The 83,753-nt window shown below is 35.2% G+C and carries 89 protein-coding genes, 3 pseudogenes, 2 riboswitches and 1 other annotated feature; of the genes and pseudogenes, 28 read left to right on the forward strand and 64 right to left on the reverse strand.

The features are described 5' to 3' along the window. Together CER22_RS21320 and rraA are read right to left on the reverse strand one after the other, a co-directional pair. Window positions 1-579: DUF4430 domain-containing protein (locus tag CER22_RS21320; RefSeq protein WP_142293523.1), on the reverse strand; the 579-nt coding region annotated here is incomplete at its 3' end. 338 nt (window positions 580-917) lie between these two features. Beyond that, window positions 918-1,397 carry a ribonuclease E activity regulator RraA gene (gene rraA, locus CER22_RS21325; protein WP_088609512.1) on the reverse strand — a complete coding sequence of 160 codons (480 nt, stop codon included), beginning with the start codon at window positions 1,395-1,397 and terminating at the stop codon, window positions 918-920. Window positions 1,398-1,599: 202 nt separating this feature from the next. On the opposite strand from rraA, the gene CER22_RS21330 reads away from it, so the two are divergent. Further along, window positions 1,600-3,030, forward strand: coding sequence for a YfcC family protein (locus CER22_RS21330; protein WP_088609513.1), 1,431 nt, complete (start codon window positions 1,600-1,602; stop codon window positions 3,028-3,030). 147 nt (window positions 3,031-3,177) lie between these two features. Here CER22_RS21330 and CER22_RS21335 read toward each other — a convergent pair whose 3' ends face one another. The 4 genes from CER22_RS21335 to CER22_RS21350 all read right to left on the reverse strand — a co-directional run bounded on the left by CER22_RS21335 (window position 3,178) and on the right by CER22_RS21350 (window position 7,635). Then, window positions 3,178-4,005, reverse strand: coding sequence for an endonuclease I family protein (locus tag CER22_RS21335; protein ID WP_088609514.1), 828 nt, complete (start codon window positions 4,003-4,005; stop codon window positions 3,178-3,180). A 473-nt stretch (window positions 4,006-4,478) separates the two neighbouring features. Beyond that, the gene (locus CER22_RS21340; protein WP_088064031.1) at window positions 4,479-5,357 is read right to left on the reverse strand and encodes a 5'-methylthioadenosine/S-adenosylhomocysteine nucleosidase; all 879 of its coding nucleotides are present in this window, start codon (window positions 5,355-5,357) and stop codon (window positions 4,479-4,481) included. A gap of 163 nt (window positions 5,358-5,520) precedes the next feature. Continuing rightward, a riboswitch (purine riboswitch) is annotated at window positions 5,521-5,624 on the reverse strand. A gap of 165 nt (window positions 5,625-5,789) precedes the next feature. Beyond that, window positions 5,790-7,010: an MFS transporter gene (locus CER22_RS21345; protein WP_088609555.1), complete on the reverse strand. Its 1,221-nt coding sequence runs from the start codon at window positions 7,008-7,010 to the stop codon at window positions 5,790-5,792. A gap of 49 nt (window positions 7,011-7,059) precedes the next feature. Next, on the reverse strand, window positions 7,060-7,635 hold the full coding sequence (locus CER22_RS21350; protein ID WP_088064033.1) for a TetR/AcrR family transcriptional regulator: 576 nt from the start codon (window positions 7,633-7,635) through the stop codon (window positions 7,060-7,062). A 216-nt stretch (window positions 7,636-7,851) separates the two neighbouring features. Between CER22_RS21350 and CER22_RS33150 the strand changes: the two genes are divergently transcribed. The 3 genes and pseudogenes from CER22_RS33150 to CER22_RS21360 all read left to right on the forward strand — a co-directional run bounded on the left by CER22_RS33150 (window position 7,852) and on the right by CER22_RS21360 (window position 9,491). Then, the gene (locus CER22_RS33150; RefSeq protein ID WP_179196846.1) at window positions 7,852-7,995 is read left to right on the forward strand and encodes a hypothetical protein; all 144 of its coding nucleotides are present in this window, start codon (window positions 7,852-7,854) and stop codon (window positions 7,993-7,995) included. Window positions 7,996-8,060: 65 nt separating this feature from the next. Beyond that, window positions 8,061-8,819: a MerR family transcriptional regulator gene (locus CER22_RS21355; protein ID WP_088609515.1), complete on the forward strand. Its 759-nt coding sequence runs from the start codon at window positions 8,061-8,063 to the stop codon at window positions 8,817-8,819. Window positions 8,820-8,832: 13 nt separating this feature from the next. Beyond that, window positions 8,833-9,491, forward strand: a pseudogene (locus CER22_RS21360) (GAP family protein). Window positions 9,492-9,760: 269 nt separating this feature from the next. On the opposite strand, the gene CER22_RS21365 reads toward CER22_RS21360, so the two are convergent. The 4 genes from CER22_RS21365 to ybaK form a co-directional block, all read right to left on the reverse strand. Beyond that, the gene (locus tag CER22_RS21365; protein ID WP_088609516.1) at window positions 9,761-10,774 is read right to left on the reverse strand and encodes an alpha/beta hydrolase family protein; all 1,014 of its coding nucleotides are present in this window, start codon (window positions 10,772-10,774) and stop codon (window positions 9,761-9,763) included. A 15-nt stretch (window positions 10,775-10,789) separates the two neighbouring features. Then, window positions 10,790-11,914: a helix-turn-helix domain-containing protein gene (locus CER22_RS21370; RefSeq protein ID WP_088609517.1), complete on the reverse strand. Its 1,125-nt coding sequence runs from the start codon at window positions 11,912-11,914 to the stop codon at window positions 10,790-10,792. A 313-nt stretch (window positions 11,915-12,227) separates the two neighbouring features. Continuing rightward, on the reverse strand, window positions 12,228-13,079 hold the full coding sequence (locus tag CER22_RS21375; RefSeq protein ID WP_088609518.1) for a hypothetical protein: 852 nt from the start codon (window positions 13,077-13,079) through the stop codon (window positions 12,228-12,230). Window positions 13,080-13,171: 92 nt separating this feature from the next. Beyond that, window positions 13,172-13,648: a Cys-tRNA(Pro) deacylase gene (ybaK, locus tag CER22_RS21380; protein ID WP_088609519.1), complete on the reverse strand. Its 477-nt coding sequence runs from the start codon at window positions 13,646-13,648 to the stop codon at window positions 13,172-13,174. A 338-nt stretch (window positions 13,649-13,986) separates the two neighbouring features. Here ybaK and CER22_RS21385 point away from each other — a divergent pair, with 338 nt between their 5' ends. Both CER22_RS21385 and CER22_RS21390 read left to right on the forward strand, forming a co-directional pair. Then, window positions 13,987-15,264, forward strand: coding sequence for a histidine--tRNA ligase (locus CER22_RS21385; RefSeq protein WP_088609520.1), 1,278 nt, complete (start codon window positions 13,987-13,989; stop codon window positions 15,262-15,264). A gap of 162 nt (window positions 15,265-15,426) precedes the next feature. After that, window positions 15,427-15,738 (forward strand): hypothetical protein, encoded by a 312-nt coding sequence (locus tag CER22_RS21390; protein ID WP_088609521.1) that lies wholly within the window; start codon window positions 15,427-15,429, stop codon window positions 15,736-15,738. Window positions 15,739-15,859: 121 nt separating this feature from the next. Here CER22_RS21390 and CER22_RS21395 read toward each other — a convergent pair whose 3' ends face one another. Beyond that, window positions 15,860-16,240 (reverse strand): winged helix-turn-helix transcriptional regulator, encoded by a 381-nt coding sequence (locus tag CER22_RS21395; RefSeq protein WP_000340656.1) that lies wholly within the window; start codon window positions 16,238-16,240, stop codon window positions 15,860-15,862. Window positions 16,241-16,369: 129 nt separating this feature from the next. On the opposite strand from CER22_RS21395, the gene CER22_RS21400 reads away from it, so the two are divergent. Together CER22_RS21400 and CER22_RS21405 are read left to right on the forward strand one after the other, a co-directional pair. After that, the gene (locus CER22_RS21400; RefSeq protein WP_088609522.1) at window positions 16,370-17,053 is read left to right on the forward strand and encodes an NAD(P)H-dependent oxidoreductase; all 684 of its coding nucleotides are present in this window, start codon (window positions 16,370-16,372) and stop codon (window positions 17,051-17,053) included. A 155-nt stretch (window positions 17,054-17,208) separates the two neighbouring features. Further along, entirely contained in the window at window positions 17,209-17,490 is a 282-nt protein-coding gene (locus CER22_RS21405; protein ID WP_002008111.1) for a DUF1292 domain-containing protein, read from the forward strand. A gap of 205 nt (window positions 17,491-17,695) precedes the next feature. On the opposite strand, the gene CER22_RS21410 is transcribed toward CER22_RS21405, so the two are convergent. The 6 genes from CER22_RS21410 to CER22_RS21440 all read right to left on the reverse strand — a co-directional run bounded on the left by CER22_RS21410 (window position 17,696) and on the right by CER22_RS21440 (window position 23,369). After that, a complete protein-coding gene (locus CER22_RS21410; RefSeq protein ID WP_088609523.1) occupies window positions 17,696-18,766 on the reverse strand; it encodes a pyruvate kinase in 1,071 nt (356 codons plus the stop codon). A 79-nt stretch (window positions 18,767-18,845) separates the two neighbouring features. After that, window positions 18,846-19,556, reverse strand: coding sequence for a hypothetical protein (locus CER22_RS21415; protein WP_088609524.1), 711 nt, complete (start codon window positions 19,554-19,556; stop codon window positions 18,846-18,848). 338 nt (window positions 19,557-19,894) lie between these two features. Next, window positions 19,895-20,653, reverse strand: coding sequence for an SDR family oxidoreductase (locus CER22_RS21425; RefSeq protein WP_088609526.1), 759 nt, complete (start codon window positions 20,651-20,653; stop codon window positions 19,895-19,897). Between the two features lie 56 nt (window positions 20,654-20,709). Next, window positions 20,710-22,368, reverse strand: coding sequence for a putative ABC transporter permease subunit (locus tag CER22_RS21430; RefSeq protein WP_088609527.1), 1,659 nt, complete (start codon window positions 22,366-22,368; stop codon window positions 20,710-20,712). After that, window positions 22,361-23,086, reverse strand: a complete 726-nt coding sequence (locus tag CER22_RS21435; RefSeq protein WP_088609528.1) for an ABC transporter ATP-binding protein — start codon at window positions 23,084-23,086, stop codon at window positions 22,361-22,363. Before CER22_RS21435 ends, CER22_RS21430 begins: the two co-directional genes overlap by 8 nt. An 88-nt stretch (window positions 23,087-23,174) precedes the next feature. Then, window positions 23,175-23,369, reverse strand: a complete 195-nt coding sequence (locus CER22_RS21440; RefSeq protein ID WP_000958865.1) for a hypothetical protein — start codon at window positions 23,367-23,369, stop codon at window positions 23,175-23,177. A gap of 179 nt (window positions 23,370-23,548) precedes the next feature. Here CER22_RS21440 and CER22_RS21445 point away from each other — a divergent pair, with 179 nt between their 5' ends. Together CER22_RS21445 and CER22_RS21450 are read left to right on the forward strand one after the other, a co-directional pair. Continuing rightward, the gene (locus CER22_RS21445; protein WP_033656368.1) at window positions 23,549-23,908 is read left to right on the forward strand and encodes a DUF3796 domain-containing protein; all 360 of its coding nucleotides are present in this window, start codon (window positions 23,549-23,551) and stop codon (window positions 23,906-23,908) included. After that, window positions 23,896-24,096 carry a helix-turn-helix transcriptional regulator gene (locus CER22_RS21450; RefSeq protein ID WP_087984149.1) on the forward strand — a complete coding sequence of 67 codons (201 nt, stop codon included), beginning with the start codon at window positions 23,896-23,898 and terminating at the stop codon, window positions 24,094-24,096. The genes CER22_RS21445 and CER22_RS21450 overlap by 13 nt, the downstream gene beginning before the upstream one ends. A gap of 68 nt (window positions 24,097-24,164) precedes the next feature. On the opposite strand, the gene CER22_RS21455 is transcribed toward CER22_RS21450, so the two are convergent. Beyond that, complete coding sequence (locus CER22_RS21455; protein ID WP_088609529.1) at window positions 24,165-25,127, reverse strand: tubby C-terminal domain-like protein; 963 nt, start codon at window positions 25,125-25,127, stop codon at window positions 24,165-24,167. A 72-nt stretch (window positions 25,128-25,199) separates the two neighbouring features. Further along, window positions 25,200-25,910, reverse strand: a complete 711-nt coding sequence (locus CER22_RS21460; RefSeq protein ID WP_088064048.1) for a YjjG family noncanonical pyrimidine nucleotidase — start codon at window positions 25,908-25,910, stop codon at window positions 25,200-25,202. Between the two features lie 271 nt (window positions 25,911-26,181). Between CER22_RS21460 and CER22_RS21465 the strand changes: the two genes are divergently transcribed. After that, window positions 26,182-26,655 (forward strand): DUF1648 domain-containing protein, encoded by a 474-nt coding sequence (locus CER22_RS21465; RefSeq protein ID WP_306298741.1) that lies wholly within the window; start codon window positions 26,182-26,184, stop codon window positions 26,653-26,655. A 38-nt stretch (window positions 26,656-26,693) separates the two neighbouring features. On the opposite strand, the gene CER22_RS21470 is transcribed toward CER22_RS21465, so the two are convergent. Both CER22_RS21470 and CER22_RS21475 read right to left on the reverse strand, forming a co-directional pair. Continuing rightward, window positions 26,694-27,716 (reverse strand): tyrosine-protein phosphatase, encoded by a 1,023-nt coding sequence (locus CER22_RS21470; protein WP_088609530.1) that lies wholly within the window; start codon window positions 27,714-27,716, stop codon window positions 26,694-26,696. Between the two features lie 174 nt (window positions 27,717-27,890). Further along, window positions 27,891-28,613, reverse strand: coding sequence for a GNAT family N-acetyltransferase (locus tag CER22_RS21475; RefSeq protein ID WP_088609531.1), 723 nt, complete (start codon window positions 28,611-28,613; stop codon window positions 27,891-27,893). Window positions 28,614-28,736: 123 nt separating this feature from the next. Here CER22_RS21475 and CER22_RS21480 point away from each other — a divergent pair, with 123 nt between their 5' ends. Together CER22_RS21480 and CER22_RS21485 are read left to right on the forward strand one after the other, a co-directional pair. Continuing rightward, entirely contained in the window at window positions 28,737-29,576 is an 840-nt protein-coding gene (locus CER22_RS21480; RefSeq protein ID WP_088081922.1) for a DUF2785 domain-containing protein, read from the forward strand. A 17-nt stretch (window positions 29,577-29,593) separates the two neighbouring features. Beyond that, on the forward strand, window positions 29,594-30,043 hold the full coding sequence (locus CER22_RS21485) for an NUDIX hydrolase (protein ID WP_088609532.1): 450 nt from the start codon (window positions 29,594-29,596) through the stop codon (window positions 30,041-30,043). 42 nt (window positions 30,044-30,085) lie between these two features. Here CER22_RS21485 and CER22_RS21490 read toward each other — a convergent pair whose 3' ends face one another. From CER22_RS21490 to CER22_RS21505, 4 genes are all read right to left on the reverse strand, one after another. Further along, window positions 30,086-32,575, reverse strand: coding sequence for an FtsX-like permease family protein (locus tag CER22_RS21490; protein ID WP_088609533.1), 2,490 nt, complete (start codon window positions 32,573-32,575; stop codon window positions 30,086-30,088). Continuing rightward, window positions 32,572-33,330: an ABC transporter ATP-binding protein gene (locus CER22_RS21495; protein ID WP_088064055.1), complete on the reverse strand. Its 759-nt coding sequence runs from the start codon at window positions 33,328-33,330 to the stop codon at window positions 32,572-32,574. The genes CER22_RS21490 and CER22_RS21495 overlap by 4 nt, the downstream gene beginning before the upstream one ends. Then, window positions 33,323-33,472 (reverse strand): hypothetical protein, encoded by a 150-nt coding sequence (locus CER22_RS33155; protein WP_087984140.1) that lies wholly within the window; start codon window positions 33,470-33,472, stop codon window positions 33,323-33,325. Before CER22_RS33155 ends, CER22_RS21495 begins: the two co-directional genes overlap by 8 nt. Window positions 33,473-33,549: 77 nt before the next feature. Beyond that, a complete protein-coding gene (locus CER22_RS21505) occupies window positions 33,550-34,587 on the reverse strand; it encodes a tryptophan--tRNA ligase (RefSeq protein WP_142293529.1) in 1,038 nt (345 codons plus the stop codon). A gap of 5 nt (window positions 34,588-34,592) precedes the next feature. After that, window positions 34,593-34,801: a binding site (T-box leader), on the reverse strand. Between the two features lie 153 nt (window positions 34,802-34,954). Between CER22_RS21505 and CER22_RS21510 the strand changes: the two genes are divergently transcribed. After that, the gene (locus CER22_RS21510; RefSeq protein ID WP_088064057.1) at window positions 34,955-35,269 is read left to right on the forward strand and encodes a hypothetical protein; all 315 of its coding nucleotides are present in this window, start codon (window positions 34,955-34,957) and stop codon (window positions 35,267-35,269) included. 75 nt (window positions 35,270-35,344) lie between these two features. Here CER22_RS21510 and CER22_RS21515 read toward each other — a convergent pair whose 3' ends face one another. Beyond that, a complete protein-coding gene (locus tag CER22_RS21515) occupies window positions 35,345-36,466 on the reverse strand; it encodes an AI-2E family transporter (protein WP_048546503.1) in 1,122 nt (373 codons plus the stop codon). Window positions 36,467-36,529: 63 nt separating this feature from the next. Beyond that, window positions 36,530-36,778: a GlsB/YeaQ/YmgE family stress response membrane protein gene (locus CER22_RS21520; RefSeq protein WP_088609535.1), complete on the reverse strand. Its 249-nt coding sequence runs from the start codon at window positions 36,776-36,778 to the stop codon at window positions 36,530-36,532. Between the two features lie 136 nt (window positions 36,779-36,914). Here CER22_RS21520 and CER22_RS21525 point away from each other — a divergent pair, with 136 nt between their 5' ends. Both CER22_RS21525 and CER22_RS33160 read left to right on the forward strand, forming a co-directional pair. Next, window positions 36,915-37,376, forward strand: a complete 462-nt coding sequence (locus CER22_RS21525; RefSeq protein WP_088609536.1) for a GNAT family N-acetyltransferase — start codon at window positions 36,915-36,917, stop codon at window positions 37,374-37,376. 38 nt (window positions 37,377-37,414) lie between these two features. Further along, window positions 37,415-37,557, forward strand: a riboswitch (cyclic di-AMP (ydaO/yuaA leader). A 96-nt stretch (window positions 37,558-37,653) separates the two neighbouring features. Beyond that, window positions 37,654-37,797 (forward strand): hypothetical protein, encoded by a 144-nt coding sequence (locus CER22_RS33160; protein WP_000945246.1) that lies wholly within the window; start codon window positions 37,654-37,656, stop codon window positions 37,795-37,797. Window positions 37,798-37,851: 54 nt separating this feature from the next. Here CER22_RS33160 and CER22_RS21535 read toward each other — a convergent pair whose 3' ends face one another. The 4 genes from CER22_RS21535 to CER22_RS21550 form a co-directional block, all read right to left on the reverse strand. Continuing rightward, window positions 37,852-40,365, reverse strand: coding sequence for a BC_3345 family exosporium-associated protein (locus CER22_RS21535; RefSeq protein ID WP_088609537.1), 2,514 nt, complete (start codon window positions 40,363-40,365; stop codon window positions 37,852-37,854). A 22-nt stretch (window positions 40,366-40,387) separates the two neighbouring features. Next, window positions 40,388-42,895: a collagen-like protein gene (locus CER22_RS21540; RefSeq protein WP_142293526.1), complete on the reverse strand. Its 2,508-nt coding sequence runs from the start codon at window positions 42,893-42,895 to the stop codon at window positions 40,388-40,390. Window positions 42,896-43,042: 147 nt separating this feature from the next. Further along, window positions 43,043-43,798, reverse strand: a complete 756-nt coding sequence (locus tag CER22_RS21545) for a class I SAM-dependent methyltransferase (protein ID WP_088609538.1) — start codon at window positions 43,796-43,798, stop codon at window positions 43,043-43,045. Window positions 43,799-43,839: 41 nt separating this feature from the next. After that, entirely contained in the window at window positions 43,840-44,382 is a 543-nt protein-coding gene (locus tag CER22_RS21550) for a CGNR zinc finger domain-containing protein (protein ID WP_142291783.1), read from the reverse strand. Window positions 44,383-44,494: 112 nt separating this feature from the next. Between CER22_RS21550 and CER22_RS21555 the strand changes: the two genes are divergently transcribed. Next, window positions 44,495-45,691, forward strand: coding sequence for an MDR family MFS transporter (locus CER22_RS21555; protein ID WP_088064061.1), 1,197 nt, complete (start codon window positions 44,495-44,497; stop codon window positions 45,689-45,691). Between the two features lie 81 nt (window positions 45,692-45,772). Here the strand turns inward: CER22_RS21555 and CER22_RS21560 are convergent, their stop codons facing one another. Beyond that, on the reverse strand, window positions 45,773-46,687 hold the full coding sequence (locus CER22_RS21560; RefSeq protein WP_088609539.1) for a tetratricopeptide repeat protein: 915 nt from the start codon (window positions 46,685-46,687) through the stop codon (window positions 45,773-45,775). Between the two features lie 354 nt (window positions 46,688-47,041). On the opposite strand from CER22_RS21560, the gene CER22_RS21565 reads away from it, so the two are divergent. Beyond that, window positions 47,042-47,422 (forward strand): hypothetical protein, encoded by a 381-nt coding sequence (locus CER22_RS21565; protein ID WP_142293527.1) that lies wholly within the window; start codon window positions 47,042-47,044, stop codon window positions 47,420-47,422. 76 nt (window positions 47,423-47,498) lie between these two features. Next, complete coding sequence (locus CER22_RS21570) at window positions 47,499-47,726, forward strand: DUF3923 family protein (protein ID WP_088609541.1); 228 nt, start codon at window positions 47,499-47,501, stop codon at window positions 47,724-47,726. A gap of 96 nt (window positions 47,727-47,822) precedes the next feature. Here the strand turns inward: CER22_RS21570 and CER22_RS21575 are convergent, their stop codons facing one another. The 4 genes from CER22_RS21575 to CER22_RS21590 form a co-directional block, all read right to left on the reverse strand. Further along, the gene (locus CER22_RS21575; protein ID WP_088064064.1) at window positions 47,823-48,371 is read right to left on the reverse strand and encodes a DUF2179 domain-containing protein; all 549 of its coding nucleotides are present in this window, start codon (window positions 48,369-48,371) and stop codon (window positions 47,823-47,825) included. Between the two features lie 200 nt (window positions 48,372-48,571). After that, window positions 48,572-48,985, reverse strand: a complete 414-nt coding sequence (locus tag CER22_RS21580; RefSeq protein ID WP_048546511.1) for an ATP synthase subunit I — start codon at window positions 48,983-48,985, stop codon at window positions 48,572-48,574. A gap of 52 nt (window positions 48,986-49,037) precedes the next feature. Continuing rightward, on the reverse strand, window positions 49,038-50,366 hold the full coding sequence (locus tag CER22_RS21585) for a hemolysin family protein (protein WP_046957914.1): 1,329 nt from the start codon (window positions 50,364-50,366) through the stop codon (window positions 49,038-49,040). A 121-nt stretch (window positions 50,367-50,487) separates the two neighbouring features. After that, window positions 50,488-50,895, reverse strand: a complete 408-nt coding sequence (locus tag CER22_RS21590; protein WP_000285638.1) for a MerR family transcriptional regulator — start codon at window positions 50,893-50,895, stop codon at window positions 50,488-50,490. A gap of 276 nt (window positions 50,896-51,171) precedes the next feature. Here CER22_RS21590 and CER22_RS21595 point away from each other — a divergent pair, with 276 nt between their 5' ends. The 5 genes from CER22_RS21595 to CER22_RS21615 all read left to right on the forward strand — a co-directional run bounded on the left by CER22_RS21595 (window position 51,172) and on the right by CER22_RS21615 (window position 56,061). Further along, window positions 51,172-51,966, forward strand: coding sequence for a glycosyltransferase family 2 protein (locus tag CER22_RS21595; protein ID WP_048546514.1), 795 nt, complete (start codon window positions 51,172-51,174; stop codon window positions 51,964-51,966). A gap of 114 nt (window positions 51,967-52,080) precedes the next feature. After that, window positions 52,081-52,848 carry a glucose-1-phosphate cytidylyltransferase gene (gene rfbF / locus CER22_RS21600; protein WP_088609542.1) on the forward strand — a complete coding sequence of 256 codons (768 nt, stop codon included), beginning with the start codon at window positions 52,081-52,083 and terminating at the stop codon, window positions 52,846-52,848. A gap of 1 nt (window position 52,849) precedes the next feature. Then, window positions 52,850-53,905 carry a CDP-glucose 4,6-dehydratase gene (rfbG, locus tag CER22_RS21605; protein WP_088609543.1) on the forward strand — a complete coding sequence of 352 codons (1,056 nt, stop codon included), beginning with the start codon at window positions 52,850-52,852 and terminating at the stop codon, window positions 53,903-53,905. Window positions 53,906-53,917: 12 nt separating this feature from the next. After that, window positions 53,918-55,141 (forward strand): class I SAM-dependent methyltransferase, encoded by a 1,224-nt coding sequence (locus CER22_RS21610; RefSeq protein ID WP_088609544.1) that lies wholly within the window; start codon window positions 53,918-53,920, stop codon window positions 55,139-55,141. Continuing rightward, window positions 55,138-56,061: an NAD-dependent epimerase/dehydratase family protein gene (locus CER22_RS21615; protein WP_048546522.1), complete on the forward strand. Its 924-nt coding sequence runs from the start codon at window positions 55,138-55,140 to the stop codon at window positions 56,059-56,061. Before CER22_RS21610 ends, CER22_RS21615 begins: the two co-directional genes overlap by 4 nt. Here the strand turns inward: CER22_RS21615 and CER22_RS21620 are convergent. Then, window positions 56,030-56,815, reverse strand: coding sequence for a glycosyltransferase family 2 protein (locus CER22_RS21620; protein WP_088064065.1), 786 nt, complete (start codon window positions 56,813-56,815; stop codon window positions 56,030-56,032). The genes CER22_RS21615 and CER22_RS21620 overlap by 32 nt on opposite strands. A gap of 327 nt (window positions 56,816-57,142) precedes the next feature. On the opposite strand from CER22_RS21620, the gene CER22_RS21625 reads away from it, so the two are divergent. Beyond that, window positions 57,143-58,027, forward strand: coding sequence for a DMT family transporter (locus CER22_RS21625; protein WP_088609545.1), 885 nt, complete (start codon window positions 57,143-57,145; stop codon window positions 58,025-58,027). 43 nt (window positions 58,028-58,070) lie between these two features. Here CER22_RS21625 and CER22_RS21630 read toward each other — a convergent pair whose 3' ends face one another. After that, entirely contained in the window at window positions 58,071-58,892 is an 822-nt protein-coding gene (locus CER22_RS21630; RefSeq protein ID WP_060487779.1) for a pentapeptide repeat-containing protein, read from the reverse strand. 195 nt (window positions 58,893-59,087) lie between these two features. Between CER22_RS21630 and CER22_RS21635 the strand changes: the two genes are divergently transcribed. Beyond that, window positions 59,088-59,264: a DUF1272 domain-containing protein gene (locus CER22_RS21635; RefSeq protein ID WP_002146550.1), complete on the forward strand. Its 177-nt coding sequence runs from the start codon at window positions 59,088-59,090 to the stop codon at window positions 59,262-59,264. Between the two features lie 68 nt (window positions 59,265-59,332). On the opposite strand, the gene CER22_RS21640 is transcribed toward CER22_RS21635, so the two are convergent. The 17 genes and pseudogenes from CER22_RS21640 to CER22_RS21720 form a co-directional block, all read right to left on the reverse strand. Continuing rightward, the gene (locus tag CER22_RS21640) at window positions 59,333-60,394 is read right to left on the reverse strand and encodes a lactonase family protein (RefSeq protein ID WP_141555036.1); all 1,062 of its coding nucleotides are present in this window, start codon (window positions 60,392-60,394) and stop codon (window positions 59,333-59,335) included. Window positions 60,395-60,529: 135 nt separating this feature from the next. Beyond that, window positions 60,530-62,071 (reverse strand): gluconokinase, encoded by a 1,542-nt coding sequence (gntK, locus tag CER22_RS21645; RefSeq protein WP_088609546.1) that lies wholly within the window; start codon window positions 62,069-62,071, stop codon window positions 60,530-60,532. Window positions 62,072-62,338: 267 nt separating this feature from the next. After that, window positions 62,339-63,007, reverse strand: coding sequence for a fructose-6-phosphate aldolase (gene fsa / locus CER22_RS21650; protein ID WP_048546534.1), 669 nt, complete (start codon window positions 63,005-63,007; stop codon window positions 62,339-62,341). Window positions 63,008-63,058: 51 nt separating this feature from the next. After that, a complete protein-coding gene (gene gnd / locus CER22_RS21655) occupies window positions 63,059-63,952 on the reverse strand; it encodes a phosphogluconate dehydrogenase (NAD(+)-dependent, decarboxylating) (RefSeq protein WP_088609547.1) in 894 nt (297 codons plus the stop codon). Window positions 63,953-64,075: 123 nt separating this feature from the next. Further along, window positions 64,076-65,560 (reverse strand): glucose-6-phosphate dehydrogenase, encoded by a 1,485-nt coding sequence (gene zwf / locus CER22_RS21660; protein ID WP_060487784.1) that lies wholly within the window; start codon window positions 65,558-65,560, stop codon window positions 64,076-64,078. A 389-nt stretch (window positions 65,561-65,949) separates the two neighbouring features. Then, window positions 65,950-66,459 (reverse strand): heme-degrading domain-containing protein, encoded by a 510-nt coding sequence (locus tag CER22_RS21665; RefSeq protein WP_170968437.1) that lies wholly within the window; start codon window positions 66,457-66,459, stop codon window positions 65,950-65,952. A gap of 218 nt (window positions 66,460-66,677) precedes the next feature. Further along, window positions 66,678-67,100, reverse strand: a complete 423-nt coding sequence (locus CER22_RS21670) for an STAS/SEC14 domain-containing protein (protein ID WP_088609557.1) — start codon at window positions 67,098-67,100, stop codon at window positions 66,678-66,680. Between the two features lie 107 nt (window positions 67,101-67,207). Further along, window positions 67,208-68,527, reverse strand: coding sequence for an aromatic amino acid transport family protein (locus CER22_RS21675; RefSeq protein ID WP_046954708.1), 1,320 nt, complete (start codon window positions 68,525-68,527; stop codon window positions 67,208-67,210). A gap of 1,017 nt (window positions 68,528-69,544) precedes the next feature. Then, window positions 69,545-70,227, reverse strand: a pseudogene (locus tag CER22_RS21680) (DUF3888 domain-containing protein). Between the two features lie 94 nt (window positions 70,228-70,321). Next, a complete protein-coding gene (locus tag CER22_RS21685) occupies window positions 70,322-70,657 on the reverse strand; it encodes an IDEAL domain-containing protein (protein ID WP_000987459.1) in 336 nt (111 codons plus the stop codon). 124 nt (window positions 70,658-70,781) lie between these two features. Beyond that, the gene (gene saiR / locus CER22_RS21690) at window positions 70,782-71,195 is read right to left on the reverse strand and encodes an Rrf2-family transcriptional regulator SaiR (RefSeq protein WP_001083471.1); all 414 of its coding nucleotides are present in this window, start codon (window positions 71,193-71,195) and stop codon (window positions 70,782-70,784) included. 194 nt (window positions 71,196-71,389) lie between these two features. Beyond that, entirely contained in the window at window positions 71,390-71,524 is a 135-nt protein-coding gene (locus CER22_RS21695) for a BA3454 family stress response protein (RefSeq protein ID WP_000573513.1), read from the reverse strand. Window positions 71,525-71,554: 30 nt separating this feature from the next. Continuing rightward, window positions 71,555-71,950: a transcriptional regulator SpxA gene (spxA, locus tag CER22_RS21700; RefSeq protein ID WP_000236196.1), complete on the reverse strand. Its 396-nt coding sequence runs from the start codon at window positions 71,948-71,950 to the stop codon at window positions 71,555-71,557. 358 nt (window positions 71,951-72,308) lie between these two features. Next, window positions 72,309-72,875, reverse strand: a complete 567-nt coding sequence (locus tag CER22_RS21705) for an SGNH/GDSL hydrolase family protein (protein WP_088122715.1) — start codon at window positions 72,873-72,875, stop codon at window positions 72,309-72,311. Between the two features lie 16 nt (window positions 72,876-72,891). Continuing rightward, a complete protein-coding gene (locus CER22_RS21710; protein ID WP_088609548.1) occupies window positions 72,892-73,716 on the reverse strand; it encodes an MBL fold metallo-hydrolase in 825 nt (274 codons plus the stop codon). A gap of 25 nt (window positions 73,717-73,741) precedes the next feature. Next, entirely contained in the window at window positions 73,742-74,302 is a 561-nt protein-coding gene (locus CER22_RS21715; RefSeq protein ID WP_088609549.1) for a DUF7010 family protein, read from the reverse strand. A 27-nt stretch (window positions 74,303-74,329) separates the two neighbouring features. Continuing rightward, window positions 74,330-75,170, reverse strand: a pseudogene (locus tag CER22_RS21720) (phosphotransferase). A gap of 176 nt (window positions 75,171-75,346) precedes the next feature. On the opposite strand from CER22_RS21720, the gene CER22_RS21725 reads away from it, so the two are divergent. After that, window positions 75,347-75,556, forward strand: a complete 210-nt coding sequence (locus CER22_RS21725) for a hypothetical protein (RefSeq protein ID WP_044443258.1) — start codon at window positions 75,347-75,349, stop codon at window positions 75,554-75,556. An 82-nt stretch (window positions 75,557-75,638) separates the two neighbouring features. Here CER22_RS21725 and CER22_RS21730 read toward each other — a convergent pair whose 3' ends face one another. The 6 genes from CER22_RS21730 to CER22_RS21755 form a co-directional block, all read right to left on the reverse strand. Next, on the reverse strand, window positions 75,639-76,538 hold the full coding sequence (locus CER22_RS21730; RefSeq protein WP_088609550.1) for a PhzF family phenazine biosynthesis isomerase: 900 nt from the start codon (window positions 76,536-76,538) through the stop codon (window positions 75,639-75,641). Between the two features lie 11 nt (window positions 76,539-76,549). After that, window positions 76,550-77,323: a GNAT family N-acetyltransferase gene (locus CER22_RS21735; RefSeq protein ID WP_142293530.1), complete on the reverse strand. Its 774-nt coding sequence runs from the start codon at window positions 77,321-77,323 to the stop codon at window positions 76,550-76,552. Continuing rightward, on the reverse strand, window positions 77,320-78,024 hold the full coding sequence (locus tag CER22_RS21740; protein WP_088064081.1) for an SDR family NAD(P)-dependent oxidoreductase: 705 nt from the start codon (window positions 78,022-78,024) through the stop codon (window positions 77,320-77,322). The genes CER22_RS21735 and CER22_RS21740 overlap by 4 nt, the downstream gene beginning before the upstream one ends. Next, window positions 78,021-78,584, reverse strand: a complete 564-nt coding sequence (locus CER22_RS21745; protein WP_088609552.1) for a GNAT family N-acetyltransferase — start codon at window positions 78,582-78,584, stop codon at window positions 78,021-78,023. Before CER22_RS21745 ends, CER22_RS21740 begins: the two co-directional genes overlap by 4 nt. 144 nt (window positions 78,585-78,728) lie before the next feature. Beyond that, window positions 78,729-80,228, reverse strand: coding sequence for a class I adenylate-forming enzyme family protein (locus CER22_RS21750; protein WP_106382893.1), 1,500 nt, complete (start codon window positions 80,226-80,228; stop codon window positions 78,729-78,731). Between the two features lie 133 nt (window positions 80,229-80,361). Further along, window positions 80,362-80,895 (reverse strand): NAD(P)H-dependent oxidoreductase, encoded by a 534-nt coding sequence (locus CER22_RS21755; protein WP_142293531.1) that lies wholly within the window; start codon window positions 80,893-80,895, stop codon window positions 80,362-80,364. Between the two features lie 124 nt (window positions 80,896-81,019). Between CER22_RS21755 and CER22_RS21760 the strand changes: the two genes are divergently transcribed. Beyond that, window positions 81,020-81,343 (forward strand): winged helix-turn-helix transcriptional regulator, encoded by a 324-nt coding sequence (locus CER22_RS21760; protein ID WP_001072997.1) that lies wholly within the window; start codon window positions 81,020-81,022, stop codon window positions 81,341-81,343. A gap of 1,072 nt (window positions 81,344-82,415) precedes the next feature. Here CER22_RS21760 and CER22_RS21765 read toward each other — a convergent pair. The 3 genes from CER22_RS21765 to CER22_RS33165 form a co-directional block, all read right to left on the reverse strand. Continuing rightward, a complete protein-coding gene (locus CER22_RS21765) occupies window positions 82,416-82,796 on the reverse strand; it encodes a hypothetical protein (RefSeq protein ID WP_088064083.1) in 381 nt (126 codons plus the stop codon). A 362-nt stretch (window positions 82,797-83,158) separates the two neighbouring features. Continuing rightward, on the reverse strand, window positions 83,159-83,425 hold the full coding sequence (locus CER22_RS21770) for an ArsR/SmtB family transcription factor (RefSeq protein ID WP_002167922.1): 267 nt from the start codon (window positions 83,423-83,425) through the stop codon (window positions 83,159-83,161). Between the two features lie 105 nt (window positions 83,426-83,530). Further along, a partial coding sequence (locus CER22_RS33165; RefSeq protein WP_179211925.1) for an FMRFamide neuropeptide occupies window positions 83,531-83,753 on the reverse strand: 223 nt, incomplete at its 5' end.

An 83,753-nucleotide genomic window follows, 5' to 3' on the forward strand; every position in this document is an offset into this window, starting at 1 on the left:
TTCTGGTTTTTCTTGTTTTGGATCATCCGTTTTTGGTTCTTCTGGTTTTTCTTGTTTTGGATCATCTGTTTTTGGTTCTTCTAGTTTTTCTTGTTTTGGGTCATCTGTCTTTGGTTCTTCTACAGTTTTACAAGTACCAAATTTATCTAATGTTTGCTGTAATGTTTCCTGGCTCATATTGCTCCAGTCTGCAACAAAACGAAAGACAACAACATCTCCAGACTTTAATTTATAACTATCTGCTCCAACTTCTGCAGATTTATCATTTACATCATACAACCAGCCGCTTGTGTCCCCAGCCATTAAGCCGTCAATGCCTTTAACATACGTTCCAAACGACATCGTCTCTGCTGTTACTTTGTCCCCCATGACTTTTTGCAGCAAACTTAAAGCTGTTTCCCCATCTGTAATTTGCTCTTCTTTCGGGCATAACATAATGCCCTTTTGTGATTCACCAATAATTGCAAGTTTTGCTGTATTTCCTTCAGCAAACGTAATATGTACTGTATTCGCAAAAGAAACAAATACGAGTGTAACTGCCATTAACGACGTAAGCAGCCATTTTTTCAACATTGCCATCCCAAAATTTCCTCCCTTACTACTATTTACACAAAAAAAGGCCCTTCAAGGGCGTGCAATTGACACTCTTTTTTTGTAAGTGTCGAACAAACTGTGCAACACCTCCTACCCGCATCATTCGCGGCTATATTTGTATAGGAAAAATAATTTTGTTTATGAACGTATCATTGTGATAACATTCACTTTTCTAGGCAAAACTGACTTCCATTCAAGTTATCGTAAAACGATAAACCTATACATTCTGTTAATTATAAATTTCTGTATTATTTTACTATTGACAAAGAATTTTGTCCATGCTTTATCGGATTTATTTTCTAAGAATAGTAGTTTACTATCCTTTAACGATGCAAACTCTTTTCACTAATAATGACGCCATCTTCATCCGCATAAACATATTCATTCGGCTTCCATTCTACTTGTCCAAATTGCAACGAAATATTCCGCTCTCCTTTTCCTTCTTTTATACTTCTATTTGGCATCGTCCCTAACGCTAAAATACCAATATTAATATTCTTTAGTTCACTAGAATCACGAACATATCCATTTACAATAATTCCTGCCAGCTTTCTTTCCTCCGCAATAGCTGCCAAATTATCACCAAGTAACGCACAATTCGTAGACGCTCCGCCATCAACAACTAATACCGTTCCTTCTGGTAATGTTTGCAATCCTTCCTTCACTAGTACATTATCATCCTTCACTTTCACCGTTGCAATTTTCCCGTGAAATTGTTCTTTCTTCCCAAAAGACCGAAATGACTGGCGACATATTTGTAATTCCTTTTCAAACTCATCACATAGATCCGTAGTTTTCCACATCTTTTTTCCCCTCTTTTCCTTATTCTTTCTATATAACATATTCTTGGATTATTTTCGTTTCCCTGTCTAATGTTGCAAGAATTTGTATGTGCAGAAAAAGGATAGAAAAACTATTGCCTTAAGAAGCCACCTTTATTATAATCTATTTCACAGATAAATTTCAGAATATTAAAAATTAACTAAGTGAAAAAGGAGGGGTTTTATGCAATTACATACCGAGGTAAAAAAGCAGCCGAGTAAACGAAAGTTTAAAATGCCTGACGCGTACGTACTACTATTTTTTATTGCCTTACTTTGTGCCATTGCTACATATTTCGTTCCTGCTGGGGAGTTTAAAAGAGTTACAAACGGTACTGTTACAACGACAATACCAGGAAGTTATCATTCTGTTCCACAATCGCCGGTAGGATTTGTTTCTTTTTTTACCGCTATTGAAAAAGGAATGACACTTGCTGCTCCAATCATCTTTTTAATTTTATTTACAGGTGGAGCCATCGCCATTCTTGAAAAAACAGGCGCTCTTGACGGTTTAATCTATCATGTTATTAATAAATTTCGTAATCAGCAATTACTTTTCATTTGTATTGTCGCCGCACTCTTTTCTATTCTCGGAACAACTGGCATTATCGTTAACTCGGTTATAGGCTTTATCCCCATCGGCATCATCGTTGCACGCACATTGAAATGGGATGCTATCGTCGGTGTAGCAATTATTTATTTAGGCACTTATGCTGGTTTTAATGCTACTATATTATCTCCCTCACCTTTAGGCATTTCACAAAAAATCGCCGAACTTCCGATGTTTTCAGGAATTGGTTTACGCACAGCAATCTATATCTCTTTTTTAATTGCCACCATTTTATATATTAATTGGTATGTAAAACGCTTAAAAAAATCGAATAAAGGAAGCATACTCGGAGATAACTGGTTTCCAAGTAATGCTCTTTCAAGTGAGAAAGAACTAGAGAAAACTGAAGTTCCTTGGACAATACGTCACAAATTAATTTTACTCGTTTCAGCTTTATCATTAATTGTATTTTTAATAGGCGCTTTTCGTCTACATTGGACTGACGCAGAAATGACCGCTACTTTTATTTTCATAGCAATTACAGCTGGAATAATAGGTGGTATGAAAGCGAACGATATCGCTTCTACTTTTCTAGCAGGCTGCCAAAATCTCATATACGGTGCTTTGATCGTCGGAATGGCTCGTTGTATTTCAGTCATTTTAGAACAAGGCAAATTACTTGATACAATCGTTAACCAACTCGCACAGTCTCTCGAAGGACAAAGCCCTGTATTTGGCGTTATCGGCATGTATGTAAGTAGTGCCGCATTACATTTCCTCATTTCATCCGGGACAGGAGAATCTGTTATTTTCATTCCGATATTAGCTCCATTAGCTGATTTCATGCACATTACACGCCAAGTTACAGTACAAGCTGTTATGCTTGGAGAAGGTGTAGTGAACTGCCTCAACCCAACTTCCGGTGTTTTAATGGGCGTACTCGCAGCGAGCGGCATTTCTTACGGAAAATGGATTCGATTTATGGCTCCACTTGCATTCATTTGGTTTATCATTGGACTTATTTTTCTTATTGTTGGTGTGAATATTGAGTGGGGACCGTATTAAAAGACTCATATTATATTATACTTTACTTAATAAAATATCGATTCTATTCTCCAATCCTATAAAAATCACTTATTCTAGTATAGATATAAACAGGGATTGATCATAGTGATCAATCCCTTCTCTCAAAGTAAAATACCTTTAAGTATGTTAGTTCCAAATTTTATTTACCCATTCCGGATGATCAATAAAAGGATTACGATTATGTTGATATTTCGTAAAAATCACTTCATTACGCTTTCGCTCTAAATCATCTACAGGGTCTTGTTCATTCCATTTTAGTAAAACGGATAGTTTGCCCATGTATGGATCTTTATTGTTATTCACCTTTTCATTTAATTCTAAGTCTATTTCGCCGTTGTCTCCTTCATAACGAACAGCCATGTAAAATAGCATTCTAGCGATATCTCCTTTTACACTATCACGAGGTTCCCAAGAATCACTATCATATTTACATTCTGTCGCTTCCGAATGATTCACACCACCATTATCAAAATCCAGATTTCCACGTGAACTATTTACAGATACATCCGTCGCTCTTAAATGATGCAAATCTGTTCCAGCTCCTGCAGTCGTTCCAAAATCACCGTGAGATTTTGCCCAAACATGCTCTCGGTTCCAATTATCAACTCCTGAACCATTCGTAAGTTTCCCTTGCGAACGCCCAGTATATAAGAGTATCACATTGTTTTTATTATTTGGATCTTCATCAGTATCTCTTAGTGCTTCCCAAACCGCACTGTATGATAACTTTGTATGATCATCAATAATATTATGAAGTTCCTTCTTTAACTCTAAACCCGTTTTTCCTATTGCATTATTATAATATGTATCATCATAGCTTTTTACAGTAATCTCTTGTGGTGATGCAGAAGCTACTTCACCGTGTATGGTATCTGTGAATGATAGAGATGCAGTACTTAAAATAAAAAATGAAGATAGTGTAACCATAGCAAGCTTTGTATTTCGAAACTTCATATACCCATTTCCCCTTTAACATATAATTTGAAGCCATTAACTAAAAAATGCTTTCTAACCCCCAAAAACTTTTAGAAAGCCATACCCATCCTTTTCTTTTTATTTAATACAAAACTCTATTGAGTCTGTATTATTTCCACACTTTTGGTTTATCTACTTCTCAAGGAATATCCTTCTCTAGTAAAGATTATTAAAATATTCTTTACAATTAAAAAGTAGTTTAATGTTAACTTATAAATTTCAATTTTTTCATGCAATTATGCATATTTGATAAATCGTTCGACTTTTCCTTTTTCTATAATTGTCTTTATTTTTTGGTGTAAAACCCTTCTTCCTCTGAAAAATAAGTACAAAAATAGATTGGATACCATGTAAGGCACCAATCTATTTTAATTAAAGAAACTTTGGTAATTCTGAGTTCACAACACATTGCGCAGTAATGATAACATTTTTATATTGAGACAGAACTACTACTATTTATTTGGTATCGAATCTATATACTTTTTAACTACTTCATATACATATTCTTGATTTGCCGCCGCTGTATTTGGATTGTATTTTCCGCCGTTTGTTTTATTGTTAGATAATACTCGAATCCCTAAAAATGGTACGTCATAAGCTTTTGCGATTTGCGCTGCGGCAGCACCTTCCATTTCTTCAACAGATGTACCGTATTTTGTATGGAACCATTTAATTCTATCAACTTCATTATTCCAAAGATCTGCTGAACCTATAGTCCCTTCAACCACTTTACCTTTTGTATATTTATCTTTTACCGCATTAGCTGCTGCAAGTAAATCCTTATCTCCCTCGTAGTATCGGATTTTCTCAGCATTTGGATCTTCTCCTGCACTTCCTTCAGAAGCCATTAAGTCCATTGAAATCCACTTTGTCGGTTCAATCCCTTGATTCTCATCCATATTTGTTGTTTTTAATGAACCTATGTTTGCTACTTGTTTTCCTAAAACAATATCAAATACGTTTAAATTTGGATCGTGTCCACCTGATGTCCCTTGGTTAATAATCGCCTTAGGCTTATATTTTTCAATAGCCACTGCTGTAGCAGCTGCTGTATTTTCCATTCCTTTACCTGTTTTCGCTACGATTACAGGATAATTGTCGACAGTGCCTTTATAAAATACGAAAGTTCCAGACTTTTCTTCTTTCACATTTTTTAACCTTTTTGCAAACTTCTCAGCCTCTATCGGCATTGGCCCTTGAATTAAAATAGGTTGTTGATTACTTTTTGCCTCAACTTGTTTTGGAGTCACATTACATCCCGCAAGTATTGAGAATGACAATGCAACAGTAGTTACTAGGGCAGCACATTTTTTCAACGTATTCTTCTTCATAAATAATCTCCTCTTTCTCTTGTTGTTTTCTATACTCGATGCTTTTAGTCCAAACAAAAAAGTTCTAGAAATTGTAGAAGAATCTCTACTTTCTAGAACTACGGTAGTCAAAGTTAATTAAGCACATGCAAAATTATAAATCGGTAGCGTACATTATATAGCACGGCCGAATACTTTAACCCGTAGTCCAGTTCTTTCATTGGGAACTAGGTAGAAACGCTCGGACCATATTACCGAGTATATACGAGTGATGATGTGTAAAATTATTATATTGGTAATATATCAAACTTTTAGTGTGCACGCAATCTAAATATGAACATTTTAACTAAAAATAATTAAAATGTTCGTTTTTACACAAAAAAAGATGATGTTATTCATTTTTCAGTGGATAATACCACAAAAAAACTTACAATCAAAAACACTAAACTATAGTCATGATATGAACTCACTTTTGGTTTTCGATAATTTTTTTGTATTATTCTTTATGAAATGAACAACTAAGGCGATTAAAGGAAAAGCTGCTCCAATGAGTAAAGTTACTTCACTATTAAATTTATAGTACGTATAACTTCCAACCCATGAACCAAAGGCTCCCCCCAAAAAGAAGATGGTCATATATAATCCATTCAGTCTGTTTCTTATCTCGGGATTCAAACTAAAGATAACTTTTTGACCTAATAATAAATTTCCTGCTACACCAATATCGATGCTAATGCCTGAAATAAGTATTAAAATCACACTAAACAGTGAATGATCTTGAACAAAAAATAGTAGTACAACAGATAATAGTACGAGCACCATTGATAGATTAGTCATTGTAAACATATAACCTTTATCTGCTATTTTACCAATAGTAGGAGTTAATACAGCTCCAGCTATTGCAACAAATCCAAACAATGCAATTTTATTATTTGAGAAATGTAATGGCTCCGACCTTAATAAAATGGGAATAACTGTCCAATAAAGGCTAAATGTTGCGAATAAGCATGCATGATAAAAAGCTCGTTGTTGTAACGGAGAAGTATGTATGAGTAGTTTTACCATAGAAGCTATTAAATTTGGATATAACATGTTACTAGTCGATACCACTTCATAGTTGGGTAAAAATTTTATAATTAACAGTAAGACAGCAACTAAGACTATTAATGAAAAAAGAAATACCATTCTCCAGCCAAACCATTCAGCTATTCCGATCGATAATGGGCGAGCAATCATAATCCCAATCAATAAACCACTCATTACTTTACCGACATATTTCCCCGTCTCTTCAATAGGCACAATCCTCATTGTTAGCGGAACTAACATTTGAGCAGCACAGGCTCCAATGCCAATTATAGTTGTTAATAGTAAAAAAACAATTCCATTTGTCGAAATTAACGCACCAATTAATGAAAGAATAGTAAGCCCGATAAGACCCCCTATTATTTTCTTACTTTTAAATAAATCTGCCATTGGTACGATAAAAAACAATCCCAATCCATAACCAATTTGCGTAAAAGTAGTGAGCAATCCAGATAAATCAGAGGAGATATTCAAGTCCTTTGCAATGAATTGTACAATTGGTTGCGCATAATAAATATTTGCAGCAAGTGAGCCACAACTAATCGCTAAAATAAATATTAGAAAATTTGTCTTGTTATTCAACTTTACCATTCCTTTCTTTTTTGGAACGTTCATTCCTAAATCATTAAAAAAAGAAAGACTATAGGTCTGCAATAGTCTTATCCACTAGGCGATAGGCTAAATTTTTTTCTTTTTTATATTTGGACATTATATTCAAGCTGTGGTTTAAACTTAATAAAGAATATGCAACTAATTCAGTATCAGCCTCTTGTGAAATTTCGCCTTTCTTTTTTCCTTCTTCGATAACTTGCTTAAATACTTTTTCAAGTTCATTAAAATCATTTATGAGTATCTCTTCTATGGAAGGATCAATTTGTCCAATAAGCAGTGAAGAATTTGTTATAATACAACCTTTTGGAATTTCATCTGAATAACATTTTTCAATATGTTGATAAAAAAAGGATTGAAGTGATGCTTTTGTGTTTATACCACTAAAAAGTAAATTTCTCTTTTGAGAGCCATAATTTTTATAATGTTCCAAAACTAGTTTAAATAGTGCATCCTTATCTCCAAAACTATCGTACAGAGTAGAGCGACTTATACCCATTGTCTCAATAAGCTCTGAAATATACGTAGCATCATAACCTTTCTCCCAAAATAAATGCATCGCTTTATTTAAAGCATGTTCTTTGTTAAAACTAATCTTTCTACCCATTTAACAACACCCCCTATTATATAATTTAGTATAAATTTTTCGGAACGATAAGTCCATAAAAACATTTCGAAACTAAGCCTTCTGTTAAAGAGTTATATAAATTTATTAATAAAAATCAAAAACACTTGAAGTTGACGTTGGGTCATTTTATATACTGTTAAGTAGCTACTATTTAGCAATTTCATAAAAGAAATTAAAAAAATAGGAGGTTTTTAGATGAAGCAAGGCGATATTATTATTTATGGATGCGTCATTATAGGTGCAGGGATCGGAATGACATTGGATCATGCCTTTCCTGGTGTACTAATTGGGCTAGGAGCAGGATACTTACTTAAAAACATTTTTAGTAAAGAAAAATAGATGTGGTTTGAAGAAAATAATCGTTAACGATAAAATCTTAACGTACAGAAAGGTAGGTTTATCCGTTGATACACATTAATAAAGTTGGAGAACTGACAGGCGTTACAGTAAGGACACTGCGTTATTACGATAAAATCGGATTATTAAAACCAGCATCCAAAACAGAGGGTGGCCATCGTTTATATACAAATGAAGAAATAAAAAAATTACAGCAAGTTCAATTTTTAAAAAAGGTTGGATTTCCGTTACAAGAGATTAAAAATATGCTCGACTTCAATGAGTGGAATTGGTCGGATAGTTTACAGAGTCAATTATCTTATGTCATAAAAGAGCAGGAACATTTAAAGAAAATAGAATTATCCTTACGGGAATTGATAAATGGAATTGCGATAGAAGGAGAAGAAAGCTGGATTGCGATTCAGAAGATTATGCAATTATCCAGCAAAGATAAAGATATACAACAGTATTATCGCGAATCTGTATTTAAAGAAAAAGAAATAAAACTATTGGAAAAGGTTCCCAAAATGGCAAGTGACTGTTCTGATTCACTTGAATGGATTGCTCTCATCGGCCAGTTAAAGCGTTATATGAAGGACGGTCCAAAAGCAACAAAAGTTCAAAATATCATAAGAAGAATGGAGGAAAAACGCTTAGAAGAATTTGAAGGTGAGGATGAATTTCTAAATAAGCTTTGGGAGATAAGGATGTCTCCCAAACAATCAGAGAAACTTAGTTTATATCCAATTGATCAAGATGTGCTTCAGTTTATGAACGAGGCATATGCCATTTTTATGACTGAAAAAAATAATCCTGAGCCGAAATAAGGGGGAAAGCACGATGGGTACAGAACACCTTCTCCTAATAGGCGGATTAGCTATATTGGACACGCTAAGCCCTACTACAATAGGAGTAACAATATATCTACTTTTAACAGATAAAGAGCGTCTCACGAAACGTTTATTCGTTTATTTATTGATGGTAGCTGGATGTTATTTTGTTGTTGGAGTTTCACTCATGCTAGGATTAGATTTTTTGTTTGAGATTATTTCTGGCGTATTTCAAAACCAAATCGTAAGCTGGACGTTCTTTATTATTGGAGCCCTATTATTCATCGCAAGCTTTTATATTCCACCAAAGAAAAGTTCAAAGCTCCCTTCACCAAAATCAAATAGCATTCTTTCAATAATTGCGCTCGGATTCACTACTACATTAATTGAAGTGGGAACTGCATTCCCTTATTTTGCAGCAATCGGCATATTAACTACTTCTAATCTATCATGGATAGAATGGTCTTCTATTTTAGCTGGATACAACTTTATCATGGTATTGCCCTCTCTCTTGCTGTTTCTCCTCTATCTCCTATTTGGTCGATGGATGCAAAAATCTCTCGAGAGGCTTCGAATGAAAATCGCTAATCATTCAGGATCAGCTCTGTCATGGATTATGTGTATAGTTGGCTTCCTCCTAATATTAAATATAGCCTGGATTATTTATAGGGGGTTATATAATTGTTCTAACTTTACTTTGAGCCTACACCTATATTGATTTAGATAAAAGTTTTGAAGCGGAATATGAATTTATACTTCGAACCTTATATAAACACCCCTATACAGAATTTAGTAGTATATTGAATTGATTAAGAGGATTTACTATAGCAATCTAATAACAAAAGCTTATTATCTTACTATAGAATGTACGGTCAGGGAGATATGCTTGAAACTACTAAAGAACTTATACCTATTATTAATCTAAACCAATCCGTCTTTTACAGACAGTTACTCTCCTTTCCATCTCCCTCATATTCACTTAATGTTGATGCAGGGATCTTATGCGAGATAAAACGCGCATCCATCCAATTTACAATTATTCCTTCCAACTCTGGATGAAGCGGCTTATCTGCACTTTCCGTATAAATCTTTTTAAATTGTAACGCTTTAAAATCTCCTTCAAAATACTTTAAGGTATGATCCATATTTTTTATTACGTATACTTCAGAATCACCTTGTACATAATCACCAATTCTCTTCGCTTTTTCAGGATTCGCCTGAAAATCTTTATCACCAGCAATTGCTAGTACTGGACATGTTACTTGTTGTAAGTCTTTATAGATGTCATGCTGGAAATGCTCTCTAAACCATTTTGCGTTCATCGGTTTAAAACCAACTTTAATTGTATCTTTTTTTGTATTCATCATTTTCTCTTTTATTTTTCCCATCTGCTTCTCTCCACGTTTCTCCACATTGAGAAGGCGCATTAGTTTTCCCTTTATTCCTTTTTGTTCTTTTAATTCTTTATAAGCAATCTCTCTTTGTCTTTTCGTAGCCTCTTCTAATGATTCCGCAGCTCCTGTAAGAAGTATGAGTCCATTAACTGGTGTTCTTGCGTTTACTACAGTTGCTAACATACACCCTTCACTATGACCAACTAAAATGATATTTTCCGAATCAACAAATGGCTGTTCTTTTACATACGTAATCATAGCCTCTATGTCATTAACTAAATCCCACATTCCAGTCTTCTGAAATTCCCCTTCACTCTTTCCTACCCCGCGCTTATCAAAGCGGAGCGTTACTACTCCAAGCCTCGCCATTACATGAGTTAAATCTTTGTAAATATTCGACGCAAGCTTTAACGGTACAATCATTCCATCACGATCAATCTCTCCAGATCCAGCGATGATGACAACCGCCGCATACTTCCCGTCAGCTTTCGGTTTAGTGAGTGTACCTTGCAAAGTAAATTCACTATTTATCGCTACTTCATATTCGTCAAAGGTCATTATTTTGTCACCCCTCTATTCTTTTATATCCAATTTAAATTTTAAACTTGCTATTATATTTTTGTACTCTCTTACATCTTTCATCGGAGCGAAAACTGGATTCTCTACAATACTTTGTAACATGCTTCGCTTTATAATCTCTTCACTTCTAACCGTTTTAGCACCAAGTGGAAATTCTGCAAACCATTCATCAATCGCATCAAAATAGGAATCGCCATGTAAATGTAGGCTATTTACTGTGAAACTAGCTGCACAAACTGTTGCGTATTTCTGCAACATTTCTAATGCTCTTTCAAAATTTCCTTGCATGCAATATACTTGTGCAGTAGCATAGTATACTTTCAAGGTCATATTGGGGTGTAATGTTTCTATTTCATATATATCTATTAACATGAAAGCTCTATTTAAGATTATCTCTACCTTTTCAGCGTTTGAAGCATTTACTACTACATAATTCGGTATTGTCGCAACGAGGTGTATTAAATGTTGGTACATACTAATTTGCATCATTTCATTCGCCTTCTCAGCATTTCCAAGCATTTGATACGCTTGTGCGATTAAATCCTCTTCTGGAAAGTTAGGTCGTATCGTTTCGCCAAGTAATTGAAGCACCTCATTTGGTCTATTGAGTATAAGATAGCAAGTTGCTTGAAACGATACCGCCTCTTTCACAAGAGAAACATCATCACTTTCTTCCTGCACCCTGCTAAAAAGAGACATTGCCTCTTCTAAAATTTCAATTCTTTTATCCGTATCCTTTGTTAACATATGGTGGTTAATAAAAAGTAGTCCCATTTGAAGTAATAATGGAAAACAAGAATAATATTTTTTAATTATTCCCCTGCACTCCATCATTACTTCATCAAACGGTTCTTCACTAAAAGCTTCCGCTAGTCTATGATATAAATCCCTAATATCTCCCTGTTCCATTTGTGGTGTATAACAGATTAGTTCATCTATACTTATATTAAAGTACGATGCTAACAGTGGTAAAAATGTAATATCCGGATAACTCTGCCCTGTCTCCCATTTGGAAACAGACGCCTTCGTAATACCGATATACGCTGCTAACTCTTCCTGCGTAATTCCCGTTTCTTTTCTCTTATCCGCAATTATTTTATGAATATGAATCTCTCTCACTGTATCACCTCATACTTTTATTATATGTACTTTATTCTATACAAAATATGGATTTAAAGTCGACTTTCGTTAACAAAATCAACTGTTAGGAAACATCTCTCTAAAATGAAAGGCAGGAACATATTTGATATGTTCCTGCCTTTTTATTGTGGGTACCGATACTAACCATCTAGTTAAGATTTTGACATGCTTCAACATCAAATATTTCATCTCACTACAGTTTTCTATGAGAATCCAGTGAACAGATTATTTGTATAATTTTCGAAAGCTGAAGTTAAAAACCCTTAGTTTCTTGCTCACTTAAAGCACTACATTAATCTAGAAATTCAAGTGATTTCAATTTTCCAATTATCATTGACTTATATTTGATAGCTTCATACTGTGAATTATCAATTTTTGTCTTTTTTATATTTAACATATCAAATATTTCTCTTTCAATATCTCTTCTTGCTTCTAAAACTTTAATTGTTCCGTCTAAACCGTGATAGCCTTTCATTTTCCCATACCCTTGATTTGTATAATACTCAATAAATCCAGCAGACCATTCTTTTGCTCTTTCATTAAATACCTTTCTGAATGAGAATTCCAAATCATCTTGTTCTATATATAACAATACTGGATCTAATTTTTCTATGATTTTCGCTAATGCATTAATATAACTTATAACTTTCTCTTTTTTTTCACCATATTTAACCATCCCGATTGTTAATGGATTTTGTATGAAGCAACATTCAAAAATATAAATTTTATTTTCGTTGTTGGCTATTTCAACAAAATCCCTCCATTTTTCAGTTATTAATTCAATATTCCTCTCTAGCGATAATTCATATATATCATTTTTGAAAATGGTATTTAATAAATTTTCAGGAAAATTAGAGCTGTATTCATTTTTAATTTTTTTATATGGCAATAAATAATTGTTTTCTCGCTCCGTGACTCTATCACTAATTACTTCCTTAAAATTACCACTATTCACTAACAAACTTTCGAATTCACTTTTATCAAAACAAGATACCCCATCATAATCAGCAGGGTGGTCCGGATTCCCTTCAAGAAATAACTCAGCGTCAATACTTTTTTCAATTAGAATATCGTAAAGCAAGCTTGCGGTGGTGGATTTCCCAAAGCCAGGAAGCCCTTCTACTATGATTAATTTCGTATTCAAAAAATCTACACCTTTCTAAGACAAAACGGACTAATTATCCTAAAATCTTTATCTAAATTTAATAAAACTAAAACTTCTTTTCCTATGTATCATCATTTCGTTATTTCACCAAACTGCGCTCTCGTCACTTTCATCAAGTCATCCACTTTCAGCTCAATTTGCACGCCAATCTTCCCGCCGCTCACTATGATTGTTTCAAGCGATTGAGCACTCTCATCAATGCATGTAGAAAATAACTTTTTCATTCCTACTGGTGAACAACCACCGCGAATATATCCTGATACTTTCGTAATATCTTTAACAGGAATCATTTCAATCTTCTTTTCACTTACCGCTTTTGCAGCAGCTTTTAAATTTAGTTCTTCATCTACCGGAATGATAAACACATGATAATTTTTACTATTCCCTTGAGCGATTAACGTTTTATATACTTCTCTCACTTCTCGTCCAATTTTCTCAGCTACTGATACACCATCAATTTTTCCATCTTCCGGATCATATGACATCATCGAATATTCAATCTTTTCTTTATCTAATATTCGCATCGCATTTGTTTTATCTTTTTTCATAACGGTCTCCTTAAAAGGTTAATTCATATTATTAAGTTTTATTATACACCCTTTTCCATTTCTCCTACATAACTTCACTTATATTTCAAAACTAAAAATATTGATAATTCAAAAATCATCTGATATAATTTGGAAAAACTTATGTTAAGGAGAGATTTGTCATGCGAAATGTTAATACTTCTTTCCAACTTCATCATCATACGTAATGCCGTGTATCCGAAGAAAAATTTTTCTTCGTGGGTACAGGGCTTTTCCTGTTGACCCATGAAGCGCTTATAAAGCTATGTGGGTATTTTTATACCTGCATAGCTTTTTTTATTTAAAAAGGAGTGATTACTATGGAAATGAAAAATGTAAAAGGAACGAAAGACTATTTACCAGAGGAACAAGTGCTAAGAAATAAAATTAAAAGAGCTTGTGAAGATACGTTTGAACGATACGGATGTAAACCGTTAGAAACACCAACGTTAAATATGTATGAGCTTATGTCTTACAAGTACGGCGGTGGCGATGAAATTTTAAAAGAAATATATACGCTTCAAGATCAAGGAAAACGTGACCTTGCCTTACGCTACGATTTAACCATTCCATTCGCAAAAGTCGTGGCAATGAATCCGAACATCCGCCTCCCTTTTAAGCGGTATGAAATTGGAAAAGTCTTTCGAGATGGGCCAATTAAACAAGGAAGATTTCGTGAGTTCATTCAATGTGACGTTGATATAGTCGGTGTAGAATCAGTCATGGCAGAGGCGGAACTTATGAGTATGGCGTTTGAACTGTTCCGAACGTTAAACTTAGAAGTAACGATCCAATATAATAACCGAAAATTGTTAAATGGTATTCTCGAGTCCATTAACATCCCTACTGAACGAACGAGTGACGTCATTTTATCATTAGACAAAATCGAAAAGATTGGGATTGATGGTGTACGAAAAGATGTATTAGAACGCGGAATTTCTGAAGAAATGGCTGATACGATATGTAATACCGTTTTATCTTGTCTAAAGCTTTCAATTGCTGACTTTAAAGAAGCTTTCAATACTCCACTCGTTGCCGATGGAGTAAACGAATTGCAACAATTACAGCAATACTTAATTGCCCTTGGAATAAATGAAAATGCTATATTCAATCCATTTTTAGCACGAGGACTTACAATGTATACAGGTACCGTGTATGAAATCTTTTTAAAAGATGGCTCGATTACATCCAGCATCGGTAGCGGCGGTCGATACGATAATATTATCGGGGCATTCCGTGGTGATAATATGAGCTATCCAACAGTCGGCATTTCATTCGGTTTAGACGTTATTTACACAGCACTATCACAGAAAGAAACAATATTATCTACAGCGGATGTATTTATCATCCCACTCGGGACAGAATTACAATGTTTACAAATTGCCCAGCAATTACGTTCTACCACTTCCCTAAAAGTCGAACTCGAACTAGCAGGACGCAAATTAAAACGGGCCCTTAATTATGCCAATAAGGAAAACATCCCTTATGTGCTTATTATTGGGGAAGAAGAACTTAGTACAAACACTGTTGTGCTGCGGAATATGAAGGAAGGTAGTGAGGTGAAGGTTCCCCTTTCTTCTTTAAGTAGTTATTTATAATACGAACCACCCTCGCTTGGGTGGTTTTTCTATTTTATAGACAACTCAACAATCAGTTAACATAAAACAATTATATTCTACTAAAAACCACAAATATTTAATATCCAATTTATTGTTATTTTTGGTAATATATAGATACTGATGTTTTTAGGAGGATTTATTTTGAAAACCTACATACAAGCACTAAAGTGGACTACAGGGATCTCTCACCTATTATTACTTCCTTGCTATTATTTATTTCCAAGTCTTGTTAATCTACACGGGATACCTTTACTACTATTGATTGCTTTACATATCACTACTATTTTATTAGCTAAAAAATCAGGCATGAATACGTACGCTCATTATATAGGTATTATCGTTACTCTAGTTGCCTTCTTTCCTTATATAGTAATCGTTCTACATATTATAGCAGCCGTTTTCCTTTTATTAGATGCTGCTTCTACTACTAAAAAGGAAGTTTTTAATTCATAGCAAAATCAACAGCACATCCCCAGAATAGATTCACATGCATTTTAATTACAACCAAAATTTAAGAAAGTAAAAAATAAAAGGTGTCTTCACATATGGAAAACACCTTTTATTTCTACAACTCTTAACTATTATTTTTCGTATTTCTACTCTCCAAAACTTTCTCCATATTATGAGTTGCCCACTCCATCATTAATAGAATCATTGGACGTAGTGATTCACCAAGCTCCGTTAACGAATATTCTACTTTTGGCGGCACTTCACGGTATACTTCACGATGTATAATGCCATCTGCTTCAAGTTCTCTCAGCTGCAGTGTTAACATTCTTTGTGTGATATTAGGTTTTAATCTTTTTAATTCATTAAATCTCTTTGTACCATCTAATAAATGATACAAAATAACCCCTTTCCATTTTCCGCCAATAACCTCAACCATAGCTTCCACTGGACAAGAATATTTATTTAAAAATGGGTAATTTATATTATTTTCGTTTGAACAATCCATCATAAGTCCCTTCCCTTACCAATAGTATCTTTTTTGATACTATAACACATAAATGTGCGTACTTGTATCTATGTTACTTTAAAAATATAATTTACTTACAAAAATAAATTAATGAAAAGAGGAACTTTTATGACAAATACAAAACAAATTACAAAAGAGAAAATTATGGAGGCTTTCCATTTCAGACATGCATGTAAAGAGTTCGATCTTATGCACAAAATTTCAGAAGAGGATTTTCATTTCATTTTAGAAACAGGCAGATTATCTCCTTCTTCTTTTGGTTATGAACCTTGGAAATTTATTGTCGTACAAAATAAAGAATTAAGAGAAAAACTACAACCGTATTCATGGGGCGCTGGTGGGCAACTTGCAACAGCTAGTCACTTTGTCATTGTTCTTTCAAGAAATATTAAAGATATGCATTATGATGCAGAGTATATTAAACATATGATGAACGATATTATTGGATTACCTGAAGACACTCAAAAAATTAGATATGAATTCTTCAAAAAGTTCCAGGAAACAGATTTTAACTTATTACAATCCGATCGTGCTGTATTTGATTGGGCATCTAAGCAAACTTATATTGCTTTAGGTAATATGATGACGAGTGCAGCTCAAATCGGCATTGATTCTTGTCCAATAGAAGGATTTGATAAAGAGAAAATAGATTCTTTACTTCGTCAAGAAGGCATTATAAAAGACGATAATCTTGAAGTATCTGTTATGGTTGCCTTTGGTTACCGTAAAGAAGAGCCAAAGCGTGATAAAACAAGACAAACTATGGATACAATTGTTGAATGGATTAAGTAATATAGCACTCACAAATAAAACTCCTTCTAGCTAAATACTTATTCTATTGAAGAATCAGTTGTTTTTCTAATGTATGAAATTGATTTTTCATGGAAAGATATGTTAGTATGTATACAGTTTGAGCGCTCTATTTTTTAGAGTCGAACAGGAGGAGAATGGATATGTCTGATATTGAAGTTGGCGAAGTGTTTACTCTCAGTGATGAGAATAATGAGGATCAGGAAGTAGAAGTACTCGGAGCGATGGATGTCGAAGGCGCAGAATATATTGCAGTTGCCTTCGTAGAAGACATTCAAACAGAATCTGAGGAAGACATTGATATTTTCTTTTTAAAAGTAGAAGAAGATAATGAGTTTTCATACATTGAAAATGATGAAGAGTTTGATAAAGTATCTGCTGCTTTTGATAAAATTTTGGACGAGCAAGAGCAAGAATAATAAGAATGAAAAACACGAGGGTGGATGCATATCCGCCCTCTTTTTATTTATCCCGCTATTCGCCGGGCAGTAAGACTCCCACCTCAAAATTCGGCAAATGCGGAGGAGTTAGGTGGGAGTCTTACTGCCCGTAAAAGCCCAATTGGTGAGGGCTGATAATCAGTGAGGGATGGACAAAACCCCCACTGATTAAAGTTTCACTTTATCACTCATCCAAAGACTTATGCAACAATTCCAGTACATCTTTCATCACAAATGGCCCCTCTTTTTTCACATGCTCAGCGAATTCAGAAACGAGACGTAATGTTCTTACACTTTCAATTGGATGCTCGCCTGATGCACTTTCAGCAGACAGCATAACAGCGTTCGTTCCGTCCAGTACAGCTTGAAACACATCAGTTACCTCAGCCCTTGTTGGAATAGAATGATCTACCATTGATTGAAGCATTTGTGTCGCTGTAATAACATATGTATTCGTTCGATTACATTCCTGAATCATCATTTTCTGCAAGAGCGGAATAAATTGATACGGCAACTCTACTCCTAAATCACCCCTTGCAATCATAATTCCGTCTGCTTCTTTACATATATCTTGAAAATTCCCGATTGCTTCCATCGTTTCTATTTTGGCAATTACATTAGGTGAAGTTTCTTTGTACTGTTGTATATAATCTCGTATTTCTTTTATATGACTAGGTTTCCGTACGAAAGAACATGCGATAAAATCAACATCCTCTTCTAGAAGAAACTGAATGTCTTTTTTATCTTTCTCCGTAATAGCTGGTAAACTAACGATTGCCCCTGGTAAGTTCACCCCTTTATGAGATGAGATATTACCACCTATTTTGACCTTTGTTTCTATTTTATCCGCACTTACCGTTTCAACGATTAACTCAACTTCTCCATCATTAATTAAAATTCTACTTCCAACTTTCACATCATTCGTGATTCCTTCATAATCAACATTTGCTTCTCTATTGCTCCCTGTAACTGCTTGCGTATGTAAAATAAAAGAATCTCCCGCCTGAAGTGTAATTTGTTCTCCTTTTACTTCACCTAACCTTATTTTAGGACCTTGTACATCGCCTAAAATTTTAATAGAATCGTCTAACGATTTGACTAAACGAATGATGTCTTTATGACTTTCATGCGTGCCATGTGATAAATTCAAGCGCACTATTTTCATACCATTGTTTATTAACTGCGCTAACGTTTCTTTATTATTACTTGCTGGCCCAATTGTACAAACTCGATCTATTGTCATTTTTATCACCATCCTTTTTCGTTAGGTTTCCCATAAACTTTACTTACACTCTCAACACAAAAAAGCCTACTTCCACAGTAGGCTTTTCAAACTACGAAAGTTTCGTTAATAACTGAGTTAAATCTTTTTTCGTTTTCGTCGTTAATGATTTCATTTTATTAATATCTATCTTTTCTTTCTCCGCTCCTACAATTAACGGATACATACTTTGTCCGATTGTTTTATATTCAGTTGGGTGAGATGCTTCTAACTCTTTCTCGATTACATCCCACTTTTCATTAATTTGTTTTCCAAGTTTATTTACTGTTTCTAATTTCGGATTTGCAGCTAATTGCTTGTCTAAACTATCAACTAATGCAGCAACTTCTTTTACATTTGTTTTCACAGCTACGCTTTTCTTCGGATCTTTCGTTGTTTTTCCGTTTGAGTTTGTACTTGTACTTTGATCTGTTGTTTTTCCGCTAGTCGTTTCGTCATTCGTTTTTCCTGTCGTCTCTTTTTCTTTTGTTTTCACATTCTCATTTTGAGATGACGTTTTACCGTTACTCTCTGTTCCTGATGATTCTTTCGTATTTTTTGCATCCTTATCTGTTTTTTCATTTGAAGAAGTATTTGTATCTTTTTCAGTATCTTTCGTTGTTTTTGACGTCTCATCTGCACTTGTCGTTTTTGATTCTCCTTCATTTTGCGCTGTTACTTGCTCTTTCTTTTCTGTCTCTTTATCTGCTGAAGGACTACAAGCTGCCATAGTAAGCATTGTACCAATTGTTATCGATGCGATAGCGACCTTTTTCATTTTCATATAAATCCCCCTATGTTTACTTTATTTATCCTCCCCTTTACGATTCGATTTCCCCTTAAAAAATCCCTTTTCACATGAATCACCATCTTTCCGACAGTAATCTTCATAATAATACGTACAAAAACTGATAAACCCATTTGAATATTCGAGTTTCTTCTACTTCATTTTTCTTCTCTGTAGTAAAAGAAAAAGAGTATATTGTCAAATTAAGAATTACTATCTTCATATGACGATATACTCTCCTATCAAATTTTTATCTTTCTTGACATTTTATTCAAACAAAAAAATAAAATTTTCTTTTATTTTTTTGTTTCTCAACAATTGTTAACATAATATATTTATGAGTAACCACCGTTCGAATGAATGACTTGCCCCGTAATCCATTTTGCTTCTTCACTTACTAAAAAAGAAATTAAGCGTGCTGCATCTGACGGTTCTCCTACTTTACCTTGTGGGAACTTCCATACTAAATGATTCTTCAGCTCCTCTGTAATCCATCCTGTATTCGTCGGTCCTGGATCAACAGCATTCACTGTAATCCCCTTCTCCATCGCAACTGGTGCTACTGATTTTGTAAATGCTTCAATTGCTCCTTTCGTTGCTGCGTATGCTAGTTCATCAGGCATTGGCCCTAGTGACTGTCCTGAAGTAAGGTTAATAATACTTCCATTCGTTTTCAGTGCATAATGTTTTATAAATAATGAACTTAATTGCATAGTAGCGCGGACATTTACTGTATAATGTTTATCTAGCTGTTCTACATTTAATTCTTCAATTCTTGTATGTGTAGAATACGCTGCATTATTAATTAAAATAGATGGATCACCTAAACGTTCTGAGACCATATAAAACAAACGATTTGGCGAATACGACTGCGATAAATTGATTTCTGCCATTTCACATCGAACACCTAAACTTTCAATCTCCTCTTTCAACAAAAAGGGCTCTTTGTCATGCATTCCCCACGGCATCGCTTTATCATACTGAGACCAGTACGTGAAAAAAATGTCTATCCCTTTTTGAGCAAGCACCTTGCATACAGCTGCACCAATTCCATTCAGACGAGTTGCCCCTGTTACAATTGCTATTTTCTTCACCTTTTCTCCTCCATCTATGGATAAATCCCCTGCACGAATACAGAGGATCTATCTTTTTATTCAATATTTGATAATATGCGTTCTGCACCTAATTTTAAAATTTTAATGAAGATATAATTTACAATCGTAAACATTACAAATAAAACGATAAACATAACCCACAGTCCTACTTGAAGGAAGAAGTATAATAGACTTACTCCCGCTACAATAACTAAAGCTATAAAAATATTAGCTAAAAAATTCCACAATGTTGTATAGCGGCTCTTAAATAATTTCTGCTCTGTATCCCAATGTATATCTGCAGTTTGTGCATCCCAGCGTGTACCAATTAAATTAATTAACAGTAAACCGTTCGCACTTAGTAAAAACCACAGTAACATGAATACAGGAGAAATCCCAGCTACAACTGCCATCGTAATACCGAATACTGCTAAAATAATTACATTAATTAACCAAGCAGTGATCGCTTTCGCAAAAAAGATATCCGAAGCTTTTACAGGTAAATAACGATTCACAAACCAAGAGCTTCCATCACGTGAAAATGATGTTGTTGCGATAACGTTACTTCCCATTAAAAATAACGATGCACAAAGTCCTACACCAATCGCCAATCCTGCTGATTTTGGGTTATCAATATACCCTGTAATCCATTTTAAATTCCCATCTTGCACGAATAAAACAAAGAATAACATAATCGGCATAACGAAAGTTTGTACGATACAATTTAAGAAAAATTGCGGTGTACGGAATAACGTTTTAAATTCTTTTTTCACATACGCTTTTAAATGTGAACTTTGTACCGTTGATTTTTGTAAACCTTCTGCTGAAATGACCTCTTTTTTTGCTGTACTAGTTGAAAGTCCAATAACCCCTTTTAAATATGTACGCTCTGCAATGTAATAAAACAACACAAAAAATACAAATGAAATAAGTGCAAAGATTATTACGTATAAAGGTCCCTTCCAATTTGCATTTTCTACTAATGCCACTGCTCCAAAATATGTAGTCGGAAAATAATTTGTCATTTGTACTAAAAGAGAAGATTGGTTGTTCGCAAGATAATTCGTAAGCGCATCTTCAGAAAACGAGCTTTTATTTTTCCACTGTAAAAATACATTAATTCCTACAATAAATAGTATACTTACGATTCCAATAAATATATTGCCTCGATCTTTGTTTTTCGCTATATTTGTATACCTCATAATAACTGTCATCAGTAATGAAGCTAATACTAACGGCACAATCGGGAAGAGTAAGTAAATAAAAATCATGTATATATAATATGTAATAAATGCGCTACTTTTTAACCCGTACGTAATAAAGATTGGTAATAAAATAAATGAACTCATTACGTATTGTGTAATTAATACCGTTAAAAATTTTGCCGAAATAATTTGTGCTGGTTTTAATGGTAATGGCAATAACATTTCAATGTCATTACTGTAGTAAAATACAGTTAAAATGTTCGTTATACTCATTAAAAATACCCATATACTCGCAATCGCAAGTCCCATTGCGATAATCATTCCTGGGTCTTGCCCTAAATGTTTCACACCCTCATACATTCCGTGCGTCATCGAACCAAATATTAAAAAGCCAACAAATAAAATGGCTGCAAATGAAAATACATACGCCCATCGCTTCTTCTTATCTGTTATGAAATCTGCATAATTTAATTTCAATAATACTTTCGTTAACGTCCAAATCTTACTCATTGCCCGTCATCTCCAAGAACATTTTTTCAAGTGATTCATTGGATTTAAAATGATCTCTCATTTCATCTAAATTCCCTTTAAACTGAAGATTTCCCTTATTAATAATCGCAACGCGGTCACATATTTTTTCCGCTACTTCTAATACGTGTGTAGAGAAAAATACAATCTTTCCTTTATCCGCATGTTCTCTCATCATTTCTTTTAAAATATATGCAGATTTCGGATCAAGCCCCGTTAATGGTTCATCTAAAATCCATACATCTGGCTCATGCACGAGCACACCAATAATAACGATTTTTTGTCTCATACCGTGCGAGTAACTTTGAATTTGATCCGATAACGCATTGTAAAGATCAAATTTCTTTGCTAAAGACTCGATTCGTTCTTGGCGTACTTCTTTCGGCACTTCATACATATCTGCCATAAAGTTTAAATATTCAAGTCCCTTTAAACGTAAAAACATATCTGGACTATCTGGAACATAACCAAACGTCTTTTTCGCTTCCATCGGATTTTTCATAATATCTATACCGTTAATCGTAATCGTCCCTTTGTCCACCCCATGAATACCAGTAATCATCTTAATTGTCGTTGATTTACCCGCACCATTCGGCCCTAAAAATCCAAAGATTTCTCCGCTAGGCACAGATAAACTTAAATCTTTTACTGCATAGGTAGACCCATTATAACTTTTTGACACATTCGTAATTTCAATCATTCCATCCAATCCTTTCCTTAATTACCAAATAACTATATTAATATTATAGCATACTTCTATTTTTAGATTTTTATATTTTTTCAGTTTTTTAACCTTTAAAATAAATATACACGCCTAATCCAACGATTAAAACGACAGCTAATATAATATAAATCATCGTCAGCCGTTTAATATTCCCTTTTGTCGCTTTACTATAATTCGCATCACCATTTCGCCCAATTAACACCGTCGCCACTACAGTAATGACTACAAGTAATACAACGATCATGATCCAAGTTAACATTCCTTCCTCCCCCTCCTTACAACCATTTTACAATATTATCCTCTTTATTTCGCAGTATATTTCCTCTTTTTACTATTATTATGAAAAGAATTGGAAAACTATTATTACTATACATTTCTATATGTGATATATTTATAACATAACGTGATTTATTTCTAACACTGAAAGGAGAATCTATCGTGAAAACAACTTGGATAAAATATTTAGGATTTCTCGGTTTCTTCGGTTTCCTCGGCTTTTTTTATGAAAAAGGATTGTTTACTATGTTTTGTTTCTTCTCCTTTTTCACAACGTATAGAACGGTTCAACACGATGAACTATTTGAACAAATCGTCAATAAATCGTGCCGCAATGCCTTTATCGTTACATTACTAACGACCGCTATCATTATGTTTATTGAAATGTTATTTCCAAACCCGGCGCTACAAGAGATTGATATCGCTCTTATTTTCAGCACACTCATTCTTACGTTCGGCTTCTCTATGTTCTTTTATGATAAACCTGTTGATGAAATGGAAGATGCGCCATGGCGTTCGTAACGAGAATAAAAGAATACCGCGCCAAATCGAACATGACACAAGAAGATTTAGCGAAAACTGTTGGTGTACGTCGTGAAACGATAAGCCATCTCGAAAAAGGAAAATATAACCCTTCCTTACAACTCGCTCACGATATAGCGAAGGCACTTCATAGTACGATTGATGAGATTTTTATTTTTGAGGATTAATTAAGGACACAAAATCACATAAAAATACCGGCATCCTTCCCATAAAGAATGCCGGTACTTCTCATTTATCAACCATACAAAACAGCATGAAATACGCCTAACAGTAAGTATTGATCTTCTATATAATTTTCATCATATACATCCATCTCGATATAATACATATCTTCCTCAAGACGAATATTCCAATCTGCGATTACATAGCCGTTTCGTAATAACTTTCCAAGCCCAATTGAAGTTTTGTGAACAACATATTCTTCTCCCTTATATGTAAAAGTAAATAAGAAATTTGCATCTAATAACTTTCCGTCACATACAAGTATTTCATGCTCTGCATCATTATTATCGATGTACGTTACTAAAATCCTTCTTTGACGCTGCCTACTTACATCCTTTGCAATGACACGAATATTGTCCTTACTATCCTTTATTTCATAAATGATATTACTACCGACTTTCGGAATGAAGTCTAGCACTTTCATCAACGCATTTTTATAATAGCCCCGTACTGCGCCTACTCCTTCACTTCCATTGTAAACCTCTATTGAAGTCGTATCCGCTTTACTATCACACAGTCGTTTATAAGAAAGCTGCATCATTCGCTCTCCTCTTAAGTACTGATCAAACGTCACAGGATATTCTATCGCGCGCAGCTCCTTATTGAGCTCATTCAAATAACGCCCAACGCTTTCTACTAATACTGTAGTCGATATACGCTCTTGAAGTTCAAATTGCTGCCAACTGGAAGCAACTCTCCACTGATCTTCCTCTTCATATACGAATCCGAGAATTACTTCCTCACGGTCACTCGTTTCATAATTCAACTGTTCGTTCTTCCCATGTTGCACTTGTTCCATCCACTGTCCTAAATAAATGCCGAGCTCTGCGACCTTCATACATGACTTTTGAAAAAGTACTCTGTCACCCACATGAATCGTTAAATCCCCTTCAATAAAGCCATTTGCATAAGCAGCATACCGTGGCTCATCTTTCTGCGGAATACTCTTGTCTAACTCAAATAATAACGTTAACATCTTTCACTCACCTCTAGTTATTACACCGATCGTACCTATAAATTGAACGCAACTCAAATTATATCGACACGATTAAAATGAAACTACCTTTTCTTCCGCCACTTCCACAATTTCTAAAATTTGTAGCAGGCTCTCCACTTCATAAGTCGGCTTAACATCTGTCTTATTTTCTTTCAAACTTGGATTATACCAACACGTATCAATGCCGTAATCTTCTCCGCCTTTCATATCAGAAGTTAGCGAATCTCCGACCATTAGTACACTTGATTTATCAGTAATCCCAAACTTCTCAAATGCATAATCAAAAATCTCACGCGCTGGTTTTTGATGACCAACCTCTTCTGAAATAATAATATGATCAAAGAAGTTACATAAAGGCGAATTTCCAATTCTCGATTGTTGCACCTTCGTATATCCATTCGTAATAATACCTAACTTGCAATCTTGTAGTTTCTCACATAATTGTACTGCACCTTCTATAAGATGTACTTCTTTCCCTAAGTTTTCAAGGTATACATCACTAAATTGCTGCGCATCTACTTCTATATTATGCAGTGCAAATAATTGTCTAAATCGATCTACCGCTAATTCACTTAGTGTAATCATTTTATTTTCTAAATCTCTCCATAATCCATTACTAATCTCTTTATAACTTGCAAGATAATCATCATATCCTGTAGGCATGCCAAACTGTACAAACGCGTTATGTAATGCGTTTCTTTCCGTCTCAGGAAAATCTAATAATGTATCATCTACGTCGAATAATATAACTTTGTATTTCATTATGCTCTCCTCAACTAGTACGTTATTTACAACTTGTATTTTCTCATTAATCGTCTCTTAAGTCGAACTTTTTCCCTTTACGAATAATAGCTGTACAGCAATCTTAAAGTTGTTTCAGACACACGAATCATGTTATTCAAAAATAATTAATTGTGAAAATACTATAAATTTGAGATAATTTGGATAATGAATCCATTTTTAAAAAAGGGAATACTGGAATAGAAAGGGGCGGAAAGACATAGTAAATTCATGGGGAAGACCTAAAATACAAATCCCAAAAACAAAAAGTGAATGGGTTGGAGATATCATTGGATATTCATTATTCTTTGGATCAATCATTTTTTTGATTATCATTTGGGGAAGATTACCCGAGGAAGTACCCACACATTATAACGCATATGGGGCTGTAGATCGCTGGGGATCAAAGTGGCAACTTTTGCTTCTACCAGGAATTGGGGCATTCATACTCCTTTTAATGCAAACTTTAGAAAAGTTTCCAGAAGTTCATAACTACCCACAAAGACTTAATGAATCGAATGCTCCGCTGTTTTATTTAAATAGCAGAAAAATGCTTAATCAATTAAAAAATGTCTGTTTACTTATTTTTGCTTTCATCCAATTTGAAACAATTTCAATAGCTTTAGATTGGAGCGGCGGTTTCGGAAAATTATTTTTACCGATATTGTTAATTGGGACAGTTATTCCAATTGTCATAGGAATAATAAGACAACGAAAAATTTCATAATAGAAACAGGAGGCTAATCCAATTAGCCTCCCTCCTCATTATTTATCCTCTAGCAATAACACTTTCATGTCTTCTAACGACTCTTTCGTAAAGCCAAGTGCTTTTTCAGCATACGCTTCAAATGAACCGTATTGCTTTTTCACTTCATCAATCGCAGCTTGTAAATATTCAGCGCGCGCTTCAAACATTGCACCTAATATCGCTCTACTTTCATCGTTTTGAATTTTTGCACCTAAAAAAGCCATCATTTTTTCATTTAATTTTTCACGGAAGCCGTTACTTAGTAAATAGTCTTCCATTACTGTTTTTTCCGGTACACCTAGTAAAAGTAATAATAGTGCTGATCCGAATCCAGTACGGTCTTTTCCAGCTGTACAGTGGTTTACTAACGGTAAGTTTTCTGGGTTTTGTGCTAAGTTTAAGAAGCTCACGAATGCTTCATTACCACTTACGAAATCTTGATTCATTTTCACAAGATACTCGCCTGGTTTCCCTAACATAGAAAGGTCACCAACTTGGAAAAATTCATTTATGTTCAAGTCTTTTGCCAAGTCTTGCATAACTGGTAAGCACACTTGACGAGCACCCGTAATCTCTGGATTCGGCTTATGCTTCACTTCAAAATCTGTACGGTAGTCACAAATTAATTTTAAGCCAGACTTTTGTAAATAGTCGATATCCCACTCTGTTAGTCCTGCTAATTCTTCAGAACGGTACAACTTGCCCCATTTTACTTTACGGCCTTCAGTCGTTTCATATCCTCCCATATCACGGAAGTTAAACGCGCCTTGTAATGGCAATCTACGCTCAGCTACTGTCACTGCTTGTCCATTACTTCCTACTAGTCTAAAATATGGACGTTCAGTTTCACTCGGGTTTTGAACTGTACATGATGATTCTCCATTTACCGTTGCAAGTAATTCTCCCGTTTCTTCAATATGCTCTGGTGAAGTACTCCAGTAAATGCGAACTTCTTCTATATTATTTTCCCACTTTATATATAACGTATTGTCTTCATTTCTTTCTACAGTTGCTTGTAACCAATTTCTTTGCTGCTCCATTCTTTCACCAACACTTTCTCGTATAATCGAATCTTTCTCTATTGTATTATAGGAATATCTATTTTGTCGTTCTCATTTTTCTTTTTATCTTACAAACAGGCTAGAAGTTCTTTTACTTGTTCAAAATTTGTACACGGATTCCCGTTAAACAAGTTCAAGAACCTTTTCCCCCTCCTAAAACCTTCTCACATATCGCTCAGTACAACTTAACAACTGACATCCATTCTTTTCAAAGACATCCTTCATCCACTCATTTTGTACATTTGTCTCGCCAATATAATAAGATGCGCCTATTTCTTTTAAGACAAACATTGCCCCTGTAAAGAACGCTGCTTCATACCCTTTATTTCGCATATTTGGAGCAACTGCGAAATACATTAGTTTTCCTTCTTCTAACGTACCACTCTCAATATGCGGGATTACAATTCCTACCGGCTCTTCATCGACACTCGCTGTTAAACAATGCTCTTTCCATTGCTCACCAATTTCTTGTAGCATCATATTTACAAAGTGATCATAATCGATTTGTTCTCCCGTCACTTCATTCCACAATGAATAAAAAGCGTCTTCGCCTATCTCTTCAATAAGCTTAAAATCAATTTCACTTTCGACACCTTCTACTTCATATATATCCTTAAATACAATCATGTTTTCAGTAGCATATTCAAATGAATACGTTTCGAAAGATTTCTTATATACATCATAATTTGGGCTTTTTGAAGAAATTTCAAAATGTAAGTTTTCTATTCCCTCTTTTTCAGCCTCAGCAACGCAATACTGCACTATTTCTTCTAATTGCTCTTCTGTAAAAAGCTCTGCATTATTTTCTTTTATCATAATAGAAGAAGCATTTCTTCTTATTTTAAAATGTTTTTCTAACTGTTCTATAGTCATCATATACTTCCCTCATCTATGTCATACTCGAATTTCTACTTGTTCTCCTTGCATGAGCAGGATTGTCCTTGAATATATAGAATACTAGAAAACATCGCATCTTTAAAGTGCGGAGGAGGTTCTCCATTGGATATTACAACGTTACAACAACAGTTAGAGCTTATACAACAAAATGACTATACGCAACTGCAACATATAGATATAAATGAGTTAACACTCAACATGCTTCAGTATATCGGAACGACTGATAGTTACGTTCGTTACCAACTTATATATAAATGTTTTGCACATTTCATTCATCATGAATTCCTTATGGATGATCAGCTGAAATTACTTTTACAAACTTGTTTAAGTGATGAGTATTTATATTGTGACATTTACTCCCCGCATACAGATGGGGTTTTCACACGTTCTTACACTGTTTCGTTACTTGCGTTAATACTCCAATTCGCTAACTCGCACTACTTTTTTACAGAAGAGGATATCGAAGAAATAAAAAACAAACTCATTACATACACAAACTTAGAAACAGATTTCCGAGGCTATATTGAAAATAAAGGATGGGCTCATTGTCTTGCCCACGTATCTGATGCCTTTACTGAAATTGTTCACAATTCCTATACGACTTTTGAGTGGTATGAAGAATTAATTCATTGTTTATTGAATAAAATCTTCATTCCATCTGACCTTTTTCATAATAATGAAGATGAACGGATTGTTACACCGTTACTATCGATGCTATATCATGATTTTCCGCAAGATGAGTTAATTTCAATTATTTATAAAAAAATAAAAAGGCTTCCTCAAATTAGAAAACGCCTTTCGCTTAATGAGTATTGTATATTATGTGCCAACATTAAAACCTTTTTACGCACATTATTTTTCAGAACGAAAGATGATCATAACTTAGCCTATACAGCACGTAAAACAGAAAGAATGTTAAAAGAACTTCCTAACTATTATTAAAAGCAAGGAGAAATAACATGGGTTATATTGAAGACATGAGAAATTTAGTAGGAAATCATCCACTTATTTTAATAGGTTCACACGCCATTATATTAAATGAGAAAAATGAAATATTACTGCAGCTACGTACAGATTTTAACCGCTGGGGCATTATTGGCGGCGCCTTAGAATATAACGAAACGTTAGAATACGCTTTAAAGCGAGAAGTGTATGAGGAAACTGGACTTATTATTAAAAATCCAGAACTATTCCGTACATACTCAGGACCAGATTTCTTTCAAATCTATCCAAACGGCAATCAAGTACACGGTGTACTCGTTGTTTATATTTGCCGCGAATTCAATGGCGAACTTGTATGCGACCAAACGGAATCGAAAGAACTGCGCTTCTTTCCGCTAGATGAGTTACCTAGTAATCTTCCTTCTGTTATTGAGAGGATTGTTACTGACTTTCAGAATTCGAATTGAACTATTAATATAGTCAAGATGAGATTCACCTTGACTATATTTTTATTTATTATCCTTATTTAACTCTTGTACAATATCCCTTTTTCCTATTCTATTAGCAAAAGGTAGAAAAATAATAAGGACTATTCCAAACATCCCCGCTATTACCGTTACGATAAGTTTGAAATTAAAAAATAAAGGTGTACGATCTATTATACTTACCATATAGGTTAATAATGTTCCTATCACAACGCCTAGCACTATTCCAATAAGTACATATAATTTAACTTGCGTCAAAATAACTTGTACAATCCCCTTTTTCTTAACTATTATTGCTCGTAAAATGGCAAACTCTTTTCTTTTAGATTGAATATTATTTATAAGTGTATTACATACCCCTAATGTTACACTTAACAAAATTACTATAATAACAACAATGAAGATGGACCATCTTTGCTGAAACATTAAATTAGATTGTTTTAACGATTGGGTATAACTACTTATTTTTAATTGTGGATATTGACCTTTTAATTCCTTTAATTGCTCCAACGTCTCTCTCTCATTATTTGAACTAATAAATGCACGCTCAAAAACTGTATAATCTTGTTTATATGTTACATTACTCCAATCCATAAGTACCGCAGGAGAATTCGGTAGCTCATTAACAATTAACCCAATTTCCACCTTACTAGTCGGTCTAACTTTTTGTTCCTGTTCTGAAAATAGACCCAATTGAACGATATCACCTACATGAAGTTTATACCGCTCTGCTAACTCTTCGGTAATAATTATACTATTCTCCAAATTCGCAGGTACTTCTGGCAGTAATCCTTGCTTTTCCATTTCTTTCAAATCACCTAAATTATAGTCAAAAGTAATATATTTTTCACCTTGCTTTAATTCTGCAAGTGAGTTCGTACTAATTGTACTAGCTCCTTTTACACTACTTATTTCTTTAAATATATTTTGTATATGAGGTGAGGAAATTGTTGAATCATTATTCAAACGATTTTCTACAACAATATGTGTTGGAAATTCTCGTTTTAAATATCTTTCATTATTTTTTTGCATCGTTTTAAATATAGTGGATCCGAAGACAACTATCACCATCATTGTACTTATCATTAAGATAACAAATGTATTTTTCCTTACTTGCGGAATTACATTTTTAATAGCAACAAATGTATTCCTTCCAAATATTTTTTTCATTATAGGTAGACATGCTATTAATATCGAAGAAAGATAAATAGGAAATAATATATACACCCCTAAAACAAGAAATATAGACCCTATTAATATCACTATCGCCTGCGTATCTCCCGTATTTGCTACAAATCCACCTAAAACAGTTAAAAATATGCTACTAATTAAAAGGAATTTCCCCATCATACTGCGTGTTTTTTTATTAGAAAAGTCGGATTTCTCATTTTCGCGCATAAGCTTTACTGGCAATATTTTCGAACTTCTGTATGAAGGATATAACATAAACAATTCAATAAAAAAGATACTACAAATCATTGTTACAATTGCTATTTCATAGTCGAAACTCATTGTATTAATTTGAAAAGCAAATACATGCTCTAGCCAACTTTGTAAAAAACGGTTACTTATTACAGCTAGTAACAAACCAAATATTCCACCAAAGAAATTAATTACACTACATTGAATAAATATAACTTTAAACATTTGTTTCGTTGTTGCTCCCATTGATCGCATAATAGCAAATTGACTTTTATATTTATATAAAAACACTTCAAAATTAGACATTAATAATAACGATGTAATAATAAGTATTAATACAGATACAATAACTATAAAAATATGCAATGACACTAAGTTACTTTTTAAAAACTCGTCTTCCTCCGCAATATCGATTCTTAATTCTTTGTCTATTTTATGAATTTGACTAGACAATGCTAGTACATCTGCATTCTCTTTTGCTTTTATCAACACATAAGTAGCCTCATTGTGTTTACCCGTTTTTTCATATACGTGCTGTTTCACCGCACCTTCCGATAAAACGAGTATGTCTGGAGCTGAACCTCCAGCTTCTATATCGGGTAAAATTTCTTTTACTACATAGAATTTATTTTCTATTTCAACCTTTTCCCCAACTTTTACTTGTAAAGTTTCCGCTAATCCATCATTTAATGTTACTTCTTCATTTGATAGATTTTTAGAGAAGTGATATCGACTTTTAGATAACGAATCATTTTGAACACCTACTGTATAAATAGTTGTATTCAATTTATTCACTTGAAAATGATTTACCAATACTTTTGACATGTATTCAATATTTCCTTGTTCCTTAATATTTTGTATTAAAGATTTATCCATCAATTTATTTTGATCAGGGTTATATCCAACAGATAAATCCATATCTCCATATAAATTTTTAACTTCATTTATAACAGACTGTTTGGCATGACTCGAAAATACAATCATCGTAACAATTAGAAAAACAGCCAACATAACGCTAACTATAGAGGAAATAGCAGTAAATTTATTCATCTTAAAAAAGCGTAAACCTAATCCTCGTACTGATTTTATCATTTTGATTTCTCCATTAATTTTTTAAATTTATCTAAAATAATATTCATATCATTTACTCCATGAGAACACGTATAATCATCAACAACTTCTCCATTATGAAAGAAGAGAACCCGATCTGCATACGTAGCAATGTGAGGATCATGAGTAACAAGAATCATACTTTGATTAAATTTTTGTTTCATATCGACTAGTACTCGTAAAATATCATTAGACGTATTGAAATCTAAATTTCCAGTAGGTTCATCTGCAAGAACAATTGGAGGAGATGTTATTAATGCCCTACCAATTGCAACACGCTGTTGTTGTCCCCCAGAAAGCTGAACTGGTCGATGATTTCTCCAATTTACTAAACCAAGAACATCTAATATTTTATTTGTTTTTTCTCGTATCTCCTCTTCTGAATCAGTTGATAATATGAGGGGTAACGCAATATTTTCTTCTACAGATAAATCCTTTAATAAATGAAATGACTGAAATATAAATCCTATGTTATCCCGCCTGTACTCCGTTGCATATGGTTCAACAAACATATTTTTAGGGACTTCACCATTTACATATACGACTCCCTCATCAGGTTTGTCTAAAGCACCAAGTATGTTAAGCAATGTACTCTTCCCAGACCCACTCGTTCCCATTACAGCAAGGAGTTCTCCTTTATTTAACTCCAAAGATACATTTTGTAAAGCTCTAACATTTGTATCTACACTCTCATAAGTCTTACTTAAACCTTGAACTGCTAACACAATTTCACTCATCTTTATTCACCTCAACATGATTAAATGTTACTTCCTCCATCAGATTAACTTGAATTAAAATTTTTTCTTTTAAATTACTAGGTGGTACAATTTCTGTTCCTATTTGAACTAGCAACATTTTTAATTGGAGAATTGTAACCATTTCTATCCCTCCCTCACTCTATATTGGTAACAAATTTAAATTTCGTTCGATTTTTTTATAAAAAAACAAGGGAACGCTCAGCGTTCCCTCTCAAACCCAATCCGTTTTTTAATTTCTGCTAAATTTACCTTCGCAATAGTACGCGCCCGCTCAGCACCTTTTTCTAACGCTTCATATAATAAACTTGGCTCATTCATATACAGAGCGTACTTTTCACGAGGTCCAGCTAATTCACGGTCTACAACGCGAAACAACTCTTTTTTCACATCGCCCCATCCGATTCCAGTTTCATACTTTTCGCGCATCGACTGTATTTCATCTTCTGTCGCAAATTCTTTATATATCATAAATAACGTTTCTAGTTCTTTCGGTTCATTCGGAAGTGAGGAGTCTGTTTTAATTTTAAATATTAATTTTCGTAGTTTTTCTTGCTCTGTAAATAATGGGATCACATTTCCATAACTTTTACTCATCTTCCTTCCATCAAGACCACGTAAAATGGCACCTTCTTCTTGTATGACATACTCCGGAAGCGTAAATGTCATACCAAATGTATGATTAAAATACGTCGCAATATCACGCGCGATTTCAATATGCTGAATTTGGTCTTTCCCTACCGGCACATGAGTAGCTTGAAGTAGTAAGATGTCAGCTGCCATTAAAATCGGATACGTATATAATCCCATATTCACGCCTGCATCTACCTCTAAACCCAATTCTTTATTTTGCTCCACCTTCGCTTTATACGCATGGGCACGGTTCATAATCCCTTTCGGAGTTAGGCAAGCTAATATCCAAGCTAATTCTAGAATCTCCGGCACTTCTGTTTGTCGGTAGAAAATAACATCTTCTCCAAGTCCAAGTGATAACCAAGTAGCTGCTACCTCTTTCGTATAACTACTAAACTGACTTGGATCATGAACAGCATTTAACGCATGATAATCCGCTATAAAATACAATGCTTTTCCTTCATTCTTCTTTGACATTTGTAATGCAGGTTTAATCGCACCAATATAATTTCCTAAATGAGGATAACCTGTCGGCTTAATTCCTGTTAACATTATTTTTTCGCTCACCCTAACTCCTCCTTCCTTAAAATAAAAAGAGCCCCTCATCCTATAAAAAGGACGAGAGACTCCCGCGGTACCACCTTCATTAGCTATCATTCATAGCTCACTTCAACTTCGTAACGTGAAGTAACCGTCTTTGCCTACTCATTTCAGCTAGAAGCTCCGGAGCCCATTCCATATTCATCCCTTACTGATTTCCACCACATATCAGCTCTCTGCAAAGTTTTGAATATGTACTCTTCTCTTTCATTGCTTTTCGTTATTTTTTTACAGTTTATCACATTTCTCGTTCTCTCAAAACCGAATTTTCTATTTTTATTAAGTTTTAACAATAGTTATTACCAATTTATTCCGAACGATATATAATCAATATATATAGAATTAATTTGTAATACAAAAACGAGGTGATGTCATGGGTTGGTTTACTAAAAAGAATGATACGTTTAAGATTGATGTATTTAAGAACGATGATAATAGTCACGATGATACTTTAGGGGTAATTATACATTTCACACCTATCGCAATATATTTATACACCTGCGATGAGTACATAGAAACATTTGACGGTGCGCTCACTTTTGAAAATGAGAACGGAAATCAAGTAGAAATCGGGGGTACCTTCATTTCTCTTGAAGTAGATGCTAATTTTCGCATGGACGATTTAATTTTTGATTACAAACTAAAGGAAAGCAATCTACCTATCATTGAATTAAAAGCCTACGCATAAGGTTTATTTGTTTACTTCAACAAGAGTATAAATAAAAAAAGGGCTAAAACAGTTTTATCTGTTTTAGCTCTTTTTTTACGTATTCAACTTAACAAATCTATAACTATGCGTTACTAACACTTTTAATATCGCATATCCTGGAATTGCTAAAATAATCCCCATAATTCCAAATAAATTTCCGGCAGTTAAAATAATAAAAATGATAGTAATTGGGTGAATGTCTAGCTTTTTTCCCATAACTTGCGGAGAAATAAATTTACCTTCTGCTAATTGTACGACCATCATTACAATAATTACTTTTAACACCATTGCTGGCGAGTCAATAAATGCGATAATTAATGCTGGTGTAATTGCAATGATTGGTCCTACGTACGGAACGATATTTACAATCATTGCTAAAATAGCGAGTAATACCGCATATTTAATACCAATAATAAGGTAACCGATTAATAGCATAATACCGATAAACAAGCTAACGATAATTTGTCCTCTAATATACGAGCTAATCGCATAATGCATATCATCTAGTATTCTCATCGCTGCTGGTTGTCTTTGCTCTGAAATAAACTTTAAAAAGTGGTTCGGTAATTGTTCACCATCTTTTAAAAGATAGAACAATATAAACGGAACCATTACAAACGTTAAAACGACCTCTGTAACAGTACTTAAAAATCCAGTTACATTTCCAGTTACTGATGATAGCGACTTCGTAAAATCAACTGTGTAGTCTTTTACCATACTCGCTACATCAATATTTAAATTCTCTTGAATTTTGCCTAGTAAATTACTTTCCCCGAATCTACGTGCTGCTCGTTCAATTTCATGACCGAAATACGGTAAGTTATCTATTAATGCATCAATTTGATCTTTAATAATCGGGATTACTGTTACAACTAAAAATACAAATAATCCTAGTACTATTATATATATAGAAGCGATTGATACGATTCTTGAAACACCTTTCTTTTCTAAAAGCGAAACGAATGGATGCAAAATATAAAATAGCACTCCCGCTAATAATACGGGGAAGAAAATTGTTTTTAAAAAGACGATAAACGGAGTAAAAACAAAAGAAATTTTCGTTAGCAGTAATATGTTAATAAACAATAACGCAAAGCCGAGTAACACCGCTAAATAATTTTGTTCTCTAAAAAACTTTTTCAACTTATCTCTTTTTCTAATATTTAATTTCTCCAATGAAACCACCTCTTCGAATGATGAAAAGCCCTTATTCAGGGCTTTTCATCATGATCTATATCTTTATTTTCTTGCAGCTTTCACTACAAATGATACAATAAGAATTAATACGATTGCACCTAATAATGCTGGCACGACATGAATCCCACCAAATGATGGCCCAAAAGCTCCAAATAGTCTACCACCTAATGAAGCACCTAACAAACCTGCGATAATATTTCCAAACATACCACCCGGAAAATTTTTACCCGTTATAGAACCTGCAATTGCACCTATAATAGCACCAACTATTAATGTGATAATCCATCCCATCTTTAGCCCTCCATTTCTATTATGGTGTATTTCTTTTTCATACTAAATTGTTATGTAACTATTATAATTATTATATCCAATAAAGAAAAATCTTGTCAAATCTATGAAAATAAAGTCTATAAGGAGGTTTTACCCTATGATTCAAAAATTAGTAACAACTTCTCACAACACCGCTACTTCTATTTTAAACATTCAAATACCCGCTTATGAAATTGAAGAAAAATATATAAATAGTACGGCTATTCCTCGTCTTTATGATACTGTAACCGATATTCAATTATGTGATGAAATTTTTTACGGCTATTTTTATGAAGATACACTTGCTGGGTTTATTTCTTTTAAAATGGATGAAGAGGAAGTTGATATTCATCGTTTAGTAGTATCCCCCGATCATTTTCATAAAGGAATCGCCACAAAACTACTACTTTATGTATTTGACATGTTCTCCCCTTCACAAACATATATTGTACAAACAGGGAAAGAAAATACACCTGCTCTGTCTTTATATAAAAAACATGGATTTATTAAAATAAATGATATTATATTACCCGATGGAGTGGTTTTAACCTCACTCAAAAAATCAGAAAACATAAAATAGTTTGACTCATCAATTTATTTATGTTATCCTTTACTTTATAAATCCTTTTGCTGAGTCCAAATTTTGGAGCGGGGGAACCATTTTTGTAGCCATGCTACTTGGGGCGAATCTTATTTAAGTAGGGAAACTCTCACTTCCCGAGTCCGACAGCTAACCTCGTAAGCGTAATGGGAGAGGAAGGTGCTTTTTGCCTATGTTACACAGTGTACCTCCTTAATTATAAATATGGGATCGATACCAATAGACACCTATATTTATAGAAAAGGAGACATGTATAATGTTACGTTTATCTGATCACGCAATAAAAATGATGGAGCAAAGACTTCGACTCGAACAACATCGCACATATCAAGCTAATAAAGTTGTAGATAACTTACATCACAAATACTTCTTTCAACATATTTTTCAACCGAAAAGATAAAGAAAAAAACACAAGGTGTGTCTATACAGACATTCCTTGTGTTTTTTATATTCCTTATAGTATTCTCACTACATTTAAACTTGCCGTAATCGCACCTGCTATAGTCGTCACATGCCCTACACCTAACGGGCCATTTTGTAATATTAATGTTGAATTAGCACTCGTTACATTCACAAGAAGCGTATTTGAAATGGCAGGTTCGATTACTACCGTTGATGTCGTCACATTTTGTATGAAACTCCCTGTTACTTGTGTTCCATTTAATAGCAACCTAACAGATACTGTCTCATTCCCACCAGTCGCGTCCCCTTGGAAATAGTAGCTTACTAAATATATTCCTGGTGTGGATACTGTGACAGTTGTAGCACTAGTTAAAGATACACCAGTTCCATATACAGTGGATCCAGAATTAATTGGGATGTTGGCATTTGCTGCAATTGTACTTGTTGAGGTAGAGAAGAAATAGCCGCCACCTGTTGATATAGCAGACGATCCAGTTGCTCCGGTTAAGCCGGTTGGGCCCGTAGCACCTGTTGGGCCTGTTATTCCCGTTCCCCCTGTTGCTCCTGTTATTCCTTGGATTCCTTGGATTCCTGTCGGTCCTGTTGCACCAGTCGATCCAGTCGCTCCGGTTGCTCCGGTTGCTCCCGTCACACCTTGTGGGCCTTGAATTCCTTGGATTCCTTGTGGGCCTGTTATTCCAGTCACTCCGGTTGCTCCCGTCGGACCCGTTATCCCCTGTGGGCCTTGGATTCCTTGGATTCCTTGTGGACCCGTTACTCCCGTCGCTCCAGTCGCTCCCGTTGGTCCGGTTACTCCTTGTGGGCCTTGGATTCCTTGAGGACCTTGAGGGCCCGTTACTCCCGTCGGACCTGTTGCTCCTGTTGCTCCGGTTGGACCCGTCGAGCCAGTTATACCTTGTATGCCTTGAGGTCCAGTTGGGCCTGTTGGACCAATCGGACCTTGAATTCCTTGCAGACCTTGAATTCCCTGTGGACCGGTTGGACCCTGGATTCCTTGTATTCCCTGAATTCCTTGCGGGCCTGTTGCACCCGTTGGGCCAGTTGGACCCTCTGGACCTTGCACTCCTTGTATTCCAGTCGCACCGGTTGGACCTATATCCCCTTGTGGACCTTGAATTCCTTGGATTCCTTGAGGACCAGTTGGACCTGTTATACCACTTATCCCTTGCACTCCTTGTAAACCTTGAGGACCGGTTGGACCGAGTGGACCTTGGATTCCTTGCAGACCTTGTAAGCCTGTTGATCCAGTTGCTCCCATTACTCCTTGCTCACCTTGTATTCCTTGTATTCCTTGCGGGCCTGTTGGACCAATTGGACCTTGTGCCCCTTGCACTCCTTGTTGACCGGTTGGGCCTGTTGCTCCTATCGGTCCCTGTACTCCTTGTAGACCTTGTAAACCCGTTGGACCGGTTGCTCCCATTACTCCTTGTGGACCTTGAATACCTTGATCACCCGTTGGACCGGTTACCCCCATCGGTCCCTGTACTCCTTGCAAACCTGTTAAACCTGTTGCCCCTGTCGGTCCCTGTATTCCTTGCACTCCTTGAATTCCAGTCGCTCCTGTTGCTCCGGTCGCCCCGGTTGCCCCTGTTGCTCCAGTCGGACCTGTTGGACCTCCCGGTGATCCTGCTGGACCCGTTGGACCTGTTGGGCCTCCTGGTGGACCTGTTGGACCCGTTGCTCCTGTTGGACCTGTTGCAGATCCAGTTGGACCTGTTACTCCCGCCTGACCTGTCGAGCCGGTTGGACCTGGATCTCCTTGCAAGCCAGTTGCCCCTGTTGGGCCTATTACACCTTGCACCCCTTGAATTCCTTGAGAGCCGGTTGGACCGGTTAGACCCATCTCACCTTGTGGACCTTGTAAACCTTGAATGCCAGTTGCTCCTGTTGGTCCCATCGGCCCTTGTGGACCTTGTATTCCTTGAGAACCTGTTGGACCAGTTAGACCAATTGGCCCTTGAATGCCTTGTATTCCTGTTACCCCTTGTAAACCACTACTCCCTAAATTACCTTGAACACCTTGTATACCCGTATTTCCAGTTGGACCAGTTGGACCGATTTCTCCTTGCACTCCTTGTATACCTTGTATTCCGGTTGGGCCGGTTAGACCAATTTCTCCTTGCACTCCTTGTATACCTTGTATTCCGGTTGGACCTGTTTCTCCCATTGGTCCAGGTATTCCTTGTATCCCTTGAATACCTGTTGGACCAGTCGGACCCCTTTCGCCTTGTATACCTTGAACACCTTGAATTCCCCGTGGACCTTGTTCCCCCATCGGACCTTGACTACCTTGAGCACCTTGTGGTCCTGTTAAGCCAGTTGGACCAGTTGGGCCAATTTCTCCCTGCACCCCTTGCACTCCTTGAATTCCTGTCGGACCTGTTGGACCAATTGGTCCTTGTACGCCTTGTATTCCTTGCGGGCCAGTCGGTCCACCTAAAGAACCTGTCGGACCCGTTGGACCTGTTGGCCCCGTAATACCTGACGCCGGAAAAGGAATAGGTGCTTGAAACTTACTACACTTATCTTGATCCCTCACAAGCATCTCCCCCGTTATAACTAACGTGTCAAACTATTTTTAATACATTTAAACTAGCTGTTATCACTCCAGATAATGTCGTTACATGCCCAATAGCTAATGGACCATTTTGCAAAGATAAAGTAGCATTTGAAGAAGTAACATTAATGACCATCGTATTCGAAACCGCTGGTTCTAATACAAAAGTACCTCCTGTAACATAAAAAATAAAACTCCCTGCGACTTGCGTTCCATTTAAAGTAAGACTCACAGAAATCGTTTCATTCCCCCCATTTGGATCACCTTGAAAATAATAGCTTACTAAATATATTCCCGGCGTACTTAACGTTACAGTTGTTGCATTTGTTAAACTGACACCGGAACCAAAAGTTGTAGATCCAGAATTGATTGGTATTAACGCATTCGCTGCAATTGCACTCGTTGAAGTAGAAAAGAAATAACCTCCACCGCTAGGTAAGCCAGTCGCTCCTGTTGCACCTACAATTCCTAAAAAACCTATAGGCCCTTGACTACCAGTTGCTCCAGTAGGTCCCACAGCTCCAATCGGCCCTTGACTACCTTGCGCTCCGGCTGGCCCTTGACTACCACTAACGCCTGTCATTCCACTTACTCCAGTTGGGCCTTGCAAACCTTGAATACCTTGAGTACCTTGTATTCCAGTTACTCCGGTTGCTCCGGTAGGTCCTGTACTTCCTGTACTTCCTTGTATCCCTATAATCCCTTGAACGCCTTGTATCCCTTGTACTCCGGTCGCCCCTGTTGCTCCGGTCGCTCCTGTTTCTCCAGTTACACCCGTAATCCCAACATTTCCTTGTGGTCCTTCGGGTCCCTCGATACCTTGCGCCCCTTGCACTCCTTGTGGGCCTGTTATCCCGCTTTCTCCTATATTCCCTTGAAGGCCTCTAATTCCTTGTGCACCTGTCGGGCCTGTTATTCCTTGTATCCCTTGCATACCTTGAGAACCTTGCGCTCCTGTTGGGCCTACTATACCTTGTGTTCCTTGAGGACCTTGGAGACCGATGGCACCAGTTGGACCGATTATTCCTTGGACTCCTTGAAGACCTTGAGCACCTTGACCACCAGTTAATCCAATTTCCCCTTGTATTCCTTGAGGTCCTTGTATTCCTTGAACGCCAGCTGCTCCTGTTTCCCCTCGTATTCCTTGGGGACCTTGTATCCCTTGTGCTCCAGCTGCTCCTGTTTCCCCTCGTATTCCTTGGGGACCTTGGGCTCCAGCCGCTCCTGTTGTGCCTGTGGGACCGATTATTCCTTGTAACCCTTGTATTCCTTGTGCTCCTGTTGGACCTGTTATCCCTTGTATTCCTTGCACACCTTTAGGACCTTCTGCACCAGTTGGACCGATTTCTCCCTGTGGACCTTGAGTTCCTTGGGGACCTTCTGCGCCAGTTGCTCCTGTTATTCCTTGAACTCCTTGTATTCCTTGTGCACCTTGTACGCCAGCTACACCAATTATCCCTTGAGAACCTTGTGCTCCCCTTGCACCCTGAGCACCAGTGGGACCCGTTATACCTTGTAAACCTTGCGCTCCTATTGCACCAGTTCCCCCTGTTACACCACGTTCACCAGTTTCACCCGTTGGACCTGTTGGTCCCCCAGGTGGACCGGGCGGGCCAGATGGACCAGTCACTCCACTAGAGGGACCAATTGGACCGGTTATTCCTGTTGGTCCTCCAGGTGGACCTTCTGCACCTTGTGTACCAGTAGACCCAGTTGCTCCTGTTATTCCTCGTATTCCTTTTGGTCCTTGAAAACCTGTGGATCCCCTTACTCCTTGTATCCCTTGTATTCCTTGTGGACCTTGAGGACCTATTACACCTGTTATCCCCTTTATTCCACTTATACCTTGAGGTCCTTGTATTCCAGTAGAACCTGTAGGGCCAGTTACACCTTGTATCCCTTGATCACCTTGGTGCCCTTGCTCTCCAGTAATTCCTTGTATTCCTTGTGGACCTTCTTCTCCTTGTATACCTGTAGTTCCGTCCTCCCCTTGAATTCCTTGCACTCCTTGGGGACCTTGTGGACCTGTTACACCTGTAATACCAGCTTCACCTACCACACCTTGCATTCCTTGTGCTCCCGTTTGTCCTCGTTCGCCTATTTCTCCTTGTATTCCTTGGATGCCTTGTATACCTTGACTACCAGCAGGGCCTGTAATTCCTTGTATTCCTTCTAGTCCTTGTAATCCAATATCGCCAACAGGACCTTGCTCTCCAATTAATCCTTGAGGACCTTGTAAGCCGACTGGACCTGTAATTCCTTGCTCTCCAGTATCACCAATGGCACCTTGTATTCCTTGAGCTCCTGTTGTTCCTCGCGAACCTTGTATACCTTGAATACCTTGAGAGCCTTGTGGACCCGTTGCTCCTAAAGGCCCAGTGATTCCCGGAGGCCCGACAGGACCTTCATGCCCTCCAGTTGGACCAGTTGGACCACTATTACCAGTAGGACCCGTTGCTCCTATAAGCGGAAGAGGCAGTGCCACTCCAAATTTTTTGCACTTTCTATGATGACGCACAACAATCCCCCTTCCCCAAAATAATTACACCTTTTATATGAAATGCATTTTTATAAGAAAAGTACACCTCTGAACTCATTTTTCAAAAAATAAAGAAGCCTATCATTTCATTTATTTAAAATGATAGGCTTCTTTTTATAAAGCACTTTACTTTCTCGCCTTAATAATAAAGGTAGTCGGCACCATCCTAGCTTTACATAAAGAATAATATTTCGTAGACGGCGCAGCTAACTCTCCATCAAACGAGCTTGATGGTTCAGGCTCTTCTATTCTCTCCATTGTAAATCCCGCTCTATTTAACTCATTTATGTATGTACTTATTTTTCTCTTATATAATGTCGCTTGTACATTTTCCCCTTTAAATGTTTCAAACGTAATAGGTGTTTCCTCATGGTAAGAAGACTTTAAAGCAATTTCTTCTGTACCATACTGTAAATTTGAATATATTGGATGCTCCCAACTAAAGATAAAACTTCCTCCTGGCTTTACATATGAATAAATCAGTTCCAACGTTTTTCGTAAATTCGAAGTCCAACCTAATGCATAAATGGAATATACAATATCAAAATATCCTTTTGGAATATCCGATTCTTCTTCCATTGCTCCGCATATTAACTTTGGATTCCAACACTTTAAAGTTTCATTCGCTGTTTTAATTTGTTCACTTGAAAGCTCAAGCCCCCATAACTCTTCCGCACCATGCTCTCCCATATATTGCAGCGAATGCCCACTTCCACATCCAATATCAAGAACCTTTTTATTTCTAATTGAATCGAACATATGAATCTCATCTTCAGACGCCGTATACGGACCATATTTCGGTAAACAATCCACTTGAAAGAAATATGGTGCAACTGTATCCCAACACTTTTTATTTAAAGCTAACATTTGTGTCCCTTTCATATTCTACATTCCCCCATCCAATTTTCTTCCCCTAATATAAATTACACATTATAACCCGATCTCCCTTTTCTCTTCGCCCGATAATTTTTCACTTTCGCAATCGTACCGCACGCTCTTCCTCCTGCTTCTCCAGCATACATACCGCACCATCTTTTACTTCCATTTCGCGAATGATCATAAAATACCCAGCGGCAATCTGGGCATGCTTTTAACCTTCCCCACAAATTTTCTTGAATCGCCATTAAAACCACGCTTAATACTTTTGTATATACATTCTCTTCGTGCACAGGCTCATATGTAATACCTTTCATATCTTCCTTTACATGTACATGAAATGGGTATTTCTCTAACCATTTTTGCAATGATTTTCCGCCTTCAATTGCCACCCGAATATCTTCTCGAAAACTTTTTAATTCCTCTATCGTATGGAATGGAACCTCTTCATGAAAATATTCTTTCATAAAGAGCTTTATATCCTCTTCTGTTTGCAGCATGTCAATTGGCTCTCTCGTATCGTTTGGTATTTTCCATGTATTTAAAAATTCCCGAATATATTCTAATTCATTTGGTGCATTTTGATTCAATTCCATCCACCTTCTTCTTAAAATTTACTTTTTTCTGACTTTATGTATAATTATAATATAAATTAGTTAACCATTAAATAATTTTACTGGTTACAACATTAGGAGGAGTTCTATGAAAAGTTTCTCAATACCGATACGTTTCATGCTTATTTCTTCATTCTTTATGTCTTTTGGCTATTTTGCAGTATACGCATTTTTAGCTATTTATCTATTAAGCTTTCTTCATTTTTCTGCTGTCCAAGTAGGAACAGTGTTGACAGTTATGACAATCACATCAAGAGTTATCCCTTTATTCTCAGGATTAATTGCTGACAAAATAGGCTATATCATTATGATGATAGCCGGATTATTTTTAAGAGGAATCGGATTTATCACTTTAGGAATATGCTCTGATTTCTATACAATTTCTATTTCTTCTGCACTTATTGGCTTCGGAACTGCATTTTACGAACCTGCTGCGCGCGCCATATTCGGCTCACAACCAGCTCATATGAGAAAAAATTTATTTACATATTTAAACCTTAGTTTTAATTGCGGTGCAATAATCGGACCAATTGCAGGAGGGTTCTTACTCTTACTCAATCCCATCTACGCTTTCTCTCTAACAGGATCACTTATGCTGTTATTCGCTTTTATCTTTTACTTACTTAAAAATCACTTTCAAGTCACTACTGAAAACACGTCTATTACATTTGGAATACAGGCTATCTTACAAAACAAGCCTTTTCTTCTGTTTTCATTTATCATGATTTTCTTCTATATTATGTTTACTCAGCTTACTGTCGCACTTCCACTTCATATGAAAAACATTAGTAATAGCAATCAGCTTGCTACACTCGTTATTACGATAAATGCAATGACAGGCGTCATATTTATGGTATTATTTCGTAAACTATTTCATAAATACAATACACTTTCGATTATTAAATACGGTGTTTTATTAATGAGTTTTTCTTTTTTACTCATTCCTTTATTTCCACACCCATATTGGCTATTTATTTGTGTAATTTTATTTACAATTGGCGAAACACTCGTATTACCTAACGCTGATATTGCTATTGCAAATTACAGTAACGAATCATATACAGCTACTTACTTCGGATTTTATCAACTATCACTCGCATTTGGTTTTATCATCGGTAATTATACCGGTACATCTTTTACATCCAACTTAAGCGGAATGTATACACCATGGCTTATTTTCGGTGGAATAGGACTTATTGGTTTTATTTCACTCCATATTTTAAATATAAAAAAAGAGAGCTCTAAAGAAGATATATACCTATGTAATGAGACGAAACATCTTTAACACATTACAATTGAGATGGTACCTTTAGACAAGCAGCCTATAATAAAAAATTCGACCATCATATGTGACAGTCGAATTTTTTTATTCTTCATATTCAAGATGATTATGTCTTTTACAACCAAACAAATAGCAAGCCCCTATATGATAAGTTTCAAATTCTAACCCTGGAACATATCCAGATTTGATACGTTCTATCATTTTTTTATAACAATGATTCTCTTCTGTATATTCCTCAATTAACTCTTTCTTATCTTTTTCTGTCCAGTTTTCTTCTACTTCTTCATTTTGAACATCTTCTATTTCTGCTGTTTTCGCTTCGATAGATTCCCGTATAACTTCATTTATACGGGTGAAATTATTAGCTTTATATAAAGCATAAACAAATCTACCAATCCAATTGGGGCTTTTCCAAACTTCTTTATACCCCTTTTCGAAGCATTCAATTGCTTCTTTATAGCAATTCAACTCAACATATAAATCTGCTACATGAATTTCTCCTACAAAATCATCAGATTTCCTGTTAAAAGCATCTAACTTCTCTTTCGCTTCTGTCGTTCGCCCTAAATCAATTAAACATTTTACATAACTATACATGATATAGTCCGAATCCCCTGCCACTCGCAAGAAAAATTCCGAAGCTTTTTCTAACTCTCCAAGGTTATAATGCGCTACAGCTACATTGTGAAATGCTTCATTGGATGGTTGCATCGAAATAGACTTTTGTAATACTTCATTCGCTTCTTCCCACTTTTCTTGTTTCGTGTAAATTTCCCCTAAGATGTTATAAGGAAAGTATGAGGAAGGATTCAACTTAACAACTTCTTTTATTAATTCAAGAGCTTTAGCATCATTCTCTTCCTCATAAAAGTACATCCAAGCAAGATTATTGAGAGATTGTACACCTCTAGATTCATGTACAGCTCGTTGAAACAGTTCCATTGCTTCCTCATATTCATTTTGTTCAAACATTTCAATTGCCTTCTCGTTAATGTTCAAGTAACTACCTCCGAAGTGAATGAATTCATCTATTCCACATCGTTATTTTAATATGAAAAAATTGTAATTTCCATAAAAATAATTTCTTTCGCCTGTCTACATGTCATCATATAGTTGAATAGCCAATTCATAATGATTTTGACAACACTGCTTTCTACAGAAAATATATACCTACTGGAAAGATACTGATTTAAAACAATAAGTACACTTTTCAAACCCCTTAAATTGGATATACAGCCTATTTAAATTTACATATTATGGTACAATTAAAAAGAGTGCTAGCTAAACAGTTACGTTCCACACTAGCAGTCTAGCAATGCCAAAATCAAAAATCATTTGAAATTGGGGGATGTTATGAGAAAGAAATTAAGTGCTCTTCTATTCATTGGAATCATATTATCCGGATGTTCAACTATAGCAGAAAATTCTTTAGAAACTGGAAAAGGCAGTATTGAATTATTAACACCGACGATTACAACAAAAGATAACGAATTAGAATTTAAGACTGAAGGCATTGATGAAAATAAAGTGACGTTTATTTATGTCGCCAATAAAAAAGTATTGGAACAAAAAATTAATAATGGCGAATCCTACAAGCTTGATATTACAGGTATCAAGGATGCTCATAGGACAGATTACAAACCAAAAGTTCAACTTTTGCAAACGCAAGATGATCATAAAGATGGAGAGATGGTAACGTTTAAACAAGTTAGATATACAGTTAAAAAAAATTAATTTTATAGGTATTTCATTATAAATGTAACGAACGAAAATTCACTTTTAACAGAGGGTAAATGTAAGGGGGGCTAGCATGAAAAGAAGATGGATTTATTGGTGGATTGGTAACATATTTTGGATTATAACTTTCGGGATATTGGCAGCTATCATTTGGCTAAGAGAGGTTGATGGGACTGGTGTTACTCAAACATCTGAGCTGAAATTAATAGCCTTTATCGTTTTATTAATTGCATTTATATTACCACTAATTATTCAAGTTGTATGGTTACTTGTTAATCTGAGAAAAAGCAGAAAAAAATAACGCAGAAAAAAGAGAGGAATCTTTTTCAATATAGATTCCTCTCTTTTTTCTATGGGGCTTATACTGCACTTTTAAAGCTGCACAACTCCCTTCTCTTTACGATGCATGTTCATCTTTCTTCTTCATTAACGCTCTTTTCTTCATCGCCTTCGTTAAATATCCGCCTTTAAATGAACGGATTTCATAAGAAGACATAAACGCTTTTGGTGCAATTTGATTAATAATTTCTAACAGTTCTTTTTCTCTAGAACGCTTTGCAACGATATCTAAGCGATAACGTATAGAATTAATACCTTCGCCTTCAAATACTGTAACGCCAAATCCTGAGTGACGTAATTCATCTACTAATTCATTACAACGGTCTAGCAAACTAACTTGATACGTAATATAACCAATTGCTAATTTATTCTCTATATAACCGCCTAATAATAGTCCCGTACTAAAGCCAATGACATAGGCAATAATGTTCATCCAATTTGATAAATCTTGAAACACAATACCTAAACTGACAATGTAAATAGCTCCTTCTAACAATCCAACACCAGCAGCGGATCTTGTTTGATTCTTTACAAGCAAAATCGTACGGATTGTTAAAATGGGAACGTAAATAATTTGAAGCACAAAAATAAGTAACGCTTGTAACATTGGTATCCACCTCTTTCAAAAAGTCTTTTGTCATGATAACATACATAACCTTTAGAAATCGATGGGTTTTTTAATTTTTTTTTATTATTTTTCATACTATTGAAAAACGTAAAAAAGAAGCGTATTATATTTGTCGTAAATTTGATTCCTTTCATTAGCTCGCTTTAAACACAAAAAGGAACCCCATTAGGCCCCTTTCATCATAGCTCTATGTTTTTCGAAGCCTGTTCTCTTTGCTTCTCTTCTTCTTTCACTAACTGCACGTTTGCATAAGCTAAATTCGCAATCATTAAAAAGTGACCACCTAAAATGCCTGTACCGAATGCCCACATTTCCATTTCATGCTCAATTTCATACATAATAATAGCTCCTAAAATGGCTGCTGCAAATCGGTTTAAAACTCCTAATCCAGGAGCCTTTTCTTTCATTACGATACTTTTCCCAAGTTTCTCCACTCTGCGAGCCAATAACCAAAGGCAATATGCACTTACAGCTAATCCGATACCAAACCCTGTTACTTGTTTTCCAAACGGAGTAATCGTCCACATAAGTAGTAAACCACTAAAGATCGCATACAATTGTAATCGATATACACGTAAGGCTGCTTGAATCAAAATATCCGCTCCTAATTTCACATTTTTTATACTTTAGAAGAAAAGCAGCAACTTACACAGTTGCTGCTTTCTCTTCTTCTTGCTCTTGTTCCATCTTACGAATTTCAACACGTTTAATTTGGTAAGCATCTTTTTCTAACACTTTAAATTCATAACCTTCCGCCTCAACATGTTGTCCTTCTTCAATTTCATGATTTTGCATCATAATCCAGCCACCAATTGTATCCACATCATCTTCTTCAATGTGTAATCCAAATAAATCTTTCACTTCGGAGATAAGCACTTTTCCATCAACGATTTTATGGTGCTCATTCACATGCTGAATTGGTGGTGCTTCATCTTCATCATATTCGTCACGAATTTCGCCGACGATTTCCTCCAAGATATCTTCAAGCGTTACAATTCCGGCTGTTCCTCCGTACTCATCATATAAAACAGCCATCGGAATTCGCTTCTTCTGCATTTGAAGTAATAAATCGTGAATTGGAGTTGTTTCCATCACTTCAATAATCGGACGCATATACGTGCGAATCGATGATAAATCTTCTTTATCGTTGTTCATATATCGAATAAAGAAATCTTTTACATTGACCATACCGATAATATCATCTTTATCTTCTCCAAAAATCGGATAACGTGTGTATCGTTCATTTTGGATTACTTTCATGTGTTCTTCTACTGAATCTTCCAGGTAGAAACCAATGATTTCTGTTCGCGGTACCATAATCTCTTTTGCAATACGATTATCAAATTCAAAAATGTTATTTACATACTTGTATTCAGCCTGATTAATTTCGCCACTTTCATAGCTATCTGAAAGGATAAGACGTAATTCTTCCTCTGTATGAGCTACTTCATGTTCTGAAGCTGGTTTTAAACCGAATAAGCCAGTTACAACACGAGCTGAACCGTTTAATACCCAAATAAATGGATACATGACTTTATAGAACATCATTAACGGACCTGCCAATAACAATGTTACTTGTTCAGCCTTTTGAATTGCCATCGTTTTCGGAGCTAATTCCCCTACTACAACGTGTAGATACGTCATTAGCATAAAAGCAAGACCAAATGTTAATACTGATGAGATAGAAGGATTTATGTTCCATTTCTCAAATAACGGGTGTAATAACTTTTCAATTGTCGGTTCACCTAACCAACCTAATCCCATAGCTGTAACTGTAATACCTAATTGACAAGCAGATAAATATTCATCTAAATTTGTTGTTACCTTTTTCGCTGCTAAAGCACCGCGTTTCCCTTCCGCAACAAGCTGATCAATACGACTTGAACGTACCTTTACAATCGCAAACTCTGCTGCTACGAAAAATCCAGTAAATGCGATTAAAATCGCAACCATGACTAAATTAAATATTTCCAATGAATCCCCTTAGTTTAAAAAACTAAGGTGTCCACCTCCTGTATACTATAATGTTTTCTTATTTGTTCATTAGAAAACATAGCCCGATACAAAAATTAAAGAGGTCGGATTTCACTTTTTTCTATAATAATAGAACAAGTGTCTGTATTAAAGCTGTCGTTTGACCAGATAAAGATTTCGATATTTTTTCACGTTGTGAATCAGTCAATCCATCTAAAAGCGGCTTTAACTCCGTTAACTCTGCTTCTAATCGATGAATATGGTCTGTCACTTCATTCACTTGTTTCGAAACGTGTTCATTGATACCGAGCAGCTTCTTCTTCTCCTCGATTTTCTCTTTAATCTCACAAAGCGGCATATGCATTTCTTTGCACTTCTCAATAAATTGTAATGTCTCAAATGCTGTTTCATCGTAATAGCGATAATTAGATTGAGATCGCTCCGCTTTTAAGATTCCTAGATTCGTATAATAATCAATCGTGCGTTTCGACACGTGAGCCATGAGAGCCAACTGTCCGATTCGATACACCTTCCCAACGATCTTCCCCCCTTGTTTATATTACTAACATCATACAATACATAAACTGTACAGTCAAACGTGACGGTTTATTATTCATAATTTATACAAAATTTCACATGCCATCTAAGTATGTAGTATATTCACACTCTATAACTCTATCCATATAGTTAGATTACTGTTTTTTCGATATGCCGATACCAAAATATAAAAATGGAATCACACATTCCTTTCAACCTTCCTTAATTCAAAACATATGATAATAATATTGAAATAAAATCATTATTTATGCAACTGGAGGAGATTAAAATCACTAGGACAATTATCTCTCACTTTTATAACGAGGAGTATTTATTACCATGGTGGCTTATGCATCATACAAAAATATTTGATCACGGCATATTAATTAATAGAGGTTCTACAGATCGTTCTGTTGAAATTTGTAAATTATTTGCTCCCAACTGGGAAGTACGAAATTCAAGATTCCTTGATTTCGATCCCACTAATACTGATATTGAGGTGATGGAAATTGAAAGAGAGGTTTCAGGTTGGAAAATGGTATTAAATACTACGGAATTTCTTTGTTGTAACAATGTAGAAGAGTTTTTCTCATCACTTCATACGTTAGGCCAAAATATGTATGCAATTAGAATGATTGTCATGATTGATAAGCATAATTACAATTATTCAAAACTAAGATATTCTATTCCGTTAGTAGAGCAACGATATCACGGGCTCTTTCCTTATAAACCAGAAATCGGCTGTGCCTGGAGATTTATACACAACCATCTTAACGGCGCATATTTACCAGGCAGACATTTTACGCAGCACCAACCTATCGTTTATAACTCCCCTTCATTCATTTTAAAATTTTATTTTAGCCCTTGGAACGAACATACAAAGGCAAGAAAATTACAAATTACACCTACTCTTTCAAAAACGGGTGTTCAAATGGGCCTTCAAACTCATTATGGTCAGTCCTCTGAGGAACTCGAAACTCGATTTTTAGAGCTTAGTAACATAACACAAGATCTACGTAATCACCCTGAGTATCAACAATTATTCCCTAAATTCAAACCTTAACATTTCTCACCCTATCATGTTCCACACATTTTTACGCACTTAGCTAAAAACCATACCATTTGTATTTCATATGAATACTGTATATATTATAAATTTTTATTTTAGGAGGAAAAAATGAAAGCTGTTATTCTTGCAGGTGGATATGGAACAAGGATTGGGGAAGAAACTCATTTAAAACCAAAACCTATGATTGAAATTGGAACAAAGCCTATTTTATGGCACATTATGAGTTTGTATAGTCATTACGGGATTACTGAGTTTATTATTTGCTTAGGCTATAAAGGATATGCAATTAAAGAATTCTTTCTAAATTACAACTTACACATGTCCGATTTTACGATACATTTAAGTGACAATACAATTACGAACCACTCTCATCGCATTGAACCATGGAAAGTTACATTAATTGATACTGGTCTAAATACCGAAACAGGTGGACGAGTTAAAAAAATACAAAATTACGTCGGGGATGAACCTTTCTGCCTCACTTATGGTGATGGATTAAGTAATGTAAATATAAAAGAACTCATTGCATTTCATAAAAAACACGGTAAAATGGCGACTGTTACAGCCGTACAACCTCCTGGTAGATTCGGTTCTCTCGTATTAGATAAACAGTCTGTCACATCCTTTCAAGAGAAGCCACTCGGGGATGGCGGATGGGTTAACGATGGATTTTTCGTTTTAAACCCTGATGTTTTCAATTACATTAGCGGAGATAAATCTGTTTTTGAAACAGACACTTTAGTTCAGTTAGTAAACAAAAATGAACTAGCCGCATATCAACATTCTGGTTTTTGGCATCCGATGGATACATTGCGCGATAAAAATAAATTAGTCGAGCTATGGGAAAGTAATAACGCTCCGTGGAAGGTTTGGTAATATGGCTTCTTCATCTTTTTGGAATAAGAAAAAAGTATTTATTACAGGACATACTGGCTTTAAAGGCTCATGGCTCACCCTTTTTTTAACTTCTTTAGGCGCAGAAGTAATTGGCTATTCTTCTCATCCACCATCCATTCCAAACCTTTTTGAACAATGTAACGTAGCAAAAGAGTGCATAACAATTAAAGGCGACATTACAGATTACGATTCTTTATTACATGCCCTAAAACATCATAACCCTGACATACTATTTCATTTAGCTGCCCAGCCAATCGTCACCACTTCATACAAAAATCCTATCGAAACATTTAAGACGAATGTTTTAGGTACTGTTCACGTATTAGAAGCGGCAAAACATATAGAAAGTATACGCGGCATCATTAATGTTACAAGTGATAAATGCTATGAAAATGATGGGAGCGGTAACCGTGCATTCGTGGAAAGTGACCGATTAGGAGGTTTCGATCCTTATAGTGCTAGTAAAGCTTGTGCTGAACTAGTGGCAACTTCCTATCAAACCTCATTCTTCCGCACTAACACTCAGAATCTTGCCTCAGTAAGAGCAGGTAACGTTATCGGCGGCGGTGATTGGGCAAAAGACCGATTATTCCCAGATGTCATTCGTGCATATTTACAAGATGCTACGTTAAATATTAGAAACAAACACGCTATCCGCCCGTGGCAACACGTATTAGATCCTTTACATGGCTATATCCTTTTAGCTGAAAAACTTTGGAAAGACGCCGAATTTGCAGCGGCGTGGAATTTCGGCCCGATAAATGAACCTAACAGAACCGTTCATAATGTCATTCAATCTATAATGAAATTATGGAATAAACCACTAACAATCCTTTCTCCTCATACAAACACTCCTTATGAATCACCTATTTTAACACTCGATAGTATAAAAGCAGTAAATAAACTCGGTTGGACTCCTAAGTTATCAACAAATCACTCTATCGCTTGGACTGTTGATTGGTACAAGAAATATGCATCTGGTGAAAATATGGAATCTTTCACGCGCCAACAAATCGATGCATTCAAAAATTTATAAGGGGGCTATAAAATGGAACTGAAAAAATGCCGTTTTTGCCACTCATTACTAACAAATACTTTTCTAGATTTAGGTGTTTCCCCTCTCGCTAACTCATTTGTAGATCCAGAACACTCCTATAAAATGGAACCATTCTATCCACTGCACACGTTTGTCTGTCCCTCTTGTTTACTCGTACAATTAGATGAATTTGAATCTCCTCACAATATTTTTCATGACTATTTATACTTCAGTTCTTACTCATCAAGCTGGCTACTACACGCTAAGCAATATGTAGAAATGGCGATTAAGCGTTTCAACTTAACCAATCATTCGAAAGTGATTGAAATCGCGAGTAACGACGGGTACTTATTACAATACTTTCAAAAAGAAAATATCGAAACGTTAGGAATTGAACCAGCAAAAAATGTAGCAGAAATCGCTATCCAAAAAGGAATTCCTACTGAAGTGAATTTTTTCAGCAATGACTTTGCAAAAAAATTACCAAAAGCTGATTTAATCATCGCAAATAACGTATTGGCACACGTCCCGAACTTACATGATTTTGTCGCTGGTTTAAAAACGTTATTAAAACAAGACGGAACAATAACAATTGAATTCCCGCACTTATTAAATCTCATATCCTTTAAACAGTTTGATACGATCTACCATGAGCACTTCTCCTATTTCTCACTTATAAGTCTTCAAAAAGTTTTAGCTCATCATCATTTACAAATTGTCGATGTAGAAGAGCTTGCAACGCACGGTGGTTCCTTACGTATTTTTGTAAAACATCATAGCGACAAATCCACTATCCATTCCAGTGTTACAAAATTAATCGAAAAAGAAGTAGATTACGGGCTAAATACATTAGATTGTTATCTCCTTTTTTCTAAACGCATCGAGCAATTGAAAATAAATATTTTAAAGTTTTTTATCGAAGCAAAAGCTTTAAACAAACAAATTATTGGTTACGGTGCACCAGCTAAAGGAAACACCCTTTTAAATTATTGCGGAATAGGAAAAGAATTTTTAGCTTATACAGTAGATAAAAACCCTCACAAACAAAATCTCCTACTACCAGGAACACGCATTCCAATAAAATCTCCAGAAGAAATTAAGCGTACAAAACCTGATTACATTCTCATACTCCCTTGGAATTTGAAAGATGAAATTATGAAAGAATGCTCTTTCATTCGTGAATGGGGCGGCAAATTTTTAGTAACCATTCCAGAAGTTGAGGTAATTGAGCCATGAAAAAAATTCTTGTAACAGGCGGTAGTGGATGGATTGGTAAATATGTTGTAAATTCTCTTATACAAAGGGGCTATGAGGTGCACGCCACTTATCATACAAAGAAGCCTTCTCACATCCCTTGCCACTGGCATAAAGTAAACTTACTTTGTGATGAAGAAGTAAAAAAACTCATTTACGACATGAAGCCTAGTCATCTCATTCATTTAGCTTGGGAAGCAGTGCCGCCAGCTTGTTATGTATCTATTAATAATTACTATTGGCTTACATCCAGCATCTCATTGATTCAGCACTTCACAACATGCGGCGGAAAGCGAGTCGTTGTTGCCGGCACCGGCGCAGAGTACGAATGGTTTAACGGCGTACTATTTGAAGATTCACCGCTTCTTTCCTATAAAACACCGTATGCATTATGTAAAAACGCACTACACTCTTGGCTACAAACGTACGCTGAGCAAACCGGCCTCAGCATGTGTTGGGGCCGCATCTTTCATATGTATGGCCCTCACGAACAAGGGAATCGGCTCGTTTCTAACATTATCACTTCCTTATTAAAAAATGAGGAAGCACTATGTACACATGGAAAACAATCAAGAGATTTCCTCCATGTGAGCGACGTCGCTGATGCTCTCGTAACAGTATTAGAACATGGCGTTACAGGCACAATCAATATCGCTTCTGGTCAATCTGTACAAATTAAAGAATTAGCTTCTATCATTGCTAAAAAGTTAGGAAAAGAACATTTAATTAAACTAGGTACGATTCCTTTCTCTAAAGATGAACCTTTATTCGTCGGTGTTAATGTAGAGCGTTTAAAAACTGAAGTAAATTGGAAACCAACATACGATCTAAATACTGGGATCGAAGAAACAATTTTATGGTGGGAATCATTTATAAAAAAACATAACGATACGCACCACTAAAACGCAAATCCTTCGTCCCTCTCGCTAAATCCTTATACCATTCTTCTAATTTTTCAGGTGTAATAATATGATGTGTTCCCATTCCCCCATGCTTACTAGCTTCAGAAAGAGTCGGGCCAATTTGTAATTTCCTCTTTCTCATCGCATCGTTCCAAGGGCTGAAACCAAACCATGCAATACACGCAAGTGGCGGATAAATCATAGATTCATGTGCAGATAAATGTCTCCCAACCGTATAACTTCCGTGTTCATGATTATGAATAAATCTACCTCTTCTCCATAACGCCCAATCTTCTGGTAAATAACCATGAAATCGCTGTTTCATTAAAGGTATTCCAAAGTTAAGGTCCGGATAATTATAGTTAAGATCATCGACCATAATAAGCCCTTCCAGCCAATACATCCTCCCTCCCAATTCATTCAGGGATTTCCAAAACTGATTTTTATCTTGCACACAAAGAAACTCGGTCGTATTTAAAATTATTTTCCATCCTTTTACTTCTTGTTCTATCCTCATCACTTCATGATCTGTCGCTAATGCATCAAATTCTGGATTTGCAGAATCTCGTACTTCCCAGTGTGGTGCGAATTTTTTACAAATTTCAACCGAACGATCTGTTGAACCTTTATTAATTAAAATGCCATGATCAAACAGTTTCGTATGATGAGCAAGCCACCACGGTAATAAATACTCTTCATTGTAAAAATGAGAAATAACGGTTGTAGTTATAACAATCTCCTCCTCGTTCTCTATTAATCTACTTTTTCATCCTACTCTTACTATACTTATCAGTTATGTAATTGGTTTCTTTTATTTTTAAAATATGTTTTTCTACCATATACTATGCTTTCTTAGACAACCACCATTTTCTAAAGAAACATCCCAATAAACTGAAAATTAAGTTATAATATCTTTATTAAATTATGAAGGAGGAATGCACTCATGTACTACAACACTTCATTCGAAAACGATCAACCTGTAAGCCGTCTATAAACTAAGGCGGGCATTCATATAACACTTAACACTATGCCTCGTCTTAGGGAACTCATAAAACCCTAAAAATAGACGGAGGTACTTTACATGAAACAAACAATTTTAGGAGCTATATGTTTATCACTAGCAGCTAGTATATGGGGCGGTATGTATGTTGTTAGCAAATATGTACTCGACTTTATCCCACCACTGACACTCGTTTGGCTACGCTTTATTATCGCTTTCGTTGTTTTATATTTCATTTTGAAAATAGCTGAGAAAAAGCAAAAGAAAAAAGTAACCATTCACAAAAAAGATTGGCTACTCTTCGCCTGGATTGGATTTATCGGATATTTCATTTCGATTACTTGTCAATTTATCGGAACAAAATTATCTGACGCTCATACAGGCTCTTTAGTAACATCAGCTACACCTGCATTTATGGTTATATTTGCAGCGATCATTTTAAAAGAAAAACTAACCGCTCGTAGACTGCTATCTACTATCATAGCGACAATCGGTGTAATTATCGTAATCGGATGGGATATTGAAATTGGCTCCTATTTTATCGGTACAATCATATTAGTCGGGGCCGCTATTACGTGGGCTTTACTATCCATTTATGTGAAGATTGCTTCAGCTCGATTTTCATCCTTAGTTATTACAACGTACGCCATATTCTTTTCACTCTTTTTCATTACACCTTTTATGATATGGGAACTACAATCAACCTCTATCGAAACAATAAATACGTACGTAATATTAGGCGTAGTATATTTAGGAGTCGTCTCAACGGCAGGTGCCTTTTTCCTTTGGAATAAAGGGTTAGAATTAATGGACGCAAGCATCGGCTCGTTATTTTTCTTCTTCCAACCTATCGTCGGATCATTGCTTGGTTGGTTACTCTTAAATGAGACATTAAATATTAACTTTTTTATTGGTGGTATTCTTATTATATGTAGTGTTTTCATTACTACTTTTGAAAAGAAATGAAAAAATAGGCAGAGATTCTTAATCTCTGCCTGTTCCACATTCTTTACGCACTCCAATGCGATGGACGGGACAACACTTTCGGTAATTTCGTATGTTTATCCCCTTTCGCTGCATTAATTTGAACTTGCGTCAGAAAAATACTATTTGTGAAATCCGCCCCGCGAATATCTGCATCTCGCAAATCTGCCCCGATAAGATCTGCTCCTCTTAAGTTTGCTCCATTTAAGTTAGCCGCAATTAAGTATGCCCCTCTTAAATTCGCTCCTTGCAAATCTTTCTTTTTCAAATTTGCCCCCATAAGATCTGCTCCGCGGTGACTAATTCGTTTCTTACGCGCAGCATTCATTTCCTTCCAAACTAGCTCACTCGTTTCTAAAAGTAACACATTTACTTCCGCACGGTGTAATGGAATATTTACTTTCATTAACTCGTCCGCATTTAAATTTGATAAGCGCTCTGTCTCTCCAATTGCTTTACTTAGTTCTTTATGAATCGATTGTGTCGCCTTCAAAAGAATAGCCTCATTCAAATACCACAGTATTTCATGAAGCTGATGCATAACTGGAAAAGCATCGTACATTTTTCTCGCATGCTTAGCATCTTTCCGCCAATCAATCCCGTTAAACGTAACTTGCGAAATCTTCTGCCCAGCCCCGAAACACTCAAACACTGTACAACCTTTATAACCTTTTCCTCTAAGATTTTTATGTATGCTACATTTAAAATCTGTTTGTAAGTTAGAACATGGTGTCCCGCCATCTTTATTCACCGCAAAATCTACCGATGCTGCGAACGGTAACGCCACGCAACATAAACCGAAGCATTTTTCGCAGTTTGCTTTTAAATGATCGTTATGATTAGTCAAAATATATACCCCCTGTTGTCTTTTGACTATTTCATAATATTCCAACCTTATTAAATAATCAATTTAAAAATAAATGAGCTTCTTTCATTTCAAATCATAACTTTATCATTCGATTTCCTTTCAATTGAAAAAGACAGCTTCTATCTAATGAATTATAATTAAATTATAAATATTCAAACTAAAAGGAGACTTACTATGGCACTCGAAATGAAAACAAACTGTCAAATTTGCGATCAATCTCTCGAATCAAATTCCGAAGCCTACATTTGCGTGTATGAATGTACATTTTGTGCACCGTGTACAGAAGAAAGACAAAACGTTTGCCCAAACTGCGGCGGCGAATTAGTACGTAGACCGAAAAAGAAACAATAAAAAGCAAAGCGATATCGCTTTGCTTTTTTACTGTTTTTGGGATATATAGAAATTCTACCAATCACAAATTAAACGTTCAAAAACTTCACACAAACAGGCTCTGGTACAATAACATCAGATTGTAACAATGTTAACTCACCTGTCGTTTCATTTCTTGAAAATAGCACAAGATTATGTGACTTTTCATTTGTAGCAAGAAGAAACTTTTCAGTCGGATCTAATACAAAGTCCCTCGGCCAATTTCCTTCTGTAAATGTATGTGCAACAAATGTAAGCTGGCCTGAATTTTGATCCACACTGAAAACAGCAATACTATTATGACCGCGATTCGCCGCATACACAAAACGGCCGTCAGAAGAAATATGAATCGCACTCCCTTGACTATTGTCATCAAATTCTTTCGGAACGGTAGAAATATACTGCAACTCTGTAAAGGACCCTTCTTCCGGATTATATGATAATGCAATAACTTCCGAACTAAGTTCAGTCATTACATACGCATACTTTCCGTTCGGGTGAAAAGTAATATGTCTAGGACCACTTCCTGGGTTCACAGACAAGCTATTCACTTCCTTTAACTTACTATCTTTTATTTCATACGTAATGATTTTATCAATTCCTAAATCAACGCCCACCACATATTTTTCATCAGGAGTATATCCCGCGTAATGCGCATGTGGTTTTTCTTGTCTTTCTTTATTTGGACCAGAACCTTCATTTGCCATAATCGATGTAACAGGATTTACAGTTCCATCTTCTTCATTAACTACGAAAGACTCAATTGTTCCTTTATGGTAATTTGCTGTAACTACCGTACCGTTTTCACTATCCACACTAATATGACAAGGAGAAGCCCCTTCTACTACTTGTCTGTTTTGTTCCGTTAGCTCTCCTGTATAACTGTTAATCGAATAAGCAGCTACACCACCAGCTTCGCCTTCCTTAACAACAGAATAGAGATATTGATTATTTTTACTAATCGTTACATATGTAGGGTTATCCAGCTTAGCCGCAAGCGTTACATTACTAACTTTTTGTGCTTCCGTATTTAAAGTAAAAGTATATATCCCTTCACTATTTTCTTTCGTGTACGTTCCAACATATCCAATAAACTCTTTGTTATCCGTCATTTTCATAACCCTCTCCCTATAGTTTTTGTTCATCATACTTCTTACCAAGTTCATAAAACTATTTTTGATTGAAAGAATATCCTAAAAAATCGGAGTACCTCTTTTAAGTTACCATATTTTTCTGCCAAATAGCCTCTAAACCCATTTTTTCTGAAAAGCTGCTATACTTTCATATTCTTCTTCCAAGTGACGGGCCAAACGAATATAGATCGGTATTAATTCTTTATATTTCTCCACACTTTCCATGTTTGGCTCATGATAAAAATTGGCACCTACCATATTAGAAACTACATGTAATGTATTTATTTCACCTAAACTATATAAACCGAGGATAGCTGCTCCTAGACAAGAGCTTTCGAAACTTTCAGGAACGTATACGTCTTGATGAAAAATATCTGCCATCATCTGTCTCCAAAGTTCCGATCTTGCAAAGCCACCTGTCGCTTGAATTTTTTTCGGTTCGCCAATTAGCTCTTTTAAAGCAAGAAGAACTGTATACAAGTTATAAATGATTCCCTCTAAAACAGCACGGATAAGATGCTCTTTCTTATGATGTAGTCCAAGCCCAAAGAAAGACCCCCGCGCATTCGCATTCCATAAAGGAGCTCTTTCTCCTGCTAAATACGGATGAAATAATAAACCATCAGATCCAGGATTAACTTTTGCTGCTATTTCAGTAAGCAATTCATAAGGATCTTTTCCTAAGCGCTTCCCATGCTCAACTTCTAACGCACATAATTGGTCACGAACCCACCTAAAAATCATACCACCATTATTCACCGGTCCACCAATTACCCAAAGGTCCTCAGTTAACGCATAGCAAAAAGTCCTACCCTTCGGATCCGTTACAGGATGATTTGTGACAACTCGCACTGCACCGCTCGTACCAATTGTAATAGCAACTACTCCAGGTTTTATTGCATTCACACCTAAATTCGATAGTACTCCATCACTCGCTCCTATTATAAAAGGAGTAGTAACAAGTACATTCATCTCTCTTGCAAATTCTTCATCTAATCCTATTAAGGTGTGCGTAGTTGGAACGAGTTTAGAAAGCTTTCCCTCCGAAATTCCTGCAACACGAAGAGCTTCTTCATCCCATTTTAAAGATTTCAAATTGAACATTCCTGTTGCTGATGCTATAGAATAATCAATTACATATTCCTTAAATAACTTATAGAAAACATATTCTTTAATAGAAATGAATTTATAGCTTTTTGCAAATAAATCAGCATGTTCATTTTTAAGCCAAACTAATTTCGAAAGTGGTGACATAGGATGGGTTGGTGTTCCAGTACGAAGGTAAATTTCATGACCATTCATATCATTCTTTATTTTTTCTGCCCAACTTGCGCTTCTATTATCTGCCCAAGTAATACATCTCGTTAACGGCTTCCCTGCTTCGTCTACAGCAATGACGCTATGCATTGCCGAACTAAAAGAAACACAAAGAATATCAACTGGCTGTACATTACTTGATTGTATAGTTTCTTTAATCGTATGTATGACCGCTTGAAAAATCTCTTCTGGATCTTGTTCCGCTGTTTCTGGTGCGGGAGTATACAAAGGATATTCAATCCCATGACTTGCAATAACAGATCCATCGATCGAAAACAAAACTGCTTTTGTACTAGTTGTCCCAATATCTACACCAATCATATATTTCGAGCTCACTATGTAACCCCTTTCAAATCATTCCTATAACAAAAGAGCACCATGGTGTCTACAAAAAGATGCTCCCTTATGAGAGCTACGTTTTCATAAACTTCACTCTCATAAGGGGATCCTTTTTATAACCATTGTGCTGTTTTGAAAATGCATGGTGTCTTTTCATATCGCTGCTTTTACGTAATAAGGTACCAAACTCGGGATTTATTTTAAAGGATGAAGTTACATAGAGATTGGTCCTCTCGTGAAAAAGCAATTTGTGTAAACTTTACTTCCTTATAACTTAGGCGCCTTCGCCCAATCCGCAGCAAACTTCTCAATACCTTGGTCTGTTAATGGGTGCATAGCAAGTTGTTCAATTACTTTATAAGGAATTGTTGCAATGTGAGCACCTGCCATTGCTACACGAGTGACATGGTCTGGATGTCTAACAGAAGCCGCAATAATTTGTGTATCTAATTGATGAATATCGAACAATTCAGCTATTTTAGCAACTAATAGTACGCCATCTTCAGAAATATCATCTAGGCGACCTAAAAATGGTGAAACATACGTTGCACCTGCTCTAGCAGCTAAAAGGGCTTGGTTCACAGTGAAAATAAGGGTAACGTTCGTTTTCACACCTTTTTCAGTAAGGTAACGACAAGCTTCTAATCCTGCTAGCGTCATTGGAAGTTTTATCGTGATGTTTTTATCGCCACCGTTAATTTTAATCAGTTCTTCTGCTTGTGCGATCATTTCTTCAGCTGCAACAACATCTGGAGTTACTTCTGCCGAAACAGATTCAACTTTAGGCACTGCCTGACAAATTTCTGCAATACGGTCTTCAAACTTAATGCCCTCTTTCGCTACTAAAGAAGGATTCGTTGTAACGCCGGCTAAAACTCCAAGTTTATATGCTTTTTTTATGTCCTCAAGATTTGCAGTATCAATAAAAAACTTCATAATTCATTCCCTCCATTTTTTAAACGTTAACGAGTTATAATTTTAAGATATTTATTTCTTTTCTACTGCATGTCCACCAAACTCATTACGCAGTGCTGCTACAACTTTTCCTGTAAATGTATCATTGTCTAATGAGCGGTAGCGCATTAATAGAGACATTGCGATAACAGGAGTTGCTGTTTGAAGGTCTAATGCTGTTTCTACTGTCCATTTTCCTTCACCAGAAGAATGCATAACGCCCTTAATTTCATCCAATTTTGCATCTTTAGAAAATGCGTTTTCAGTCAATTCCATTAACCATGAACGAATGACTGAACCGTTGTTCCATACTCTTGATACTTTTTCATAATCGTAATCAAATTCACTCTTCTCTAAAACCTCAAACCCTTCACCAATAGCAGCCATCATTCCGTATTCAATTCCGTTATGAATCATTTTTAAGAAGTGACCGCTACCAGCTTTTCCTGCATATAAGAATCCATTTTCTACAGCTGTATCACGGAAGATAGGTTCAACGATGTCCCAAGCTTCTTGATCTCCTCCGATCATGTAACAAGCTCCATTACGCGCACCTTCCATTCCGCCAGAAGTTCCTGCATCCATAAAGTGAATGCCATCTTTCTTTAGTTGCTCATATCGGCGAATAGACTCTTTATAATGTGAATTACCAGCTTCAATTAAAATATCTCCTTTTGATAAAAGCGGAGTGATCTCATTAATAACAGAATCAACAACAGCGTGCGGAACCATTACCCAAAGAATTCTTGGTGATTCCAATGATTGCACAAGTTCGTTTAAACTAGACGTACCTGTAGCACCATACTCTTTCATTTCTTCCACCGCACTCGTATTTAAATCGAATGCAGCTACTTCATGTTTATGATCCATTAAATTCTTCCCTAAATTTAATCCCATTTTACCTAAACCAATTAATCCTACTCTCATAATATAATTCCTCCTTGAATTACCTTTCATCATAAATACATGTTAATAAAATGATGAATATCTTTTTGTCATATTGTTTTACATATAAAGAAACGTATGAAATACCTTCATGTAAGAATGTACTTATTTTTTCAATTCCTCATCTAACCACCATTTAAACTCACTTTCTTGTAATAGAGCATTCGCAGCATCTGGACCATACGAACCCGACTTATATTCATGAAGTGGTAACAAGTTTTCTTCGAATGCTTCAAGTATTGGCTGCACCCATTCCCATGACAATTCAACTTCTCTCCAGTGTGCAAAGAATGTAGAATCTCCACATACAGCATCATAGATAAGCCTTTCGTAAGCTTCAGGTATTCCCACACCTGTTTGCTCACAAGTAAAATGAATACGGATCGGTTCAAGCTCTCCATTGTTCAATGGATTTTTACTATTTAATTGGAGTGAAACATTTTCATTTGGGCTAATTTCAATGATTAACAAATTAGGCGCTGCATTTGGATTACTATCTTGATACTGCTGTTTTAATGTATTTTTAAACTCAATTACAATACGAGTAGACTTTTCTTTCATTCTTTTTCCTGTTCGTATGTAAAAAGGAACATCAGTCCAAAATGGGTTATCAATCCATAAGCGAGCCGCAACAAATGTATCTGTTTGAGAAGAAGGATTTACTCCTGGCTCCTCTCTATACGCCACAACTTGTTGTCCTTTTATCTCCCCTGAAGCATATTGTCCGCGAATGATATGGTTCTGAACGTCTTCTTTTTTCACTTTACGAAGAGTCTCCATCACTTTTCGTTTTTCCTCACGAATTTCACATGCATTAATCTTTTCCGGCAGATTCATAGCAGTCATCATTAATATTTGCAGCATATGATTTTGAACCATATCGCGAATGGCTCCTGCATGATCATAATATGCTGCCCTTTCTTCTACCCCAACCGTTTCACTAGCTGTTATTTGTACATTCGCTATATGTTCTTTATTCCAAATCGATTGAAGAACAGGATTTGCAAATTCAAGTGCTTCAATATTTTGAACCATCGGTTTACCTAAATAATGATCAATACGGTATATTTCGTCTTCTTCAAACGTTCGACTAAGCTTATCATTCAGCTCTCGGGCAGATGTAAGATCATGACCAAACGGTTTCTCAATCATTAGACGCTTCCATCCATCTGTTTTATCAAGTCCACTTTCTTTAATATTTAAAGCAATGGTCTCAAAGAAGTCAGGAGTAACTGAAAGGTAGAACATTCTATTCCCTTGTATATTTTGTTCTTCTTCCCTTTCATGAACTACTTGTAATAACCTTTTATAATCTTCTGGCTTATTCACATCTAACGGACAATAACGAAAATACTCTAAAAAATCTTCTATTTTCGGAGTACCTTCTTCTCTGCGACGAGAAAAAGTTTCTATGGATTCTTTTACTCTTTTTTGAAAATCTAAATGAGATACTTCACGTCTTCCAAGCCCGATAACAGATATTGGCTTTGGAAGCTTTTGATCTCTATATAAGTTATATAGCGCGGGGTAAATTTTCCTTTTCGCTAAATCCCCTGTCGCTCCAAATAAAACAAAGGTCATCGATTCCAATTTCAGTCCTCCTCGTGATGTATAGTCATTGCCAATATAGTAAGAATGCATTGTACAGAAGCTACTATTATTGTTGATCCAATCTTACTTCTTAACTTCTAATTTTTTATATTTGTCGCTTTCTAATTGTCCCCAATATTAATAGTGGCAATTCAAAGCATTTTCCCCACATCCTACTTACTCAGTTATACTTACATAAAATAACTAGATTACAAAAAGTAATTAAGTTATTTTATGTCTATCATATTAACTACATAGATTATTATCGTCAAGGAAAGTGTCTTGAATTAAAGATTTTTCATTTCGTAACATCTTATTAAAAATATGTTCATGAACTGAATAATAAAAAGGAAAAACCGAACATATTCTTGTTCGGTTTTTCCTTTTTATTATTGCTTTAAATGATTTTTAACTGCCCTTATAACTAATTCATGATCTTCTTCTGGTGGTAACCCTGAAACTGTTATCATTCCAATAACTCCTACATCTTTTATTTGCACAGGAACGCAACCACCAAACGCAGCATAATCCGACCTATCTAAAAGATACTTTTCATTATATGGAACACCCGTTATTTCACTTTGTATTTGCATATAATACGAGCTATGATTGTGCAAAGAAACAACTCGTTTTTTACGCTCAATCCATTTCGTATTTTCCTCAGTTGTCCCCGTCATCTTGAAATGAAATAATTGCACACCATTTTTCGCTATATCAACAGCAATCAATTTCCCTTCCTTTTTCGCTGTTTCAACGATAAATAAACCTATCTGCAGTGCATCTTCATTTGTAAAAGAGGAAAATTGAAGTGTTTCCTCCTCTATTAAAATTTGTTTACTTATTTCATTCAAATTTGAAGTACTCATATGTTTATCCCCCTTACTCACTTTATGCCACATTGCTATTTTTAAAATTATGCGACCCTACCGTACGGACTTTCCATATAACTAATAACGTAAAGCGTATTCTTTTCTTCTTGTTGCTATTATGAATTATATTTAACGCACTAAAAATGTATGTCCTCTAGCGCTAAACATTTCGTATAGAAGTTTTCTTCCAGCTACTACTTACAAGCATAAAAAAACCAGTTGCTTAAGCAACTGGTTCACTAAAAGTTTTATCTAGGATATTCATTCAACCAAAGGAATGCTTGTTCATAATCATCGAAAAATTTTACAGATTTTTTTGTATTAGATTGTTGTAAATAATTCAGTATCTCTCCTTCTTCAAGAAGAAAAGCCATTGCCTTACTGTGTTTCAAAATCGTTTCATTGAAAAACTTCTCTTTCCATGCTTTTTGAACAGAAAAGTGATCTGGTATGTATCCTTTTCTATCGATCAACAATTTGTATTTCCGCCCTTCGGAAATGAATTGCTGACAAACTTGCTCGAAGCCATTAAACCATTCATAAACATCATCTGTTTTAATCTTGCCTATAAGACGAGTAACAATTATATCTCCGGAAACCATTGTACTAATATTCAGTTTACTCAATCTGAAATCATCTCCCTTAGTTACAATTATGCGTGAATCCCTCATAAAATCAATAAGATCAAACTGTAACGCATTAAAAAGGGACAGACTCTCCAAACGGAGAAACCTGTCCCAAAATCGTTCTATTTTGCATTAGAACTAACAATCGTGAATTAGAATAATGATTTAATACTTGCTAAAACAGTAAGTACACCTACAATAATAACAAATACGTTACTCATTTTCCCTTTGTATTTAGCTAGTACTGGTACTTTTTGAATCGCATACATCGGTAATAGACATAAGATAGCAGCAACTAATGGACCGCTTAGAGAATCAATAAGTCCAAGAATACTTGGATTTGTATAAGCAACAAACCAGCATGATAATACAACAAAAGTAAGGACGATTGTTTTAATTGTTTTTTCTTCAATAACTTTTCCACGTGATTTACCGAACTTAATAATCATGTCACGCATTACTTCAAATGCTCCGATATAATGGCCAAGGAAAGATTTTGTAATAGCCACAAAAGCAATGATTGGAGCTGCAATCGTAATTACAGGTGAATTAAGCTCATTAGCAAGATATGAAAGGATTGATAAGTTTTGCTCTTTTGCCATTTTTAAATCCTCTGGAGTCAAGCTTAATGTACTACTCCAAACGAAGAACATAACTACAGCGAATGTCATGATATAACAAACTTTTTGTATTTGCGCACATTTAGCATCAGTAGCTTCTATTCCATACGTAGCTCTCTGTTTTACAACAAATGATGAAATCATAGGTGAATGATTAAATGAGAATACGATGATTGGTAGAATCAACAGTATCGTTCCAAAATATCCTGTTCCTGTTGAAGCAGTAGAAACAGCTGAAAAGCTAAGCATTGACGTATTCCACTGTGGAATTAAAGATATTGCGATAAAAAGTAGAGAAGCTATGAAAGGATACACTAGCATACTCATGATCTTTACGGTAATATCTTGACCAAAATTCAGTATAGCGATAAGACCAAGAACTAATACAAGTGATAAAATAGCCCTTGGAGGCTCTGGCATGTGCAATTGATGCACGATAAAACTACTTGCAGTATTTGTAAGCGCAACCGAATACATTAGCACGATTGTATAAATTGAACCGAAATATACGATGTTAAAAATGATACTTGCTTTATTTCCGAAATACTCTCTAATTGTACCTGTGATCCCCTCATCAGCAGAATTAGAAGCGTATATCATTTTAGCAAGTGCCCTATGTGAGTAATACATAACTGGATATGCAAGCAATGTAATTAGTAGTAATGATAATAAACCACCTGAACCTGCATTAATCGGTAAAAAGAGCACCCCTGCTCCAATTGCAGTTCCAAATAGGCTCAATGCCCATGTAGTATCCTGCTTATGCCACTTTTTCGGATCTGCATATTGCTCATTTTCTAGTGCGATATTTTCAGCTTGAACTTCTATTTTCTTTGCAGTATTCCCGTTCATATAATAACTCCCCCTTGTATCCTATTCTTGCGTATCTCTTTATAGCTAACGAACATTCCCTTTTTTCGGAAAATAAATTCCTTACAAGTTGCCCCACATTGTATGTCCTTCATCATAATGAATCCAAATTGAAACATTCGCTAGTTAGCGTCCTAACATAAATGTTAGCGTTCACAAAAAAGTTTACTCGTACTATCCGCTCTTTATATAAAGACCGCTTAAGAGAACAATATTGAATAGACTTCATAAATACGTTGCAACATTTCTAATAACAGTGTGTTACTTTAATGGTTTCTCTTACTTACTTGTAACAGTAATTTTAGATAAACCGGCCTCTCTTCATTTATGAGGCATTTCTTTCTCAATTCTATACATCACTTTCATAACTTCGGCAGCATTTATGGTATTGATTACACAAGCCACTGAAGCACTTTACATACATTTCGCCTCTAATCACACGCCTTTCTTTCTATTAATCGCATTTTTTATATTTTCTCCAGAGATCATAAAATTTCTCTCGACGCCCTCATTATAACGTGTATATTTATAAAATTAATATTTTTATATTTTCAGAAATATTCAATGGATATAATTTTACATGGATAATAATTTACAGTTAGCATGCAACCCTTGTTCCTATCGCTTATAACGGAATTAATCAGCAAAAAACACAGTAAAATATTGTTTATTCAAGATACTCATTTTAAAAATTTTTATATTCTTCTTTATCTAAAAATTTTATTTTGATTTTAAAAAGATATTCTAATAAATAATTAACGTGGTTAAAAAGAAATTTCTTTTTAAATGCATAAACCAATTTTTAGGTTATATATTATCAATATTGCATTCATATACATTTTTAGGAAAATACATATTTTAACTTGATGACAATAAGAGAACCGCTAACATTTCGCAAAAATCTTCGCTAAACGAAAAAATAAAATAAGCTGCCCATATATGGACAGCTTATTTACATCATTATCATTGTTAGGTGTAGGCAAACGAATCACTTCAATGTCATCTTAATTTTAGTTTTTTCAAATCTTCTTCAGGGATATTTCTATGTTTGTATTGAATGGGTTTTATTTCATTTCCTTTTATACGAAAAGTAATTGTGTCCTCTCCATAAGGCGGATTGTGTGCCCCTTCAAAAGTTTGAATTTGCACAGTTACATAGAAAATATAATTTGCTTCGTCTTTTGTTATTTCAACAATTTTTTCAGAACCCCGGTACCAAAGCTTCGGTTCCTTATAATATTTTTCAACTTCTTTACTTATTGGTTCTAATAAAAGATTAATTACTACTTCTTTTAAATTTTTTTTGGTACAGGTATTCTGTTAATCCTTTTTCTATTTACATTTATAATTTTCCAAAAACCACTTTTCTGTTCAACGGTATAAAGAACATTCGTACCATCCTCTTTCCAAAGATGAAAATAACCTTTAGTCCCCTTAATATATAATCGTGGTTCATCAATCCATTCACCTTCTGTTTGAACTATACCTAAAAACAGTTGAGTAAGCGGCGTTATCTTATAACCTATTTGATTAAAGTCACCAAACGAATAAAGTTCATAACCAGTTAAATCTATGTCAAAATATTCGTTGATTTCATTTTCACTTTTTCCAATTGCTTGAGCAGAAATACAGGGTAATAAAAAACTCAGAAGATATATGATGCTAATTATTTTTATTTTCATACCATCAATCACCTCTTTTATTAAAATGCAACAAAAGAGATGATATTATTGATTATTACACCATTAAACCTATTAAATACGAATAATGTAATCTTTAAAACCCCTCATTAACTAGCTCTTTTATCAAGTTTAATTTTGCAGAGAGCTCAATAAACCATTCTTCATCCCCTGTTAATAATGCAAGGTCTATAAGATAAAGGATTTGCTCCTTATTTATTACTTTTGATTCAGGGAGTTTGTTAACGTGTTTACTAAAGAGTAAAATCGCTTCGTTCATTGTGTACTTGTCGTCACGTTTCACAATGCTAACTGTAACTACATCTTCCACTTCATCAAGTGATACAATGTAACCAACTATGAATTCACCCTCATTTGATATTCCACGAACCCAATCTCCCACTTTTAAAACATGATTATTATTTGACATCATACTTTTCACCTTCTTATAAATATTTTTTGTAACGATAAAAAAGATATAAAAACTAACTTTAACTGTAATTCTTTTTATTACAGTTGTTTTTTAAGAACTCACGGCTACATAATAATTAAGCCGCTTAACGTTCTTGATTAATAAGGTCAACAACTTCTTTCATTGTATAATTCTTTAAATATTCACCTAGATGTTCTTCCGCACCTAAGAAAATAGCAAAAAGAACTTTCCGCATGTTCGAACCTACAATACACTGATCATTTGATTCTGGACACTTCGGCTGCAATGCACCTTCAGAGGTTATTTGATACATATTCCAAAGATTAATTTCACTTAAATCACGGGCAAAAATAAAACCTCCACCAGTTCCCTCTTTTGATTGTATAAACTTATGTTTTTTTAACAAACTTAGCACTTTGCGAATGCGTACTGGATGAACACCTGCACTTTCTGAAATAGCATTACTTGTTGACATCCGATCTGGCTGTAAAGCTAAATAAGTTAAACTGTGAATGGCCAAGGTAAAGTCGCTGTTCATCGTTGTCCTCCTACGATAAAAAATATGATTTCTCGCTTAGTAACATACTGTAGCCATAAATATTACAGATAGGTTAGTCAAACGTTAAAATATATAAGAATCATGCTTAGCATGAAAAAATAAATCCCTTTATATTCTATCAGAACTCCCCTATATCTCCTAACTTCATGTAGCTTTTTAAGTTGCAAATAAATTTAAACAGTCCACTGTTTCTTAACTTGTTCTTCTGCCAATTGTTTAATTTTTGTCCAAATCGTATCTTTACTCACAATAACATTTGTGTGATAGTTTCTATCTTTATAATTAACTGTAACACATACTTCAATCACTTCTATTTCCTCCTTTCAAAATATTACTTATTAATTAGCCATTTTTTGCAATTCAATATTCAAAAATGTTCGAACGCTACGCGGTAAAAATTTGCGAATTTCTTCCTCGTTAAAACCAACCTGTAATCTTTTTTCGTCCAGCATAATTGGACGACGTAACATTTGAGGATACTCAATTATTAATTTATAAAACTCATTAAGCGAAAGCGCCTCAATATTTATATTTAATTCCTGAAAAGTTTTAGATCTAGTTGAAATAATTTCGGTAGCACCATCTTCAGTTAAACGAAGAATGGATTTAAGTTCATCAACTGTAAGCGAATTTGATACGATATTTTTTTCGGTATAATCAATTTGATGTTCTTCAAGCCATGCTTTTGCTTTTCGGCACGAACTACAGCTTGCTGTCGTATATAAAATCACCATATTTTACACACACTCCTTTACTTTTTAAATTATTATATAGATTATTGAAATGTATTAAAAAAAATTACAGTTTAGAATGAAATACACGTTATATTTTTTATTCGAGAATATTTAATTTATCTGTTTTTTACAAACAATAGCAACTCACTTCTAAAAACTATACTGTAATTTTAAACTTTACAGTTCTATTAATCAACTGTTAAGTCTTGGATGCATTCCATTAGCGAAATAAATTATATTCCACTTTATTCATTTCTTCCCGACATGTTTAGCATAATAAAGGCTACTGCATTGAACACAGCAACATTGTAGGAGGAAATACGCGGACAAAAAAAGCAAAGCGCGCACACTTTGCTTCTTACAAAATCCCTTTTAACTTTTTACCAATTAACTCCGCTACATATTCATAACCTTGTCGACCAAAATGCAAACCGTCTTTTTCATCATCTTCTACTAATCTTTTATAATGAGGCTCTTGAATCATTTCAACATATAAATTTAAAAAATAACTTCCTGTTTCCTTCGCCACTTCCTCTACTACGTCTGCATACTGACCAAGTACTTTATTTGTTCTATTATGCTGACGTTCTTCATCAACTGGCGCAGGACTAATAAGTAATATCTTTTCTGGTGAAATCATACTTACAATCTTCCCTAAATTATCTTTGTATACTTGTAATGGTACTGGATCGAATAATACCGAATCATTCGTACCAAGAAAAACTGTTACAAAGTCTGGTTTATGTGATAGTACATCCTCTTCAATCCTATGTAACGCATCGAACGTATTATCACCCGGAACCCCCGCATTTACCACCTTCCAATTTGGAAACATCTCCCGCAAACGCGGTGTTAACCTCGGTGTTCCATCAAAAAACGTTTCATCAGCTGTAACACTATCACCAAAGCATACTAACGTTTTCATAGAGCTAACTCTCCTTTTACGTACGAAACAACTTTCCTTCTACCGCCTTAATATATCTTTCAGCAGAACGTTCCACTGCCTCATTTGCATTCTCTTTCACTACTCGGTGAAAAGCATTATATAAACGATTAAATTGTAACGGCTTCACTCGATTCGCCATTTCCTCCACTTTTCTCGCCGGTAATGGAATTAAGTTTGGATAGCTGTACATGAAGCTCACCCACTGCTGATCCGCTACGACTTGAATAATATCACCTGTTAATAAAATACCTTTCCCACCATTTCCTTCTTCCCAATGTAATACAGAACCGCCGCTAAAATGTCCTCCGAGACGATGAATAGTAATTCCGTCCGCTAATTGTAAAGACTCGCCAGACCAATAAATAATACGACTACTCGGGCGTACTACCCACTCTTTATCGTCTTCATGTATATAGATTGGTACATCAAACGTTTCTGCCCATTCTACTTGCGTTGAATAATAATGAGGATGAGATAGCGCTATCGCATCTAACCCGCCCCACTCCTTTATCTTCTCAATTGTCGTTTCATCTAAATAAGTAATACAATCCCATAGTAATCGATACGCTTCCGTTTTTACTACATATCCCGTTTGACCAATTGCAAATGTCGGTTTTGTCGTAATACTATAAAGCCCATTTTCTTCTTCTATCATTTCATTTTTATATGTACCACTCGATTGCAAGTTTTCTAAAGTCGTCCAAGACTGTCCTTTCGGATTCACATATTGTCTCTCCTCATCACAAATAACACAACTTACCGGTTCTTCGACACTCGCTGCATACTGTACGCCGCACGTTGTACAAACGAAATTTTTCATAATAATTCCCCCTATCCCTATATTTTTATGAAGCTGATTTTTGTTGATAATGATCTAATTTTTTATTTTCAATTAATAAACCGATTAGAGTCAGTAAGTAGACAACTGTAACTGCCAATGGAATGGCAGTAAATCCATTGTCTGCAAAAAGATTCCCGCAAACTGATGTTACGAGCACAGTCCCTACTGACAATAAACCATAACTTTTACTTTCATAAATCCATACGTACGGTACAAAATGAACCCCTATTAACATCGCTACTACAAAAGGTAGCCACTCTGGAAATTGAAAATAGGCAAGTAATACAAACGGAATATTTAATACATTTATCCCGCCAATTAATCCAGCTAAAGTTCCTAGCGGATTTCCTTTCGCAAACATATCAATTTTCAATATAGCAGCTATAATTAAGCCAAAAGGAAATACACAACCCATACCAATTAAATACACCCACACAACTTGTTTTTCTGAAAGAAGAATACCCGTTACACTTGCTACAATCCAAAATAAAATACCAGCTATTATAACTGGAAATCCTCTTTTCGTTCTTTGTGCTAAATCTCTTTTTGCTTCTAGAATGTTCATTTCACTATCTCCCCCAAACTATTTGTACTATAAAGCCGGCTCAATTTCGTCCATCCAATAACGCCAAGCTACTAAGTAATCTTCTAAATCTTTCGGGTGTTGTCTTAAACATGTATCTATACGCAAATATAATCCTATGACTATCTCCTCGTATAAATCTCGTTTTTTTTTTATGAAATACACATTGCTTCATCGCAAAATCAATTGCTTCTTTTGTTACATCTTCAGGAGTTGAACAGAACGCATAAATTAAATCATATAAAGGATCTCCAAGGACTGGTAACGGATCAATTACTCCATGTAACTTATTCTGCCGGAATATAAAATTATGAAATCCGAAATCACCATGTAATAAAAAGGGTTGATTTACTCCGGCTTCCCTATTTGCTAGTTTAAGAACCGTTCTATATTCTTCTTCACTTATGTAACATCTTACATTTTCATAAGCTTCCATCACATTTGCAGTTAAAAATTCATTCCAAGATTGAACCGGACCTTCTTTCCATCCCCAGCCTTCTGCCTCTGGAACCATTTTATACTTATTGATAACTTCTTTTACAAGTGTACGAAGCGTACTTCGTTTATATCCTTGTTTACACGAAGTATTACTTTCCAGGAAAGAATACACGAAATATGTATGTAAAGGTTCCTTATACAAAAGCTTTGAAAATAAAGTATTCCCCTCATAAAAAGAAAGAAAATTAGCTTCTTCACGTATTACTTCCGCTTCATTCAGCTTTACTACATATTTTTCGTCCAACAAATATACAGTACTTGTCGTTCCTCCGTTCAACGCTTTTACGCTATTTGGAGCATGTGAAATAACTTTCTCTTTAACTAGTTGTGCAGCAATTATTGAAATGTCCATTCTCTCACCCTTTAATTTCGAAGATCCCCCCAATTCAAAAGACAACTTTACTATTATTTGACAAACGAATAGGAAACCCCTTCCAAAATCTTAATATAACAAAAATTCATTTACTTTTATATTTCAAAAATAAGGAAATACTAACAACAACGTTACATACATATTAGGAGGACAATATGAAACCTGAATTTTTAAAAGCAGTACATGATGCCATTGGAAGTGTCGAACACATTCATATAGAAGAAAGCGGTGCTGACAGCTTACTTATCCATCATGATGATGCACAGCAATTACAACAAGTCGCTAAAACGTTAGAAAACAACAATTTCCGCTCTGCTTTAAGAACAACTGGAGATGCTTCGTATATTGAAGTGTTGAACAGATAATGAAAGTCTGGATGTATTCCGGGCTTTCTTTTTTTATCCCACATTAACGGGCAGTAAGACCCCCACTGATTAAAGTTTCACTTTATATTGAAACTTTAAACTCTTTCACATACACCGCTGTTCCAGCAATATCTATTTGTAATTTCTCATTTTCTACATCTTTCGTTACATATACCGTTACACGGCCATCTTTATTCATTTCCTGTCCTTGTTCAACGATTAATTCCATTTTATGGTCAAAACCTTTCTCCAAATACATCGCATAGTACGCTCCCATTACACCTGAAGCTGTTCCTGTCACTGGATCTTCAATCGTTCCAGCATAAGCCGATGAGAAATGACGCCCATGCATTTGTGCCTGTTCATCATAAGTTTCTAAGCAAACTGGATGAATAGAAGTGTTAGGTATTTCTTTTAATACCGATGGAAACATCTCATTGTTAGGCTTCATTCTCTCACATACATCTAGATTTTTAACCGGTACAATTACAGTCCAGTTTCCTGTACTTCCATATACAATCGGTAAACTTACATCTAAATCATTTACGTCCAAACCAATGCTATGAGCTAATTCTTCTTTTGAACATGCAAATTCTTTAAACTGAGGTGTAGCCTGCCTCATTTTAATAAAGGTTTCTCCCTTTTCATTTACATCTATTTGTATTGCTAAAACCCCTGCCTTCGTTTCAATCGTAAAACTTGTTTTCTCTTCTAATAAACCTCTTTCACACAAGGCAAATATTGTTCCAACTGTTCCATGACCACATAAATCCATTTCAAAACGAGGGGTAAAATAGCGAACCTTTAAATCTGCTACTTTTGAAGAAAGAACGAAAGACGTTTCGTTAAATCCAACTTTTTCAGCAATACGCTGCATTTCCCCTGCTGTTAATCCATCCGCCTCTAATACAACACCTGCTGGATTCCCCATATTTGGTTTATTCGTAAATGCCTCGTAATGAAATACCTTTATAGTCTTCATTTTCTTTTCTCCTAACCTTCTTTAAAAATTTTATAATAAAGCTCTATCTCCGTTTTCACCGAACAACGATTTCTCCAAAATACCCTCTGCATCTTTTCATTTGAAGTATGTGTACTTCCGATGTAATAAGTAGCACCCATTTCCTTTAACATATGTAACGATTGAAGATGCATTTGGGAAGAGATTCCTTTCCCGCGATAATGAGGCATTACCCCAAAGTAAAATAATCGTCCTTCATTTTCCGTTCCAGACTCTATATGCGGTATGAACAAACCAATCGGATCATTTTTATCATAAAAAACAATGCATGACTTCTCCCAGCCTTTACCTAACTCTGTTTGCACTGAATAAAAATGCTCATCAATATTTAAAATTGAAGTTTGGTTTCCTGAGTTCAACATACATTGCTCCCAAATGGATTTAAAATCTTTTGCCGATAAAGTTTCTTCTATTGAACGGTATGTAAATTGTTTTTCAAGTGCCTCTACATCGTCTAACTCTCTACACACTTCTATCTTTGCTGCATGTAAAGAAAAATCCGCATCAAGTAACACCCTCACACTTGAGTTATAACTACTAAACCTTTTATTTAATACAATACTCGCTCTTTTTAACTCCCAGTCAAAACAAATCTCTTCAAATCTACTTATCTTTTCTTTATATGTTTGTACGTTATAAAAGAAATCTTCTTCTATCTCTTCAATCGTTACTGCATTTGGCAAGCCATTTAATACTTTTTTAGAAGGGCCAAATAAATTCTGAATGATTGTAAGATCGCATATCACCACTTCAATTCCCCCACACCTGGCTCAATAAACTTCCCTGAAACGTCCTCATTTGAATCAATTACCCAATCATATATATTTTGCGCTCCTTCAGCCGGAGTCATATTCGCATCAAAGGCACCAATATCAGTCTTTAATTTTCCTGGGTGAATTGCCGTTACACGAATTCCTTTATTCTCAAACTCTTGTTGTAAACAAAGTGTTAGCATATTTTGCGCAGCTTTAGCAATTCGATAGGAATATGAGAACTGACCTTGCGGAAATTCTTTGTTCGCCATTTTATGTAGTGATCCTAACCGAGAGGACATATTTATTATTCTCGGCTGATCCGATTTAGCTAAAGCCACATATGTACCTTTTACAGCTCGAATTACGCCTAAGCAGTGAATATTAAATAAGTCCGTTAACTCTTCTGAATTTGTATGTAAAATCTCAGTCTCCTTTCCAGTAATTCCAGCGTTATTTATAACTAGATCCATATACTCTGTATATCCCTCGAGCTGGTTCTTAATCTGCTCCGTACTCTCATCAAGTGATAAGTCTGCCAATATAGGAAAACATCTACAACTAAACATTTGCTTCAATTGCGTTACCGCAACCTCAGTTCTAACTAACGGATAAACGATATGCCCATTTTCATGAAATACTTTTACTAACTGTAACCCTAACCCGCGATTTCCCCCTGTAATTAGAACTCTCATATATCCATCTCCTTATTTTTAAAATAAATAAGAAAGTCCATCCATTTACCATTCTCTAAAGAAAACGCCTCTCTCTTGCATTCAAGTGAAAAACCTGTTCTTTCCGCAAGACGAACGGATGGCTCATTATCAACATGTATATGTAATTCAATTCTATGGAAATGAAGACTATTAAAAAATAACGATAACGCAGCTTTCACACTTTCAATACCATATCCATTTTTCCAGTATTGATTATGTATGGAATACCCCATCATCGCCCATTGATAGTCCATACGTAAAATTTTTATAAGCTCTAGCTTCCCAATATTAGCCCCATCTTCTTTACGAAAAATACCTAATACATACATCTCATCTCGATTTGCTGCTTCATCAAAACCTCTTATCCATTCCGTGAACCATTCTTTTGTTGATGATGCCATAACTTGATGGCCATCGTCATATTTATACTGCGATGGTAGCCTCTTATGAAATCCATCTAACCAACTTTCATAATCATCATTTTGGAACGGACGGATTATGAGCCTCCCTGTCTCTACTTGTAATAACGGTAGCTTCATTTATATCTCTTCCTTTTATTAATGATTGAATATTCTTTATTATCTTACGCAAAATACAAAATCTAGTAAATTATTATGTTCTTTACAAACAAAAATCCAGTTATGCTTTGTACATAACTGGATTCCTCATCATCTAATCGTTTTTTATTTTACAAGTACACCTTCTCTTAATTCCCTCTTCAACACTTTCCCTAAAGCATTTTTCGGTAATTTGTCCATAAATACAACGTATGGTATTTTATAACTTGCTAGTTTCTCTTTACAATGCCGTATAATTTCTTCTTCCGTTAAAGACGTTTGCATATCTTTTACAATATACGCTGTCGGAATCTCTCCCCAAAAGTCATCTGGAACTCCAACTACTGCAACTTCTAAAACACCATGTATTTCATGAATAACATCTTCTACTTGATCTGGATATACGTTGTCACCACCGCGTATAATAACGTCTTTATATCTTCCCATAATATGCAGGAATCCGTCATCATCTATCATGCCAGCATCGCCCATGTTAAACCAATTATCTTTTACTACCTTTTTTGTCGCCTTTTCATTATTCCAATACCCTTTAAACATGTATGGACTTCTTACATGAATCTCGCCAACTTCATTTGTTGTTAGTTCATCACCTGTTTCTGGATGAACAATTTTTAACTCTACATGTTTCAAAGTTTTCCCTACAGAAGACATCTTTTCTTTTCCCATCATTGGATGCCATGAAGTTACAACCCAACCTTCTGTACTCCCATATCCTTGCACCATATATATTCCTTTTTCCATATATTTTTGAATAAGTGTTTCTGGCACTTTTGTACCACCACTTTGTGCTACTTTAAAAGTTGAAATGTTACGTTCTTTTTTATTTAGCTCCTCAAGCATGTAGCTATAAACAGCTGGGAACGCAAGCATCGTAGTAATTTTCTCTTCTTCAATCTTATCCCAAATAAGAGCAGGATTCGAATCAGCTAAAAAGATCATCGTAACACCATGATAAATACAATTTAAAATAGAAAGCACTCCACTCATATGAAATAATGGATGTACGGATAAAAAGCGCTCACCTGCAGGAATTTCTCTTTGGCCCGCAATCTCAGCAAAATAATGATGTAAGTTTTTATGTCCAATTACGCATGCTTTCGCCTGTCCGGTCGTTCCTGAAGTAAATAAGTAAATCGCATCATCCTCTTCATGAACTTCTACATTCGGTTCTGTCATTGGCTGTTCTTGTAATGTTAATTCAAATGAACCAAATCCTTCTTCAGTCGTTTTAATTACATAAGGAATTTCTTTAACAGCATCAATCTTTAAAGCTTCATGAAATTCTTCATCAATAACTAACACTTTTAATTTTGCTTCTTTTACAATCGTTTCTAATTCAAAAGCGGTAAGCTGATGATTTAGCGGAATACATACAGCTCCAATTTTTAAACTTGCCATCATAACGCTTGGAAACGGATGATTATTTTTGCATAGTATTCCAATACGATCCCCTCTTTGTACACCGTTATGTAGCAAATAGTGTGCAAGCTGATTTACTCGTTCATTATACTGCTGAAACGAATACCTTTTCTCTCCCCCTACAAGCGCTTCCAAATTTGGTGATTGCATTGCTCTTTTTTGTAATAATTTTTGCATCGTTCTCAAGTAAAACTCCCCTTTATATATATTAGGTTTTTTATTTTACCAGATTAACTATTAATTTACTAAAGATTACACTTAGTGAATATAAAATCAATAAAAATAGCCATCTACTTAACAAGTAAATGGCTATTTCCTCTTATATATTAGAATACTCCTTATTCATCACATAGCGCACATACTCCGGTGCACTTTTATTAATCTCTTCATCACTTAATTTATATTCGGCACCATATAAATAAAATGAAGGTATAAATTTCATGTCTGTATATAAGCACGTAGCTTGAAATGGTTTCGTTAACTCATCCATTGTAATTCCGCTATTTTTATAGTCTTTTTCTAATCCACCTATAGAAATAGCTAGACCAAATTCTTTCCCTTTCACTTTATCTCCTTTTGATCCGTACGCAAATCCATATGTTAATACATCGTCAAACCATTTTTTTAATAATGGTGGTGAACTGTACCAATAAAGCGGAAATTGAAATATATATCTGTCATGTTCTACTAATAGCTTTTGCTCTTCCTCAATATTAAACTCCCAATTCGGTACCGCTTTATATAATTCATGCACCGTTATTTCATCCGAATGTTTCTCAAGTTCTTCGATCCATCTTTTATTAATTTTTGATTTTTCAATATCAGGGTGTGCTACAATTACAAGTGTTCTCATCATCTTCCATCCCCTTTTTAAATTATTCAATCCTTTACGTATTAGTATGAGTGAGTCACATATAATTGAAAAGTACGTACTTTAAAGTGCTATAGGAACCTTAAAGTACCTGTGGAGGTGTTATATGAATCAAAATGAAGACTGCCCAATTGCAACGACACTCGATGTAATCGGCGGAAAATGGAAAGTTCATATTTTATGTGTGTTGATGGATGGAAAAATGCGAACAAACGAAATCCGACGAGAAATCCCAAACATTACGCAAAAAGTTCTAACTCAACAACTTCGCCAACTTGAAGCTGATAGGATTATCCATCGTACTGTATATCAAGAAGTACCACCAAAGGTTGAGTACACAATAAGCGAATACGGGAAATCTTTAATGCAAATTATGGATGAACTATGTGAATGGGGAAAAGATCATCAAATGAAAAGATTACATGACTAAAAGAACATTACCGTCTTTATTAAATCTTCTACATTCATATTAGTAGTTCAATATTTCTACTGAAATTTTATATTAGAGGTACTCCAACAACTCGTAATTTAGAAGCCCAAATCTTTCAAAAGTAAAAAACAATAACATTCATCTACAAATACTCTTTATAACAAAAGTATCCTATACTTTTTACCTTATATTTTATTCGGACACTTTTTATTCATTGAACCGCATCCTAGTTGTTAGACATATAGTCAACAATTTGAGATGTGGTTTTATTATTCGGATAACAGCTCTCATCAACTTTAATAATCATGACTGCAGACAAAATACTTTGCAAAGAGTTCCTGTACAAGGTGATTTTTCACATAGACTTACCAAATAGAATTTTTATAAAAAACTTCTCACATTTAAATTGGACAAGCATATTTTATTGTATGGGGACTCCCTACTCATAGAAAACTACCTTTCTATTCTAAGAGCACGCATATTTGTGTGCTCTTAAACTATTTACAATAAAATAAAGAGTTTATTAATTTGCTTAATTCACTATCGGAAAAGTACCCATAATAATATCTTTATATTTATCTATTGTTTTTTGATTTTTATAAAACTATATTATTTTGGAGTTGGTTAATACGTTACAAAAAACTGACCGTGTAATCATTATGGTCCCTCCATTTTCTCAAGTGTTTGTTACATTTTACTCATCATCAGGAGAACTTCTTTCATCACAAGTCTTATCTAATACCTCTCCACATCCTGTATCAATGTATGCACTTAATGAAATTGAAAGCGAATTATTTGAAGTCGAGTTACAACCACTACTACTTCATTAAAACTGCGAATAGTCCAGAAAAATGATTATCAATTGTATTAGTGATACAAGATAAATTCACTTTTATAAAACGAAAAGAATCCTATTTATTTAGGACTCTCTTCGTTTTGCCCATCTCACTATTTATAAAAACATATCTACAACGGAATAAACACTACACTTACAGTTAACTATAAAATCCCGTTCCAAAGGACTACCCAAAACTCCCCACCTACATACTCCCATAATCAAAAATATTTGTCTCTATTTCATATAAAGTATGATAAGCATCCATAAAGATAAAGCACCAAGGATAGCAAGCACTATACGAGTAGATAGTACCCTTACTTCGAAATCGGTTTTCTTGGATGGTTCAGGATATGCAATTACATAAATCCCTTTTAATAGTGCGAGCCATGCAATAAGTGTAATGAGTCCCTGCCAATTAAGTTCCCAAACATTATGTAGAATAACAGTACCTAATCCTAGGAAAATTGATAGAAAGCCATACATAATTCCAAATCCTCTGTCTTCTACCACTAATTTTTTCAGTTCACGTAGTATAGATGGTCGCACAAAAAGTATTCCTGAGATGATAACCGTTATCCACCCCCAAAAAAATCCTAAAAAAAGGCTTACCTCCATTGTTACTCCACTCCTTTCAATTACATTTATATTTCAGTTATTTTCCCTTTAGTATTAGATCTATAGATAAAAAACTAAAAATGTAACTTTGGAGTAAAGTCGTACTCTTTATAAAATATTTCATGTGTACATGAATAATCCTTCACCTTGTTAATTTTAACAAGGTGAAGATCATACAATATTATTAAATAAATAAAATAATCTAACTAAGATGTATAACAAATTAATAACCAGTCTACATACAACTTATGTTAGTAAGAAAATCACATACACTTATACATATTACTTTTGTATAAAATCTTAAAAATTGTAGTCACACAATTACTTTAGCATCCTCTTCTTAATGTCTAGACAATCAGTATTTAAACTAAACATGCTAATATTGATTTTGTGCGATTGTCAGTTACCTCATAATAAATTTCTAATCCTTTCCGAGTACCTGTAACGACTTTAGTAGCTTTTAGTTTAGATAAATGTTGACTAATTGTACTTTGAGGCATTTGTAATGTTTCATACATTGTCGTTACGTTAATAGGACCTTTTGCAAGCATTATTTTTACTAATGATAAACGGACAGGATGTGCTAATACCTTCAATACTTCAGTGATTTCTTCATACATTTCTTTCATATTTTTTCTCCCCTTTTATATAAACATTAATGATATCCATATATATAATTCGAAAGGATATACGATTTTATGTCCGTCATTTTAAAAAAATGTTAAAAAATATCTTCAGATGGAAGGAATCTCCCCTCCGTTCAATATTCTATAGATTTTTCTTCCACTATATATTATGTGGTAGGAGCTTTCCTTACTGAGACCCTCTGCCATTGTTCTCTTGCTGATGTCCATTATTCCCTTGGGACCCTCTTCCGTTGTTTCCTTGACCATTCCCATTATTTCCTTGCGATTCTCTTCCGTTGTTTCCTTGACCATTCCCATTATTTCCTTGCGA

The organism is Bacillus sp. K2I17, assembly GCF_002209985.1.
Lineage (GTDB): Bacteria > Bacillota > Bacilli > Bacillales > Bacillaceae_G > Bacillus_A > Bacillus_A wiedmannii.

Excerpts from the sequence above, each read along its gene's own strand:
- rraA (WP_088609512.1), bottom strand. The coding sequence starts at position 1,397 with ATGTGGAAAACTACGGATCTATGTGATGAGTTTGAAAAGGAATTACAA.
- CER22_RS21330 (WP_088609513.1), top strand. The coding sequence starts at position 1,600 with ATGCAATTACATACCGAGGTAAAAAAGCAGCCGAGTAAACGAAAGTTT.
- CER22_RS21335 (WP_088609514.1), bottom strand. The coding sequence starts at position 4,005 with ATGAAGTTTCGAAATACAAAGCTTGCTATGGTTACACTATCTTCATTT.
- CER22_RS21340 (WP_088064031.1), bottom strand. The coding sequence starts at position 5,357 with ATGAAGAAGAATACGTTGAAAAAATGTGCTGCCCTAGTAACTACTGTT.
- CER22_RS21345 (WP_088609555.1), bottom strand. The coding sequence starts at position 7,010 with ATGGTAAAGTTGAATAACAAGACAAATTTTCTAATATTTATTTTAGCG.
- CER22_RS21350 (WP_088064033.1), bottom strand. The coding sequence starts at position 7,635 with ATGGGTAGAAAGATTAGTTTTAACAAAGAACATGCTTTAAATAAAGCG.
- CER22_RS33150 (WP_179196846.1), top strand. The coding sequence starts at position 7,852 with ATGAAGCAAGGCGATATTATTATTTATGGATGCGTCATTATAGGTGCA.
- CER22_RS21365 (WP_088609516.1), bottom strand. The coding sequence starts at position 10,774 with ATGACCTTTGACGAATATGAAGTAGCGATAAATAGTGAATTTACTTTG.
- ybaK (WP_088609519.1), bottom strand. The coding sequence starts at position 13,648 with ATGAAAAAAGATAAAACAAATGCGATGCGAATATTAGATAAAGAAAAG.
- CER22_RS21385 (WP_088609520.1), top strand. The coding sequence starts at position 13,987 with ATGGAAATGAAAAATGTAAAAGGAACGAAAGACTATTTACCAGAGGAA.
- CER22_RS21395 (WP_000340656.1), bottom strand. The coding sequence starts at position 16,240 with ATGGATTGTTCAAACGAAAATAATATAAATTACCCATTTTTAAATAAA.
- CER22_RS21400 (WP_088609522.1), top strand. The coding sequence starts at position 16,370 with ATGACAAATACAAAACAAATTACAAAAGAGAAAATTATGGAGGCTTTC.
- CER22_RS21405 (WP_002008111.1), top strand. The coding sequence starts at position 17,209 with ATGGATATGTCTGATATTGAAGTTGGCGAAGTGTTTACTCTCAGTGAT.
- CER22_RS21410 (WP_088609523.1), bottom strand. The coding sequence starts at position 18,766 with ATGGTGATAAAAATGACAATAGATCGAGTTTGTACAATTGGGCCAGCA.
- CER22_RS21415 (WP_088609524.1), bottom strand. The coding sequence starts at position 19,556 with ATGAAAATGAAAAAGGTCGCTATCGCATCGATAACAATTGGTACAATG.
- CER22_RS21430 (WP_088609527.1), bottom strand. The coding sequence starts at position 22,368 with ATGAGTAAGATTTGGACGTTAACGAAAGTATTATTGAAATTAAATTAT.
- CER22_RS21435 (WP_088609528.1), bottom strand. The coding sequence starts at position 23,086 with ATGATTGAAATTACGAATGTGTCAAAAAGTTATAATGGGTCTACCTAT.
- CER22_RS21440 (WP_000958865.1), bottom strand. The coding sequence starts at position 23,369 with ATGTTAACTTGGATCATGATCGTTGTATTACTTGTAGTCATTACTGTA.
- CER22_RS21450 (WP_087984149.1), top strand. The coding sequence starts at position 23,896 with ATGGCGTTCGTAACGAGAATAAAAGAATACCGCGCCAAATCGAACATG.
- CER22_RS21455 (WP_088609529.1), bottom strand. The coding sequence starts at position 25,127 with ATGTTAACGTTATTATTTGAGTTAGACAAGAGTATTCCGCAGAAAGAT.
- CER22_RS21460 (WP_088064048.1), bottom strand. The coding sequence starts at position 25,910 with ATGAAATACAAAGTTATATTATTCGACGTAGATGATACATTATTAGAT.
- CER22_RS21470 (WP_088609530.1), bottom strand. The coding sequence starts at position 27,716 with ATGGAGCAGCAAAGAAATTGGTTACAAGCAACTGTAGAAAGAAATGAA.
- CER22_RS21475 (WP_088609531.1), bottom strand. The coding sequence starts at position 28,613 with ATGATGACTATAGAACAGTTAGAAAAACATTTTAAAATAAGAAGAAAT.
- CER22_RS21485 (WP_088609532.1), top strand. The coding sequence starts at position 29,594 with ATGGGTTATATTGAAGACATGAGAAATTTAGTAGGAAATCATCCACTT.
- CER22_RS21490 (WP_088609533.1), bottom strand. The coding sequence starts at position 32,575 with ATGATAAAATCAGTACGAGGATTAGGTTTACGCTTTTTTAAGATGAAT.
- CER22_RS21495 (WP_088064055.1), bottom strand. The coding sequence starts at position 33,330 with ATGAGTGAAATTGTGTTAGCAGTTCAAGGTTTAAGTAAGACTTATGAG.
- CER22_RS33155 (WP_087984140.1), bottom strand. The coding sequence starts at position 33,472 with ATGGTTACAATTCTCCAATTAAAAATGTTGCTAGTTCAAATAGGAACA.
- CER22_RS21505 (WP_142293529.1), bottom strand. The coding sequence starts at position 34,587 with ATGAGGGGCTCTTTTTATTTTAAGGAAGGAGGAGTTAGGGTGAGCGAA.
- CER22_RS21510 (WP_088064057.1), top strand. The coding sequence starts at position 34,955 with ATGGGTTGGTTTACTAAAAAGAATGATACGTTTAAGATTGATGTATTT.
- CER22_RS21520 (WP_088609535.1), bottom strand. The coding sequence starts at position 36,778 with ATGGGATGGATTATCACATTAATAGTTGGTGCTATTATAGGTGCAATT.
- CER22_RS21525 (WP_088609536.1), top strand. The coding sequence starts at position 36,915 with ATGATTCAAAAATTAGTAACAACTTCTCACAACACCGCTACTTCTATT.
- CER22_RS33160 (WP_000945246.1), top strand. The coding sequence starts at position 37,654 with ATGTTACGTTTATCTGATCACGCAATAAAAATGATGGAGCAAAGACTT.
- CER22_RS21535 (WP_088609537.1), bottom strand. The coding sequence starts at position 40,365 with ATGCTTGTGAGGGATCAAGATAAGTGTAGTAAGTTTCAAGCACCTATT.
- CER22_RS21545 (WP_088609538.1), bottom strand. The coding sequence starts at position 43,798 with ATGAAAGGGACACAAATGTTAGCTTTAAATAAAAAGTGTTGGGATACA.
- CER22_RS21555 (WP_088064061.1), top strand. The coding sequence starts at position 44,495 with ATGAAAAGTTTCTCAATACCGATACGTTTCATGCTTATTTCTTCATTC.
- CER22_RS21565 (WP_142293527.1), top strand. The coding sequence starts at position 47,042 with ATGAGAAAGAAATTAAGTGCTCTTCTATTCATTGGAATCATATTATCC.
- CER22_RS21570 (WP_088609541.1), top strand. The coding sequence starts at position 47,499 with ATGAAAAGAAGATGGATTTATTGGTGGATTGGTAACATATTTTGGATT.
- CER22_RS21575 (WP_088064064.1), bottom strand. The coding sequence starts at position 48,371 with ATGTTACAAGCGTTACTTATTTTTGTGCTTCAAATTATTTACGTTCCC.
- CER22_RS21595 (WP_048546514.1), top strand. The coding sequence starts at position 51,172 with ATGCAACTGGAGGAGATTAAAATCACTAGGACAATTATCTCTCACTTT.
- rfbF (WP_088609542.1), top strand. The coding sequence starts at position 52,081 with ATGAAAGCTGTTATTCTTGCAGGTGGATATGGAACAAGGATTGGGGAA.
- rfbG (WP_088609543.1), top strand. The coding sequence starts at position 52,850 with ATGGCTTCTTCATCTTTTTGGAATAAGAAAAAAGTATTTATTACAGGA.
- CER22_RS21610 (WP_088609544.1), top strand. The coding sequence starts at position 53,918 with ATGGAACTGAAAAAATGCCGTTTTTGCCACTCATTACTAACAAATACT.
- CER22_RS21615 (WP_048546522.1), top strand. The coding sequence starts at position 55,138 with ATGAAAAAAATTCTTGTAACAGGCGGTAGTGGATGGATTGGTAAATAT.
- CER22_RS21625 (WP_088609545.1), top strand. The coding sequence starts at position 57,143 with ATGAAACAAACAATTTTAGGAGCTATATGTTTATCACTAGCAGCTAGT.
- CER22_RS21635 (WP_002146550.1), top strand. The coding sequence starts at position 59,088 with ATGGCACTCGAAATGAAAACAAACTGTCAAATTTGCGATCAATCTCTC.
- CER22_RS21640 (WP_141555036.1), bottom strand. The coding sequence starts at position 60,394 with ATGACGGATAACAAAGAGTTTATTGGATATGTTGGAACGTACACGAAA.
- fsa (WP_048546534.1), bottom strand. The coding sequence starts at position 63,007 with ATGAAGTTTTTTATTGATACTGCAAATCTTGAGGACATAAAAAAAGCA.
- gnd (WP_088609547.1), bottom strand. The coding sequence starts at position 63,952 with ATGAGAGTAGGATTAATTGGTTTAGGTAAAATGGGATTAAATTTAGGG.
- CER22_RS21665 (WP_170968437.1), bottom strand. The coding sequence starts at position 66,459 with ATGTGGCATAAAGTGAGTAAGGGGGATAAACATATGAGTACTTCAAAT.
- CER22_RS21670 (WP_088609557.1), bottom strand. The coding sequence starts at position 67,100 with ATGAGGGATTCACGCATAATTGTAACTAAGGGAGATGATTTCAGATTG.
- CER22_RS21675 (WP_046954708.1), bottom strand. The coding sequence starts at position 68,527 with ATGAACGGGAATACTGCAAAGAAAATAGAAGTTCAAGCTGAAAATATC.
- CER22_RS21685 (WP_000987459.1), bottom strand. The coding sequence starts at position 70,657 with ATGATGTCAAATAATAATCATGTTTTAAAAGTGGGAGATTGGGTTCGT.
- saiR (WP_001083471.1), bottom strand. The coding sequence starts at position 71,195 with ATGAACAGCGACTTTACCTTGGCCATTCACAGTTTAACTTATTTAGCT.
- spxA (WP_000236196.1), bottom strand. The coding sequence starts at position 71,950 with ATGGTGATTTTATATACGACAGCAAGCTGTAGTTCGTGCCGAAAAGCA.
- CER22_RS21705 (WP_088122715.1), bottom strand. The coding sequence starts at position 72,875 with ATGAAAACGTTAGTATGCTTTGGTGATAGTGTTACAGCTGATGAAACG.
- CER22_RS21710 (WP_088609548.1), bottom strand. The coding sequence starts at position 73,716 with ATGAAAAATTTCGTTTGTACAACGTGCGGCGTACAGTATGCAGCGAGT.
- CER22_RS21715 (WP_088609549.1), bottom strand. The coding sequence starts at position 74,302 with ATGAACATTCTAGAAGCAAAAAGAGATTTAGCACAAAGAACGAAAAGA.
- CER22_RS21725 (WP_044443258.1), top strand. The coding sequence starts at position 75,347 with ATGAAACCTGAATTTTTAAAAGCAGTACATGATGCCATTGGAAGTGTC.
- CER22_RS21730 (WP_088609550.1), bottom strand. The coding sequence starts at position 76,538 with ATGAAGACTATAAAGGTATTTCATTACGAGGCATTTACGAATAAACCA.
- CER22_RS21740 (WP_088064081.1), bottom strand. The coding sequence starts at position 78,024 with ATGAGAGTTCTAATTACAGGGGGAAATCGCGGGTTAGGGTTACAGTTA.
- CER22_RS21745 (WP_088609552.1), bottom strand. The coding sequence starts at position 78,584 with ATGAAGCTACCGTTATTACAAGTAGAGACAGGGAGGCTCATAATCCGT.
- CER22_RS21755 (WP_142293531.1), bottom strand. The coding sequence starts at position 80,895 with ATGAGAACACTTGTAATTGTAGCACACCCTGATATTGAAAAATCAAAA.
- CER22_RS21760 (WP_001072997.1), top strand. The coding sequence starts at position 81,020 with ATGAATCAAAATGAAGACTGCCCAATTGCAACGACACTCGATGTAATC.
- CER22_RS21765 (WP_088064083.1), bottom strand. The coding sequence starts at position 82,796 with ATGGAGGTAAGCCTTTTTTTAGGATTTTTTTGGGGGTGGATAACGGTT.
- CER22_RS21770 (WP_002167922.1), bottom strand. The coding sequence starts at position 83,425 with ATGAAAGAAATGTATGAAGAAATCACTGAAGTATTGAAGGTATTAGCA.